Annotated in this window: 107 protein-coding genes and 1 tRNA gene (2 of these 108 only partly in view); 48 read left to right on the top strand and 60 right to left on the bottom strand. The window is 69.3% G+C overall.

Going from position 1 to position 112,136, the window contains the following annotated elements:
- Together JCM7685_RS05275 and nth are read right to left on the bottom strand one after the other, a co-directional pair.
- On the bottom strand, window positions 1–59 hold the beginning of the coding sequence (locus JCM7685_RS05275) for an adenosine kinase (protein WP_074965847.1). 949 nt of this gene lie to the left of the window's left edge; 59 of the gene's 1,008 nt are visible here — the first part of the coding sequence; the start codon lies at window positions 57–59; its stop codon lies beyond the left edge, outside the window.
- The gene (gene nth / locus JCM7685_RS05270) at window positions 56–724 is read right to left on the bottom strand and encodes an endonuclease III (RefSeq protein ID WP_074965991.1); all 669 of its coding nucleotides are present in this window, start codon (window positions 722–724) and stop codon (window positions 56–58) included. Before nth ends, JCM7685_RS05275 begins: the two co-directional genes overlap by 4 nt.
- Before the next feature lie 100 nt (window positions 725–824).
- Here nth and JCM7685_RS05265 point away from each other — a divergent pair, with 100 nt between their 5' ends.
- Window positions 825–1,424: a methylated-DNA--[protein]-cysteine S-methyltransferase gene (locus tag JCM7685_RS05265; protein WP_074965846.1), complete on the top strand. Its 600-nt coding sequence runs from the start codon at window positions 825–827 to the stop codon at window positions 1,422–1,424.
- A 157-nt stretch (window positions 1,425–1,581) separates the two neighbouring features.
- The gene (locus JCM7685_RS05260; protein WP_074965845.1) at window positions 1,582–2,262 is read left to right on the top strand and encodes an OmpA family protein; all 681 of its coding nucleotides are present in this window, start codon (window positions 1,582–1,584) and stop codon (window positions 2,260–2,262) included.
- 179 nt (window positions 2,263–2,441) lie between these two features.
- Here the strand turns inward: JCM7685_RS05260 and JCM7685_RS05255 are convergent, their stop codons facing one another.
- The 5 genes from JCM7685_RS05255 to JCM7685_RS05235 form a co-directional block, all read right to left on the bottom strand.
- Window positions 2,442–2,996, bottom strand: coding sequence for a F0F1 ATP synthase subunit B (locus JCM7685_RS05255; protein ID WP_074965844.1), 555 nt, complete (start codon window positions 2,994–2,996; stop codon window positions 2,442–2,444).
- Window positions 2,993–3,655, bottom strand: coding sequence for a F0F1 ATP synthase subunit B' (locus JCM7685_RS05250; RefSeq protein ID WP_074965843.1), 663 nt, complete (start codon window positions 3,653–3,655; stop codon window positions 2,993–2,995). Before JCM7685_RS05250 ends, JCM7685_RS05255 begins: the two co-directional genes overlap by 4 nt.
- 76 nt (window positions 3,656–3,731) lie before the next feature.
- Window positions 3,732–3,965, bottom strand: coding sequence for a F0F1 ATP synthase subunit C (locus tag JCM7685_RS05245; RefSeq protein WP_074965990.1), 234 nt, complete (start codon window positions 3,963–3,965; stop codon window positions 3,732–3,734).
- Between the two features lie 61 nt (window positions 3,966–4,026).
- Complete coding sequence (locus tag JCM7685_RS05240; RefSeq protein ID WP_074965842.1) at window positions 4,027–4,773, bottom strand: F0F1 ATP synthase subunit A; 747 nt, start codon at window positions 4,771–4,773, stop codon at window positions 4,027–4,029.
- A gap of 2 nt (window positions 4,774–4,775) precedes the next feature.
- The gene (locus tag JCM7685_RS05235; protein ID WP_074965841.1) at window positions 4,776–5,117 is read right to left on the bottom strand and encodes an AtpZ/AtpI family protein; all 342 of its coding nucleotides are present in this window, start codon (window positions 5,115–5,117) and stop codon (window positions 4,776–4,778) included.
- Window positions 5,118–5,304: 187 nt separating this feature from the next.
- Between JCM7685_RS05235 and JCM7685_RS05230 the strand changes: the two genes are divergently transcribed.
- Together JCM7685_RS05230 and JCM7685_RS05225 are read left to right on the top strand one after the other, a co-directional pair.
- Window positions 5,305–5,655 (top strand): ArsR/SmtB family transcription factor, encoded by a 351-nt coding sequence (locus JCM7685_RS05230; RefSeq protein WP_074965840.1) that lies wholly within the window; start codon window positions 5,305–5,307, stop codon window positions 5,653–5,655.
- Window positions 5,656–5,786: 131 nt separating this feature from the next.
- Window positions 5,787–6,959 carry a Hint domain-containing protein gene (locus tag JCM7685_RS05225; RefSeq protein WP_074965839.1) on the top strand — a complete coding sequence of 391 codons (1,173 nt, stop codon included), beginning with the start codon at window positions 5,787–5,789 and terminating at the stop codon, window positions 6,957–6,959.
- A 47-nt stretch (window positions 6,960–7,006) separates the two neighbouring features.
- On the opposite strand, the gene JCM7685_RS05220 is transcribed toward JCM7685_RS05225, so the two are convergent.
- Window positions 7,007–8,608 carry a bifunctional metallophosphatase/5'-nucleotidase gene (locus JCM7685_RS05220; RefSeq protein ID WP_074965838.1) on the bottom strand — a complete coding sequence of 534 codons (1,602 nt, stop codon included), beginning with the start codon at window positions 8,606–8,608 and terminating at the stop codon, window positions 7,007–7,009.
- A gap of 133 nt (window positions 8,609–8,741) precedes the next feature.
- Here JCM7685_RS05220 and JCM7685_RS05215 point away from each other — a divergent pair, with 133 nt between their 5' ends.
- Both JCM7685_RS05215 and JCM7685_RS05210 read left to right on the top strand, forming a co-directional pair.
- A complete protein-coding gene (locus tag JCM7685_RS05215) occupies window positions 8,742–9,074 on the top strand; it encodes a DUF952 domain-containing protein (protein ID WP_074965837.1) in 333 nt (110 codons plus the stop codon).
- Window positions 9,071–10,129: a quinone-dependent dihydroorotate dehydrogenase gene (locus tag JCM7685_RS05210; protein ID WP_074965836.1), complete on the top strand. Its 1,059-nt coding sequence runs from the start codon at window positions 9,071–9,073 to the stop codon at window positions 10,127–10,129. Before JCM7685_RS05215 ends, JCM7685_RS05210 begins: the two co-directional genes overlap by 4 nt.
- A gap of 81 nt (window positions 10,130–10,210) precedes the next feature.
- Here the strand turns inward: JCM7685_RS05210 and cysE are convergent, their stop codons facing one another.
- The 21 genes from cysE to fabF all read right to left on the bottom strand — a co-directional run bounded on the left by cysE (window position 10,211) and on the right by fabF (window position 28,484).
- The gene (gene cysE, locus JCM7685_RS05205) at window positions 10,211–11,050 is read right to left on the bottom strand and encodes a serine O-acetyltransferase (protein ID WP_074965835.1); all 840 of its coding nucleotides are present in this window, start codon (window positions 11,048–11,050) and stop codon (window positions 10,211–10,213) included.
- A 63-nt stretch (window positions 11,051–11,113) separates the two neighbouring features.
- Window positions 11,114–11,836, bottom strand: coding sequence for a DUF2793 domain-containing protein (locus JCM7685_RS05200; protein WP_074965834.1), 723 nt, complete (start codon window positions 11,834–11,836; stop codon window positions 11,114–11,116).
- A complete protein-coding gene (locus JCM7685_RS05195; protein WP_074965833.1) occupies window positions 11,829–15,719 on the bottom strand; it encodes a baseplate multidomain protein megatron in 3,891 nt (1,296 codons plus the stop codon). The genes JCM7685_RS05200 and JCM7685_RS05195 overlap by 8 nt, the downstream gene beginning before the upstream one ends.
- A gap of 18 nt (window positions 15,720–15,737) precedes the next feature.
- Window positions 15,738–16,160, bottom strand: a complete 423-nt coding sequence (locus JCM7685_RS05190; RefSeq protein WP_074965832.1) for an NlpC/P60 family protein — start codon at window positions 16,158–16,160, stop codon at window positions 15,738–15,740.
- Entirely contained in the window at window positions 16,157–16,978 is an 822-nt protein-coding gene (locus JCM7685_RS05185) for a DUF2163 domain-containing protein (protein WP_074965831.1), read from the bottom strand. The genes JCM7685_RS05190 and JCM7685_RS05185 overlap by 4 nt, the downstream gene beginning before the upstream one ends.
- Window positions 16,975–17,607: a DUF2460 domain-containing protein gene (locus JCM7685_RS05180; RefSeq protein ID WP_074965830.1), complete on the bottom strand. Its 633-nt coding sequence runs from the start codon at window positions 17,605–17,607 to the stop codon at window positions 16,975–16,977. Before JCM7685_RS05180 ends, JCM7685_RS05185 begins: the two co-directional genes overlap by 4 nt.
- Window positions 17,608–17,610: 3 nt before the next feature.
- Window positions 17,611–18,279, bottom strand: coding sequence for a phage tail tape measure protein (locus JCM7685_RS05175; protein ID WP_074965829.1), 669 nt, complete (start codon window positions 18,277–18,279; stop codon window positions 17,611–17,613).
- 24 nt (window positions 18,280–18,303) lie between these two features.
- Window positions 18,304–18,516, bottom strand: a complete 213-nt coding sequence (locus JCM7685_RS05170; RefSeq protein WP_074965828.1) for a phage tail assembly chaperone — start codon at window positions 18,514–18,516, stop codon at window positions 18,304–18,306.
- Window positions 18,513–18,830 carry a gene transfer agent family protein gene (locus JCM7685_RS05165; RefSeq protein ID WP_074965827.1) on the bottom strand — a complete coding sequence of 106 codons (318 nt, stop codon included), beginning with the start codon at window positions 18,828–18,830 and terminating at the stop codon, window positions 18,513–18,515. The genes JCM7685_RS05170 and JCM7685_RS05165 overlap by 4 nt, the downstream gene beginning before the upstream one ends.
- 1 nt (window position 18,831) lies before the next feature.
- On the bottom strand, window positions 18,832–19,245 hold the full coding sequence (locus JCM7685_RS05160; protein ID WP_074965826.1) for a phage major tail protein, TP901-1 family: 414 nt from the start codon (window positions 19,243–19,245) through the stop codon (window positions 18,832–18,834).
- Between the two features lie 12 nt (window positions 19,246–19,257).
- Window positions 19,258–19,677 carry a DUF3168 domain-containing protein gene (locus JCM7685_RS05155; RefSeq protein WP_074965825.1) on the bottom strand — a complete coding sequence of 140 codons (420 nt, stop codon included), beginning with the start codon at window positions 19,675–19,677 and terminating at the stop codon, window positions 19,258–19,260.
- The gene (locus tag JCM7685_RS05150) at window positions 19,674–20,024 is read right to left on the bottom strand and encodes a head-tail adaptor protein (protein WP_074965824.1); all 351 of its coding nucleotides are present in this window, start codon (window positions 20,022–20,024) and stop codon (window positions 19,674–19,676) included. Before JCM7685_RS05150 ends, JCM7685_RS05155 begins: the two co-directional genes overlap by 4 nt.
- Window positions 20,021–20,635 (bottom strand): head-tail connector protein, encoded by a 615-nt coding sequence (locus JCM7685_RS05145; protein ID WP_074965989.1) that lies wholly within the window; start codon window positions 20,633–20,635, stop codon window positions 20,021–20,023. The genes JCM7685_RS05150 and JCM7685_RS05145 overlap by 4 nt, the downstream gene beginning before the upstream one ends.
- 139 nt (window positions 20,636–20,774) lie before the next feature.
- Window positions 20,775–21,941 (bottom strand): phage major capsid protein, encoded by a 1,167-nt coding sequence (locus JCM7685_RS05140; protein ID WP_074965823.1) that lies wholly within the window; start codon window positions 21,939–21,941, stop codon window positions 20,775–20,777.
- 22 nt (window positions 21,942–21,963) lie between these two features.
- On the bottom strand, window positions 21,964–22,503 hold the full coding sequence (locus tag JCM7685_RS05135) for an HK97 family phage prohead protease (RefSeq protein WP_074965822.1): 540 nt from the start codon (window positions 22,501–22,503) through the stop codon (window positions 21,964–21,966).
- A 1-nt stretch (window position 22,504) separates the two neighbouring features.
- Window positions 22,505–22,738: a GTA head formation protein, RCAP_rcc01685 family gene (locus JCM7685_RS05130; RefSeq protein WP_062561173.1), complete on the bottom strand. Its 234-nt coding sequence runs from the start codon at window positions 22,736–22,738 to the stop codon at window positions 22,505–22,507.
- A gap of 1 nt (window position 22,739) precedes the next feature.
- Window positions 22,740–23,924, bottom strand: coding sequence for a phage portal protein (locus JCM7685_RS05125; RefSeq protein WP_074965821.1), 1,185 nt, complete (start codon window positions 23,922–23,924; stop codon window positions 22,740–22,742).
- A gap of 148 nt (window positions 23,925–24,072) precedes the next feature.
- Complete coding sequence (locus JCM7685_RS05120) at window positions 24,073–25,413, bottom strand: DNA-packaging protein (RefSeq protein ID WP_074965820.1); 1,341 nt, start codon at window positions 25,411–25,413, stop codon at window positions 24,073–24,075.
- Window positions 25,364–25,726 (bottom strand): permease, encoded by a 363-nt coding sequence (locus JCM7685_RS05115; protein ID WP_083412516.1) that lies wholly within the window; start codon window positions 25,724–25,726, stop codon window positions 25,364–25,366. The genes JCM7685_RS05120 and JCM7685_RS05115 overlap by 50 nt, the downstream gene beginning before the upstream one ends.
- Before the next feature lie 320 nt (window positions 25,727–26,046).
- On the bottom strand, window positions 26,047–27,225 hold the full coding sequence (mltG, locus tag JCM7685_RS05110; protein WP_074965819.1) for an endolytic transglycosylase MltG: 1,179 nt from the start codon (window positions 27,223–27,225) through the stop codon (window positions 26,047–26,049).
- Complete coding sequence (gene fabF, locus JCM7685_RS05105) at window positions 27,222–28,484, bottom strand: beta-ketoacyl-ACP synthase II (protein ID WP_074965818.1); 1,263 nt, start codon at window positions 28,482–28,484, stop codon at window positions 27,222–27,224. Before fabF ends, mltG begins: the two co-directional genes overlap by 4 nt.
- Before the next feature lie 215 nt (window positions 28,485–28,699).
- Between fabF and JCM7685_RS05100 the strand changes: the two genes are divergently transcribed.
- From JCM7685_RS05100 to JCM7685_RS05075, 6 genes are read left to right on the top strand one after another with little or no spacing between them, the layout of a single operon-like run.
- Complete coding sequence (locus JCM7685_RS05100) at window positions 28,700–29,872, top strand: toxic anion resistance protein (RefSeq protein ID WP_074965817.1); 1,173 nt, start codon at window positions 28,700–28,702, stop codon at window positions 29,870–29,872.
- The gene (locus JCM7685_RS05095) at window positions 29,869–30,885 is read left to right on the top strand and encodes a DUF2927 domain-containing protein (RefSeq protein WP_074965816.1); all 1,017 of its coding nucleotides are present in this window, start codon (window positions 29,869–29,871) and stop codon (window positions 30,883–30,885) included. Before JCM7685_RS05100 ends, JCM7685_RS05095 begins: the two co-directional genes overlap by 4 nt.
- On the top strand, window positions 30,882–31,547 hold the full coding sequence (locus JCM7685_RS05090) for a DUF4241 domain-containing protein (RefSeq protein ID WP_074965815.1): 666 nt from the start codon (window positions 30,882–30,884) through the stop codon (window positions 31,545–31,547). The genes JCM7685_RS05095 and JCM7685_RS05090 overlap by 4 nt, the downstream gene beginning before the upstream one ends.
- 24 nt (window positions 31,548–31,571) lie before the next feature.
- Entirely contained in the window at window positions 31,572–32,714 is a 1,143-nt protein-coding gene (locus JCM7685_RS05085) for an SPFH domain-containing protein (RefSeq protein WP_074965814.1), read from the top strand.
- A gap of 3 nt (window positions 32,715–32,717) precedes the next feature.
- The gene (locus tag JCM7685_RS05080) at window positions 32,718–34,001 is read left to right on the top strand and encodes a zinc ribbon domain-containing protein (RefSeq protein WP_074965813.1); all 1,284 of its coding nucleotides are present in this window, start codon (window positions 32,718–32,720) and stop codon (window positions 33,999–34,001) included.
- A gap of 13 nt (window positions 34,002–34,014) precedes the next feature.
- A complete protein-coding gene (locus tag JCM7685_RS05075) occupies window positions 34,015–34,935 on the top strand; it encodes a carbohydrate kinase family protein (RefSeq protein ID WP_074965812.1) in 921 nt (306 codons plus the stop codon).
- Between the two features lie 145 nt (window positions 34,936–35,080).
- On the opposite strand, the gene hflX is transcribed toward JCM7685_RS05075, so the two are convergent.
- The 9 genes from hflX to dusB form a co-directional block, all read right to left on the bottom strand.
- Entirely contained in the window at window positions 35,081–36,388 is a 1,308-nt protein-coding gene (gene hflX, locus JCM7685_RS05070) for a GTPase HflX (protein ID WP_074965811.1), read from the bottom strand.
- Entirely contained in the window at window positions 36,389–36,622 is a 234-nt protein-coding gene (gene hfq / locus JCM7685_RS05065; RefSeq protein WP_017999735.1) for an RNA chaperone Hfq, read from the bottom strand.
- A gap of 76 nt (window positions 36,623–36,698) precedes the next feature.
- Window positions 36,699–38,321 (bottom strand): potassium transporter TrkG, encoded by a 1,623-nt coding sequence (locus JCM7685_RS05060; protein WP_074965810.1) that lies wholly within the window; start codon window positions 38,319–38,321, stop codon window positions 36,699–36,701.
- Between the two features lie 8 nt (window positions 38,322–38,329).
- Window positions 38,330–39,706, bottom strand: coding sequence for a Trk system potassium transporter TrkA (trkA, locus tag JCM7685_RS05055; protein WP_074965809.1), 1,377 nt, complete (start codon window positions 39,704–39,706; stop codon window positions 38,330–38,332).
- A gap of 333 nt (window positions 39,707–40,039) precedes the next feature.
- Window positions 40,040–41,428 (bottom strand): nitrogen assimilation response regulator NtrX, encoded by a 1,389-nt coding sequence (gene ntrX / locus JCM7685_RS05050; RefSeq protein ID WP_074965808.1) that lies wholly within the window; start codon window positions 41,426–41,428, stop codon window positions 40,040–40,042.
- Window positions 41,425–43,638: a sensor histidine kinase NtrY-like gene (locus tag JCM7685_RS05045; protein ID WP_231964688.1), complete on the bottom strand. Its 2,214-nt coding sequence runs from the start codon at window positions 43,636–43,638 to the stop codon at window positions 41,425–41,427. Before JCM7685_RS05045 ends, ntrX begins: the two co-directional genes overlap by 4 nt.
- A gap of 126 nt (window positions 43,639–43,764) precedes the next feature.
- Window positions 43,765–45,219 (bottom strand): response regulator, encoded by a 1,455-nt coding sequence (locus JCM7685_RS05040; protein ID WP_074965806.1) that lies wholly within the window; start codon window positions 45,217–45,219, stop codon window positions 43,765–43,767.
- Window positions 45,220–45,227: 8 nt separating this feature from the next.
- Window positions 45,228–46,385, bottom strand: a complete 1,158-nt coding sequence (locus JCM7685_RS05035; protein ID WP_074965805.1) for a two-component system sensor histidine kinase NtrB — start codon at window positions 46,383–46,385, stop codon at window positions 45,228–45,230.
- Window positions 46,382–47,416, bottom strand: coding sequence for a tRNA dihydrouridine synthase DusB (gene dusB, locus JCM7685_RS05030; protein WP_074965804.1), 1,035 nt, complete (start codon window positions 47,414–47,416; stop codon window positions 46,382–46,384). The genes JCM7685_RS05035 and dusB overlap by 4 nt, the downstream gene beginning before the upstream one ends.
- A 235-nt stretch (window positions 47,417–47,651) precedes the next feature.
- Between dusB and JCM7685_RS05025 the strand changes: the two genes are divergently transcribed.
- The 4 genes from JCM7685_RS05025 (at window position 47,652) to JCM7685_RS05010 (ending at window position 53,055) form a co-directional block, all read left to right on the top strand.
- Window positions 47,652–49,034 (top strand): L-serine ammonia-lyase, encoded by a 1,383-nt coding sequence (locus JCM7685_RS05025; RefSeq protein ID WP_074965803.1) that lies wholly within the window; start codon window positions 47,652–47,654, stop codon window positions 49,032–49,034.
- Window positions 49,035–49,159: 125 nt separating this feature from the next.
- Entirely contained in the window at window positions 49,160–50,062 is a 903-nt protein-coding gene (locus JCM7685_RS05020) for a hypothetical protein (RefSeq protein WP_074965802.1), read from the top strand.
- Window positions 50,063–50,155: 93 nt separating this feature from the next.
- Complete coding sequence (locus JCM7685_RS05015) at window positions 50,156–52,390, top strand: YjbH domain-containing protein (protein ID WP_074965801.1); 2,235 nt, start codon at window positions 50,156–50,158, stop codon at window positions 52,388–52,390.
- The gene (locus JCM7685_RS05010) at window positions 52,387–53,055 is read left to right on the top strand and encodes a YjbF family lipoprotein (RefSeq protein WP_074965800.1); all 669 of its coding nucleotides are present in this window, start codon (window positions 52,387–52,389) and stop codon (window positions 53,053–53,055) included. Before JCM7685_RS05015 ends, JCM7685_RS05010 begins: the two co-directional genes overlap by 4 nt.
- A gap of 204 nt (window positions 53,056–53,259) precedes the next feature.
- On the opposite strand, the gene JCM7685_RS05005 is transcribed toward JCM7685_RS05010, so the two are convergent.
- The 4 genes from JCM7685_RS05005 to JCM7685_RS04990 all read right to left on the bottom strand — a co-directional run bounded on the left by JCM7685_RS05005 (window position 53,260) and on the right by JCM7685_RS04990 (window position 55,725).
- Window positions 53,260–53,463, bottom strand: a complete 204-nt coding sequence (locus tag JCM7685_RS05005; RefSeq protein ID WP_379029276.1) for a hypothetical protein — start codon at window positions 53,461–53,463, stop codon at window positions 53,260–53,262.
- A gap of 214 nt (window positions 53,464–53,677) precedes the next feature.
- Entirely contained in the window at window positions 53,678–54,460 is a 783-nt protein-coding gene (locus tag JCM7685_RS05000) for an iron chelate uptake ABC transporter family permease subunit (protein WP_074965799.1), read from the bottom strand.
- Window positions 54,461–54,466: 6 nt separating this feature from the next.
- Entirely contained in the window at window positions 54,467–55,234 is a 768-nt protein-coding gene (locus tag JCM7685_RS04995; protein WP_074965798.1) for a metal ABC transporter ATP-binding protein, read from the bottom strand.
- Entirely contained in the window at window positions 55,231–55,725 is a 495-nt protein-coding gene (locus JCM7685_RS04990) for a Fur family transcriptional regulator (RefSeq protein WP_074965797.1), read from the bottom strand. The genes JCM7685_RS04995 and JCM7685_RS04990 overlap by 4 nt, the downstream gene beginning before the upstream one ends.
- Window positions 55,726–55,805: 80 nt before the next feature.
- Here JCM7685_RS04990 and JCM7685_RS04985 point away from each other — a divergent pair, with 80 nt between their 5' ends.
- Both JCM7685_RS04985 and hemP read left to right on the top strand, forming a co-directional pair.
- Window positions 55,806–56,771 carry a zinc ABC transporter substrate-binding protein gene (locus JCM7685_RS04985; RefSeq protein WP_074965796.1) on the top strand — a complete coding sequence of 322 codons (966 nt, stop codon included), beginning with the start codon at window positions 55,806–55,808 and terminating at the stop codon, window positions 56,769–56,771.
- Window positions 56,772–56,944: 173 nt separating this feature from the next.
- A complete protein-coding gene (gene hemP, locus JCM7685_RS04980) occupies window positions 56,945–57,121 on the top strand; it encodes a hemin uptake protein HemP (RefSeq protein ID WP_010394206.1) in 177 nt (58 codons plus the stop codon).
- A gap of 149 nt (window positions 57,122–57,270) precedes the next feature.
- Here hemP and JCM7685_RS04975 read toward each other — a convergent pair whose 3' ends face one another.
- The gene (locus tag JCM7685_RS04975; RefSeq protein WP_074965795.1) at window positions 57,271–58,677 is read right to left on the bottom strand and encodes a pseudouridine synthase; all 1,407 of its coding nucleotides are present in this window, start codon (window positions 58,675–58,677) and stop codon (window positions 57,271–57,273) included.
- Between the two features lie 108 nt (window positions 58,678–58,785).
- On the opposite strand from JCM7685_RS04975, the gene JCM7685_RS04970 reads away from it, so the two are divergent.
- The 7 genes from JCM7685_RS04970 to JCM7685_RS04940 all read left to right on the top strand — a co-directional run bounded on the left by JCM7685_RS04970 (window position 58,786) and on the right by JCM7685_RS04940 (window position 66,592).
- Window positions 58,786–59,256: a nucleoside deaminase gene (locus tag JCM7685_RS04970; protein WP_074965794.1), complete on the top strand. Its 471-nt coding sequence runs from the start codon at window positions 58,786–58,788 to the stop codon at window positions 59,254–59,256.
- A gap of 74 nt (window positions 59,257–59,330) precedes the next feature.
- The gene (locus tag JCM7685_RS04965; protein ID WP_100526110.1) at window positions 59,331–62,765 is read left to right on the top strand and encodes a pyruvate carboxylase; all 3,435 of its coding nucleotides are present in this window, start codon (window positions 59,331–59,333) and stop codon (window positions 62,763–62,765) included.
- 171 nt (window positions 62,766–62,936) lie between these two features.
- Window positions 62,937–63,815 carry an MBL fold metallo-hydrolase gene (locus JCM7685_RS04960; RefSeq protein WP_074965793.1) on the top strand — a complete coding sequence of 293 codons (879 nt, stop codon included), beginning with the start codon at window positions 62,937–62,939 and terminating at the stop codon, window positions 63,813–63,815.
- A 12-nt stretch (window positions 63,816–63,827) separates the two neighbouring features.
- Complete coding sequence (locus tag JCM7685_RS04955; RefSeq protein ID WP_074965792.1) at window positions 63,828–64,031, top strand: YgaP family membrane protein; 204 nt, start codon at window positions 63,828–63,830, stop codon at window positions 64,029–64,031.
- Window positions 64,028–64,447, top strand: coding sequence for a YeeE/YedE family protein (locus JCM7685_RS04950; protein WP_074965791.1), 420 nt, complete (start codon window positions 64,028–64,030; stop codon window positions 64,445–64,447). Before JCM7685_RS04955 ends, JCM7685_RS04950 begins: the two co-directional genes overlap by 4 nt.
- Before the next feature lies 1 nt (window position 64,448).
- A complete protein-coding gene (locus JCM7685_RS04945; protein WP_074965790.1) occupies window positions 64,449–64,856 on the top strand; it encodes a DUF6691 family protein in 408 nt (135 codons plus the stop codon).
- Entirely contained in the window at window positions 64,853–66,592 is a 1,740-nt protein-coding gene (locus tag JCM7685_RS04940) for a SulP family inorganic anion transporter (protein WP_074965789.1), read from the top strand. Before JCM7685_RS04945 ends, JCM7685_RS04940 begins: the two co-directional genes overlap by 4 nt.
- Here JCM7685_RS04940 and JCM7685_RS04935 read toward each other — a convergent pair.
- Both JCM7685_RS04935 and JCM7685_RS04930 read right to left on the bottom strand, forming a co-directional pair.
- Window positions 66,565–66,897, bottom strand: coding sequence for an ArsR/SmtB family transcription factor (locus tag JCM7685_RS04935; protein WP_074965788.1), 333 nt, complete (start codon window positions 66,895–66,897; stop codon window positions 66,565–66,567). The genes JCM7685_RS04940 and JCM7685_RS04935 overlap by 28 nt on opposite strands.
- Before the next feature lie 800 nt (window positions 66,898–67,697).
- Window positions 67,698–69,815, bottom strand: coding sequence for a TonB-dependent siderophore receptor (locus JCM7685_RS04930; protein WP_074965787.1), 2,118 nt, complete (start codon window positions 69,813–69,815; stop codon window positions 67,698–67,700).
- Window positions 69,816–70,174: 359 nt separating this feature from the next.
- Between JCM7685_RS04930 and JCM7685_RS04925 the strand changes: the two genes are divergently transcribed.
- From JCM7685_RS04925 to JCM7685_RS04900, 6 genes are all read left to right on the top strand, one after another.
- A complete protein-coding gene (locus JCM7685_RS04925; protein ID WP_074965786.1) occupies window positions 70,175–71,149 on the top strand; it encodes a glutathione S-transferase family protein in 975 nt (324 codons plus the stop codon).
- A gap of 177 nt (window positions 71,150–71,326) precedes the next feature.
- On the top strand, window positions 71,327–72,172 hold the full coding sequence (gene efeU / locus JCM7685_RS04920; RefSeq protein WP_074965785.1) for an iron uptake transporter permease EfeU: 846 nt from the start codon (window positions 71,327–71,329) through the stop codon (window positions 72,170–72,172).
- On the top strand, window positions 72,169–73,326 hold the full coding sequence (efeO, locus tag JCM7685_RS04915) for an iron uptake system protein EfeO (protein WP_074965784.1): 1,158 nt from the start codon (window positions 72,169–72,171) through the stop codon (window positions 73,324–73,326). Before efeU ends, efeO (JCM7685_RS04915) begins: the two co-directional genes overlap by 4 nt.
- A 1-nt stretch (window position 73,327) precedes the next feature.
- A complete protein-coding gene (gene efeB / locus JCM7685_RS04910) occupies window positions 73,328–74,623 on the top strand; it encodes an iron uptake transporter deferrochelatase/peroxidase subunit (RefSeq protein ID WP_074965783.1) in 1,296 nt (431 codons plus the stop codon).
- A 40-nt stretch (window positions 74,624–74,663) separates the two neighbouring features.
- Window positions 74,664–75,488, top strand: a complete 825-nt coding sequence (gene efeO / locus JCM7685_RS04905; RefSeq protein ID WP_074965782.1) for an iron uptake system protein EfeO — start codon at window positions 74,664–74,666, stop codon at window positions 75,486–75,488.
- Window positions 75,489–75,691: 203 nt separating this feature from the next.
- Window positions 75,692–75,767: transfer RNA gene (locus tag JCM7685_RS04900), tRNA-Ala, on the top strand.
- A gap of 227 nt (window positions 75,768–75,994) precedes the next feature.
- On the opposite strand, the gene trpE is transcribed toward JCM7685_RS04900, so the two are convergent.
- From trpE to JCM7685_RS04880, 4 genes are all read right to left on the bottom strand, one after another.
- Window positions 75,995–77,506 (bottom strand): anthranilate synthase component I, encoded by a 1,512-nt coding sequence (gene trpE, locus JCM7685_RS04895; RefSeq protein ID WP_074965781.1) that lies wholly within the window; start codon window positions 77,504–77,506, stop codon window positions 75,995–75,997.
- A complete protein-coding gene (locus JCM7685_RS04890) occupies window positions 77,506–79,470 on the bottom strand; it encodes a peptidylprolyl isomerase (RefSeq protein ID WP_074965780.1) in 1,965 nt (654 codons plus the stop codon). The genes trpE and JCM7685_RS04890 overlap by 1 nt, the downstream gene beginning before the upstream one ends.
- 117 nt (window positions 79,471–79,587) lie before the next feature.
- On the bottom strand, window positions 79,588–80,772 hold the full coding sequence (locus JCM7685_RS04885) for an aminotransferase (RefSeq protein WP_074965779.1): 1,185 nt from the start codon (window positions 80,770–80,772) through the stop codon (window positions 79,588–79,590).
- Complete coding sequence (locus tag JCM7685_RS04880) at window positions 80,769–81,800, bottom strand: hypothetical protein (RefSeq protein WP_074965778.1); 1,032 nt, start codon at window positions 81,798–81,800, stop codon at window positions 80,769–80,771. The genes JCM7685_RS04885 and JCM7685_RS04880 overlap by 4 nt, the downstream gene beginning before the upstream one ends.
- 128 nt (window positions 81,801–81,928) lie before the next feature.
- On the opposite strand from JCM7685_RS04880, the gene JCM7685_RS04875 reads away from it, so the two are divergent.
- The 13 genes from JCM7685_RS04875 (at window position 81,929) to JCM7685_RS04815 (ending at window position 92,975) form a co-directional block, all read left to right on the top strand.
- Window positions 81,929–82,519 carry an anthranilate synthase component II gene (locus tag JCM7685_RS04875; protein ID WP_074965777.1) on the top strand — a complete coding sequence of 197 codons (591 nt, stop codon included), beginning with the start codon at window positions 81,929–81,931 and terminating at the stop codon, window positions 82,517–82,519.
- Complete coding sequence (trpD, locus tag JCM7685_RS04870; protein WP_074965776.1) at window positions 82,516–83,550, top strand: anthranilate phosphoribosyltransferase; 1,035 nt, start codon at window positions 82,516–82,518, stop codon at window positions 83,548–83,550. Before JCM7685_RS04875 ends, trpD begins: the two co-directional genes overlap by 4 nt.
- Window positions 83,543–84,208, top strand: coding sequence for a uracil-DNA glycosylase (locus tag JCM7685_RS04865; RefSeq protein WP_074965775.1), 666 nt, complete (start codon window positions 83,543–83,545; stop codon window positions 84,206–84,208). Before trpD ends, JCM7685_RS04865 begins: the two co-directional genes overlap by 8 nt.
- A gap of 9 nt (window positions 84,209–84,217) precedes the next feature.
- Window positions 84,218–85,009: an indole-3-glycerol phosphate synthase TrpC gene (gene trpC, locus JCM7685_RS04860; protein WP_074965774.1), complete on the top strand. Its 792-nt coding sequence runs from the start codon at window positions 84,218–84,220 to the stop codon at window positions 85,007–85,009.
- Window positions 85,006–85,476, top strand: a complete 471-nt coding sequence (gene moaC / locus JCM7685_RS04855; RefSeq protein ID WP_074965773.1) for a cyclic pyranopterin monophosphate synthase MoaC — start codon at window positions 85,006–85,008, stop codon at window positions 85,474–85,476. Before trpC ends, moaC begins: the two co-directional genes overlap by 4 nt.
- Before the next feature lie 9 nt (window positions 85,477–85,485).
- Window positions 85,486–86,658, top strand: coding sequence for a molybdopterin molybdotransferase MoeA (locus JCM7685_RS04850; RefSeq protein WP_074965772.1), 1,173 nt, complete (start codon window positions 85,486–85,488; stop codon window positions 86,656–86,658).
- Window positions 86,659–86,760: 102 nt separating this feature from the next.
- On the top strand, window positions 86,761–87,456 hold the full coding sequence (gene lexA / locus JCM7685_RS04845; RefSeq protein ID WP_074965771.1) for a transcriptional repressor LexA: 696 nt from the start codon (window positions 86,761–86,763) through the stop codon (window positions 87,454–87,456).
- Window positions 87,457–87,579: 123 nt separating this feature from the next.
- On the top strand, window positions 87,580–88,737 hold the full coding sequence (locus JCM7685_RS04840) for a D-alanyl-D-alanine carboxypeptidase family protein (protein ID WP_074965770.1): 1,158 nt from the start codon (window positions 87,580–87,582) through the stop codon (window positions 88,735–88,737).
- Between the two features lie 12 nt (window positions 88,738–88,749).
- On the top strand, window positions 88,750–89,349 hold the full coding sequence (gene tmk / locus JCM7685_RS04835; protein ID WP_074965769.1) for a dTMP kinase: 600 nt from the start codon (window positions 88,750–88,752) through the stop codon (window positions 89,347–89,349).
- Entirely contained in the window at window positions 89,346–90,428 is a 1,083-nt protein-coding gene (locus tag JCM7685_RS04830) for a DNA polymerase III subunit delta' (protein WP_074965768.1), read from the top strand. Before tmk ends, JCM7685_RS04830 begins: the two co-directional genes overlap by 4 nt.
- 11 nt (window positions 90,429–90,439) lie before the next feature.
- On the top strand, window positions 90,440–91,237 hold the full coding sequence (locus JCM7685_RS04825; RefSeq protein WP_074965767.1) for a TatD family hydrolase: 798 nt from the start codon (window positions 90,440–90,442) through the stop codon (window positions 91,235–91,237).
- Window positions 91,234–92,034: an MBL fold metallo-hydrolase gene (locus JCM7685_RS04820; protein ID WP_074965766.1), complete on the top strand. Its 801-nt coding sequence runs from the start codon at window positions 91,234–91,236 to the stop codon at window positions 92,032–92,034. Before JCM7685_RS04825 ends, JCM7685_RS04820 begins: the two co-directional genes overlap by 4 nt.
- Complete coding sequence (locus tag JCM7685_RS04815) at window positions 92,031–92,975, top strand: AEC family transporter (RefSeq protein WP_074965765.1); 945 nt, start codon at window positions 92,031–92,033, stop codon at window positions 92,973–92,975. The genes JCM7685_RS04820 and JCM7685_RS04815 overlap by 4 nt, the downstream gene beginning before the upstream one ends.
- Before the next feature lie 116 nt (window positions 92,976–93,091).
- On the opposite strand, the gene JCM7685_RS04810 is transcribed toward JCM7685_RS04815, so the two are convergent.
- The 5 genes from JCM7685_RS04810 to JCM7685_RS04790 form a co-directional block, all read right to left on the bottom strand.
- On the bottom strand, window positions 93,092–94,045 hold the full coding sequence (locus JCM7685_RS04810; RefSeq protein WP_074965764.1) for an ABC transporter permease: 954 nt from the start codon (window positions 94,043–94,045) through the stop codon (window positions 93,092–93,094).
- Window positions 94,046–94,050: 5 nt separating this feature from the next.
- Window positions 94,051–95,352 carry an ABC transporter permease gene (locus JCM7685_RS04805; protein ID WP_074965763.1) on the bottom strand — a complete coding sequence of 434 codons (1,302 nt, stop codon included), beginning with the start codon at window positions 95,350–95,352 and terminating at the stop codon, window positions 94,051–94,053.
- 67 nt (window positions 95,353–95,419) lie between these two features.
- Window positions 95,420–96,502 (bottom strand): ABC transporter substrate-binding protein, encoded by a 1,083-nt coding sequence (locus JCM7685_RS04800; RefSeq protein WP_074965986.1) that lies wholly within the window; start codon window positions 96,500–96,502, stop codon window positions 95,420–95,422.
- 93 nt (window positions 96,503–96,595) lie between these two features.
- Window positions 96,596–97,675 carry an ABC transporter substrate-binding protein gene (locus JCM7685_RS04795; protein WP_074965762.1) on the bottom strand — a complete coding sequence of 360 codons (1,080 nt, stop codon included), beginning with the start codon at window positions 97,673–97,675 and terminating at the stop codon, window positions 96,596–96,598.
- Between the two features lie 45 nt (window positions 97,676–97,720).
- On the bottom strand, window positions 97,721–98,824 hold the full coding sequence (locus JCM7685_RS04790) for an ABC transporter ATP-binding protein (protein WP_074965761.1): 1,104 nt from the start codon (window positions 98,822–98,824) through the stop codon (window positions 97,721–97,723).
- 223 nt (window positions 98,825–99,047) lie between these two features.
- On the opposite strand from JCM7685_RS04790, the gene menC reads away from it, so the two are divergent.
- Together menC and JCM7685_RS04780 are read left to right on the top strand one after the other, a co-directional pair.
- Complete coding sequence (gene menC / locus JCM7685_RS04785) at window positions 99,048–100,193, top strand: o-succinylbenzoate synthase (protein ID WP_074965985.1); 1,146 nt, start codon at window positions 99,048–99,050, stop codon at window positions 100,191–100,193.
- Window positions 100,190–100,894 carry a GNAT family N-acetyltransferase gene (locus JCM7685_RS04780; RefSeq protein WP_074965760.1) on the top strand — a complete coding sequence of 235 codons (705 nt, stop codon included), beginning with the start codon at window positions 100,190–100,192 and terminating at the stop codon, window positions 100,892–100,894. Before menC ends, JCM7685_RS04780 begins: the two co-directional genes overlap by 4 nt.
- Here JCM7685_RS04780 and JCM7685_RS04775 read toward each other — a convergent pair.
- The 5 genes from JCM7685_RS04775 to JCM7685_RS04755 form a co-directional block, all read right to left on the bottom strand.
- On the bottom strand, window positions 100,891–102,114 hold the full coding sequence (locus JCM7685_RS04775; RefSeq protein ID WP_074965759.1) for an NAD(P)/FAD-dependent oxidoreductase: 1,224 nt from the start codon (window positions 102,112–102,114) through the stop codon (window positions 100,891–100,893). The two genes, JCM7685_RS04780 and JCM7685_RS04775, sit on opposite strands and share 4 nt — an antisense overlap.
- Window positions 102,111–102,677, bottom strand: a complete 567-nt coding sequence (locus JCM7685_RS04770) for a DUF421 domain-containing protein (RefSeq protein WP_074965758.1) — start codon at window positions 102,675–102,677, stop codon at window positions 102,111–102,113. Before JCM7685_RS04770 ends, JCM7685_RS04775 begins: the two co-directional genes overlap by 4 nt.
- An 85-nt stretch (window positions 102,678–102,762) precedes the next feature.
- Window positions 102,763–104,208 (bottom strand): xylulokinase, encoded by a 1,446-nt coding sequence (gene xylB, locus JCM7685_RS04765; protein ID WP_074965757.1) that lies wholly within the window; start codon window positions 104,206–104,208, stop codon window positions 102,763–102,765.
- Window positions 104,209–104,213: 5 nt separating this feature from the next.
- Complete coding sequence (locus JCM7685_RS04760; protein ID WP_074965756.1) at window positions 104,214–105,251, bottom strand: NAD(P)-dependent alcohol dehydrogenase; 1,038 nt, start codon at window positions 105,249–105,251, stop codon at window positions 104,214–104,216.
- A 110-nt stretch (window positions 105,252–105,361) separates the two neighbouring features.
- Window positions 105,362–105,826: a GatB/YqeY domain-containing protein gene (locus JCM7685_RS04755; protein WP_074965755.1), complete on the bottom strand. Its 465-nt coding sequence runs from the start codon at window positions 105,824–105,826 to the stop codon at window positions 105,362–105,364.
- Window positions 105,827–105,982: 156 nt separating this feature from the next.
- Between JCM7685_RS04755 and carA the strand changes: the two genes are divergently transcribed.
- On the top strand, window positions 105,983–107,131 hold the full coding sequence (gene carA, locus JCM7685_RS04750; RefSeq protein ID WP_074965754.1) for a glutamine-hydrolyzing carbamoyl-phosphate synthase small subunit: 1,149 nt from the start codon (window positions 105,983–105,985) through the stop codon (window positions 107,129–107,131).
- 92 nt (window positions 107,132–107,223) lie between these two features.
- On the top strand, window positions 107,224–109,317 hold the full coding sequence (locus tag JCM7685_RS04745; protein WP_074965753.1) for a glycosyltransferase family 2 protein: 2,094 nt from the start codon (window positions 107,224–107,226) through the stop codon (window positions 109,315–109,317).
- A 13-nt stretch (window positions 109,318–109,330) separates the two neighbouring features.
- Here JCM7685_RS04745 and JCM7685_RS04740 read toward each other — a convergent pair whose 3' ends face one another.
- Window positions 109,331–112,136, bottom strand: the 3' portion of a protein-coding gene (locus JCM7685_RS04740) for a [protein-PII] uridylyltransferase family protein (RefSeq protein ID WP_074965752.1). 35 nt of this gene lie beyond the right edge of the window; the window shows 2,806 of its 2,841 coding nt (coding positions 36–2,841); its start codon lies off the right edge, out of view; its stop codon occupies window positions 109,331–109,333.

Genomic DNA, 112,136 nt, shown 5'->3' with positions numbered 1-112,136 from the left:
GTCGGCGCGATCACGTCCATCACGGCATTGCCGATCCCGATCACATAGGGAGTGGTCATTCGGTCTTCTCCTCGTAGGGGCAGAGGTCTTCGATGGGGCAGATCCTGCAGCGCGGGCGCTTGGCCTGGCAGATATAGCGGCCGTGCAGGATCAGCCAGTGATGGGCGTTCTGCTGGAAGGGCACGGGGACGTTGTCCTCGATGGCGCGCTCGACCGCCTCGACGTCGCGGCCGGGCGCGATGCGGGTGCGGTTGCCGACGCGGAAGATATGCGTGTCCACCGCCTGCGCCGGGAAATGGAACACGCTGTTCAGCACGACATTGGCGGTCTTGCGGCCGACTCCGGGCAGGGTCATCAGCGCCGCGCGGCTCTGCGGCACGTCGCCGCCGTAATCCTCGACCAGGATGCGCGACAGGGCGATGACATTCTTCGCCTTCTGGCGGAAAAGCCCGATGGTCCTGATTTCCTCGGTCAGCGCCTCGACGCCCAGGTCCAGCATCTGCTGCGGCGTGGTGACCCGCCCGAACAGGGCTTTGGTGGCCTTGTTCACGCCGACATCGGTCGCCTGCGCCGACAGCGCCACCGCGACCAGCAGGGTGAAGGCGTTCACATATTCCAGTTCGGTGACCGGATGCGGGTTCGCTTCGCGGAACCGCGAAAAGATCCGGACCTGCGCCGCATAGGGCAAGGCGGCGGGAAGGCGAGGGGAAGCGCTGCGTGCCATGGCCCCCAGATGCCCTGCCCCGCCCCCATGCGCAAGCATTCGTGCATGGATTCGCCGGGCGGCCGCGCTAGTCTTGCATCAGGACGGATATGAGGCTCGCATGACCCGGACATCGTTTTCTCTTGCCGCACCGCCCCCGGACGGGCTGCGGATTTCGATTACCACGCAACCCGACAGCGCGGACGGCGCCGCGCTGTGCCGCGGCACCTTCCCGACGCCGCTGGGCACGGTGGTCGCGCTTGGCGCCGGCGGGGCGTTGTGGGGGCTGGGATTCGCCGGCGACATGGCCGCGGAGCAGGTGCTCGCCGACCTGACGGCGCGCTGGCCCCGCGCCCGCATCGTCGAGGCGCCCGAGGCGCTGGCGCCCGCCGTCGAGGCCCTGCTGGCCGGGCGGGGCGATCTGACCGTGCGGCTGACCGGAACCGCGTTTCAACTGGCGGTGTGGCGGGCGCTGGTCGAGGTCCCCACGGGCCAGGTCATCAGCTATGCCATGCTCGCCGACCGCATCGGCCGGCCTCGGGCCCTGCGGGCGGTCGGCACCGCGGTCGGGCAGAACCCGGTCTCCTGGGCGGTGCCCTGCCACCGGGTCACCCGCACCGACGGCAGCATCGGCGGCTATCACTGGGGGACGGCGGTCAAGCGCGCCCTGCTGACCCGCGAAGGCGCGAGCATCGCGCCGTTGGCCATCGCCGCATTGTGACGCGGCCGGCCCGGATTTCCGCGCCTTTCTGTAGCCTTGGCCGGGAACTCGTGCCATGGTCGCGGTGTTTGGGCACCAGCAGCCGGGCGATCCCCCCGGCCCGATCGCAAGGACAGGCGGCGGTGGTTCGCCCGAAAGGATAAGGAAAGGTTTAGAGATGAAGACCCGTATTCCGCTGCTGCTCGCCACTGCCGGGGCACTGGCCCTGACGGCCTGCGCTCCGCAGGACCAATATGGCAATACCGCCACCGCCCCCGGCCAGGGCATGAACCGCGCCCAGCAGGGCGCCATCGCCGGCGCGGTGGTCGGCGGCATCCTGGGCGCCACCCGCGACAAGGACAAGAACGGTCAGGGCAAGGACGCCATCAAGGGCGCCATCGTCGGCGCGGCGGTCGGCGGCGTCGGCGGCGCGATCCTGGACCAGCAGCAGAAGGCGCTGCAGCAGTCGCTGAACAACCCCAACATCCGGGTGGTGAACAACGGCAACCACCTATCGGTGATCATGCCGGAATCGACGCTGTTCGCGACCGATTCGGCAGCGGTGGGCGCACAGGGGCAGAACGACCTCTACACCATCGCGCGCAACCTGACCCAATACCCGAACAGCACCATCCAGGTCGTCGGCCATACCGACAGCACCGGCTCGGCCGCCTACAACCAGGACCTGTCCGAGCGCCGGGCCCGTTCGGTCGCCGGCATCCTGACCGCCGGCGGCGTGGCCTCGAATCGGGTTTCGACCACGGGCCGCGGCGCCAGCCAGCCCATCGCCTCGAACGACACCGCCGCCGGACGGGCGCAGAACCGCCGCGTGGAAATCCTCATCATCCCGACGCGCTGAGCGTAGCGGGAAAGCCAGGCGCGGGGCCGGCAGCCATGCTGCTGGCCCCTTTGCCTTTTGTGCCCTCGATGGGCGCAAAGGCAAAATCCCCCGACAAGGAAAAACCCCGCGACGTTGCCGCCGCGGGGTTCTGTAGATCACTGTCCGGCGGAGACGCTTTGCCGCGCCCCTCGTTCGTCTCAGTTCAGGCGACGCGCCACGTCGTCGATGGCCTTGTCGATACCGGCCGCGCGCTGTTCGGCGGTGGCCTGCTTGCCCAGGATCTCGGTCGCGGCCGAGATCGCGGTCTGGATCGCCCGGTCGCGTACGGCGCGGACCGCATCGCCCTCGGCGCTGGCGATCTGCTCCTCGGCGGCCTTCAGGCGGCGCTCGATCGACAGTTGCAGCGCGGTCTTGGCCTTCTCGGCCTCCAGCACCGCCTCGCGCTTGGCATTGGCGACGATCTCGTCGGCCTGGGTCTTGACCTCGCGCTGGCGCCGTTCGTAGCTCGCATAGATCTCCTGCGCTTCCTCGCGCAGGCGGCGGGCTTCGGCCAGGTCGTTGCGGATGCCCTCGGCGCGCTTGTCCAGCAAGCCGCCGACGATCTGCGGCACCCGGAAATAGACCAGGATGCCGACGAACAGCAGGAAGGCCAGCGTCACCACGAAATCGGTATTGCGCAGCGAGAAGAACGGACCCGTGGCTGCCAGGGCCGGGCTCGCCATCAGCGCAAAGAGAACGCTCAGACGTTTCATTGCAGCGCCCCCTTCAGCCGCTGATCGACCGCCTCGCCGACCAGGTTCTGGTCCGCGGCGCCGCCGAAATTCTCAACCAGAGCGGCCGTCACCTCGCGGGCGACCGAGCGCGCATCCTCGACAGCCGAGGCGCGGATCTCGCCGATGCGCTTCTCGGACTCGGCCGAGCGGGCACCGATTTCAGCATCCGCATGGGCGATGGCGGCGTCGAGTTCCTTCTGCATCTCGGCCTTGTTGGCGGCGATGATCTTCTGCGCCTCGGAGCGGGCGTCGGCCAGCGCCTTGTCATAGGCGGCCTCGGCTTCCTTGGCCTTCTGCTTGAATTCCTCGGCCGCCACCAGGTCACCGGTGATCGCGCCCTGCCGGTCCGAGATGACCCCGCCGATGCGCGGCAGCGCGATGCGCGACAGCACCCAATAGATCACGGCCAGAACGACCAGCAGCCAGAAGATCTGGTTGCCGAAAGTGCTGAAATCCAGTTGCGGCATGCCGGGGGCGCTGGCGGCGTGGCCGGCCGCACCATGGGCAGCATCCGCAGCACCGGCAACGGCATGGGCCGCATCGGCGCCATGGCCCGCCGCTTCGGCGGATTCGGTGATGACCACCGTTTCGGTTTCTTCGACCACGACGGGCGCGGTCTGTTGCAACAGGCTGAACATATCCTACCCCATGCCGGTCGTTTCACAATCGGGTGGGCGCGTCACGCCCCCACCCAACCGCAAGGATGGCAAAGGATCAGACTGCGAACAGCAGCAGCAGCGCGACCAGGAACGAGAAGATCCCCAGGGCTTCGGCAAAGGCCATGCCGATGAACAGCGTGGCGGTCTGCGAAGCGGCGGCCGACGGGTTGCGCAGCGCGCCCGACAGGTAGTTGCCGGCGACATTGCCCACCCCCATGGCCGCACCGGCCATGCCGACGCAAGCCAGACCGGCGCCGAGGTACTGTCCCAGTTGACCCAGATTTTCCATGTTCATGCTCCTTGAGGCTTTGGAAAGGGTTTTCGATGTGGTCCCGACTGCGGGCCGGCGCTCAGTGCGCCGGGTGCAGGGCGTCCTTCAGATAGACGCAGGTCAGGATGGCGAAGACATAGGCCTGGATCAGCGCGACAAGCACCTCGAGGCCGTACATGGCGGTGATGGCGACGACCGAGACCGGCGCGATGGCGGCGACGGCGGCGAAGGCGGCAAAGACCTTGATCACCGCGTGGCCGGCCATGATGTTGCCCGCAAGTCGGATGGAATGGCTGACCGGACGCACGAAATACGAGATCAGTTCGATCACCGCCAGCACCGGGCGCAGCGCCAGCGGCGCCGAGCTGACCCAGAACAGGCCCAGGAAGTGCGCGCCGTTCTTGACGAAGCCCAGGATGGTAACGCCCAGAAAGACCATGACCGCCAGCACTGCCGTCACTGCGATATGCGAGGTCGGCGAGAAGGATTTCGGCAGCAGCGCCAGGAAGTTCGCGAACAGGATGAAGCAGAACAGCGTCATCACATAGGGGAAGTATTTCAGCCCGTCCTTGCCGGTCACGTCCTCGACCATCTTGCGGACCATGCCGTAAAGCAATTCGGCGATGGATTGCAGGCGGTTCGGCACGATGGCGCGGCCGCGGGTGCCAAAGACCAGCAGCGCGGTGATCGCCAGGGCGGCCAGCGCCATCCACAGCGTCGCGTTGCTCGGCGTGTACCAGCTCAGCTCGCCGCCGAACAGCGGCTTGACGATGAACTGATCCATCGGATGGAAGGTCAGACCCGTGCCATGTTCTTCAGTCGCCATCGTCATTCACCCTTGTCGTCGCCGGTCTGACCCGGTGCCTTGCCTATCTCGTTGGCGGTCCGCATCATGGTCTTGATGCCGGCCGCCAGGCCCAGCAGCACAAAGACCACCATGAAGACCGGCCGCAGGCCGGTCACATAGTCCAGCCCGAACCCGATCAGGAAGCCGATGCCCAACCCGGCCACCAGTTCCGTCACCATGCGCCAGGCCATGTTGGCCTGGCTGAAATGCTCTTCCCCGCGCGAGGGCGGCGGCTCCTCCGCCTTCTTGCCCAACCGGGCCTCCAGCGCGCGCAGCCGCTCCGCGTCCCGGGCCCGCGCGGCGTCATGGTCGTCCTCGGCCACGGCTCACACCCCCGTTATCGGTTGGTGGCGGTGATAGGGACTCGGGGGGGCCGAGTCAAGCAAGGCGCCCCTCGACGCAAGCCATTGAAATACAAGGAAAGGGAAAATCGATGCCGCGGCGCAGGACTGGCCTTGCGGCCCGTGGACCATCCGGCCCATATTCAACCGGCAAGTTAAGCAAAGCCCGATGTCCGCACCGCAGCCCAGTCTCGACATGATTTTCTCGGCCCTCGCCGACCCGACTCGTCGGGCGATCCTGGCCATGCTGCTCGAGGATGACATGGCGGTGACGGACGTGGCCGCGCCCTTCCAGGTCAGTTTGGCGGCGATCTCGAAACATCTGGCGGTGCTCGCGGGCGCCGGGCTGATCCGGCAGGAACGCCGCGGCCGCATCATCTGGTGCAAGCTGGAACCCGACGGGCTGCGCAGCGCCTCGGTCTGGATGCAGGGCTTCGGCCAGTTCGAGCCGGTGGACCTCGACGATTTCGAGCGGTTCCTGCGTGACGCCCTGCCGCTGATCGGCGATCCGGAAGCCTAGGCCTTTCTACCTGAAGTTGCATCACCGCCACATGCTGGAAGGCAATGACGCCGACAAATTAACCTTTTGTTGATTAATGGCGGGTTATCTCCATACCGGGATGAAACAACCTGTAATTGTTCGAGGTTCCCATGGAATACCGGATCGTGACGGCGACGTTCCAGACCCAGGTCTACAACGACCCCTCGGCGACCGGCTCGGACAAATACCTGCCTTTCCTGAACCGGCGCGACATCGATTTCGCCCAGGCGCAAATGGGCGAAATCCGCATCGAGGACGACGACCCGCGCTTCGGCTATCTCTCGCGCGGGGGCTCGGGCAGCTTCTACGACGACCCCGGCAGCGACGACGGCCAGTCGCTTCTAGAAAGCGCCGGCTTCGGCCCCGAGGGTGCGGAACAGGTGCTGGCACCGGGCCAGCGCATCTCGTTCCAGGACGCCGCGATCCTGCGCGACGAGGCCGGAAACGAATTTTACGTCTCTTTCCCGACCTATATGGATTACGACGCCTCGGGCTATCCGATCGAACTGGGCGACCGTCACAGCGTGCTGATCGTGCCCCGGATGCGGCTGGACGCGGGCGGCAAGGACCATTGGCCGCAGTTCCGGCCAGGCGCGACCTATCAGTATGTCGGCAGCTACAAGATCGGCACCGGCCAGACCTCGATCCCCTACGATCCGACGGTCCGCGCAGCGCCCTGCTTCACGCCCGGCACGCTGATCGAGACCGACGCCGGCCCCCGCCCGGTCGAGCATCTGCGACCCGGAGACCGGATCCTGACCCGCGACCACGGCCATCAGCCGCTGTGCTGGATAGGCGGAGCGACCCTGGACCGCCGGCAGCTGGACCTGCAACCCAACCTGCGTCCGATCCTGATCGGCCGCGATGCGCTAGGACCGGGCCTTCCGGACCGGAACCTGCTGGTCTCGCCGCAGCACCGGGTCCTGCTGTGCTCGGCCATCGCACAGCGCATGTTCGGAGCGCAGCAGGTTCTGGTCGCGGCCAAGCACCTGACCGCCCTGCCGGGCATCCGCGCCATCCAGCCCGACCCGGGGGTCAGCTACCTGCATCTGCTCTTCGGGCGGCACCAACTGGTGCTCTCGAACGGCCTCTGGACGGAATCGTTGCTGACCGGCCCGCAGGCGCTCAACGGTCTTCCGGCCGCCGCCCGGCGCGAGATCCGAACGCTGTTCCCCGATCTGGAGCCCAGCGGAAAGCCCGTCCGCCCGTTGGCGACCGGCCGCCAGGGCCGCAAGCTGGTCGAGCGTCATCTGCTGAACGCCCGCACCTTCCTGCCGGCCTAGACACCCCGAAACGCAAGAAAGGCCGGGCTTGCACCCGGCCCCTCGCGTCATTTCACCGTGATGCGCCCATCCAGCTTGGGCGTAAAGCCCGGCCCCTGCTTGGCCAGGTAACCGGCCAATACCTCGGCCAGGTCCGGGCCGAAATCATAGGCGTTCATCGCCTTCTCGGCAAAGATCCGGTAGCCGTCGCCGCCCGCCCGCATGTAGTTCTGCGAGACCACGCCATAGGTCGCATTCGGATCGATCGGCACCCAGTTGCCGCCGTCCCGCACTTGCACCTCGCTGATGCGCCTTCCGGCCGGCGCCGCGGGATCGACGGTATATTTCAGGCCCGCGACCTGAGCAAAACGCCCGGCGGCTTCCTCCATCTGGCTGGCGCCGTTCTCAAGCGCGGCCACCACATCGGCGCCCTTCAGCTGAAAGGTCGACAGCGTGTTCTGGAAGGGCAGCACCGACAGCACGTCGCCCATGGCGACCGGCCCGGCCTCGATCGAGGCGCGCAGCCCGCCGCCGTTCTGGATTGCGATGGTGATGCCCTGGTCCTTGACACGCGCCAGCATGGCATCGGCCACCACATTGCCCATCTCGCATTCCCGGGCGCGGCAATTCTCACGGCTGCCGTCGATGGGCGCGGCGATCTCGGCCACGCGCTTGGCCTTCAGTTCCTCGATGGGCGCGGCCATCTCCCTGACCCGGGCCGCCAGCTTCTCGTCCGGCTCGACCGAGGCATCCAGCAGGATCGGCGCCCCCTCGGCCTTGACCAGCTTGCCGTCGTCGTCCCAGGTCAGCACCAGATGGCCCAGGTATTTGCCATAGGCATAGGCGGTCGCCACCGGAACCTCGACCCCGTCCGCACCCTTGACCATGGTGGGATAGGGTCCCTCTGCGCCCTCCATATCGCCCAGCAGCGTATGGCTGTGCCCGCCGATCACCGCGTCGATGCCGGGAACCTCGGCCGCGAACGCCTGGTCCCGCTTGTAGCCGCTATGGGTCAGCGCGACGATCTTGGTCACGCCGGCATCGGTCAGTTCCTCCACCTCGGCCTTCAGGCTGTCCATGTCGTCCTTGAAGATGACCTTGTCGCCCGGCGCGGCGGTCTCGGGCGTGTCCATGGCGAGGGCCGAGACGATGCCCACCTTCTCGCCGCCCACCTCCAGCACCAGCGCGCCGCCGATCTTGTCCTTGAGCTCCGGAGATTGCGACAGGTCCAGGTTGCCCGAGACGATGGGGAATTTCGCGCTCTCGGCCAGAATCTGCAGGCCCCCGGGGCCGTCGTCGAATTCATGGTTGCCGACCGCCATGGCATCGAAGCCGATGGCGTTCATGAACTCGACCGTATCCTTGCCCTTGTAGGTCGTATAGAACAGGCTGCCCTGATACTGGTCGCCGGCATCCAGCACGAGCACGTTCCGCCCCTCGGCCTTCAGCTGCGCGCGCAATTCGTTGATCTTTGCACCCAGCCGCGCGGTGCCGCCGAAGCACTCGTTCTTCGCTTCGGTTTCGGCGTCGCAGGTGCTGTCAAATGCGTTGATCGGCTCGACCCGGCTGTGGAAATCGTTGGTATGCAGTACGTGCAGCGTGAAATCCGCCTGCGCCGCACCCACGGACAGCGCCAGCGCCGCCGCCGAAACCACAAGCCAGCGTCTCATCGTATTCCCTCTCGTCCCGCTCTCTGGATGGGCGGAAGATTGGGCCAAGCCCGTGAAGGCGTCAACCGACGAAGCCGTGTGTCGCCAAAGGTTCACGCTTGACGCCGGACAGGGCGCGACGCATGAACCAGCCATGCTGGCCTACAAGATTTTCCGCAACTCCGAATACCAGGCGTTCGTCCGGGACGGCTTCAGTGCCGGTGCCCCGGTGGACCTGGCCGATGGCTACATCCACCTTTCGACCGCCGCGCAGGTGCCGGGCACGCTGGCCAGGCATTTCGCAGGCGAAAGCGGCCTGCACCTGCTCGCGATCGAAACCGAAGGACTGCCTGACCTGCGCTGGGAGCCCTCCCGCGGCGGCGACCTGTTTCCGCATCTCTATCGCGAATTGCGCGCCCAGGACGTGACCTGGTCCCGCGCCCTGCCCCTCGGCCCCGACGGCCACGACATCGGAGAGCTGGCATGACCCCCATCGAGCGCCTGGGCCTGGCCGCGCTGCACCGCTTCGACCCGGAGCGCGCGCATGACCTTTCGATCCTGGCGCTGCAACGCGGGCTGGTGCCGCTGGCCGGCCGGTCCGTCACCTCGGACCGGCTGCGTCTCCGCCTCGCGGGCCTCGACCTGCCGAACCCGGTCGGCCTCGCCGCCGGCTACGACAAGAACGCCCGTGCCCTGCCCGCGCTGATGCGGGCCGGCTTCGGCTTCGTCGAGATCGGCGCCGCCACCCCGCGCCCGCAGCCCGGCAACCCCAAGCCGCGCCTGTTCCGACTGACCGAGGACCGCGCGATCATCAACCGCTTCGGCTTCAACAACGAAGGCGCAGAGGCCATCGGCCAACGCCTGGCCCGCCGCCCTGCCGGCATCCCGGTCGGCCTCAACATCGGCACGAACAAGGACAGCGCAGACCGCAGCGCCGATTTCGCCCAGGTGGTGCGCGTCGCCGGCGCCCATGCCGATTTCCTGACCGTGAACGTCTCGTCCCCGAACACGGAAAAACTGCGCGACCTGCAAGGCCCCGAGGCGCTTGCCGCGCTGCTGCAAGGGGTGCTGGCCGCGCGCGACGACCTTCCGAACCGCCCCCCCATCTTCATCAAGATCGCCCCTGATCTCGACGACCAGGGCATCGCCGACATCGCCGCGGTGGCGCTGGCCGCCCCGGTCGATGCCATCATCGCCACCAACACCACGCTGTCGCGCGACGGCATCGCCTCGCCCCATGCGCAGGAGGCCGGCGGCCTCTCCGGCGCCCCGCTCTTCGAGCGCGCCACCCGCGTCCTCGCCCGCCTCTACCAGCAGACGCAGGGCCGCATTCCGCTGATCGGCGTCGGCGGCATCGGCTCGACCGAGCAGGCCTGGCAAAAGCTCCGCGCCGGTGCCTCGGCCGTGCAGATCTATTCTGCGCTGATCTACCAGGGCTTCTCGCTCGCCGCCCGCATCGCGCGCGAACTCGACGAGCGGCTGGCACACGAAAACGTCACGCTGGCCGAACTGACCGGCAGCGGAAATAGCGACTGGCTCTAGGGCCTGTGGAGATTCGCAGCCGGGGCCGATGTGATTCATACTTCGGATGGATCGCGATGTTCTGACAGATGCCCATTTGCCCTAGAACAGGTCGTCGTGACCCAGAAGCTGGTTCATGGTGCTCGACGGCTCCGAGCAGCCGGCATCGCCCACTATCCGCGCCGGCACCCCGGCCACCGTCTTGCAGGGCGGCACATCGCTCAACACCACCGAACCGGCGGCGATCCGCGAGCAATTGCCGACATGGATATTGCCCAGCACCTTGGCGCCCGCCCCGATCATCACGCCATTGCCGATCTTCGGGTGACGGTCGCCGTCCTCCTTGCCGGTGCCGCCCAGCGTCACCGAATGCAGCATGGACACATCGTTGCCGACCACCGCCGTCTCGCCGATGACGATGGAATGGGCATGGTCGATCATCACCCCGGTGCCGATCCGCGCGGCCGGGTGAATATCGACCCCGAAGACCTCGGAACAGCGCATTTGCACGAAATAGGCCATGTCGCGCCGGCCCTGCTCCCACAGCCAATGGCCGATGCGATAGGATTGCAGCGCCTGGTAGCCCTTGAAGAACAGGATCGGCTGCATCAGCCGATGCGTCGCCGGGTCGCGCTCATAGACCGCCAGCAGATCGCCCTGCGCCGCCGCCGACAGTTCCGGCGACCGCGCGAAGGCATCGTCGGCAATCTCGCGCAAGATCTGCTCGCTCATCTCGCGCGAGGCCAGCTTCAGCGAAAAGCGATAGGCCAGCGCCGCCTCGAAGGTCGCGTGATGCAGCAGCCCGGCATGGATCAGCGCGCCCAGCAACGGCTCGTCCCGCACCGCGATCCGAGCCTCGCGCTGGATGCGCCCCCAGACCGAATCGCGCGGAGCGTCGCGCATGTCGGAAAGCGGTTCGATCATGTCTTTTTGCAGGTTCATTCGGGCCCGCCCGTCAGTTTCATTCCTTATTATTAGCCGAAACCGACGGGCGCGGAAAGGCCGTCACTCCGGCAGCCGCAACTCCCACCAATGCAGGACCAGCCGGACGCGCCCGCCGGCGAACTGCCCTCCCGTCGCACTCAGGCGCAGGGCCGTCGGCTGCCAGAACACGACCGGGGGCGACAAGAGGCCGCGCACCCAGGACCCCTGCGCCTTGCCCAGAAGCTCCCCGAACTGGCGCAGCGTATCGGCGCTGCCCACCGTGCCCAGCCTCCAGGTTGTCGCGCTGCCGGTGATGGCCTGCTGCACCCGCCCGGTGACCCCGATGACCAGCGCCCCCGCCGGGATCATCATCGAGCTCTCGGACCAGGCGCCCGCGCCCAGCGTCACGTCCTCGGACATCTGCCGGGCGATCATGCCCGAGCCATGCTGGCCCAGCGTCACCGCCCCCGGCACCCAGGCGGCGCCGTCATGGATCGCCGCCACACCCTGGTCGGCGATCACCGCGCGCCGGCCATAGCCGGGCTGCACGAAGATCCAGCCGCCATTGGCGCCGATGGCGACCTTGCCGCCCTGCCCTTCCCAAGCGTTGACGGCGCCCTGCGGCACGCCCCAGCACAACCCGTCCACCACCGTTTCGGGCGGCGTGATCCGGGTCAAACTTTGCAGCACCAGGTCCAGCTGCCCGTCCAGGCGCATCAGCGCGTCATTCACCGTGACATGCTTCTGCGCCTGCGCCGGCAGCAGCAGCGGCAGGCCGCAATTCGCGGTCGTGTTCTCAGGCATCGATCATCCTCCTAGCAAACGGCCCAGCCCCGAACGTGTCGGAAAGCTGCGCCACCTCGACGGCGAAATCGCCCCCGGCCATGGCCTGTGCCCAGGCGTTTTCCGGCACCGCCCAGCGCGGCTCTGAAACCACCGCCTGCGCCAGCACCTGCCCGTCCCGGACCAGCCGGGCCGAGTATCGCTCCTGCGCCTCGCCCAGCGGCACGTCGGGCCCGTCCCAGCCGTCGCCCTGCACCCGGGTGCGCCGGATCCAAGTCACGACCCGTCCACGGATCTCCAGGTGACAGGGCGACAGCGGCCGCAGCCCCGCGCCGCGGAAGGCGGCGGCGATATGGCGATAGCTCGCGTCGTCCGGGCTGCGCGCCGCCGGCCCGATCCGCCAGTGCCGCAACTGGTTGCGGGCCGAAGGCGGCAGGTCCACCTGCTGCGCCGTGCCGTCCAGCAGCACCACGGTGCTGCCGGCGGGCCAGACCTCGGGCATGAAGGCATCCGTGCCCGCCTGCCCGCGCAGCCGGGTCGAGACCTCCCACACCCCGGCCGAGACCAGCCGCGCATCGGCGAATTGCAGCAGTTCCCAACCCTCGGCCGAGCCGTCGCCGATGGCCATCAGGTTGGCCCCCGCCATCAGCGCGTCCAGCGTCGCCGATTCCAGGTTGCCGCCCTTGACCCGCACCCGCAGCGCCGGACCGCGGTCCCAGACCCCCGACCGGGCCGCCGACAGCGGCCCCAGGGTCACGCCCATGACCGAAGGCGACGCCACCGTCATGTTCAACCCATAGCCGCCCACCTGCTCGGTCGAGACCCAGACCGCCGCTGCGCCCGGCCAGGGCGTCGCCGTCACCGCCAGATGCGGCGCATGCGGCGCCTCGTCGCCGCGCAGCAGCGGCAGGTCCAGAAACAGCGGCCAGACCGGAATCGGCGGCACGAAGGCACGCGCCACCGCCTCGCCCTCGACCACCCGCGCCGGGCGATAGACTCCCGGCTCGACCCGCACGGCATCGACGGTGATCGCGCCGGCACGCTCGATGCGGTCGATGCGCCAGCGCCGCGCCTCGACCCGCGGCTCGGCCAGCCGCACCACGTCGCCCGGGCCAAGATGGCCCAGCGAAGGCGGCAGCGCGAAACGCACCGAATCGCGCGCCACTGCCGATTCAGACAGCCAGCGGTCGGCAATGGCCTGACCCTCGCCCCGGGTCAGCGCCATCGCCAGCTCGCTGTCCGAGACCGCCAGGAACTCGGCCCCCGGCATCAGCGTCTCGGCCGTACGGGCGGCATAATCCGCCCCGGCCTCGACATGGGTCAGCCGGATACGCCCGACCATCTCGGCCTCGGCCGCGCGCGAGACCTCGACCGCCTCGACCTCCTCGGCCAGCGCCATGTCGTCCGGACCGAGCTCGGCATCGACATGGGCGCCGCGCATGACAAAGACCAGCACGCCGTCGCGCTCGACCGCGTCGAAACCATGCGCCAGCATCAAGGGCTGCAAGGCCGCCCGCCCGCTTTCCGCCCCGGTCAGGGCATAGCCGCGCACCAGCCCGCGCAGGCCCTCGGCGTCAAAGGCCCGCACCCCCGCCTCGCGGCAGATCTCGGCCACGACATCGGCCAGGGGCACCGCGCCGGCCCGGCCGTTCAGCCAATGCCCCCGCTCCCACGCCGGGCCGTCAGACCACAGGTCGGTGCGCGCCGGGAATGCCGGATAGGGCCGCGCATCCCAGCACCAGACATGCGCGCGTGCCATGTCGATCATCCGCCCCGCTCCGGTCCGACCAAAAGCCGCCCGCGGCGGATTGTTCGACGGATCGCCCCAGAACTCGGTCATGGCGCGGACATAGGCCGCCTGCATCGGATCGTCGCGCCGCCCATCCGAGAAATAAGGCAGCATCGATTCCGAGCTCATCGCATCCAGGAACTTGTTGGGCTGGTTGGTGCCCTTGTCCAGCGCCGCGCAGCCCATCTCGGTGAACCAGATCGGCTTCGAACGCGGCTGCCACGCCGTCGCCTGCGCCTGCCTGACGCCCCCGATGCGGTTGCGATGCTCGCTCAGCCACCAGTTGCGGATGTCCTTGTAGCGCCAGACCCAATGCTCGCCATGCGCGCCATCGATGATCGGCGTGCGCAACTGCATGGTCCGGTCTACGTCGCGGGCGTAATACCAGTCGTAGCCCTCGCCCCCCGCGACATTGGCGCGCAGATAATCCGGGTTGTCGATCCGCTTCCAACCGGCGTCCAGATGGCTCTCGCCCTCGCGCCAGTCGGACAGAGGCATGTAATTGTCGATGCCGACAAAGTCGATGTTGTCGTCCGCCCACAGCGGATCCAGATGGAAATGCACGTCGCCATTGCCGGGGTGATGGCCGAAATATTCCGACCAGTCAGCGGCATAGCCGATCCTGACCGCCTCGCCCAGGATGCCGCGCACATCCGCCGCCAGCCGCCGCAACTGCTGCACCGCCGGAAAGCTGTTCCTTGCCCCCATGATCGTGGACAGCCCGATCATCTCGGACCCGATCAGAAAGGCGTCGATGCCACCCGCCGCCGCGCAAAGATGCGCGTAATGCAGGATGAAGCGGCGATAGGACCACTCCTCCGGCCCGCTGTAACTGATGATCTCGCCATTGCGCGAAAAATGCCCGGCCTCGGCTGCGCCGAAAAAGCGTGCAACCTCGGCCGCAGCCGCCGCGGTGCCGGCAGGGCTGCCCTCACGCCCCGCCGCGATGCTGGTGGTGATGCGCCCACGCCAGGGCATGACCGGCTGATCGCCCGCACCGCTCCACGGATCGGGACGGCCGTTGCCCGCCAGCTGCTCCATCAGGATGAACGGATAGAACACCGCCTTGCGTCCGCTGTCCGCGATCGCCCGCAGCGCCTGGATGACCGAGCCGTCCGCCGGCGTCCCGCCATAGATCGGTCGGTCGTTCACGCGCGCGACCTCGATCGCACCGCTGCGCCCGACGCCACCCGCGCGCCAGGCCATCTCGCGCCCGTCGCGCGACAGGTCCTCGACCTTGGGCCGCACCGTGCATTCGCCGACCCGCAGGTCGTCGCCGAACCAGGACACCACCAGCGAGACGGATCCGACATTCGGCAGCTCGCGCCCCAACACGCGCATCGAGGCCTGGAAATCCGTCGGTGCCAGCGCGGTGTTGTGGTTGATCACCTGGGTCTCGCCCAGACCCTTGTCATAGCTGACCGCCTGCGTCGCCAAGGAATATTCGCCGGTGCCCGGGATCATCGCCACGGCCCGCACCTCGCGCGACAGCCCGCGGCCCTGTTTCGCCGCGCGCGTCACCTCGAAGGACAGCTGCGGCACCCGGTTGCCCCATTTCTCCAGCGCCAGATCCTCGAAGACGACATAGGCGATGCCGCGATAGGCCGGCGCCGCCTCGCCTTCCTGCGCGGCGATGGCCGGATCGGGCAATTGCGCCTCGTCGCCCGGATAGACGCGCATGTTCAGCTCGTCCGCCGCGACCTCCTCGCCATCGGCCCAGACCCGGCCAATGCCCAGAATCGGCCCCTCGCAGAGCGCCAGCGCGAAGCTCAGCCGATAGCTGATTGAGGTGACGCTAGGCCCGGTGCCCTTACCGCCGCCCTGCTTGCGCCGCACCTCGATCAAAGGCCCGGCCCAGATCGCATGACCCGGCACCCGCATCTGTCCCCACAGCCGCGGAATCGGCGTGCCCTCGCCCGCGGTCTGGATCCGCATCCGGTCCACCCGCCCGGTCTCGACCGCCTTCGAGCCCGAGCCCAACAGGCGCTGGTCGATGACCCGGCCCAGGGTGGCGCCCACGGCCCGGCCGATGACGGCACCCGAAAGCCCCAGAACCGTGCCGCCAAAGCCGGCCCCCAGCGATGCCCCGACCGCCGACAGCAGAATCGTCGCCATTGCGCCCTCACCTTTCCCTTACAGCGGCGGAAACCGGAAACGCCCGGCGATCCGCGCCCGCCATGGCGCCGACAGCGGGCTTTCGACCACGCCATGCCGGTCATAGGCATGCACGAAGCTCGGCCCCGCGCCGGTTTCCGCCAGAATTCCCATATGCTTGGCAACCGCCCCGACCCTCATGCGAAAGATCAGCACGTCGCCCGGCTGCTCGTCCGGGGCCGGCCACAGCAACCGGCCGGCCCCGCCCAGCAGCAACTCGATCCCCCCCGCCTCGCCCCAGTCGGGGGTATAGGCCGGCATCCTCTCGGGCTCGGGGCCGCAAAGCTCGCGCCAGACGCCCCGCACCAGCCCCAGGCAATCCGTTCCGACGCCCTTGACCGAGCATTGATGCACATAGGGCGTCCCGATCCAGGCCCGGGCGGCCGCGACCACCGCGCTCATCGGTTCACCTTGGGCGCGATCAGCCAATCCTCGGGCGGCAGATGCGGAAAGCCGCGAAAGTTCAGATAGTTCAGGAACTTCATCCGACAGGTCTCACCGCGCTTGTCGCAACCCGCGATCAGCTTGACCCGGTCGCCGGCGACGGGATGGATGCCAAGCCCGGTCCAAAGCTCGACCTCGCGCCGCCTGCCGGCAGCGGCCAGATCGACCTTGACCATGCCCGACAGCCCCTGCGCGGCTCCGGAAAGCACCACCAGCCGGCCATGCTCGAACCAGCGCGCATCCAGCCCCGAGACTCCGGACAGCACGAAACGCTGCCCGTCCTCGACCGATTGCACCACGCCCTCGGCCGAATAGCCCGCCCGGCTCAGATCGAACCGGCACATGCCGTCACCCAGCTCGGCCGAGCAGCGCGGGTGATAGACCCGCCCCTGCCCGCGGTTCAGCGGCTCGGACAGCCCGCGCAGTTCGGCCCGAAAGGCCGCGCCGCTGCGCACCACCTCGCCCAGATGGCCGCGAAAGATCAGCCGCCGGTTACCGACGTCGCTCCAATCCACCTCCCACAGCCGAACGTCGGCCGCGTCCCAGCGCCCGGCCATCAGGTCGGCCTCGGTGATCGCCGTATCGGACAGCGCGCCCACCGCCTCGCTGTTGTCCACCGACAGGCCCGAGCTCTGGACCACAGCCCGCGCCGTCAGCCCGCTGTCGGGGCGAAAGGCGATGCCGTCGAAGGTCAGCGCCCGGTCGTGGTCGGTAAAGCCCAGCACCAGCCCGTCGCTGCGGCTGACCGCCCAGGCCCGCGCAATCGTCTCGCTCATATCCGCACCTCGACCACCGGCACCTGCGGCAGATCCCCGGCCTGGAAGGACGAGACCGAGACCGCGATCCGGTCCGTATCGAAGCGCACCGGCACGTCGAACTCGAACCCGGCCGTCACCACCGCCCCCGCATCGGGCGGCACCGCAAAACTGATCTCGCCACTCGCCAGGTTAACGGTGAAATCGACCCCTTCACGCTTCTCGACGGCCCCCACCCCGGCCAGGACCGAGCCCTCGACCGGCTTCGCCACCGGCCGCCAATAGCGCGCCGGGCCCGAGGCATAGGCCTTGCGCAGCGCAAACACCCGCCGCACCCCGTCGCCGACGCCCAGATCCTGATCCAGATGGCTCGGCGCCACGCTGGGCGCGCAGGATTTGAAATCCGCCCAGTCCTTCCAGCGAAAGCCGTGCATCTGCCCGGCCCGCGCCTCGAAGAAGGCGATCAGCGCCGCCACGTCGTCCAGCGAGCGCAGCCCCAGCCCGGCGTCATAGCGCCGACGCGAATGCGCCCAGGGCGTGCGGCGTTCTTCGTGGCCGTTGGTCAGTGCGACGATTTCGGTCCGCCGTTCCGGCCCGCCGACCGAGCCGAAGGACAGGTTCGCCGGGAACCTGATCTCGTGAAAAGCCATGGATCACCCGTTCCTTTCGCCGCGCGCCAACAACCGCCCCAGTTGCGAGGCGATCTGGCTTTGGCTGCGCTGGAACCCCGACACATCGGGGGTCGAGACATTGAAGGTCACGTTCACCGCCCGGCCCCCGCCCCCTGCCGAGGCGACGCCCAGCCGGCCATCGGCACCGCGCCGCAGTGGCATGATCGCTTCGGCCCCAGCCTCGCCCATCAGCCCGGTCGCGCCGCGCATCGGGAAATAGGTCGGCTGGCTGACCACGCCACCCTTGGCGAACGGCAGCACCCGCCCCTGCGAGAACGCCCCGCCATTGGCAAAGGGCAGCGCGCCGGAAACCATACCGTTCACCCCCTGCGCGATCGCCCCCGCCAGGGCCTGCTCGATCGGCTTCATCGCCACGGAAAACGCCGTGTCCGCCATGCTGCGCGCGATACCCTTCAAGGCGTCGCTCAGTTTCAGCCCGTCGAAGACCAGCCCCGAGAACGCCCGGCGCAGCCCGCTGCCGATGCCCTGGGTCAGCGTGCCGACCTCGCGGCCAGTATAGACCATCGACTCGCGCAGCCGGGCCAGCTCGGCCTCGAACTCCGCCGTCATGCGGCCGGTCTGGTCCATGCTCTTGCCCAGGTTCACCGGGCCGTCCTCGTCCAGCCGGTCGAATCCGTCCTTGTTCGCCACGACGGCGCCTCCTTCTTGGATGTTTCAGCCTGCTGGCCGGTCGGGATAGCGCGCGACCAGCTCGGCCAGGCGATTGCGGGTCATCGCACCGCCCTTGCCCGGCTCGATCCCCAGCATCAGCGCCAGCTCGGCCGGGGTCAGCGCCCAGAACGCGGCAGGAGTCAGCCCCAGCCCGCCCAGCCGCGCCGGCCCGATGCCCATGCGCAACAGGCCGGGCCAGTCCAGCCCGGCGCTCATGTGCCCTCGATGCGAAAGGCCCGCGCCAGCAGCGCCGCCGCTGCATGGGCGGCGCCCACCGGCCCGCCCTTGAACTCGGTCGCTATCAGCTCGTCCATGCCGCCCGCCCAGCCGCCGCCGCGCAGGCCCGCGACCAGGACGGCCAGCACGTCGCGGCTGGAAAAGCGGCCGCTCTCGAACCGCTCGACCAGCGCGATCATGCTCTCGGCGCCCAATTCGGCCTCAAGCACCGCCAAGGCGCCCAAGGTCAACTTGGCGACATGCGCCCGGCCGTCCAGCACGACCTCGACCTCGCCCGCCAGCGGATTGACCATATCAGAACGCGACGAAGCTGATGACGCCCGCGCTGGCCATGGAAATCTCATAGGTCGCCTCGCCATTGTAACTGCCCGCATATTCCAGAGAGGTGATCTGGAACGCCCCCTCGACCACGCCGAAATCCGGGATCACCACCTGGAATCGCGGCACCTCGCCGTCAAAGAAAACCTGCCGCGCCCGCTCGTCCGTGGTCCCGTCCCGGAACACGCCCGAGCCCGAGATGCTGGCCGAGCGCACGCCCGCACCGCCCAGCAGCTCGCGCCAGCGGCCCTCGCTCTCCAGGCTCGTCACATCCACCGTCTCGGCATTGAACCCCAGCCGGGTCGCGCGCAGGCCCGCGATGGTCTCGAACTGGCCGTCGCCGGTCATGTCCATCTTGATCAGCAGGTCGCGTCCGTTCTGCACCGCCATGTCCGTCTCTCCTCAACCCAGGTCAATGCGCGCGCGAAAGGTCAGGTCGACCCGCCGCCCCGCGCCATTCTCGGCCCGCCGCGCGCGGGCGCGCAGGAACCACAGCGCCACCAGATGCCCGCGGCTCAGCCCGATCTCTGCCGCCTCCAGCGCATCCGAGACCGCGACCGCCGCCGCCTTGATCGAGCCGAAGCCGCTCGCCTCGTCCGATCCCGACAGGACCGAGACCACGAAATCATGGTTCGCCCCCGCCGCCGTCATGTCGCCGGCGTCGCGGACCTCCTCGGGGCCCAGCGCGACATAGGTGCCGGTGGGCGCCGCGACCGGCATTGCGTCATAGATCGCGTCGCCGACCAGGTCGTGCAGCGGTGTGCTGCCGCGCAGGGCCTCATAGACCGCCGCCTGAAGCGCGGCTGTCGCTGCATAGCTCATGCCAGGGACTCCTCTTTCGCGACGCAGACCAGCCAGCGGCCCAAGGTATCCGCCTCGGCCACCGCCTCGATGCGAAAGCGCCGCGCTGCGGCCCCCTCGCCCATGCGGAACCTCTGCTCCGGGCGCGGGCGCCGCGCGTCGCCGGCAGGCGCCGCCCTGACGGTGATCCGCCAGGCGACGACGCTCTGCGCCCCCACCTCGGCGAAACGCTCGGCCCCCGCGCCCGACCGCATCTCGGCCCAAAGCTGCCCGACATCCTGCCAGGCCAGCCGGAACCCGCCCATCCCGTCCGGCTCGCGCACCGGCGTCTCGACCACCAGCGGCACCGTCAGCCGCGGCGCGCTCATGCCCGGCCGCGCGAACCACCGCGCCCTCCCAGCACCCGCACCGAGCGCCAGCGCTCGATCAGCGCGCTGACGCCGAAAGGCATCGCGCCCTGGCTGCCCTCGAAGCTGCGATCCTCGTGATAGCGCGCGGCGAGCATCAGCACCGCCTGCGCCAGGTCCGCCGGCACCGAGTCCCACCAGGGTCCGAACCCGGCCGAAAAGGTCACCGTCACGAAGCCGCCGCTCGGGACGGTCGGCAGCCATGCTCCGACCGGCAGCAGCATCGGCCGCTGCGTGTCCTGCACCAGCCGCCAGCCCCCCTCGACCGGCACGACGACGCCGGCCGCATCGGTGATCTCGACCCGCTCGACGCTGCCGACCGGCGCCAGCGGCAAGGGCTGGCCCTCCGGGTCGCGCCACTCCTCCAGCCGCAGCCGGAACTGCCGCGTCAGCAGCACCTTGCCGGTCCGCGCCTCGATGGTGGCGATGGCGGCGCGCAGGAAGCCCGCCAGCGCGGCGGTCTCGGCCGCGTCCACGGCCATGTCAAAGCCGGTTCCCAACCGCAGGTGGTCGCGCAATCCTGCGACGGGCAGCGCCTCTATGGCGGGCGCCGTCAATTCCACAAGCATCATCTTCATCTCTCCCGTTCGCACGGAACCTGCATCCCAAGGGCGGAAAAAGGGGGCCGCGCATGCCCGCCGTCGCGCGTGCGGACAGTTGCTTGGCCGGTTCGTCGGGCATCGCCCGCGCGGCCCCCGCTTCGGCCTTGGATCAGCCGAAGACCATCAGCTTGATGGCGCGGGCATCGGTCACGCCCCCGCCGACACGCTTGGTGGCATAGAACAGCACATGCGGCTTGGCCGAGAAGGGATCGCGCAGCACCCGCAGATCCGGACGCTCAACGATGGTATAGGCCGAGCGGAAGTCACCGAAGGCGATCGAGAACGACCCGCGCGCGATATCCGGCATGTCCTCGCACAGCAGCACCGGATAGCCCAGCAGTTGCGGCGGCTGGCCCATCGCCAGGCTGTCGGCCCACAGGAAGCGGCCGTCGGTATCGCGCATCTTGCGCACGGCGGCGGCGGTTTTCGAGTTCATCACGAAGCTCGCATTGGCGCGGTATTGCGCACCCAGCGCATAGACCAGATCGATCAGCGCATTGGCCGGGTTGGTCGCCGCGAAATCGCCGTCGCCACCCGAAGGAATGGTGCCGATCTGCACATTGGTCGCGCTGGCATTGGCGGCCTTGGCATGGGTCAGGAAACCCTTGGGCTTATTGACGCCGTCGCCGCTGATGAATGCCGTGGCCTCGGCGCGGGCGAATTTCTCGGCGATGCGGCCGGCCAGCCAGCTTTCCACGTCGAAGGCCGCGTCGTCCAGCAGGCGCTGGCTGGCCTTGGGCATGGCCGACAGCTCATGCACCGGGATCACCACGCGCTGCACGGTCGAGGTGCCGGTCTCGGCCTGCGCGCCGGTCTCGGTCGCCCAGCCGCTGGCGATGTCTCCCATGTCGACCAGCATCTCGAAGGTGGCGGACTCGACGGCCACGACATTGGCCACCCGGCGCAACGAGGCGGTGACGTTCAGCGCGTCCTGCACCTGCAAGGCCACCGTCGGCGCCGCCAGGAAGCCGCCGTCCGAGGTCGAGGTCATCGCCTTGCCTTCCAGCGGCAGGCCGCGCAGCGCACCGTCGTCGCCATGGCGGATATAGGCGTCGAAGGCCTTCTGATGCGGCGCGCCCTGATCGGCCTCGGCCGACAGAGGGGCGCGGGCGCGGGAAAGGGTCTTGCGGTCCAGCATGGTCATGCGTTGTTCCTGTGCTTCCAGTCGTTTCTGAATGTCGGTGCGGAAAACCTTGAGTTCGTTCACGAACCCCAGTATCTCGGCCCCCAGGTCGCCGGGCATGTCCGCCCCGGCCGCGGCTTTCACCTCGGTCATCGTCCCCTCCGTTTGGTGAAACTCACTCGGCGCGCAGCGCCTTGGTCGCGGCCCGAAAGGCCGCCGCCATCTCGTTCAGCCCCGCATCGGCCTTACGCCCGACCTTGGCCTCGGCCAGCATCGGGAAGGTGACCAGCGACACCTCCCACAGCTCGACCTCGGAAAGCATCCGCCGGCCCTTGCCGTCGCGCTCGGCCGCGACGGTGCGATAGCCGATCGACAGCCCGTCGATGGCACCCGCCTCGATCAGCGCCGCCGCCTCGCGGGCCTGCGCCACCTCGGGCAGAAGCCGCCCCTTGACCCACAACCCCTTGTCGTCCTCGCGGATCTCGTCCCAGACGCCGATAGGCCGGGCGGGATCGTGCTGCCACAGCATCCGCACCTTGTCGCCGCGCGCCTGCAGCCGCTTCAGACTGGTGGCATAGGCGCCCCTGACGACAATGTCGCCGCCCTGGTCGGTCAGGCCGAACAGGCTCGCATAGCCCTCAAGCTGCGTGCCGTCCGACACCAGCGCCGCGCCGGCCGCATATTTCAGCTCCAGCCCGTAATCCTTTGAATCCATGTCAGCCTCCTTTCGGCGTAAAACTCAGGATCGACTGCACCGCCTGGGTCAGGATCACGGCGACGACGCCATAGACCGTCATCCACAGCCGCCGCTCCAGCCCCTCGATCAGCCCCTCGATCCGCTCCAGCCGCCGCTCGACCTGGCCGAATTGCAGCGCCATGATCCGCTCCTGCGTGTCGAAGCGCTGGTCGTGCCAGTCGAAGGGCTCCTTGACGAAGCGCGAGCCCTCCATCTCAGCCCTCCGCCAGCGGCGGCAGCCCCAAGGCGGCGCGCTTCTCGGCCTCGGTCAGGAAACTCGCCGCATCGATCCGCCGCCAATGGCTGTCGCGCTCCTCGGCCAGGGCCGGAACCTGGTCCGGATCGGCCCGCAGATCGATCTCGGCGCCCAGATGCTCGGACAACCACCAGGCCACCGCACTCGCCACCCGCGCCACCAGAGGCAGCACGGTCAGCCGGTAAAACGCCCGATGCGCCTCGGCGTAATTGGCATAGGTCGCCTCGCCCGGAATGCCGATCAGCATCGGCGGCACGCCAAAGGCCTGCGCAATCTCCCGCGCCGCCGCCAGCTTCGTCTCGTGAAACTCCATGTCGCTGGGCGAGAACCCCATCGGCTTCCAGTCGAGCCCGCCCTCCAGCAGCATCGGCCGCCCGGCGTTCCGCGCGCCCTGGTGGTGCATCTCCATCTCGGTCACCAGCCGGTCATACTGGTCGGGCGACAGGCTGCCCTGCCCATCCGCCCCCTTGTATACGATGGCCCCGCTCGGCCGCGCCGCGTTGTCCAGCAGCGCCTTCGACCAGCCCGACGCGCTGTTGTGCACATCCACCGCCACCGCCGCCGCCTGCATCGGCGACAAGCCGTAATGATCGTCCAGCGGATGGAAGCTGCGGATATGGCAGATCGGATCCGGACTGCCCGCCATGTCGAAACGGTACTTGCGCCCGCCCACCGCATATTCATAGGCCGAGGGCCAGCCATCCTCGCCCGGCACCACCGCCATCCGGTCCGAGCGCAGCACATGCAGCTCGGCCGGCAGCCCCTTGGCGCCCTCGCCCACGGCCTCCAGATAGCCGTTGCCGCTCAGCAGGACCTGCCCGAACAGCGCCTCGAACAGCTCGGCCCGGCCCTGCCCGGCATTGGGCCGCCGCAACAGGTCCAGGACCGGATGCATGTCATAGCGCCGCTCGCGGTCCTGGCAGACCAGCGGCACGGCGGCGGCGGCCTCGGCGATCAGCCGCACGGCACGGAACCCGACCGGATTGCCGACAAAACCGGCATGGGTCAGGCTGACCGTGTCGCGCGGCGACCAGACCACCCGCCCCGAGCCTGCCGCCAGCGCCACCACCTTGCCCGCGGCGCTGGCCTTTCTCTCGACCTCGACAGCGGGCGCAGCCGCTCGCCCGAACCAGGGAAATGCCATCGGTCCCTCCTGAATGTCCAATGAAAAAGGGCCGCAACCGCGACCCTCCGCGGGCCCCGCAAGGCCCTTCTTTCCGTTTGCCAAATACCCCGGGGGAACGTTTCGGCGGCCCCATCGAGGGGCCACCGAAACGTGGGGGCAGAGCCCCCTAAAGGCCCCGCACCGCCGGCCGCCGCCAGGCCGCTCCCGGCTCGATCACCAGCTCGTGGATCGCCCAGACCAGGGCATCCAGCCGGTCGGGCGAGCCCTTGCCCTCATAGCCCGCGACGCTCATGCGGCACATCTGGTCCTCCAGCGCGCCCAGGCCCCGCAGGTGATGCACCCGGCCCTGCTCGTAAAGCGCCGCGACCGGCTCGGCCCGCAAGCCCTTTCCGCGCCCGGCCCGCAAGGCCCGGAACGGCACCAGCGGATCGACCTGGCGGATCACGCTCTCGACCAGGTCGCCGCCCTGGTTGACCTCGGCCACCAGCCGCTCGGCACCGTGGCGCTGCATCGCTGCGATGACGGCCCGCGCCCAGTCCACCGGCCCGCCCCGGATCGAGGCGTCCTCCAGCACATAGGCCCGCCAGTCGGTGACCGGCCCCTCGCTGACCACGCCCGCCACGACGATGCCGCATTCGTCCGAAGCCGCGCCCGAGGTCACCGCCGGATCGACCGCGACCACGATGCGCGACAGCTTCGGGCAAGCCTCGACCCGACAGCGCTCGACCATTCCGGTGGTCCACAGCGCCCCCTCGACATCCTCCAGCAGCAGGCCTTCCAGCTCCTGCCGGCCCAGCCGCGTGCCGGCATAGCGCGCCTCGACCTCGGCCAGGAAGCTCTCGGCCAGATAGGCGCGGTTCGCATCGGTCGGCGCATAGGTCGTGACTGTCGAGGCATTGCCCAGAATCCGCTTCAGCACCCCGACGTTCTTCGGCGTGGTGGTGACGACCTGCTGCGGATGCTGCCCGAGCCGCAGCGCGAATTGCAGCATGTCCCAGCTGTCATCGGCCTTCTTCCACTTCGCCAACTCGTCGACCCAGGCCGCGTCGAACTGAGGCCCGCGCAACGCCTCGGGCTCATGCGCCGAATAGACCTGCGCGGTCGCGCCATTCGGCCAGAGCAGCCGGCGCCGCCCGGCCTCCCAGACCGGGCGCCGGTCGGGGGGCGAGCAGGCCAGAATGCCCGACTCGCCAAAGACCATCACGTCCCGCGCCTGATCGAAGGTCTCGGACACCAGCGCCACGCGATGCGCCAGGCCCGGCGCGTCCGGCGTCGGCCCCTCGACCTGCGCGCGCACCCATTCGGACCCGGCCCGGGTCTTGCCCGCGCCGCGCCCGCCCATGATGACCCAGGTCTTCCAGTCGCCCTCGGGCGGCAGCTGATGCGGCAGCGCCCAGAACTCGAACAACCAGGGCAAGGCGGCCAAGGCATTGTCGCTGAGGCCCCCCAGGAATTCGTCAACTTCCTCCGGCTCGGCGGAGGCAAGCCAGGCGGCGCCCGATTTCATCTCGTGCCGCGACAAGGTCGAGTGCGCCTGCACCGACCTGTCCGGCAGCATCCTTGCGAAGCTTGTCAACCTTGTTCCTTTCCTCCAGCACCATCTGGGTCGCGTCCCGCAGGGCGCGCACCAGCTTGCCGGATTCCTTCAAATCGTCGGTCTCGCCCGCCGTGATCTTGCGGCGAAGCCGGTCCAGATCCGCCGCATAGGACCAGAACAGCCCATCCGCGATCTCGACCACGCTCATGTCAGGCGCCATGCCGGCGCCGGGCACGAAAGGCCCTTCCGGAGCCTCCGGCCCCGGATCGAAATTCATCGTCATTCGTGTGTCGCCCTGCCCTCGTGTGCCTGTCCGCACGAGCGAGACATGAAAAAAGCGGCCTCGGGTCACCGACCCGGCCGCTTGCCCATTTCTCCCAGCATGGATAATTTCTACTTTAGGGCGTTCGCTGAGTCAACGCAAAACCAATGGTTGATTAATCTCGCGTTAAATTCCTTTCATAATCAGTGAATTGTGCCGCGCAACACCCCGGCGTGCGCTGCGCGCAACAGGGCGCAATCGGCCCCGGAATCGCCTGCGAATCCTGCCGCCGGGGTATTTGAAAAACGGAAAGCCGCAAGCCCGGGCCCGCAGCTGCCCGGTTAGTCCCCTTGCACCGGAGACATCGCCTGGCCGCGTTGCTTCTCGATTTCCCGCCAGCGCTTCACGTTCTGGGTGTGCTCTTCGAGCGTGCGCGCAAAGGCATGGCCGCCCGAGCCGTCGGCGACGAAGAATACGTAATCCGCATCCTCGGGGTTCATCGCCGCCGCGATGGAAGCCTTGCCGGGGTTGGCGATCGGCGTTGGCGGCAGGCCGTCGACCTGGTAGGTGTTATAGGGGGTGCGGCGGCGCAGTTCGCTGCCGCGGATGCCGCGGTCCAACACGCCCTCGCCCTTGGTGATGCCGTAGATCACCGTCGGGTCGGTCTCCAGCCGCATCCCCCGCCGCATCCGGTTGACGAAGACGCTGGCCACCAGCCGGCGCTCGTCGGGGACCGCGGTCTCCTTCTCGATGATCGAGGCCATGATCAGCGCCTCTTGCGGCGTCTTGTAGGGCAGATCCGGCTGGCGCGTCTCCCAGGCCGCAGCCAGGTTCGCCGCCTGCCGCCGGGCCATTTCGGCCAGCAATTCGGCGCGGTCGGCGCCTTTCTGCACGTCGTAGGTGTCGGGGGCGAGGCTGCCCTCGGCCGGCGGCTTGGCGACCGTGCCGGCCATGAACCCGGCCTGCTTCAGCCCCTCGACCACCTGCCAGCTGGTCACCCCCTCGGCGACGGTGATGCGCAGCCGCACGTCGGTCTTGGCCTCGGCAGCCGCGATGGGTTCGGGCGCCGGCTCGGTGGCGGGGTTGTATTTCGCCTGCTCGGCCATCTGGCCGGTCTCGGCATCGGTATCGCGCAGGATCACCGAATTCTCGCGCACGCCGATGCGATAGATCACCTCGGTGCCGCAGGTCGAAGGCCCGCCCGAGGTGATGACCCGCACCACCTCCTCCATGCTGCTCTTCGGCGGCACCAGGTAGGAGCCGTATTTCAGATCGCGCGATTTCCCGGCGTAATCCGCGCCCGCCCGAAAGATATAGGCGTTCGAGACCACGCCCTGATCGGCCAGCTGCTCGCTGACCGCGCTCAGGCTGGCGCCCGGCGCCACCCGCACGCAGGCGGCGGTGGCGCTGGGACCCGGGGCCACGTATTGATGCTTGGCCCAGGCGATGGCCGCCGCGACCGCGATCAGGATCACGATCAGCAGCGTCAGGAAATTCGACGCGATGTGGCGCCAGATCATTCCTGGACCCGCCCCATCACCAGGCTGGCGTTGGTGCCGCCGAAGCCGAAGCTGTTCGACAGCACGTAATCGACCTTGCGGCGCACGGCGGCATTGGCAGCCAGGTCGATGGCGGATTCGCGCGCCTGGTTGTCCAGGTTGATCGTCGGCGGGCAGATCTGGTCGCGCAGCGCCAGAATGCAGAAGATCGCCTCGACCGCACCGGCCGCGCCCAAGAGGTGCCCGATGCTCGACTTGGTCGAGGACATCACCACATTGCCCGCCGCATCGCCCAAGAGCCGCTCGACCGCGCCCAGCTCGATCACGTCGGCCATGGTCGAGGTACCATGCGCATTGATGTAGTCTATATCGGCCGGCGACAGGTTCGCGCGCGCCAAGGCATTGGTCATGCTGCGGAAACCGCCGTCGCCGTCCTCGCTGGGGGCGGTGATGTGATAGGCGTCGCCCGACATGCCATAGCCCAGGATCTCGGCATAGATCTTGGCGCCGCGGGCCTTGGCGTGCTCGTATTCCTCGAGCACGACGACGCCGGCGCCCTCGCCCATGACGAAGCCGTCGCGGTCCTCGTCCCAGGGGCGGCTGGCGGCCTTGGGGTCGGCCTCGCGCTTGGTCGACAGCGCCTTGCAGGCGTTGAAGCCGGCGATGCCGATCTCGCAGATCGGGCTTTCGGTGCCGCCCGCGACCATGACGTCGGCATCGCCCAGCATGATCAGCCGCGCCGCGTCGCCGATGGCATGGGCGCCGGTCGAGCAGGCGGTGACCACCGCATGGTTCGGCCCCTTGAAGCCGAAGCGGATCGACACCTGGCCCGAGACCAGGTTGATCAGCGCCCCGGGAATGAAGAAGGGCGAGACCCGCTTCGCGCCGCGTTCCTTGATCAGCACGGCGGTGTCGGCGATGGACGACAGCCCGCCGATGCCCGAACCGATCAGCACGCCGGTGCGCTCGCAATCGGCCTCGCTCATCGGCTCCCAGCCGGAATCGCGCACCGCCTGGGTCGCGGCCGCCATGCCGTAGAGGATGAAATCATCGACCTTGCGCCGGTCCTTGGGCTCCATCCACTCGTCGGGGTTGAAGGTGCCGTCCGTGCCGTCGCCAAAGGGAATCTCGCAGGCGTATTTCGTCTGCACGCCCGAGGTGTCGAAGCGGGTGATCGGTCCGGCGCCGGATTCTCCGGCCAGCAGCCGGGTCCAGGTCTCTTCGACTCCGCAGGCCAGCGGCGTGACCATCCCCAATCCGGTGACGACAACTCTGCGCATGCAAGGGGCTCCTTCCCAAGGCTCAATCGCGCAGGTTCTACACGCCGCCCGCCGGTCGCGCAAACCCAAAGCGGACCGGCGGCCAGGGACCTGCCCGGCATGATCGCCACACCCCGGCGACGACGGCAACTTTCGCCGCCCGCTCGCGTTGAACTCGCCGGGAATCGGCTTATTCTGCGACCGCGCCCAAGTTTCACAGGAAAGGACGACACCGGATGACCTCCCAGACGCAGGCCAATGCCGCAGCTGCCCTGGACGAGATCCAGACCGTGACCTCCGTGATCCTGCCCGAGCCGCCCGCCGCCGCGCCCTCGCTGGCGCAGGCCGACGCCGCCACCGCCGAGGCGATCCGCCGGCGCATGGACGAGATCGACCTGAAGGACACCGGCTCGATCGTGCATTTCGGCGCCCGCGCCCAGAACGAGCTGCAGGAAATCAGCCAAGCCATGCTGGCCGACGTCAGGAACAAGGACGTCGGCCCCGCGGGCGAGTCGCTGCGCCAGATCGTGACCACCATCCGCGGCTTTTCCATCAGCGAGCTCGACGTGCGCCGCCAGCGCAGCTGGTGGGAAAAGCTGACGGGCCGCGCCGCGCCCTTCGCCAAATTCGTCGCGAATTACGAACAGGTGCAGGGCCAGATCGACCGCATCACCATCGAGTTGGACCAGCACCAGCACCGGCTGTTGAAAGACATCAAGTCGCTGGACCTGCTTTATGACCGCACGCTGAACTTCTATGACGAACTCGCGCTCTATATCGCGGCGGGCGAGGAAAAGCTCGCAAGGATCGACCGCGACGACCTTCCCGCCAAGCAGGCCGCCGTCGAGGCCGCGCCCGAGCCCGACCAGGTCATGGCCGCGCAGGAACTGCGCGACCTGCGGTCTGCCCGCGACGATCTGGAACGGCGCGTGCACGACCTGAAGCTGACGCGGCAGGTGACCATGCAATCGCTGCCCTCGATCCGGCTGGTGCAGGAAAACGACAAGTCGCTGGTCACCAAGATCAATTCCACGCTGGTGAACACGGTGCCGTTGTGGGAAACCCAGCTGGCGCAGGCCGTCACCATCCAGCGCAGCGCCGAGGCCGCCCGCGCGGTCAAAGAGGCGAACGACCTGACCAACGACCTGCTGACGGCCAATGCCAAGAACCTGCGCCAGGCGAACGCCCAGATCCGCACCCAGCTGGAACGCGGCGTCTTCGACATCGAGGCCGTGCGCACCGCCAATGCCGAGCTGGTCTCGACCATCGAGGACAGCCTGCGCATCGCCGACGAAGGCCGCTCGCGCCGCGCCGCCGCCGAAGAGGACCTCAAGGCCATGGAGGCCGAATTGCGCAAGACCCTGGCCTCGGCCAGCGCCCGCAACCCCAGTCCGGCGCAAGCGTCGTGACCCGGATCGCCCGCCCCTGCCTGGCGCTCGCGCTGCTGGCGGCGCTGGCCGCCTGCTCGGACCAGCCGCCGGCCCAGACCCCGCCGCCCGCGGCCGAGGCGCCGCCGCCCCAGCGCCCCGAAACACCCCGCCCCGACCAAGCCGCGCTGCGCCGCGAACGCGCCGAAACCGCGCGCGAGGCCGCCGCCAGGGCCGAGGTGGCCGCCAACAGCCCCGCCAGCCGCACCATGCGCGACCATCTTGCCGGCGTCGAACAGGCGCTGATCGCACGCGGCCGTCTGCGCACCGACGACGGCAGCGACATCGCGATGACTCCCGAGAAGCTGGCCGAGGATTTCGTCGAGGTCGCGCTCTATGACGAATACCTGCGCCAGGGCGGCAAGCTGATCTCGCGCCCGACGCCCGCGCCGCTGCGCCGCTGGCAGCAGCCGGTGGCGATCCGGCTGGAGTTCGGCGACTCGGTCGCCCCGGTGCAGCGCACGCGCGACCGCGCCGATATCGCCGATTTCGCCGCCCGGCTGCAGCGGGTCAGCGGCCATCCGGTCGGGCTGACCGGCGCCGCCGGCAATTTCAACGTGCTGATCCTCAACGAGGACGAGCGCCGCGCCATCGGCCCCAGGCTCGCCAGCCTGGTCCCCGGCATCCCCGAAGGGGACATCGCCGCCCTGCGCGACCTGGCGCCGCAGAACTATTGCACGGTCTTCGCCTATTCCAGCGGCAACTCGCCGGTCTATTCGCAGGCGGTGGCGCTGATCCGGGCCGAGCTGCCGCCCCGCCTGCGCCGCTCCTGCGTGCATGAGGAACTGGCGCAGGGCATGGGCCTTGCCAACGACAGCCCGCGCGCGCGGCCCTCGGTCTTCAACGACGACGAGGAATTCGCCTATCTGACCCGCCACGACGAGCTGTTGCTGAAAATCCTCTACGACCCGCGCCTGCGCCCCGGCATGACCGAGGCCGAGGCCCGCCCCATCGTCTTGCAGATCGCCCGCGAACTGCTGGGGACCGAGGTTTGACGCGAAGCGCCGCGCTGCCGGCGCTGCTGCTGACCGCCTGCCTTCTCGGCACCGGCCCAGCGGCGGCCGATGCGCTGCCGGGCGCGGTGCAATGGCTGATCGACCGTTCGGGCGACCCCGACCGCATCGGCCGCGACATCGGCCCCTATCCGCTGGACGGCAGCGGCATCGTCGCGCTGGACCCGCTGACCGGCTTCGCCACCAAGCCCGCGCCGACCCCGGCAGCGCCGGAGGCGCGTTTCTATGCCGTGCTGGCGCGTGAGGACGGCTACGCCTATGCAGCCGCCATCGCGCTGGTCACCGCTGACGGCATGCCGGCCCGCGGCGAATCCCTGGGCGTCGTCGGCGTGGATACCGGCCTCGCCGCAATCGTGACCCGATCCGGCCTTGAGGCGATGAGCCTCTATTACGACTCGTTGCAGGCCCAGGCCAGCGACCCCTATACCGCGCTCGAACCGCAATTGCCGCTGCAAACCTTCGCCAGCTTCGTGACCCTGCCCGATGGGACGCGCATGGCGGTCTCCTCAAGCGGTTACGGCGACGGCGGTTACCAGTTCTTTCGTCTCGGCGACGCGCAGGGCCAGACGGTCGCGTTCTATCTGGACTTCCTCGGCGACCGCAAAGGGGAATGGATCGACCCGCCGCCCTGCGCTAACGTCTAGGGAAATCCCAAGGACGAGGCTCCCATGTCGCTCTTCAACATCCTCGGCGGCGAGTTCATCGAGATCATCGAATGGACCGACGACAGCCGCGACACCATGGTCTATCGCTTCCCGACCGTCGGCCGCGCCATCAAATACGGCGCCAAGCTGACCGTGCGCGAAGGCCAGGCCGCCGTCTTCATCCACGAGGGCCAGCTTGCCGACGTGTTCCAGCCCGGCCTCTACATGCTGGAAACCAACAACCTGCCGATCCTGACCCGGCTGCAGCATTGGGACCACGGCTTCCGCAGCCCCTTCAAGTCGGAAATCTATTTCGTCAACACCACCCGCTTCAACGACCTGAAATGGGGCACCAAGAACCCGGTCATAGCCCGCGACCCCGAATTCGGCCCGGTGCGCATCCGCGCCTTCGGCACCTATTCCATGCGCGTGACCGACCCCGGCCGCTTCATGACCGAGATCGTCGGCACCGACGGCGAATTCACCAAGGACGAAATCACCTTCCAGCTGCGCAACATCATCGTGCAGGAATTCTCGCGCATGATCGCGGGCTCGGGCATCCCCGTCCTCGACATGGCGGCGAACACGGCGCAATTCGGCCAGATGGTCGCCAAGGCGATCAGCCCGACGGTCGCCGAATACGGCCTGACCATCCCCGAATTCTATGTCGAGAACATCAGCCTGCCGGACGAGGTGGAAAAGATGCTCGACAAGCGCACCTCGATGGGCATCGTCGGCGACCTGAACCGCTTCGGCCAATACGCCGCCTCCGAGGCGATGCTGAACGCCTCGCAACAGCCGGGCGGCGCGGGTGCGGGCATGGGCGCGGGCCTCGGCGCCGGGCTGGGCGCCGGCCTTGGCGCGGCGATGGCCGGGCGCGGTCCCTGGGGCGCGATCCCCGGCCAACAGGCGCCACAACAGGCCCCGCAAACCCCGCCGCCGCTGCATCCCGAAACCGTCTGGCACATCGCCGTCGACGGCGCCGCGCAAGGGCCCTATGGCCGCGCCCATCTGGGCCGGCTGGCGCAGCAGGGCGGCTTCACCCGCGAAACCCTGGTCTGGACCCCGGGCCAGGACGGCTGGAAACCGGCCGAGGACGTGGCCGAACTGGCCCAGCTCTTCACCATCGCCCCGCCCCCGCCGCCGCCCCCGGTGCCCAAGGGCTGACGCATGCCGACACCGCCTTCGGAATACCGCTACCCGTGCGAGAATTGCGGCGCGAGCCTGGAATTCTCGCCCGGGCAGCAAAGCCTGGTCTGCCCCTATTGCGGGCATGAGCAGCATATCGGCCCCGGCCCCGCCCGCGCGCCCGCCCGGCAGACGGCGCAGGGGCCCTGGGGCGACCGGGTCATCCTGAACGACCCCTCGACCGGTCGCGCGCTGCAATGGGACAGCGGCCACAAGTCCGACCTGCGCGAGATCCCGCTGGAACAGGGGCTGCGCCTCGACGCAGGCTCCGACCTGACCGAGACCGTCCGCACCCTCTCCTGCCCGAACTGCGGCGCCAAGGTCGAGATCACCTCGGACCAGCACGCCTCGACCTGCCCGTTCTGCGCCACGCCCGTGGTCACCGATACCGGCGCCACAAGGCAGCTGAAGCCGCAGGGCGTGCTGCCCTTCGTCATCACCGAGGCGCAGGCGAAATCGGCGCTGGACGACTGGATGAAGGGCTTGTGGTTCGCGCCCTCGGGCCTGACCGCCTATGCAAGGCGCGGCAAGCGGATGAACGGGGTCTATTCGCCGTTCTGGACCTTCGACGCCGACACGCGCTCGCAATACAGCGGCGCGCGCGGCGACTGGTATTACGAAACCGTCTACGTCACGCAGACGGTCGACGGCCGCCAGCAGCGCGTGGCGCAGCAGGTGCGCCGCACCCGCTGGACGCCGGTCTCGGGCCAGGTGGCGCGGAATTTCGACGACGTGCTGGTGCTGGCGGCCAGCGCCCTGCCGCGCCGCATCACCGACGCGCTGGCGCCCTGGGACCTGTCGCACCTGATGCCCTACAGCCCGGAATATCTCGCGGGCTTCCTGGCCGAGGGCTACACCATCCCGCTGGCCGCCGGCCATGACATCGCGCGCCAGGAAATGGCCGGCGTGATCGCCATGGACGTGCGTCGCGCCATCGGCGGCAACGAACAGCAGATCACCGGCATCCAGACCCGCTACGCCGAGGAAAGCTTCAAGCATATCCTGCTGCCGGTCTGGACCGCCGCCTATCGCTACAACGGCCAGAGCTACCGCTTCGTGGTCAACGGCCAATCCGGCCGCGTGCAGGGCGAACGGCCCTGGTCGGTGTGGAAGATCGCGCTGGCGGTGTTGCTGGCGCTGGCGCTGCTGGCGGGGCTCATCTGGCTGAACGAACGCGGCGGCTACGTGCGGATCGGGGCCGGCCCGCTCACGCCGGATATTTCCATCAGCGGCAGTTACCGCTATCAGTCGGACAACGGACCTTGAGGGAGGGGGCGTCATGATACTGTGCGCCGGTGAATCGCTGATCGACATGGTGCCCGAGGGCGCCCATTACCGCCCGCTGCCCGGCGGCGCGGTCTACAACACCGCCATCGCCCTGGGCCGCATCGGCGCCCCGACCGGCTACCTGTGGCCGATCTCGCGCGACGGCTTCGGCGAGATGCTGCTGCGCCCGCTGGCCGAGGCGAATGTCGACACCGGCCTCTGCCCGCGCAGCGACCGGCTGACCACCTTGGCCTTCGTCACCCTGACCGGGGGCGAGGCGCGCTATGCCTTCTACGACGAAGGCTCCGCCGGCCGGATGCTGGCGCCCGAAGACCTGCCCGAGATCCCCGAATCGGTCTCGGCCCTGTTCGTGGGCGGCATCAGCCTGGTACCCGACCCCTGCGGCGCGGCGATCGAGGCGCTGGTCGAACGGCTGCACCCCCGCGTCCCGGTCATGCTCGACCCGAACATCCGCCCCTTCTTCATCAGCGACGAGACCGCCTATCGCGCCCGGCTGGAACGCCTGCTGGCGCGGGCCGACCTGGTCAAGCTCTCGGGCGACGACCTGGAATGGCTGATGCCGAGGGCGAGCTTCGAGGAAGCCGCCGCCGCCATCCTCGCCAAGGGGGCGAAGGTGGTGCTGCAGACCGGCGGCTCGGCCGGCGCCCGGGCGCATTGGCAGGGCGCGCCGCTCGACGCACCCGCCACGCGGGTCGAGGTCGCCGACACCATCGGCGCCGGCGACACCTTCAACGCCGGAGTGCTGGCGGCACTGCACCGGTCGGGCGCGCTCAGCCGCGATGGCATGGCGGACCTCACGCCCGAGACCCTGCTTCAGGCCCTGACACTCGGCACCCGCGCGGCGGCGATCACCGTCTCGCGCCCCGGCGCCAACCCGCCCTGGCAGCACGAACTGGACGCCCTGCCCGCCTGATGCCGAAACGGCCGCCCCGGTAGCGGCCGTTGGTTCTTTCCGTTTTCCAAATACCCATAGGACATCGCCGCTCGCACCGCCGCATGGGTATTTAAGAAACGGAAAGAGTATCTGCGTTACGCGAGACCGGCACCGTTCCCGCCGATCACAGCGCCTCGAATTCTGCCTTCTGCCGGGCGGTCCAGCGCACCAGCAGGTGCACGCCGGTCTCGGTCATCTCCTCGGAGACGACGATGCCCTGGCGATGCAGCCAGGCGCGGCGGCGGCCGTCCTCGGCGGGCAGGCGCAGTTCGGCCTCTTCCACCGGCTCGTCCAGCGCCTCGGCCAGATGTGCGTCGACGGAGCGGAGCAATTCGTCCAGCCCCTCGCCCGACAGGGCCGAGATCGCCTGCACGCCCTCGGTGCGGGCGTCGGTGCGGCGCAGGGCGGCGCGGGTTTCGGGCGACAGGGCGTCGATCTTGTTCCAGACCTCGATCAGCGGCACGTCCTCCTCGACGCCCAGCGATTCGAGGATCTCGCCCACATCGCCTGCCTGTTCCTCGGTCTCGGGGTGCGAGATGTCGCGGACGTGCAGGATCAGGTCGGCGGCCAGCACTTCTTCCAGCGTGGCGCGGAAGGCGGCGACCAGCTCATGCGGCAGGTCGCTGATGAAGCCCACGGTGTCGGAGAGGATCACCTGGCGCCCGCCCGGCAGCACCATCTGCCGCATGGTCGGGTCCAGCGTGGCGAAAAGCTGGTCCTGAGCCAGCACCTCGGCCCCGGTCAGCCTGTTGAACAGCGTGGACTTGCCGGCGTTGGTGTAACCCACCAGCGCCACGATGGGATAGGGCACCTTGGCGCGGGCCTTGCGGTGCAGCTCGCGGGTCTTGACCACCCGCTCCAGCTGCCGGCGCAGCCGCACCATCTGCTCGTCGATGGCGCGGCGGTCGGCCTCGATCTGGGTCTCGCCGGGGCCGCCGACGAAGCCCAATCCGCCGCGCTGGCGCTCCAGGTGCGTCCAGGCCCGGACCAGCCGCGTGCGCTGATAGGCCAGCGCCGCCAGTTCCACCTGCAGCACGCCCTCGCGGGTCTGGGCGCGGTCGGCGAAGATCTCCAGGATCAGCCCGGTGCGGTCCAGGATCTTGACGCCCCAGTCCTTTTCCAGGTTGCGCTGCTGGACCGGCGTCACCGGCCCGTCGATCAGCACCAGCTCGGCGCCCTCGCCCTCGGCGACGGCCTTCAGGTGTTCGCCGATCTCTTCGCGCTTGCCCTTGGAAAACAGCATGCCGGCATCGGGGTTGCGCAGCCGCGCCACCTCGGCGCCCGTCACCTCGATGGCGGGCAGCGCATGGGCCAGGGCCACGGCCTCGTCCAGCGCCAGCTCGGGCGAGCGGCGGGTGCGTGCATTGCCCAGGTCGGGGTGGATCACATAAGCGCGGGTCGGGCGTTCCCGCGTCTCGGACAGCTCGGCCAATCAGTCCTCGCCGTCGTAGAGGCTGATCGGCTGGCCCGGCATGATCGTGGAAATCGCGTGCTTGTAGACCAGCTGCGACTGGCCGTCGCGGCGCAGCAGCACGCAGAAATTGTCGAACCAGGTGATGACACCCTGCAGTTTCACACCATTGATAAGAAAGATCGTCACCGGAACCTTGCCCTTGCGGACATGGTTCAGAAAAGCGTCCTGAAGGTTCTGTTTGTCGCCGGCCATTCGATGCACCTTGTTCTTATCGCTGGTTTTCAAGACTTAGGCGAGGCGCCGGGCGCTTGCAAGCGTGTGATCGGAATCAGCGGCGCCAGTATTCCGGCGAGAACAGCGCCAGGATCGCCAGGGTTTCGAGCCGGCCGACGATCATCGCCCCGGCCAGCACCGCCTTGGTCATCGCGGGCAGGCCGGCCCAGCCCTCCCAGGGCGCGCCGGCCATCCCGGCCGAACCCTGGAAGGTCGGGCTCAGCGGAATCGCGCCGGCCAGGGGGCCGGTGTTGGTCAGCGCCGAGATCGAGAGGATGGTGGCGCTGTCGAACTCGATCTGCTGCAGCGAGATCAGCATGACCGTGACCGCGATCGAACTGGCGAAGAGCATGAAGAAGATGAAGGCCAGATAGGCGCCCTCGCGCCGCAGCCGCCGCGCCATCAGCCCGCCGCCGCCGACCGAGCTGGGATGTACGATCCGTTCCAGCTCGCGCTCGGAATGCCGCGCCAGCGCATAGACGCGCAGGAGCTTGACCCCGCCGGCGGTGGTGGCGACGCCGCCGCCCATCATGGCCAGCCCCGCCAGCATCAGCCCGGGCGAACTGAGCCCCGACCAGCTGCGCGCGCCCTGCCATTCGACCGAGTTCCAGCCGGTCGTGGTCAGATAGCTCAGCCCGTTGAAGATACCGCCCCAGGCGGCCGAGGCGGCGCTGTCCAGCGTCTCGAACACGCCCTTGGCGCCCGCGGGGGCCACGTCGATGGCCCCGACGAAATGCCGCACGAACAGCATGGCCGAGACCAGCAGCACCACCCCCGCCGCCATCTGCAGCTCGGGATCGCCCTGCCAGCTGTCGCTGACGGACAATTCGCCGCCCCCGGGCCAGAACCGCCGCGACAAGGCCGGGATCAGGAACAGAAAGATCACCGCCTCGCCGGCGATGCCGCTGCCCTGTCCCGCCGCGCCGGCCACAGGGCTGATGCCGCTGGTCGACAGCGTGCCCAGCGCCCGGGTCAGCGCGACGAGCCCGTTTTCGCCCAGCATCAAGAGCAGCATCCACATCGCCAGCGTCAACCCGGCATAAAGCGGAAATACCGCCCGCGCGGCGCGGATCACCCGATGCACCGGATCGACCAGCTCGGTCTGGAAGGCCGGCGCCGACAGATGCGTCACCACCGGCGCCGATTCGGCCGAGCGCGGCAGCCGCTCGAACCGCTCGCTGCGGCCATAGGGCGAGGACAGGATCTCGAACCCGCCGACCCGCAGCGGCGCGAGCAGCGCCACCGCGGCGACCAGCATGAACAGCCCGCCCATCCAGCCGACCAGCGCCCGCCACAGATGCAGGGGCGCCGGCAGCAGGTCGGCGGCATAGAGCGAGGCCCCGGTGGTGGTCAGGCAAGAGATCATCTCCCACCAGGCGTTGAAAAAGCCGGTGTCGGGCAGCGCCAGCGCAAAGGGCACCGCCAGCGCCGCCGGCAGCAGCGCCATGGTGCCCAGCATGGTCAAGAGCACGCTGCGCGCCTGCGGGCCGGCCGGCCGTTCGGCCGTGGCCAGCCCCAGGACGGCCGAGAGCAGCACGGTAAGCCCGGCGCAGCCCAGGAAGATGGCGCCGATCCTGTGCTGGTCGGTGGCATGGGCGTAAAGCCCGGGCAGGATCATCGCCGCCCCGCCGATTCCGGCCAGGATCACCATCAGCGGCAGGCGCAGCAGGATCGCCATGCCCGGCCTCAGAAGAAATCGATCGAGACCTGAAGCAGGCGCTCGACCTCGGGAACGTCGGACGTCAGGGCAAAGATCACCACCAGGTCGCCCTCTTCGATGCGCAGGTCGCCGATGGGCTTGACCACGCGGCCGGCCTTCTGCACCGCACCCACCAGCGCGCCCTCGGGGAACTCGATGTCGCGCAGGAGCCGTCCCGCGATGGGCGAGGTCGAAAGCACCTGCGCCTCGATCACCTCGGCCTCGGCATCGCCGATGGAATAGATGTCGCGCACCCGCCCGTGCCGAATGTGGCGCAGGATGGTCGAGACCGTGCTGGCGCGCGGGTTGATGAAGGCGTCGATGTCCAGCGGCTCCATCAGCGACATCAGCGTCGGGTCGTTCACCAGCGAGATCGCCAGCTTGGCGCCCGCCTGCTTGGCGCGCACGGCGGCCAAGATATTGGTCTTGTCGTCGTCGGTGATCGCCAGCACCGCATCGGCGCGCGGCACCGCGGCCTCTTCCAGCAGTTCCGCCGAAAGCCCGTCGCCGTTCAGCACGATGGTGCGGTTCAGCGCGTCGGCGGCATCCTCGGCCCGGGCGCGGCTGCGCTCGATCAGCTTGACCCGCACCCGCTCGGCACGGGCCTCCAGCGCCTGGGCCACGGCCAAGCCGACATGGCCGGCGCCGATGATGACGACGCTTTCCTGCTTGGCGGCGGGCTTGCCGAAGATCTCCAGCGTGCGCGGCACGTCCTCGGTGCGGGTGAAGACATAGACCTGGTCGCCCTCGAACAGCTGGTCGCCCGGCTCGGGGGCGAACAGTCGTCCGCCGCGCCGCACCCCGGCCACGATGGCGCTGAGGCTGGTGAACATCTCGTTCAGCTGCCGCAGGGGCGTGTTCAGCACCGGGCTGTCGGGATCTAGCAGGATGCCCAGCAGATGCAGCCGCCCTTCCAGGAAGGTCTCGGCATCGAAGGTCGAAGGCGCGGACAACCGCTGGATCGCCGCCCGGGCCACCTCGCGCTCGGGGCTGATCACCACGTCGATCGGCAGATGGTCGGTGCGGTAGAGATCGGACCAGATCGCGTCCAGATAGGCAGGGGCGCGCAGCCGTGCGATCTTCCTCGGCACCTGGAAGACGGAATGCGCGACCTGGCAGGTGACCATGTTCACCTCGTCGGAATGGGTGGCGGCGATGATCAGGTCGGCGTCGCGGGCGCCGGCGCGGTCCAAGACGTCGGGATGGCTGGCGAAGCCGGTCACGCCCTGCACGTCCAGCGCATCGGTGGCGCGGCGGATCAACTCGGCGTTGGTGTCGATGATGGTGACATCGTTGCGCTCGCCCGAGAGATGGCGGGCGATATGCCAGCCGACCTGCCCCGCCCCGCAGATGATGATCTTCATTCCGACCTCGGTTGATGCGCCTCGCGACGCATCATCCTAGCGTGGACCGCGCATGCCCGAAACAGCGAAAGCGCCGCGCCGGAACCCGGGCCGCCGCGCCCCTCGAACCGTCGCATGAGTATTTGAAGAACGAAGAAGCCGTTAGGCTGCGCTTAATCTTTCCATGCCAGAATCAACGCACGGTACAGGCTGGAGAGCCGATGACCGTGAACGGAGAAGCCGCCCCGGTCATTTGGCGACAACCTGTCCCGCCTGAACAGCGGGGTTGGCCGGGGCGCAACCCGCGCGTTTCTTCGTTCTTCAAATACTCATGCGGCACCGCAGCTCAGGCGATCATTTCCCCATCATCTCTTCCTCGACGCGCATGCCGCCGACCACGCCCAGCGACTTCAGCTTGCGATGCAGCGCCGAGCGTTCCATGCCGACGAATTGCGCCGTGCGGCTGATGTTGCCGCCGAAGCGGTTGATCTGCGCCAGCAGGTATTCCCGCTCGAAGAGTTCGCGCGCCTCGCGCAGTGCCAGGCTGGTGATCTGCGGACCCAGCGCCAGGGCCTCGCCGGTGCTGGCGCCGCCGTTCTGGGTTTCCAGTTCCGAGGGCAGGATGGGTCCGGTGCCGTCGCCCAGGATCAGCACCCGCTCGATCACGTTGCGCAGCTGGCGGATGTTGCCCGGCCAGTTCATCGCCTGCAGCGCCGCGCAGGTTTCCTCGGGCAGGATGCGTTGCGGCAGGCCTTGGGTGGCATGGAAGATCTCGATGAAATGGCCGGCCAGCATCGGGATGTCGTCGCGGCGTTCGGCCAGCGAGGGCACGGCCACCGGGACCACGTTCAGCCGGTCGTAGAGTTCCTGGCGGAAGCGGCCGGCGGCGATTTCCGCCGCGAGATCGCGGTTGGTCGAGGAGATCACCCGCAGGTCGACCCGCACCTTGTCGGTGCCGCCCGAACGCTGGAACTGCTGCTCGGTCAGCACCCGCAGGATCTTGGGCTGGGTGCCCAGCGGCATGTCCGCCACCTCGTCGAAATAGATCACCCCGCCATGGGCCTGTTCCAAGAGCCCCGGCTCGATGCCGCGCTCGGTGGTCTCGCGGCCGAAGAGCACCTCTTCCAGGTGGTCGGGCTCGATGGTGGCGCAGGGCACGGTGATGAAGGGTTCGCGCGCGCGCGGGCTTTGGGCGTGGACGTAGCGGGCGGCGATTTCCTTGCCCGCGCCGGGCTCGCCGGTCAGCATCACCCGGCCGTTCGATTTCGCCACCTTGTCGAGCTGTTCGCGCAGCCGGCGGAAGGGCGCGGAATTGCCCAGCATCTCGCCCCCGCGCGCCTCGCCCCGCTTGAGGGTCGAGTTCTCGCGCCGCAGCCGCGCCGTTTCCATCGCCCGGCGGATCACCACCAGCAGCTGGTCGATGTTGAAGGGCTTCTCGATGAAGTCGTAGGCGCCCTGCTTGATCGCCGCCACCGCGATCTCGATATTGCCGTGGCCCGAGATGATGACCACGGGCACGTCCGGATTGTTGCGCTTGACCTGCTTGAGGATGTCGATCCCGTCCATCTTGCTGTCCTTCAGCCAGATGTCGAGGATCATCAGCGTCGGTTCGGCCGTGTTCATCTCGGCCATCGCCTGGTCGGAATTGGCGGCGAGGCGGGTCGAGAAGCCTTCGTCGCGCAGGATGTCGGAAATCAGTTCGCGGATGTCCCGCTCGTCGTCGACAATCAGAATATCGCTCATTTTATCGTTTCCTGCTCGTGTTTGTGGCGGCGCGCGGACAGGCGGACCGGCTGGCGCTCGCGCGGCAGACGGATCTCGGCCATGGCGCCGCGTCCTTCGGGGGCGTCGTTCAGGGACAGGCTGCCGCCGTGTTCCTCGACGATCTTCTTGACGATGGGCAGGCCCAGGCCGGTGCCGCCGGGCTTCATCGTGACATAGGGCTCGAAGAGCCGGGTGCGGTCCTGGGGCAGGCCGGGACCGTTGTCGGCGATGCGGATGGTCACCGCATCGGGGGCGACGCGCAGCGTGACCCGAACCTCGGGCGTCCAGCCCGGGGGCGGGTCGGCGCGCAGCTCGTCCAGCGCCTCGCCCGCGTTCTTCAAGAGGTTGGTGAACACCTGCCGCATCATCCCGGCATCGGCATCGACGATCACCGGCGCGTCGGGGATGTCCGAGACCAGCGCGCCCTGCAGCGCGTCGCGCTGCATCAGCTCGGCATCGCGCAAGAGTTTCCCGATGTCGGTTTCCTTGCGGTCCGGCTCGGGCATGCGGGCGAAGCGGCTGAACTCGTCCACGATCCGGCGCAGGTCGTTGGTCTGGCGGATGATGACGCCGGTCAGTTGCTCCAGCGCCTCGGCCTCGTCGCCGGCGACGGGGGCGAATTTGCGCTTCAGCCGCTCGGCCGACAGCTGGATCGGGGTCAGCGGGTTCTTGATCTCATGCGCGACGCGGCGGGCGACGTCGCCCCAGGCCGCCATGCGCTGCGCCGAGACGAGATCGGTCACGTCGTCCAGCGCCACCACATAGCCTTCCAGCCCTCCGGCGGCGCCGCGCCGGATCGCCATGCGCACCAGCAGGCTTTCGACGCGGCCCTCGCGGGTCAGGCGGATCTCGTCCTGAACCGATTCGTTCACCGATTGCGCCAGCTTGTCGAACAGCGGCGCGAATTCCGGCGCCGCCTCGGACAGCAGCCGGTCGTGCGCCGTGGCCGGATCCAGCCCGAGAAGCCGCGCGGCCGACCGGTTCAGGAAGTCGATCTCGCCCGCCGCATCCAGGCCGATCACCCCGGCGGTGACCGAGGACAGCACCGAATCGAACAGCCGGCGCTGGTCGTCGGCGGCGCGATAGCTTTCGACAAGCTCCTGACGCTGCTGCTTCAGCTGCCGGGTCATGCGGTTGAAGCTTTCGCCCAGGGTCTGGATCTCGTCGCCGGTGTCGGGGGCGGGGATCTGGAAGTCCAGATTGCCCTCGCCCACCTGCTCGGACGCCTCGGCCAGCCGGCCGATCGGCCGCGACAGCCGGTCGGCGAACCACAGTCCCAGCCACATCGCCGCCGCCACCAGCAAGAGCGCGAAGCCCAGGTAGAGCAGCGAGAACTCGAACAGCACCCGCCCGCGTTCCTGTTCCAGCCGCTGGTATTCGCCCACGGTCTGGCGGGTATCGTCCAGCAGGCCCAGCAGGCTGCCGTCCACGTCGCGGGTGACGTAAAGGTAGCGGTCGGCGAGCGGCGTCAGCGGCACCAGCGCGCGGAACTCGTTGTTCTGCCAGTCCTCGATCAGCGCCAGCCCGCGGGTCGCCGCCTCGTCGAACTGGGCCAGGCTGGGCTGTTCGTACCAGAACTGATAGCTGCGTTCGCCCCGGGCGCGGATATTGCCACGGCCGTCGATGATATAGGCCTCGCGCAAGCCGCGCTGGATCAGCGCCTGGCCCTGGCCCAGCAGCGACCGCAGGTCGCCGTCGTCCAGCCGCGGGTTCTGCCGCGCCGCCTGGGTCAGCGCCCCGGCCAGCAGCCGCGCGTCGTTGGTCAGGTCGCGGCGGTGTTCCTCCTGATAGGCCTCGGCCGCCGAGAGCGAGGTCGAGACCACCTGTTGCACCCGGTTCGAGAACCAGCCCTCAAGCCCGATGTTCACCGTCAGGCCCGCGAACAGCGCCACCAGCACCGTGGGCACCAGCGCGATGGTGGCGAAGACGCCCACCAGCCGCATGTGCAGCCGCGAGCCCGCCGCCGACTGCCGCCGCGCCGCCACGATCCGGGCCATGCGCGCCACGACCAGCCCGGTCAGCACGATCAGGTAGATTAGGTCCGCCAGCAGCACCAGCCGCAGCGCCGTGCCGCCGGGCATGACATGGGAAAACGGCCCCATCACCGCGAAGGTCAGCGCCGCCAGCGCCGGGCCCAGCAGCGCCAGCCCCAGCGTCGCGGCATTGCGATACCAACGCAGGCGCCGCAAATGCGCGACGCGCTCCCATGTGTGTCTGGACAATGTGCCTGCCACTGTGCCCGCCTTCGCCTCGCCGCTGTTTCGCGGCCTTGCTGTGGCCGTTCAGCGACGAACGCGCGGCCATCTGTGGCCGTTTTACATCAGCTTGCGGCGTCTTGTCACTTCGATATTCAGCTCGGTCAGTTTCTTGCGCAGCGTATTGCGGTTGATGCCCAGCAGATCGGCACATCTCAGCTGATTGCCGCCGGTGGCGTCCAGCGCGATTTCCAGCAGCGGCTTCTCGATCTCGCGCAGGATGCGGTCGTAGAGGCCGGGCGGCGGCAGGTCGTCGCCATGCAGGTCGAAATAGCGCTGCAGATGCATTTCCACCGATTGCGCCAGCCGCATGTTCGCGGGCTCGACCAGCGCGGGTGCGTGCCCGCCGGGGGCGGCGCCGGGCTGCGGGCGGGCCTGCGCGGCGGGGGCTGGCGCAGCCTGGGGCGCGGATTCGGCCAGGGCGGCGCGGGCCTCGTCCTCGGTGATCTGGGGACCGGCGGCGGTCAGCGCCAGCCGGCGCATCAGGTTTTCCAGCTCGCGCACGTTGCCCGGAAACGGCCAGGCGCGGATCAGCGCGGTCGCGGCATCCGACAGGCTGCGCTGCGGCAGGCCCTGGGCGGCGGCGCGCGCCAGCAGGTGGCGTGCCAGCGGCGGGATGTCGTCCACCCGCGCCCGCAGCGGCGGCACCGTGACCGTGACCCCGGCCAGGCGATAGTAAAGGTCGGCGCGCAGCCGCCCCGCCTGCACCTCGGCCTGCGGGTCGGGGCCGGTGGTGGCGACCAGCCGCGGCATCTGATGGCGGCCGGGCCCGATCTCCCAGGCCTCGATCATGCCGATCAGCCGGGCCTGGGCGGCGGCGTCGAAGCCGGCGGGGTCCTCGATCAGCAGCGTGCCGCCCTGGGCGCGCTCGCCGGCGCGGTGGATCGCCTCTTCGGAAAGATCGGCCGAGGTCAGCACCACGAAACCCGCCGCCCGCCGGTCCGAGAGGTCGTGGAACGAGCGCGCGACCACGGTCTTGCCCGCCCCCGCCTCGCCCGCGATCATCACCGGCAGGTCGGCGTTCAGCACCCGGGCGACCATGCGGAACAGGTTCTGCATCGCCGGCGCATGGCCGATCAGCGGCAGCGCCGGATCGGCCGCGCTTTCAGGCGAGGTGATGGCGGGCGCCGGCGCCGGGTCCGACTTGCGCACCCGCCGCGACAGCGCCTGCCCGGCCCGCGTCATCAGGTCGGGCAGGTCGAAGGGCTTGGGCAGATAGTCGAAGGCCGCCGCCTCGGTGGCCCGGATCGCGGTGACGATGGTGTTCTGGGCCGAGATCACGATCACCGGCAGGTCGGGCCGGGCCTTGCGGATCGCCGGGATCAGGTCGATGCCGTTGCCGTCGGGCATGATCACGTCGGTGATGACCAGATCGCCCCGCCCCTCCTCGACCCAGCGCTGCAGCTGCGCCAGCGCGCCGGTGGCATGGACCCGGCAGCCGGCGCGGGTCAGGGCCTGGGTCAGCACGGTGCGGATGGTGCGGTCGTCGTCGGCGATCAGAACGGTGCCGTCCATGGAAAACCTCAGGCTTTGGGCAATGAAATGCGGAAAACGGTGCGGCCGGGGCGCGAGTCGAGCGCGATCCAGGCGCCGTGGTCGGCCACGATCTTGGAAACCAGCGCCAGCCCCAGGCCGGTGCCGTTCTCGCGCCCCGAGACGAAGGGCTCGAAGACCTCGGCGATCAGCGTGTCCGGGATGCCGGGGCCGTCGTCCTCGATCTCGACCTGCAAGGGCAGGCTGCGGCCCTGCGGCTCGGCCTCGGTCGGCGCCAGGCGCAGGGTGCCGTCGTAGAAGCTGCGGATGCGGATGATGCCGCCCTGTCCCGACCGGCCGATGGCCTCGGCGGCGTTCTTGACCAGGTTCAGGCAGACCTGCACCAGCTGGTCGGCATCGGCCAGCGCCGGCGGCAGCGACGGGTCGTAATCGGGCAGAAGGCGCAGCCCCTTGCCAAAGCCGACCGCGGCCAGGCGGCGCACCCGCTCCAGCACGTCGTGCACGTTGACCGCCGCCAGCCGCGGCGCCGAGGTGTCGCCGAAACGCTCGACCTGCTCCAGCAATTCGACGATGCGGCGCGATTCCGCCACGATCAGGTCGGCGAGATCGCGGTCCTCGGCCGTCAGGTTCATGCCGATCAGCTGCGCGGCGCCGCGGATGCCGGCCAGCGGGTTCTTGATCTCATGCGCCAGCATCTCGGCCATGCCGATGGCCGAGCGCGCGGCCGAGCGCGCCGCCTGCCCCTGCCCCAGCCTGCCGGTGCCGTCGGCCGGCGCCAGCAGGATGACGGTGCCGCCCTCGGGGCTGGGGGCGCGGCCGGCATGGACGCTGGCGATGCGATCGATATGCCCGCCCGAGCGGTCGCCGATCTCGAAGCGCACCCCGGCGCGGTTCAGCGCCTCGTGCCCCGCGCGCATGCGCTCCAGGACCCCGCCCAGCGTCGGCACGATGCGCAGCCGCTTGCGCATCTCGGCCCCTTCCAGCGCCTGGCCCAGCGACGAGCGGCGCGAGATGTTCAGGAACGCCTCGGCCAGGTCGTTGATCGCGGCGATGCGTCCCTCGGCGTCCAGGATCAGCGCGGGCAGCGGCAGCGCCGACCAGTTCGGCCCGACCTCGGCCGGGACGAAACCGCTGCCGGCCTCCACCTCGGGATCGGGCAGCGGGTCGGGGCCGGCCCGGCTGGTCATGAAGGCACCTCCGTCGCCCGGGCATTGGCGTGGACGGCGTCGGCATCGCCGAAGCCGGCGCGGATCGCGGCCAGCGCCGCCTCGGGCGTGGGCGCGCGCAGCAGTTCGGCGCGGTTCGGGGCGCCGTTCGCCTCGGCATACCAGCCCAGGTGCTTGCGGGCGACGCGCAGGCCCAGTTCGCGGCCGTAGAGCGACAGGATGTCGTCGTAATGCTCGGCCACGGCATCGGCCAGCGCGGCGCCTTGCGGCACCCGCGGCGCGGGCGTGGCCCACAGCTCATGCGCGATCTGCGCCAGACGCCAGGGCGCGCCCTGGGCGCCGCGCCCGACCATGACCGCATCGGCGCCCGAGCGCGCCAGCGCCAGACGCGCCGAGGCCGCATCGACCACGTCGCCGTTGGCGACCAGCGGCGGCCGGCCCGGCAGGTTCGCCACCGCGCGGATCGCGGCCCAGTCGGCGCTGCCGGTATAGAACTGCGCCCGCGTCCGGCCGTGCACGGTCAGCATCCGCACCCCTGCCGCGGCGGCGCGGGCCGCCAGTTCCGGCGCGTTCAGGCAATCCGCGTCCCAGCCCAGCCGCATCTTCAACGTCACCGGCAGGTCGGGCACGGCGGCGACCACCGCCTCGACCAGACCCAGCGCATGGTCGAGATCGCGCATCAGCGCTGCGCCGGACAGCCCGCCCGTCACCTTCTTGGCCGGGCAGCCCATGTTGATGTCGACGATGCGCGCGCCCATGCCGGCGACGATGCGGGCGGTCTCGGCCATGGCGCCGGCCTCGCGCCCGGCGATCTGGACGCTGACCGGGGCCGCGCCCTCGGTCAGGGCCTTGGCGCGCACCGCGGCGCGGGTCGAGGGGCGCGGCGTCACCATCTCGGTCGAGGCGACCATCTCGCTGACCATCAGCCCGGCGCCGCCGTGGCGCTGGACGGCGCGGCGGAACGGCAGGTCGGTGATCCCGGCCATGGGCGCCAGAAAGACCGGCGGGCCAAGCCGCACGGGACCAAGGGTGATGGGTTCGGGCAGTCTCATGGAGGAACTCGTAGGCCGGCTTCCGGGAAATGCGAAAGAAAACGGCGTTTGCCCGATCGGCGGGCGCCGCATCGGCCGCGGTTTGCCTTGATCTTGCGCTCTCTGCCCAAGTAGCGTGCAGTTCGCGACTCGTCAAATGTCGCGAAGGTCCCTAAGCGGCGTCGCAGCGGCTCTGGCGGCAAACCGGCGGGCCGACTAGGATGAAGGGCCACTTGCCACGAGGAGCCCTGCCCCCATGTTTCTTTCGGTCTTCGACATCTTCAAGATCGGGGTCGGTCCTTCCTCGTCGCACACGATGGGTCCGATGGTCGCCGGCGGGCGCTTCCTGGACGCGCTGCGCGAACAGCCTTTCAAGGCCCACGGGCTGCGCGCCAGCCTGCACGGCAGCCTGGCCTTTACCGGCAAGGGCCACGCGACCGACCGCGCCACCATCCTGGGTCTTGCCGGCTTCCTGCCCGAGACCATGGACGCCGAGGCCGCCGAGGCCGCGCTGGAGCTGAACCGCCAGACCCGCGTGCTGACCCCGCGCGACCTGGGCGAGCTGCATTTCGATCCCGCGCAGGACCTGATCTTCGATTTCGACCGGGCCTTGTCCGGCCACGCCAACGGCATGATCCTGATGGCGACCGACGCCCAGGGCGACGTGATCTTCAGCGAGACCTATTACTCCATCGGCGGCGGCTTCGTGCTGACCGCGGGCGAGATGGCCGCGCGCGGGGACGAGACCCGCAGCGACGCCTCGCCCAAGGTGCCCTTCGCCTTCGCCCATGCCTCGGAAATGCTGGAGATGGCGGCGAAGACCGACAAGTCCATCGCCCAGATGAAGCGCGAGAACGAGCGCGTCTTCCGCAGCGACGCCGAGATCACCGCCGGCATCCACCGGATCTGGCAGGTGATGCGCGACTGCATGGACCGCGGCCTGGCGACGCGCGGCATCCTGCCGGGCGGGCTGTCGATCCGCCGCCGCGCCGCCGGCATCCACGAGGCGCTGCAGGCCGAATCCGGCCTGAACCAGACCGCGCCCCATGTCATCAACGACTGGATGTCGATGTATGCCATGGCGGTGAACGAGGAAAACGCCGCCGGCGGCCAGGTGGTCACCGCCCCCACCAACGGCGCGGCGGGCGTGGTGCCGGCCGTCATCCGCTATTGGCTGGACCATGTGCCCGGCGCCTCGGAGCGCCAGCTGGACGACTTCCTGCTGACCGCCGCCGCCGTGGGCGGGCTGATCAAGCACAATGCCAGCATCTCGGGCGCGGAATGCGGCTGCCAGGCCGAGGTGGGCTCCGCCAGCGCCATGGCGGCGGCGGGGCTGTGCGCCGTGCTGGGCGGCACCGCCGAGCAGGTCGAGAACGCGGCCGAGATCGCGCTGGAGCATCACCTGGGCATGACCTGCGACCCGGTGAAGGGGCTGGTGCAGGTGCCCTGCATCGAAAGGAACGGCCTGGGCGCGATCAAGGCGGTCAGCGCCGCCAGCCTGGCGCTGCGCGGCGACGGCAAGCATTTCGTGCCGCTGGACGTCGCCATCGAGACCATGCGCCAGACCGGCCGCGACATGATGGACAAATACAAGGAAACCTCGCTGGGCGGGCTGGCGGTCAACGTCCCCAACTGCTGACTGTTGCAAAGTTCCGCGCAAGGCCCCGCGCCGATGGCTGCGGGGCCTGTCTGCGCTTGCCGAAGCCCGGGCCTTCCTGTAGCCAATATTTCATAAGCAAAACCCATGGAACCGGGACAGAGCAGATGAAATTCCGTTCGGCTTTCGCCGTCCTCTCGATGACTGTGGCCCTTGCCGCCTGCGGCAACCTGCCCTTCCAGCAGGAAGAGCGCGCGGCCGACACCCCCTCCCATTCCGGCCCGCCCACGGTCTCGCCGCTGGAGCAGCCGATCGAGACCGGCGCCGAGGCAAGGCCCGTCGCCACCGCCGAGGCCAGCACCATGGCCACCGCCATGTTCCGCGCCGCCGGTGCCGGCTGGACGGTCACCGCCGCCGACAAATCCGCGGTCTATGAGCGTCCCGGCGCGAAATCCGTGGGCGTCTCGGTGCGCCGCATGGCCTATGCGCGCGGCGCCGAGTTCATCGGCAACATGAACGGCCAGGTCTTTGCGCTGAACATCCGCGCCGAGGCCTGCGAGATCGGCGGGCAGAAGACCCCCTTCACGGCCAATCTGCGCGTCGGCAGCCAGCGCCTGACCGGCTGCGCCGCGCCGACCGACAGCATGCCCAAGGCGCAGGTCAAGGCCTCGTCCGCCGGGCCGAAGCCCAAGGCCGCGGCCAAGCCCGCCGCGCCGGCCGCGAAACCGGCCGCGCCCAAACCCGCGGCCGAGACCCCGGCGAGCACGACCACGCCCGCGACCTCCGCACCCGAGACCAGCGCGCCGTCGACGACCACGCCCGCGGCGCCGACGACCGCGCCGGCCGCGCCCGAGACCGGTGCCGCGACCGCGCCGGCCGCCTCCACCGCGACCACCGTCACCGCGCCGGAAACCGGGTCGAGCGCGACCACGCCGGCCCCGGCCGAAAGCGGCGCGACCTCGGCCCCCGCGGACAGCGGCACCAAGACCGAGACCCCGGCTGCCCCCGCCGGCAACGCGACCGAAGGCGGCGCCACGCCGGCCCCGGTGCTGCCGCCGACCTCGGAGTAAGCCGGACGATCCCGGCGCCGCGTGGCCATCCCCGCGCGGCGCCGCCCTTTCCGCCAGCACAGGCTGCGCGCCATGACCTGAAAGGACCCGCCGATGCGCGCCCATTCGATCCTTACCCGCCGCCTGCTGGCCTCGACCGCGCCCGCGCTGCTGCTCATCGGCCTGGCCGCCGGTCCGGCGCGCACCGATCCCATGATCGGCGACGTGATGAACAGCTACGGCCTGGCCGGCGGCGTCGAGACCCCGACCGCCGAGATGCTGCCCGACGCGACGCTGGGCGGCACCGTGTCCTACAACAAGGCGGCGCGGCGGCACGACGTGGTCTTCCAGCTGCATCCGCGCCTGACCACCGTCCTGCGCTATTCGCGCGTCGAAGGCATCAACGACCACAACGAGCTGGGCCATCTCTGGGACCGCTCGTTCGACCTGCGCTTCCAGTTCCTGGACGAGGACGGCTGGCGCCCGGCGATGGCGGTGGGCCTGCAGGACTTCCTGGGCACCGGCATCTATTCCGGCGAATATATCGTCGCCACCAACACCATCACCCCCCGGCTCCGCGCCAGCCTGGGCGTCGGCTGGGGCACGCTGGCGGGCGATCCGCGCCTGATCAAGGTCGGCGATACCGGCGGCAAGCCCAATGTGGACGAATGGTTCCGCGGCAAGGCCCGGCCCTTCGGCTCGGTCACCTGGCAGGCCACCGACAAGCTGCGGCTGGTGGCGGAATATTCCAACGACAAATACCTGGTCCGCAACGTCTTTCCCAACGGCAGGATCGAGGAGATCCCGCAGGGCGACGGCGAGCCGGGCAGCAAGCTGAACCTGGGCGCCTACTACACCTTCAGCCCCAGCTACCAGGTCGGGCTCTATACCATCGGCGGCGACATGTTCGGCGCCCAGTTCAGCTTCGCGCTGAACCCGCGCAACGCGCCCTTCCCCTCGGGCCTGGAAAAGGCGCCGGCGCCGGTCAAGCCGCGGCCCGCGCCCTCGGCCGATCCCGAGGGCTGGTCGGGCGCCTGGTCGGCCGATCCGACCGCGCAGCCGGCGATCCAGACCGCGCTGGCCGGCGCGTTGAAGGACGAGGGGCAGATCCTCGAATCCATGTCCCTGTCCGGGAACCGGGCCGAGGTCCGCATCCGCAACACCCGCTATATCCAGCAGTCCGAGGCCGTGGGCCGCACCGCCCGGCTGATGACCCGCGCCCTGCCGCCTTCGGTCGAGACGCTGGTCATCACCTCGAACACCGACGGCATGGCGACCTCCTCGGTGGTGCTGAAACGCTCGGACGTCGAGCGGCTGGAGAATACCGAGGCCGGCCGCATCGCCAGCGCCTCGCAGCTGGTCGATGCCGATCCGCGCCCGGGCGACCTGGTGACGACGCCGGGCCTGTTCCCGCGCTTCCGCTGGAACCTGGCGCCCTATCTGGAGATCGGGCTGTTCGATCCGCAGGACCCGCTGCGCTATGAGACCGGGGCGCAACTGAAGGCCAGCTACGAGATCATGCCGGGGCTGATCGTCTCGGGCACCGTCCGCCAGCGCGCCTTCGGCAGCATGGAGCAACGCGGCCCCGGCATTCCAGCTTGGCTGAACGGTGGCGAGCGCGGCGATCATTACACGCCCGAGGAATATGTCTCGGACCCGGCGAATGAATATTACCAGGCGTGCAGCACGTGCTCTTCGATACCGCGGGTGCGTTCTGACACCCGCATGTATACCGGCAACGACAGCCCGACGATTCCCGAGCTGACGCTGGCCTGGTATGCCCAGCCGACCGAGGCGGTCTATTCCCGCGTCACCGTCGGCCTGCTGGAGCGCGCCTATGGCGGCGTCTCGGGCGAGCTGCTGTGGAAGCCCGCGAATTCGCCGCTGGCCCTGGGCGCCGAGATCAACCGGGTCAGGAAGCGCGACTTCGAGGATGTCTTCGCCTTCCGCGACTACGAGGTCACCACCGGCCATGTTTCGGCCTATTACGAATTCGCCAACGGCTTCACCGCGCAGCTGGACGTCGGCAAATACCTGGCCGGCGACAAGGGCGCGACCTTCACCCTGACCCGCGAATTCGCCAATGGCTGGCGCGTCGGCGCCTTCGCGACCAAGACCGACCTCAGCGACGAGGAATTCGGCGAAGGCTCGTTCGACAAGGGCATCACCATCTCGATCCCGGTGTCCTGGGCGATGGGCACGCCGTCGCGCGACCGCGCCGGCAGCACGCTGCGCTCGCTTTCCCGCGACGGCGGCGCCCGCGTGAACGTGGACGGTCGACTGTACGACAAGGTGCGGGACGCGCAATCCGTCAAACTCTATCAAGGCTGGGGGAGGTTCTGGCGATGATCATGGCCCGCATCCACAAGGCGGCGCTGTCGGCGCTGCTGGTCGCCGGCCTTGCCGCCTGCGGCAACGACGACAGCGGCAACCAGACCAACCCGCTGCTGATCGCCGCCAAGGCGGCCGGCGGCACCGCGGCCAAGATCCGTGGCGGCAAGGCCGAAGCGCCCGCCGAAGCCCCGCGCACGCCCGAGCAGATGGCGGCCGAGGCGCTGCGGGTGAACCAGGGCCCGCTGGTCATGGTCGGCTTCGAATCGCTGGGCCGCACCCAGGTCATGGCGATGACCGGGCAGAACGGCAGCCTGCGCACCTATATGGCGCCCTCGAAAGAGGCGCTGATCCTGCGCGACGGCATGGTGGTCGGCACCCGCGGCCTGGGTCACGACCTGTCGGTCGCCGAGCCGCAGACCGAGCCCCTGATCCGCGCCGGCCGTGCCGGCAGCGCGCCGCGGGTCATGCGCTATTTCAGCGGCGACGGGCTGGAGCGGCCGCTGAATTTCACCTGCAGCGTCGCCCCCGGCCCCAAGGCGGGCGTGGTGGTGGAAAGCTGCGAGGGCCATGGCGCCAGCTTCCAGAACAATTACGCCCCCCAGGGTGGGCACCTTCCGGTGTCGCGGCAATGGCTGGGGCCGCAGCTGGGCTATGTCACCCTCCAGACCCTGCGGCCCTGACAGGGGCGGGGCAGGACACGAAAAGCCGGTCCCGAGGGGCCGGCTTTTTTCATGGTTGCGCCTCTGTCCGCGGCGCAGCGGCCGTGGCGCGGCCGGATTGGGTATTTGGAAAACGGAAAGCGCGAACACGGTCCGCGCAAAAGTAAAGGGGCCGGCACGAGGCCAGCCCCTGAAAGCTTACGGAACCGAGGTTCCGTTGGGCTATTAGCTGTCGTCGTCGTCCGAAGCGACGGCGGCGATGACGCCCAGCAGCAGCAGGGCCGGGACGACGAGGCCAGCGTTCGACGAAGCGGGCTTCTCGTCGACGACGACCGGCTCGACTTCCACGACGGGGGCAACGTAACCGCCGGCCAGAGCCGACGAAGCCGTCAGGCCGAGGGCCAGGGCGAAGGTAGCGAATTTGGTCATGATCATGCTCCGTTCAGTACTTTGAAGGTTGCCGTTTCCAGCAACATCCTCGCGACAGTCGCATAAAGCCAAGGGCTTGGAAAGCGGTCTTGATCGTCGGGTCATGCGCGCCACAGGCAACTGTTGCATATTAGCCAACACCTCGCGCCCTAGGCGAGAAGCCGCCGGCAGGCAGGCCGAAACCCGCCGCCCGCACCGGATGTTGTCCGGCGGGTCATTTCCTGCAAACCACTAGCACCAAAGCATAAATTATCGCAGAAATCGCCACGATGGACGGGCCCGCCGGGGTATCGAGCCACAGGCTGGCCCAAAGCCCGCCCAGGACCGCGATCGCGCCGATCGCTGTGGCGGAACCGGCCATCTGTTCGGGCGTTGCAGAGAATCCCCGTGCCGCCGCGGCCGGAATGATCAGCATGGCCGAGATCAGCAGGGCGCCGACGATCCGAATCGCGATGGCCACCACCAGCGCCAGCGCCAGCGACAGGATCAGCCGTTCGCGCGCGGGATCGATTCCCGCCGCCATCGCCAGTTCCTCGTTCACCGAGGCGGTCACCAGCCGCTGCCAGCGCCAGGCCAGCAGCGCAAGCACCGCCGCGGCGCCGCCCCAGATCCAGGCCAAGTCCGCCTTGCCCACCGCCAGGATGTCGCCGAACAGGAACGCATCGAGCCCGGTGCGCAGCGACGGCACGAAGCTGACCGCCACCAGCCCCAGCGCCAGCGCGCTATGCGCCAGCACCCCCAGCACCGTGTCCATGGACTGGCCGCGCCCGGTCAGCTGCGCCACCGCCAGCGCCATGGCCAGCGCCACGCCCAGCGTGCCCAGATAGACCGGCAGCGAGAAGGCGAAGCTCAGCGCCACCCCCAGGATCGCCGCATGCGAGGTCGAATCGCCGAAATAGGCCATGCGGCGCCAGACCACGAAGGACCCCAGCGCGCCGGTCGCCAGCACAAGGCCGAGCCCGGCCAGCACGGCGCGGGTCAGGAAATCGTCAAGCATGGGGCCTCAATGCGTATGGGCGCAGTCGGGGCCGTGGACGTGGCCCTCTGCGACATGGTCGTGGTCATGGTCGTGATGGTGCTGGTAAAGCGCCAGCGTGCCCTGCGATTCCGCGCCGAACATGGCGCGATAGGCGGGGGCGGCGCTGACCGCCTGCGGCGTGCCCTCGCAGCAGACATGGCCGTTCAGGCACATCACCCGGTCCGAGGCCCGCATCACCACCAGGAGGTCGTGGCTGACCATCAGCACCGCGGCGCCGGTCTCGGCCCGGACCTCTTCGATCAGCTTGTAGAAGGCGACGATGCCGGGCTGGTCCAGGCCCTGCGTCGGCTCGTCCAGCACCAGCAGCTGCGGGTCGTTGAGCAACGCCCGCGCCAGCAGCACCCGCTGCAATTGCCCGCCCGACAGCTGGGTGATCTGGCGCGCCTGCAGCCCGGGGACGCCGGTGCGGTCGAGCACCGCCTTGGCATCGGCATCCGAGACCCTGTGGGGCAGCGACAGGAAGCGGCGGACGGTCATCGGCATCGCCCGCTCGATGTTCACCCGCTGCGGCACATAGCCGATGCGCAGGCCCGGCGCGCGCTCGACCCGGCCGGAATCCAGCGCCAGATGGCCCAGCAGCGCCCGCACCAGCGTCGACTTGCCCGAGCCGTTGGGTCCGACCACGGTGACGATCTCGGCCGGGGCGATGCGGAAATCGACGTGGCGCAGCACCGGCAGATCGGTGCCGGCATGGCTGACCGACAGGTCCTGCGCGCGGATCAGCGCCGTCACAGCCCGGCCTCGGTGCAGCGGGCGCACAGGCCCAGCAGCTCGACGGTGCGGCGCTCGATGCGGAAGCCGGCGGCGGCGGAAAGATCCGCCAGCGCCGCGCGCAGTTCGGGCGAATCGGCCTCGGCCACCTGTTCGCAGCCGCGGCAGATCAGGAAGGCGGGAGAATGGTCGCGCTCGGCCGACAGGCAGGCGGCATAGGCGTTCAGGCGCTGAACGCGATGGGCAAGCCCCTGTTCCACCAGGAAATCCAGCGCGCGATAGGCGACGGGGGGCTGCTTGCCGAACCCCTCGGCCGACAGCCGCTCCAGCACCTCGTAGGCGCCCATGGCCCGATGCGATTCCAGCAGGATCTCAAGCGCGCGGCGGCGCACCGGGGTCAGGCGCACGCCCTCGTCCCGGGCCTGCGCCTCGGCCCGGCGCAGCACGGCGGCGGCGCAATGGCCGTGGTCGTGGTCATGGAACGGATCGGCGGGGGCGGAATCATCCGGCATGATGTTATACCATTACAATTTCTCTTGACGCGCTACGATATAACATAAATAACCCTGCCGTTTCCGCAAGTGAGCCCGACATGAACCGACACACCCTTCTTTTCCTTTCCGCCGCACTTGGCGCGACCGCCCTGCCCGCCCTGGCCGAGGTGCCGCGCGTGGTGACCGACATCCCGGTGGTGCATTCGCTGGTCCAGCAGGTCATGGGCACGCTTGGCCAGCCCGCGCTGCTGCTGGCGGCCGGAGGCGACCCGCATCACTATCAGCTGCGCCCCAGCGACGCCCGCAGCCTGCAGGAAGCCGACCTGCTGGTCTGGGTCGGCCCGGCGCTGACCCCCTGGCTGGAACGCCCGGCCGCGGATCTGGCCGCCAAGGGCAATGCATTGGCGCTGCTGGACCAGCCCGGCACCCGGCGCCAGGATTTCGCCGGCGGGGCGCATGACCACGACGATGACATCCATGACCATGACCATGACCATGAAGGTCACGACCATGCGCATGGCGAGGAAGGCCACCACCACAGCGGCGTCGACCCCCATGCCTGGCTGGACCCGGGCAACGGCGCCGCCTGGGTCCAGGCCATCGCCCAGGCCCTGTCCGCGCGCGATCCCGAACATGCCGCGACCTATGCCGCCAATGCCGAACAGGCGGCGGCGGGGATCGCGGCCCTGGACGGCGAGCTTCAGGCCGCCCTGGCGCCGGCCAAGGGCAAGCGCTTCGTGGTCTTTCACGACGCCTATGGCTATTTCACCAGCCATTTCGGATTGGAGCCGGCCATTGCGGTCAGCCTGGGCGATGCCTCGACCCCCTCGGCCGCACGGCTCAAGGCGATTCGCGCCGAGATCGGCGCCGAGGGCGCGGCCTGCGCCTTTCCCGAGGCGAATCACGATCCCCGGCTGATCGCCGCCGTGACCGAGGGCAGCGCAGTGCGCAGCGGCGGCGCGCTGGACCCCGAGGGCAGCGCCGCCGCCCCAGGCCCCGGGCTTTACGCCGAACTGCTGCGCGGCATGGCCGGCACGCTGGCCGATTGCCTGGGGCAGAATTAACCCGAGAGCAGTCGGGATCGACAAGGACGGGCGCCTGTCGGGCGCCCGTTTTCGTTTCATAACGGGGTGTTAAAGAATCTGCGTAATACCCGACTATTTTCCTTTGACATCCCGGAGTGAATTTGTCAGGTTACAGTCACCGCGACAGAGACACCGAAAACGAGGAACAGGACATGACCGCGACCCGCCCCGCTGAATTCACGCGTCCCGGCGTGACCGCCCTGCAACGCCTGCCCGAATATGATGCCGAATTGCTGACCGCCGGCGGTAATCAGGCGCTGATCGTTCTGGGCGACCAAGTCTACAACCTGCGCATCACCCGCGCCGGCAAGCTGATCCTCACCAAGTAACCGGTCGCCGGGCCTGTCCCGGCACGGACCCGGGACGGCACCGGCGCCGCCGCTTTTCGATCATGCTTTCTACGGCGCGGCATGTCGCGCCGGCTTGGACGATTCCTTCGGGCGCCATTCCATGCGCCTTATCCCCTCTGAAAGCGCGGTCAGCCGCGCTTGGGACCCCTTCCCTCTGGCCGCGCTCCCTTCCCGGGGGCGCGTCCGCTTTTGGCGGGGCCGGATTTGGGACCGGGCTTGCCGCCGGGCCGAGGGCCGCGCGCCGGCTTGCCCTCGCCCCGCGGCTTGAAACCACCCTCGGGCCGGTCGCCACGCGGCTTGAAGCCCCGCCCGCCTTCGGCCGGTTTCGCGCCCTTGAAGCCGGGCTTGCCGGGGCGGTCCGTGCGCTCGCCCTCGTCGCGCCGGGCATAGGGCTTGCGCGGGCCGTCCTCGCGCTTCGCATGGGGCTTGCGGTCCCCATCCTCGCGGCGGGCAAACGGCTTGCGCTCGCCGTCCTCGCGCCTGGCGTAGGGCTTTCGCTCGCCATCTTCCCGCTTCGCATAGGGCTTGCGGTCCCCGTCCTCGCGGCGGGCAAACGGCTTGCGTTCGCCATCCTCGCGGCGAGCATAGGGCTTACGCTCGCCATCCTCCCGTTTCGCATAGGGCTTGCGGTCCCCGTCCTCGCGGCGGGCAAACGGCTTGCGTTCGCCATCCTCGCGGCGGGCATAGGGCTTGCGGCCGCTTTCGCTGCGGGGACCCGCGTCATTGCCGGACGTCGCGGCGCCGCGGTCGCGGAAGCTGCGCGGCTTCTCTTCGGTGTCGCCGGTCAGAAGGCCGCCCAGTTGGTCGCGCAGCACCTTGCGCTTGACCTCGCGCACCTCGTTTTCCTCAAGCCCGCTCAGCTTGAACGGGCCGTAGCCGATGCGGATCAGCCGGTTCACGATCAGCCCGACATGGGTCATGGCGCGGCGGATCTCGCGGTTCCTGCCCTCGCGGATGCCGACGGTCAGCCAGGCATTGGCGCCCTGCTGGCTGTCGAGGCTGATCTCCATCGGCGCGAATTCCTCGCCCTCGATGGTGACGCCCCGGCGCAGCGGCGCGAAGGTCAGGTCGTTCGGCGTGCCGTTCACCCGCACGCGATAGCGGCGCAGCCAGCCGGTGGTCGGCAGCTCCAGCCGCCGCTTCAGCTCGCCGTCGTTGGTCAGCAGCAAGAGCCCTTCCGAGTTCAGGTCCAGCCGGCCCACGGTCATCACCCGTGGCAGGTCGCGCGGCAGGGCGTCGAACACGGTCTGGCGCCCCTTCTCGTCGCTTTCGGTGGTGACCAGGCCCAGGGGCTTGTAATACAGCCACAGCCGCGTCTCTTGCGGCGCCTCCAGCGGTTTGCCGTCGACGCGGATCTTGTCGGCGGGCGTCACGTCCAGCGCCGGGCTGTCGATCTTCTGCCCGTTCACGGTCACGCGGCCCTCGACGATCATGCGCTCGGCCTCGCGGCGGCTGGCGACGCCGGCGCGCGCCATCACCTTGGCGATGCGGTCGGATTGCGATTGCGGGGTCGATTCGGGGCGGTCTTCGGTCATGGCGATCTCCTGCGCATCTCTGCGGTGGCAAAGCGGCGTTTCTACGCCCAACGCGGCGCGATGGAAAGCAGTTCTTGCGCGCGCGCCGGGCGCGGGCGAAAAGCGCGCATGGACTTCGCCTCGCACATGCCCGACGCCCTGGCCCAGGCCCGCGCCGCCGCCCGGCGCGGCGAGGTGCCGGTGGGCGCGGTGCTGGTCGGCGCCGACGGCACGGTGCTGGCCCGCGCCGGCAACCGCACCCGCGAACTGGCCGACCCCACCGCCCATGCCGAGATCCTGGCGATCCGCGCCGCCTGCGCCGCCGCCGGTTCGGAACGCCTGCCGGGGGCGCGGCTTTGGGTGACGCTGGAGCCCTGCCCGATGTGCGCCGCCGCCATCTCGGCCGCGCGGATCGCGGTGCTGTATTACGGCGCCGACGACCCGCGCATGGGCGGGGTGCGCCATGGGGCGCGGGTCTTCGACCATCCGCAATGCCACCACCGGCCCGAGATCGTCGACGGCATTTCCGCAGAAGATTCGCGCCGCCTTCTGCAAGACTTCTTTCGCCAGCGCCGCGGAAATGAAAAAACCGCGACATGAAACCGTCGCCAAGAATGCTTGCGCTGCAGCGCGGCATGGCTAAGGATGCCGGCGGGGTGAACATGGGGGATCTGATGTTCCGAAAGATTCTGGTAGCGAACCGCGGCGAGATCGCGATCCGCGTGATGCGGGCAGCCAACGAGCTTGGGAAGAAGACGGTTGCGGTCTATGCGGAAGAGGACAAGCTGAGCCTGCACCGCTTCAAGGCGGACGAGGCTTACCGCATCGGCGGGGGCTTGGGCCCGGTCGCGGCCTATCTGTCGATCCCCGAGATCATCCGCGTCGCCCGGGAATCCGGCGCGGACGCCATCCATCCGGGCTATGGCCTGCTGTCGGAAAACCCCGATTTCGTCGATGCCTGCACCGAGGCTGGTATCACCTTCATCGGCCCGTCGTCGGACACGATGCGGGCGCTGGGCGACAAGGCCAGCGCGCGGCGCGTCGCGATCCAGGCCGGCGTGCCGGTGATCCCGGCGACCGAGGTGCTGGGCGACGACATGGACGCCATCAAGCGTGAGGCCGCCGAGATCGGCTATCCGCTGATGCTGAAAGCCTCGTGGGGCGGCGGCGGCCGCGGCATGCGCCCCATCGCCAACCCCGAGGAGCTGCCCGAGAAGGTCCGCGAGGGCCGGCGCGAGGCCGAGGCCGCCTTCGGCAACGGCGAGGGCTATCTGGAAAAGATGATCCTGCGCGCCCGCCACGTCGAGGTGCAGCTCCTGGGCGACAGCCACGGCGGGCTTTACCATCTCTATGAACGCGACTGCACCGTGCAGCGCCGCAACCAGAAGGTCGTCGAGCGCGCCCCCGCCCCCTATCTGACCGAAGAGCAGCGCGCCGAGGTCTGCGGCCTAGCGCTGAAGATCGGCCGCGCCGTCGGCTATCAGAACGCCGGCACCGTCGAATTCCTGATGGATATGGACAGCCAGCAGTTCTACTTCATCGAGGTGAACCCGCGCGTCCAGGTCGAGCATACCGTGACCGAAGAGGTCACCGGCATCGACATCGTCCAGTCCCAGATCATGATCGCCGAGGGCGCGACCCTGGCCCAGGCCACCGGCATCGCCCGCCAAGAGGACGTGCACCTGAACGGCCACGCCCTGCAATGCCGGGTCACGACCGAGGACCCGCTGAACAACTTCATCCCCGACTACGGCCGCATCACCGCCTATCGCTCGGCCACCGGCAACGGCATCCGGCTGGACGGCGGCACCGCCTATGCCGGCGGGGTCATCACCCGCTATTACGACAGCCTGCTGGTCAAGGTCACCGCCCATGCCCAGACGCCGGAAAAGGCCATCGCCCGCATGGACCGCGCGCTGCGCGAATTCCGGGTGCGCGGCGTGGCGACGAACATCGAATTCGTCATCAACCTGCTCAAGCACCCGACCTTCCTGGACGACACCTATACGACCAAGTTCATCGACACCACGCCGGACCTGTTCGCGTTCAGGAAGCGCCGCGACCGGGCGACGAAGCTGCTGATCTATATCGCCGACATCACCGTGAACGGCCATCCCGAGACCGCCGGCCGCCCGCTGCCGCCGGCCGAGGCCCGCGCCCTGGTGCCGCCGAAGCCCAGGACCGATCCGGCCCGCGGCACCCGGCAGCTGCTCGAGGAAAACGGGGCCAAGGCCGTCGCCGACTGGATGCTGGAGCAGAAGCGGCTGCTGATCACCGACACCTCGATGCGCGACGGGCACCAGTCGCTGCTGGCGACGCGGATGCGCTCGATCGACATGATCCGGGTCGCGCCCAGCTATGCCGCGAACCTGCCCGGGCTGTTCTCGGTCGAATGCTGGGGCGGCGCGACCTTCGACGTCGCCTATCGCTTCCTGCAGGAATGCCCCTGGCAGCGGTTGCGCGACCTGCGGGCGCGGATGCCGAACCTGATGACGCAGATGCTGCTGCGGGCCTCGAACGGCGTCGGCTATACCAACTATCCCGACAATGTGGTGCAGGAATTCGTCCGCCAGGCGGCCAAGACCGGCGTGGACGTGTTCCGGGTCTTTGACAGCCTGAACTGGGTCGAGAACATGCGCGTCGCCATGGACGCGGTGATCGAGAGCGGCAAGATCTGCGAGGGCACGATCTGCTATACCGGCGACCTGTTGGACCCGACGCGGGCGAAATACGACCTGAACTATTATGTCAGCATGGGGCGCGCCCTGCGCGACGCCGGCGCGCATGTGCTGGGGCTGAAGGACATGGCCGGGCTGCTGAAGCCCGCCTCGGCCTCGATCCTCGTGAAGGCGCTGAAGGACGAGATCGGCCTGCCGGTGCATTTCCACACCCATGACACCGGCGGCATCAGCGGGGCGACGATCCTGGCCGCCAGCGCCGCCGGCGTCGATGCGGTCGATTGCGCCATGGACGCCTTCTCGGGCAATACCTCGCAGCCTTGCCTGGGCTCGGTGGTCGAGGCGCTGCGCCACACCGACCGCGACACCGGCCTGGACATCCGCGCCATCCGCGAGATCTCGAACTACTGGGAGGCCGTGCGCGAGCAATATGCCGCCTTCGAGTCGGGCCTGCAGGCCCCGGCCTCCGAGGTCTGGCTGCACGAGATGCCCGGGGGCCAGTTCACCAACCTCAAGGCGCAGGCGCGTTCGCTGGGGCTGGAGGACCGCTGGCACGAAGTCGCCCAGGCCTATGCCGAGGCGAACCAGATGTTCGGCGACATCGTCAAGGTCACGCCCTCGTCCAAGGTCGTCGGCGACATGGCGCTGATGATGGTGGCGCAGGGGCTGACGCGGGCGCAGGTCGAGGACCCGGCCGTCGAGGTCGCCTTCCCCGACAGCGTCGTCGACATGATGAAGGGCAACCTGGGCCAGCCGCCCGGGGGCTGGCCCGAGGCGCTGCAACGCAAGGTGCTGAAGGGCGAGCCGCCGCTGACCACCCGCCCCGGCGCCTCGATGCCGCCGGTGGATCTGGAAGCGGTGCGGGCCGAGGTGATCGACAAGCTGGAAGGCAAGGCGATCGACGACGAGGACCTGAACGGCTACCTGATGTATCCCAAGGTCTTCCTGGACTACATGGGCCGACACCGGCAATACGGCCCGGTGCGGACGCTGCCGACGCGGACCTTCTTTTACGGCATGGAGCCGGGCGAAGAGATCGAGGCCGAGATCGACCCCGGCAAGACGCTGGAGATCCGGTTGCAGACCGTCGGCGACACCGACGACCTGGGCGAGGTCAAGGTGTTCTTCGAGCTGAACGGCCAGCCCCGGGTGATCCGGGTGCCGAACCGCCTGGTCAAGGCGCAGACCGCCGCCCGCCCCAAGGCCGACCCGGCGAACGAGGGCCATCTGGGTGCGCCGATGCCGGGCGTCGTCGCCTCGGTCGCGGTTTCGGCCGGCCAGAAGGTCAATGTCGGCGACCTGCTGCTGACCATCGAGGCGATGAAGATGGAAACCGGCATCCACGCCGACCGCAAGGGCACCGTCAAGGCCCTGCACGTCCGCGCCGGCGAGCAGATCGACGCCAAGGACCTGATGGTCGAACTGGAATAGGCGGTTTTCCCGCCAGCGGACAAGGGCCGGTTGCCGCGCGCAGCCGGCCCTTTCTCATGCCTGCTGCGGCGCAGGCGCGCAGGGTGGAAGCGGCCTGTTGCATATATTCGCATAATCGAATATATAACGGATGAAATTCCAGCTTTCACCCGCCAGGCAAGAGGTTTTCCCATGGATGCACGTCCGGAAGTAACGGGGTTCTACGAGAGCCGGACCGGCTCGGTGCAATATGTCGTGGCCGACCCGAAGATCGGCCGATGCGCCATCATCGACCCGGTGCTGGATTACGACGAGAAATCCGGTGCCACCGCGACCATCGAGGCCGACCGCATTCTGAGCTTCGTCGAGGGCAAGGGCTACCGCGTGGAATGGATCCTCGACACCCATCCCCATGCCGACCACTTCTCGGCCGCGGACTATCTCAAGCGCCGCACCGGGGCGCCGACCGCCATCGGCGAAAGGGTGACCGAGGTCCAGAAGCTGTGGAACGGCTTTTACAACCGGCCCGATCTGCCGGCCGACGGCAGCCAGTGGGACCGGCTCTTCGCCGATGGCGACCGCTTCATGGTGGGGGAGATTCCGGCGCGGGTGATGTTCTCGCCCGGGCATACGCTGGCCTCGATCACCTATGTCATCGGCGACGCGGCTTTCGTGCACGACACGCTGTTCATGCCCGACAGCGGCACCGCCCGGGCCGATTTTCCCGGCGGCAGCGCCGCGGCGCTGTGGCGTTCGATCCAGGACATCCTGGCGCTGCCAGACCGGACGCGCATCTTCACCGGCCACGATTATTGCCAGGGCGGGCGCGATCCGCGCTGGGAATCCACGGTGGCCGAGCAGAAGGCCGGCAATGTCCACATGGCGCAATACCGGACCGAAGCCGAATTCATCGCCGCCCGCGAGGCGCGCGACCGCACCCTGCCCATGCCCCGGCTGATCCTGCACGCCCTGCAGGTGAACACCAACGCCGGACGCCTGCCCGAGCCCGAATCGAACGGCCGGCGCTATCTGAAAATCCCGCTCGACCTGCTCGACGCGGCCTGGGACTGAAGGAGAGACCCGATGAAAGCGAATCTCGGCAATATCGACCGCGGCCTGCGCGCCGTGCTGGGCGTGGCGCTGATCCTGCTGGGCCTGCTGGCCGGGCTGACGGGCTGGGGCCAATGGGCGGCGCTGCTGGTGGGGGCCGTGCTGGTGCTGACCGCCCTGTCCCGGTTCTGCCCGGCCTATGCGCTGTTCGGCATCAGCAGCTGCGGCCGGAAATGACCGCGTTCACGCCGCTGCAATCCGCCCTGGGCGGAGCTCTGATCGGATTGGCCGCCGTCTGGCTGATGGCGGCGCTGGGCAGGATCGCGGGCATGACCGGCATGCTGTCCGGCGCGCTTTTCGAGCCCGGCCGCGGCTGGCGGCTGGCCTTCCTGCTGGGCGCCATGGCCGCGCCGGCGCTGATGCTGGCGCTTGGCGCGCGGGTGCCCTTCGACAGCCCGGTGCCGCAGCCCTGGCTGGTGATCGGCGGGCTGCTGGCCGGGATCGGCGCCAGCCATGCCGGCGGCTGCACCTCGGGCCACGGGGTCTGCGGCAATGCCCGGCTGTCGCCGCGGTCGCTGGTGGCGACGGCCAGCTTCATGCTGGCGGCCTTTGCCACGGTCTTCACCATCCGCCATGTGATCGGGGGGTTCTGAGATGCGGCTGCTCTCTGCCCTGCTGGCCGGGCTGATCTTCGGCGCCGGCATCGCGCTGTCGGGCATGATCAACCCCGCCAAGGTGCTGGACTTCTTCGACCTGGCCGGGACCTGGGACCCGTCGCTGGCCTTCGTCATGGCCGGCGCGCTGGCCGTGACCTTCGTCGGCTACCGGCTGGTGCTGCGCCGCGCCGAGCCGCTGTTCGACATCCGCTTCCACCTGCCGACGCGGCGCGACCTCGACCCCAGGCTGATCGGCGGCTCGGCGCTGTTCGGGGTGGGCTGGGGCATCGCCGGCTTCTGCCCGGGCGGCGCGATCCCGGCGCTTGGCCTGGGCCAGCCCGACGCGGTGATCTTTGTCGGCGCCATGCTGGGCGGGCTGGTGCTGGCCCGCTGGCTGCGGGGATGAGCCGGTCGGGACGCCTGCCCGCGCTGCAATGGGCGCGGGGCTATGACGGCGGGACGCTGGCCGCCGACCTGCTGGCGGCGGTCATCGTCACCATCATGCTGATCCCGCAGAGCCTGGCCTATGCCATGCTGGCCGGCCTGCCGCCCGAGGCCGGGCTTTACGCCTCGATCCTGCCGCTGGTCGCCTATGCCGCCTTCGGCACCTCGCGGGTTCTGGCGGTCGGGCCGGTGGCGGTGGTGTCGCTGATGACGGCCTCGGCCGTCGCGCCGGTGGCGGCGCAGGGGCTGGCCAGCCCGCAGGCGGCGGCCATGACGCTGGCGCTGCTGTCGGGGGCGATGCTGGTCGGCGCAGGCCTGTTCCGGCTGGGATTCCTGGCGAATTTCCTCAGCCATCCGGTGATGTCGGGCTTCATCACCGCCTCGGGCCTGCTGATCGCGGCCGGTCAGGTCAAGCATATCCTGGGCATCCAGGCCGGCGGCACCACCCTGGCCGAGATCGTCCCGGCGCTGCTGGCGCAGGCCGGACGGGTCAACGGCTGGACCCTGGCGGTCGGCCTGGGCGCGCTGGCGTTTCTTTACGCCGCGCGCCGCTGGGCCCGGCGCGGACTGACCGCCGCCGGCCTGCCGGGCTGGCTGGCCGACATGCTGGCGCGGGCGGCGCCGATCCTGGCCATCGCGGTCTCGATCCTGCTGGCGCGGGCGCTTGACCTGGGCGCCAAGGGCGTGGCGCTGGTCGGCAGCATCCCGCAGGGCTTGCCGGTGCCCGGCCTGCCGGCGCTGTCTATCGACCTGCTGGCCGCGCTGGCGCCGGCGGCGGCGCTGATCTCGGTCGTGGGCTTCGTCGAGTCGGTCTCGGTCGGGCAGACGCTCGCCGCCCGGCGGCGCGAGCGCATCGCCCCCGACCAGGAGCTGGTCGGCCTGGGCGCCGCCAACATTGCCGCCGGGCTGAGCGGCGGCTTCCCGGTTACGGGCGGCTTCGCGCGTTCGGTGGTGAACGAGGATGCGGGCGCCCGCACCCCGGCGGCCGGCATCTTCACCGCCATCGGCATCGCCGGCGCGGCGCTGTTCCTGACGCCGCTGCTGGCCGATCTGCCGCAGGCGGTGCTGGCCGCGACCATCATCCTGGCGGTGCTGTCGCTGGTGGATCTGCGGGCCGTCCTGCGGGTGCTGGCCTATTCGCGGCAGGATTTCGCCGCCATGGCCGCGACCATTCTGGTCACGCTGGCGCTGGGGGTGGAACAGGGCATCGGCACCGGCGTCGCCCTGTCGCTGGTCATGCAGCTGTATCGCAGCGCGCGCCCGCATATGGCGGTGGTCGGGCAGGTGCCGGGGACCGAGCATTTCCGCAACGTCCTGCGCCACGAGGTCGTCACCTGGCCCGAGATCCTGTCCCTGCGCGTGGACGAAAGCCTATATTTCGCCAATTCCCGCTTCCTGGAGGATCGCATCGCCGCGCTGGTGGCCGAGCATCCGCGGCTGCGGCATGTGGTGCTGATGTGTCCCGCCGTCAGCGACATCGACGCCAGCGCGCTGAAAAGCCTGGAAGAGATCAACCGCCGCCTGGCCGAAAGCGGGGTGAGGTTCCATCTGTCCGAGGTCAAGGGGCCGGTGATGGACCGGCTCAAGCGCAGCGATTTCCTGCATCACCTGTCGGGCCAGGTGTTCCTGTCCCAGCACGAGGCGATCTGCCGGCTGCGCGGCGCCGAGGCTCAGGGCGCGGCGCAGAAACTGTCGTAGAGCACCGCCATCATCCGGCGGGCGGGTTCGCTTGCGATGCGATACCAGATCACCTGCCCGTCGCGCCGCCCGGCGATGATGCGGTCGCGGCGCAAGAGCGCCAGGTGCTGCGAGACGGTCGAGTCGCGGATGCCCAGGAACTCGGCCAGCTGGCCTACCGACCGCTCGCCCGTGTTCAGCGCGCAAAGGATCATCAGCCGATGCGGATTGCCCAGCGACTTCAGGAACTCGCTGGCCTCGGCGGCGGCCGAACGCATCGCCTCGGGGTCCATCGGCGCGCGTTGCGATTGGGTTTCGTCGATCATCACTGCATATCTACAGGAATGCGAATATATCGTCAACCCGCGCCCACCGCCGTGGCAGTCCCCCCGGATGGGACCGGCGTGGCGGTGGATGCAAACCGCCATCTGTCTGCATCAACGCATACGGGCACAGGAAAAGGTACGGCTGGCTCGGCCCTTCGAAGCCAGGGGCACGCTTGGTGCCTTCAGGGCGCGTCCTTCTGCGATCCCGATGCTTGCCTGAGGACGGTCCCATCGGCTTGGCCCCGCAAAAGATCCCGCTTCGACGGAGGCGGCCTCGGCGACGCGCGGGGTTGGCCACGAATTCGTTTATGCCGGGTAGGCCGGACAGAACTTTTCCTGCACGCGATCCTTTTCACCGCAGCAAGCCCGCACCAACCGCGTTCCGGCCCGGATACGGCGGTTTTGAGACAGCGGGCGGACCGCTGGAACCGCGGTCAAGGTCGGCATCGCCTTCGTCGGTGCGACCCCGGACGCTTTGACGCCACGGCGCAGAATGCAATCGTAGCCGCCGCCATCACCGCTCCAACCGACAGCCCGGCTCGGAGGCCGCAGAACGATGCATCAGAACTGCGGCGGTCGCGGGGCAGTCGAGGCGATGGGCGACCCTCTAGCCGGTTCCGCTGCCCTGACAAGAATCGCCGCGAATTCTGCGCGTCTGCTCTCCCATTATGCCGGTGTCGGTTGCTCCGAGCGCCGGCGCAGTCGCGGCGAAAGCCCAGTGCCTTGCGATCCCCTCTTGCTTGGGAACTCCATCTCGCGGCCGCGCGAGGCACGCCCATGCCCGCACGACCGCGCCGGTGTCAGAACTTCCAGGCCAGGGTCATGCTGGCCGAGGGCTGTTCGTTGTAATAGCAGCCCCAGGCGGTGCAGCGCGTGTGCTTGCCCGCGCCCAGGTTGCGCGCGTTCAGGTCCAGCCGCAGCCCGTCCAGCGCCGGATCGCGGGTGCCGAAGTCGTAGCCCAGCGCCAGATCCGCCTCCAGAAGCGAGTCGTTGCGCACGGTATTGGCGTCGTCCCCCCAGCTCCGCCCGGTGTAGCGCAGGCCGCCGCCGATGTGGAAACCCGCCAGCGCCCCCTGCTGCGGCGCGTAATCCGCCCAGACCGAGGCGGTATGGCGCGGCACGGTGTATTCGTTGCCCTGGTTGCCGTCCTCGTTGCTGGTGATCTCGGAATCCAGCCAGGTCCAGGCCAGCGACAGGTCCCAGTCGCCGCGCCGCATCCGGCCTTCCAGGTCGATGCCCTTGACCTGCACCTCGCCGGTCTGGCGCGAGAAATCCGGGTGCTCGGGGTCGGTGGTCAGCAGGTTCTGCTGGGTGATGCGATAGGCGGACACCGTCAGCAACGCGTCGGTCCCCGGCGGCTGGTATTTCACGCCGACCTCGTATTGCTCGGCCTCGGTCGGGTCGAAGGGGCGGCCCTGCCAGTCGGTGCCGGTCTCGGGCTGGAAGGACTGGGCATAGCTGACATAGGGCGCGAAGCCGGTATCGGTCAGGTAGAGCAGCCCGGCATTGCCGACGAAAGCCTTCTGCTTGCGCTCGTAGTTCCAGGCGGCGACGCTGGCGTCCTCGCCGTTCGTGGTCCGCGACCAGCGCCCGCCCAGGGTCGCGCGCCACGGCCCGGCCTCGATGCTGTCCTGCAGATAGACGCCCAGCTCGCGCTTCCATTCGTCGTCGCGGATCACCGGGTCGAAGGGGCCGATGGGCAGCCCGCGCACCGGATCGGCGAAGTCGAGGGGCGCCGCGGCGCCCCATTGCGTCTTCATCCGGGTCTTGATGTTCGAGTAATCGACCCCGGCCAGCAGCGTGTGGCGGGTGGCCCCGGCCTGGGCGTTCCATTGCAGCCGGGTATCGACGTCGAACACGTCGACGGTCATGTCCTGAAGATAGGCCTCGCGCGCGACCTCATAGGGCCGGTCCGGGTTGCCGGTCGAGCCGTTCCAGGCAAAGACCTGATGATAGGTGCCGTCCATGCGATAGAAGCGCAGGTTCTGCACCAGCTTCAGGTCGTCGCCGAAGCGGTGCGTCAGCTCGTAGCCGATGGCGTATTGATCGGAATCGCGGCGGTCGAAGCCCGGCTCGCCGGGGTTGAAGGACGGCGACACGGTTTCCAGCACCGCGCGGTCCACCTCATTGGCCCATTCCTGCCCGCGCAGCTGCCGCCACGAGGCCAGGAAGGTGATCTCGGTCCGGTCTGTCGGCCGCCAGGTCAGACTGGGCGCCAGATAGATGCGGTCGTCCTGCACATCGTCCATCTGCGTGCCGCCCGACTGCGCATAGCCGACGAAGCGCCAGCCCAGCGTGCCGTCGCCATTGGCGCCGTTCAGGTCCAGCCCGGTCTGCACCTGGCCGTAGCTGCCATAGCGCAGCATCGTCTCGCGGCTGTCCTGGAAGGTGGGGCGCTTGCTGACGGTGTTGACCATGCCGCCGGGCGTCACCTGCCCGTAAAGCACCGAGGCCGGGCCGCGCAGGACCTCGAACCGCTCCATGCCGTAGGGCTCGACCGTGGGCTGGCCGGCGCGGGTCATGCCGGTGCCGACCTTCAGCCCGTCCAGGTAGTTCCCGCCCCAGCTGTTGAAGCCGCGGATCGAGAAATCGCTGTCGGTGGTGACGCCGAAGGAGGACGAGAGCGAGACGCCGGGCACATAGGCCAGGGCCTGCCCGACATTGGCGACGCCGCCGCGCGCCGCGACGTCGGCGGCGCTGACCACGCTGACCGAGGCCGGGGTTTCCAGCAGCGGGGTGTCGGTCTTGCTGGCGGTTGCGCTTCGCGTGGCGACGAAGCCCTCGACCGGGCCGGTGGCGGTCTCGGCCGCGGTGGTCAGGACGACCTCGTCCAGCACCAGCGGACGGTCCTGGGCAAAGGCGGGAAGGACGGCGCCCGAGGCCAGCAGCCCGGCAGCCAACGACAGTTTCCAGACCATGGAACACACCTTTCCTGAAGGAAAAACACGGTGCTGGCACGGGCTGGCTGTTCCGCCGCTTTGGCTCACCGTTTCGTGATTGTCAACCGCGCCGGCCCAGTCCCGGCGGAGGCCCGCCTGCGACAGGGGCCGCTCGGCCATAACAGGCTGATGAAAAAGGATCTTGATAAGATGCCGACCCGGAAATCATCCCGGAATCGTTGCGGATCGGCGCGAAAGTGGAATGTTTTCGGCCGAATTGAGGAGGATTTCCCGGCTTCTGGCCCAAGTCCAGTGTCGGATGGAGTTTTTCGGCAGCCTGTTAATCGCCGGCAGTTCATCGGCTATGCTGGGCCGGCAAACGGCAAGCGGAGGACGATATGGGACGGTTGGTGGACGGCATCTGGCAGGACCACTGGTACGACACCGAAACCAGCGGCGGGCGCTTCCAGCGCACCGTAACGGCCTGGCGCAACTGGATCACCGCCGACGGCCGCCCCGGCCCCAGCGGCGAAGGCGGCTTTCCGGCCGAAAGCGGGCGCTATCACCTCTATGTCTCCTACGCCTGCCCCTGGGCGCATCGGGCGCTGATCTATCGGGCGCTGAAGGAACTGACGCCGCATATCGGCGTCTCGGTGGTGCATCCCGACATGCTGTCCGAGGGCTGGACCTTCGCGACCGATTTTCCCGGCGCGACCGGCGACCGGCTGTACGGCCTGCCCTTCCTGCGCGACCTCTATCTCAAGGCGAACCCCCGCACCTCGGGGCAGGTGACGGTACCGGTGCTGTGGGACAAGACCCGCGCCACCATCGTCAGCAACGAAAGCGCCGAGATCATCCGCATGTTGGGCAGCGCCTTCGACGCCGTCACCGGCAACCGCGACGACTATTGCCCGGCCGATCTGCTGGAGCGGATCGACGCCATGAACGAACGGATCTACGAGCCGGTGAACAACGGCGTCTACAAGGCCGGTTTCGCCACCACCCAGGCCGCCTATGACGAGGCGGTGGTGCCGGTGTTCCAGACCATGGACTGGCTCGACGCCCATCTGGCGCAGAACCGCTATCTGTGCGGCACCCGCATCACCGAGGCGGACTGGCGGCTGTTCACCACCATGCTGCGCTTCGATCCGGTCTATCACACGCATTTCAAGTGCAATCGCAAATGGCTGCGGGAATATCCGAACCTCTGGGGCTGGACGCGCGAGCTGTATCAATGGCCGGGCGTCGCCGAGACCGTGCATTTCGACCATATCCTGCGGCATTACTATCGCAGCCATCCCACCATAAACCCTTACGGCATCATCCCGATCAACCCGCTGATCGACTGGGACCAGCCGCACGGCCGCGGCTGAGACACAGGGTCGCGGCGCTTTCCTAGCATTTCGGTCTGGATTGACTTTGCCGATTTCCGCCTTAATGACTCGGGTTGCCCGGCCATGTCGGACGGGCACGTTGACCGAGATGCCCGCCCGGCTGGCCCGCACGACCGCCACCCGGACCCGCACCGCGACCAAGCTGGGGACAGGCCGATGCTCGCTCCGTTTCTCATCATGCTGCGCGAGGGGCTGGAGGCCGCGCTGATCGTCGGGATCATCGCCAGCTACCTGCGCCAGACCGGCCGTCGGGGATGGCTGCCGGCGATCTGGGTGGGCGTGTTCCTGGCCGTCGCGCTGTCGCTGTTCGCCGGCGCCGCGATCCAGCTGCTGGCCAGCGGCTTTCCGCAAAAGACGCAGGAGCTGTTCGAGGCGATGATCGGCCTGATCGCGGTGGCGGTGCTGACCGGGATGGTGTTCTGGATGCGCCGCGCCGCGCGCTCGATCAAGGCCGAGCTGCATGCCGGCATCGACGAGGCGCTGTCGCACCGGGGCAGCGCCGGCACCTGGGCGCTGATCGGCATGGTGTTCCTGGCCGTCGCGCGCGAGGGGCTGGAATCGGTGTTCTTCCTGCTGGCGATCTTCCAGCAAAGCCGGGACGGCGCCGCGCCCATCGGCGCGCTTCTGGGGGTGCTGGTCGCGGTGGGCGCGGGCTGGGGGCTGTATGCCGGCGCATTGACGCTGGACCTGCGCCGCTTCTTCCGCTGGACCGGCATCTTCATCCTGCTGGTCGCGGCCGGGCTGCTGTCGGGCTCGGTCAAGGCGCTGCACGAGGCCGGGCTGTGGAACGGCTTGCAGGACCGGGTCTACGACCTCAGCCGCGTGCTGCCGGAAACCGGCCCCTTGGGCACGGTGCTGTCGGGCCTTCTGGGCTATCGCGAGGCGCCGACCCTGGGCGAGGCCCTGGTCTGGGCCGCCTTCCTGGCGGTGACGCTGATCCTTTTCCTCAGGCCGCATTCCGGCGCCCTGCCGGCACGGCCGCAGACTGCGGGACGTAAATGAGTTCTTCCTCCACGGGCATCTACCTTGCCATCGCCGGCGCCGCGGTCCTGGCCGCGGCCGGCGGCGCCGCCTTCTGGTATGCGTCGCAGAAAAACGCCGGCAGCCCCGGCACCGCCGACCAGCTGGTCACCGTGAACGCCACCACCTGCGCGCCGAACGCCATCACCGTGCCCGGCGGCCGCCGCAGCTTCGAGATCGTGAACGCCTCGGACCGCCCCATCGAATGGGAGATCCTGGACGGCGTCATGGTCGTGGCAGAGCGCGAGAACATCGCCCCCGGCTTTCGCGCCACGCTGGAGGTGCAGCTGCAACCCGGCGACTATGCCATCACCTGCGGCCTGCTGTCGAACCCGCGCGGCACGCTGACCGTCACCGCCTCGGACGAGGCCAGCGCCGCCGCCTCGGAGGTCACGCTGCGCAAGTTCCTGGGCCCGCTGTCGGAATACCGCGTCTATCTGGTCATGCAGGGCAATGCCGCGGTGAAATCGGCCGAGGCGCTGCGCGAGGCCATCGCCGCGGGCGATCTCGACGCCGCCCGCGCGGCGTGGCGGCAGGCCCGCCTGCCCTATCGCCGGATCGAGCCGCTGGCCTATCGCTTCTCGGACCTGGAAGAGCGGATCGACCCGCGCGCGGCCTATCTGGAAAAGCGCGAGCAGGATCCGGCCTTCACCGGCTATCACCGGCTGGAATACGGGCTGTTCGCCCAGGACAGCACCGACGGCCTGCTGCCCGTCGCCGATGCGCTGGTCGCCGACCTGAAGGAACTGGCGCAGCGGTTGAAGCAGGCACCGCTGGACCCCGGCCTGCTGATCGAGATGCCGGGCGAAAGCGCGCTGCAGATGGCCCAGGCCCAGGTGCCCGAGGGCGAGAACCTGTATGCCGGCAACGACCTGCAGGATTTCGGCGCCAGCCTGGAAGGCATCGGCAAGCTGGCGGGGCTGTTGCGCCAGGTGGTGGCCGGCGTCGATCCGGCGCTGGACAAGGTGATCGACCAGGACCTGCAGGCGGTCGATGCCCGGCTGGCGGCGCTGCGCGACCGCGGTTTCGCCGGCTATGGCGACGTGCCCCGCCCCGAGCGCGAGCAGCTGTCCGCCGACCTGAACCGGCTTTCGGAAACGCTGCGCAAGCTGCAGCCCGCCATCGGGATCAACTGAGATGCAGGACGACGCGCCCCGCCCTGTCTTTCGCCGCCAGCTGCTGAAAGGGCTGGGCGCCGCCGCCGGCGCTTTCGCCGCCCTGCCCGCCCTGGCCCAGGACCAGCCGCCGGACCAGGCCCGCAACGTCGATGCCGCCCCGCATGGCCAGGCCGAGGCCGCGGCCCGGCGCGTGCCCTTCCACGGCCCCCACCAGGCCGGCATCACCACGCCCCGGCCCGCGAACGGCATCCTGGCCACCTTCGACCTGGTGCTGGGCACGCTCGACGATTTCCAGCGGATGCTGCAGCTGCTGACCCAGCGCGCCGAATTCCTGACCGCCGGCGGCCCGGTGCCGCAGCGCGACCCCAAGCTGCCGCCGGCCGATTCCGGCCTGCTGGGACCGATGGTCTCGCCCGACAACCTGACCGTCACCGTGGCCCTGGGGGATTCGCTGTTCGAGCGCCAGCCCTGGCTCTCCGGTCTGAAGCCGGCGCGGCTGCAGCGCATGGTTCAGTTCCGCAACGACGCGCTGGACCCCGCGCTGTGCCATGGCGACCTGTCGATCCAGTTCTGCGCCAACCTGCAGGACACCTGCCTTTATGCGCTGCGCGACGTCCTGAAGAACCTGTCGGAATTCCTGGTGCTGCGCTGGATGGTCGAGGGCTCGGTGCCCCCCGAACTGCCCGGCCCGGACGGCACCACCCCCAGCGCGCGCAATTTCCTGGGCTTCCGCGACGGCTCGGCCAACCCCGACGCCACCGACGCCGCGGCCATGGACCGCATCGTCTGGACCGGCGGCAAGGACGAGCCGGAATGGGCGCATGGCGGCAGCTACCAGGCGGTGCGCATCATCCGCAACCTGGTCGAGCGCTGGGACCGCACCCCGCTGCGCGAGCAGGAGCGGATCTTCGGCCGGATGAAGCACAATGGCGCGCCTCTGGACGCGCCGGACAGCAGCGAACGGCACACGCCCGATTACGCCGCCGATCCCGAGGGCGAGACTACGCCGATGAACGCGCATATCCGGCTGGCCAACCCGCGCACGCCCGACAGCCAGAAGAACCTGATGCTCCGCCGGCCGTTCAACTATTCGCGCGGCGCGATGAAGAACGGCCAGCTGGACCAGGGCCTGCTGTTCATCGCCTGGCAGGCCGATCTGGAAGCCGGCTTCATCGCCGTGCAGGAAAAGCTGAACGGCGAGCCGCTGGAAGAATACATCAAGCCGATCGGCGGCGGCTATTTCTTCGCCCTGCCCGGCGTGCAGCCGGGCGACTACCTCGGGTCAAGCCTCGTGAACGCAGCCAGGCGGAGTTGATCCGCCAAGCCGAAAATCTGCACTGACAGGAGTTGTGAACATGCTCGGAAGACATCTCAGGACGACGGCGCTGGCGCTGGCCATGACCGGCTGGGGCGCGCTGGCCCATGCGGCGGACCCCTCGCTGGACCTGGTCGAGCCGCTGGCCGAATACAAGATCTACGTCGCTGAAAACACGGCGAAACTGGTCGAGGACACCAAGGCCTTCACCGACGCCATCAAGGCCGGCGACGTCGAGAAGGCGAAAGCGCTTTTCGCGCCGACCCGCACCAGCTACGAAAAGGTCGAGCCCATCGCCGAGCTGTTCTCGGACCTCGACGTGTCGATCGACGCCCGCGCCGACGACTTTGAAAAGGCCGAGGCCGACGACGCCTTCACCGGCTTCCACCGCATCGAATACGGGCTGTGGGAAAAGGGCTCGACCGAGGGGCTGGACGGCTTTGCCGACAAGCTGCTGGCCGACGTGACCGACCTCGACGGCCGCATCAACGGCCTGACCTTCCCGCCCGAGGTGGTGGTGGGCGGCGCCGCCGTGCTGATGGAGGAAGTCGCCGCGACCAAGATCTCGGGCGAGGAAGATCGCTATTCGCACACCGACCTGTGGGATTTCGACGCGAACTTCGAGGGTTCGCAGAAGATCTACGAGCTTCTGCGCCCGCTGATCGCCGACAAGGAGGCCGATTTCGTCGCCAAGGTGGACGGCAATTTCAAGGCGGTGGACGAGGTTCTGGCGAAATACCAGAAGGACGGCGGCTATGTGTCCTATGAAGAGCTGACCGACGAAGACCGCAACGTGTTGTCGACCAAGGTCAACACCCTGGCCGAGGACCTGGCCACGCTGCGCGGCAAGCTGGGCCTGGGCTGACCCTGCCCGCGGCGGGGGGGCGCATCGCCGCCACCCGCCGCTTCCTGACCAGGCGCAATGCCGGAAAGTCCAGTTTTTTCAAGGTTGTTCGGTCCGGTAGGGAATTTTTCCTCCGGGCCTTATTTTTTCGCTTGCGCCCGTCGGCAGGCCCTCCTATACGACCCCTCACACGGGCGACGGAGACGCCGTCCGCGACCTCCGGTGGGGCCATAGCTCAGTTGGTAGAGCGCTTGAATGGCATTCAAGAGGTCAGGGGTTCGACTCCCCTTGGCTCCACCAAATATTTCTTGGCAAGTGCCAGATAGATCTTCCATTAATGACAGCGGATTGTCCATTTTACTAGGAAATCTGTGGTTGTGGGGAGATACGAGGCCGGTAGAAGTTCCTCTGCTGGCTTTTTCGTTGTGCGTGAGCGAGTTTGAGATCTCGCGCCTTCCTCTCGTGTCGATAATGCTGGCATTGGCCAGGATTCCTTGCGCGAGGCGAGAGCGGCAGCGTCACCAGAGCTAGTTCGCGTTCCGCGTCCCCCTGACGAACCGCGCCGCCTCTTCCGCCGCCCGCTGCAAGGCCCGGCTCTTGTTCACCGTCTCCATGAACTCGGCCTCGGGATCGCTGTCATAGACCACGCCGCCACCGGCCTGGATGTAAAGCTGGCCGTCCTTGATCACGCCGGTGCGCAGGGCGATGCACATGTCCATCTCGCCATTCGCGGCGAAATAGCCGACGCCGCCGGCATAGACCCCGCGCTTCTCGGGTTCCAGCTCGTCGATGATCTCCATCGCCCGGACCTTCGGCGCGCCCGAGACGGTGCCGGCCGGCATCCCCGCCAGCAACGCCGACAGCGCATCCTCGCCCTCGCGCAATTCGCCCACCACGTTCGAGACGATGTGCATGACATGCGAATAGCGCTCGACGATGAACTGCTCGGTGGGGGTGACGGTGCCCATCTTGGCCACGCGGCCGACGTCGTTGCGGCCCAGGTCCAAGAGCATCAGATGCTCGGCCAGTTCCTTCTGGTCGGCCAGCAGGTCGGCCTCCAGCGCGCGATCCTCCTCGGGCGTCGCGCCGCGCGGGCGGGTGCCGGCGATGGGGCGGACGGTGACCTGGCCCTCGCGCAGGCGCACCAGGATCTCGGGCGAGGCGCCGACGATCTGGAAACCGCCGAAGTTCAGGTAGAACATGAAGGGCGACGGGTTGGTGCGCCGCAGGCTGCGATACAGCGCAAAGGGCGGCAGCGGGAAATCCATCGACCAGCGCTGGCTGGGCACCACCTGGAAGATGTCGCCGGCGCGGATATAGTCCTTGGCCTTCTCGACCGCCGCCAGATAGGCGGGTTTGGTGAAATTGCTGCGCAATGCCCCGACCTTCAGGTCGTGGCCCAGGGCGCGCGGCTCGCTGGGCTGGCGGTCGAGCGCGCGCAACGCCTCCATCAGCCGCTCGGCCGCCTGGGCATAGGCCGCGCGCGCCGGCGTATCCCCGTTGTTCCAGGCGGGGGCGCAGAGCAGGACCTCGCCCTTGACGCCGTCCAGCACCGCCACGACCGAGGGGCGCAGCATCATCGCGTCCGGCAGGCCCAGCGGGTCGGGGTTCACGTCGGGCAGGCGCTCGACCAGCCGGATCATGTCATAGCCCAGGTAACCGAACAGCCCGGCCGCGCCCGCCGGCACGCCCTCGGGCATGTCGATGCGGGATTCCGCGATCAGGGCGCGCAGGCTGTCCAGCGCCGGGCGGTCGTCGGCGGCGAAATCCTCGGAATAGCGGGCGCTGCGGTTGATGCGGGCGCAGCCGTCGCGGCATTCCCAGATCAGGTCCGGCTTCATGCCGACGAAGGAATAGCGGCCGCGGATCTCGCCCCCGGTGACGGATTCCAGCATGAAGCTGTTCGGCGCCGCCTCGGCCAGCTTCAGCATCAGACTGACCGGCGTGTCCAGATCGGCCGCCAGGCGGATGGTCAGAAGCTGGTTGCGGCCCCGGGCCCAGCCCTGCTCGAACGCGGGAAAGTCGGGAGAGATGTCCATCACTGGACCTGCGCATTCACCGCGTCGACGGCGGTCTGGTTGACGGTGGTGCCGCTTTGCGCCTGCAGCGCCCGGGCGAAATAGTCGAACACGTCCTGGCGCAGGGAATCGGCCAGGCGGTTGGCGATGCCGTCGCGGATCTGCTCGGCCTCGTCGCCTTCGGCGGCGGCGGGGCGGATCTGGTCCAGCGTGACCAGGAAGACCCGGTTGTCGGCATCGACGACCTCGGTCTCGCCCGGCTCCTTGATGGCAAAGGCGCCGGCCACGACGTCCTGCGGCAGGCCCTTGATGAAGCCGCCGCGGGCCAGGTTGGTCTCGGGCGTGCCGGGGTCGGCCACGACCGCCGCCGCGGCTGCGCTTGGCGCCGCCGGCTGCGGGGTGCTGGCGGCATTGCCCGCGGCCGCGCCGACCGCCTGGGCGACCGGAGCGGTCGCCGCCGCCGGGGCCGGCTCGATGCCGGGCGCGGCGGCCGCCTCGGCCGCGACCCGGCGCTCCTCGGCCAGGGCCAGCAGCTGGCGGCGGGTCTCGTTGCGGGTCCAGTCCTCGGCCACGCGGTCGCGCACCTCGGCGAAGGGGATCAGCGCCGGCGGCTTGACCTTGTCCAGCCGCAGCGCGAAGACGCCGCCGTCCTCTAGGGTCAGGAGTTCCGGAAAGTCCTTCTCGGTCGCCTCGGCGGCGTGCTGGCGGAATTCGGGATAGGCGTCGATGCCGTCGGGCGCGGCTTCGGCGCCGGCGTTCCAGTCGATCTGGCCCAGCTTCATCTGCGTCTCCTTGGCCATGTCCTCCAGCGAGGCGCCGCCGGCCAGCAGGTCGGCGAATTCGGCCGCCTTGTCCTCGATCACCCGGCGGGCGCGGTCCACCGCGGCCTCGACGCGCAGGTCGGCCTTGGCCTGCTCGAAGGGGATGTCCACCGGCTCGAGGATGGCGTTCATGGAAAACAGCGCCGGCCCCAGATCAGAACCGGCCGGCCCCGCCAGTCCCGGCTGGTCCAGCGCGAAGACGGCGTCGCCCGCCGCGCCCAGCTGCGCCTTGGTGACCTCGCCCAGGTCGATGTCCGCAAGCGACAGGCCGCGCTCGGCCGCCAGCTGCTCGAAGGTGACCTCGCCCTTGTCGATGCGGGCCTTGGCCTCTTCGGCGGCGGCCAGGGTCGGGAACACCAGCCGTTCGACCATGCGCCGCTCGGGGCGCTGGAATTCGTCGATGCGGCTTTCATAGAGGTCGCGCAGCGCCTGCTCGTCGACCTCGACCTCGCCCTCCAGCATCTCGGGGGTCAGCCAGACATAGGTGATCTTGCGGATCTCGGGCGCGGTGAAGCGGTCGGCATTGGCCTTGTGCCAGGCCTCCAGCGTCGCCTCGTCCGGGGTGGCGATGGGCGCCGGCAGGTCGGCCGCGGTCAGCTCTTGCCAATGGATGTCGCGGGTTTCCAGCAGCCAGCCCCGGGTCAGCGCGGTGACGGCCTCGGGGGCGGTCACCCCGGCCAGCGCCGCCGATTGCAGGATCATCCTTGCCTGGTCCATGCGCAGGTCGTGCTCGAACTCGCTCTCGCGGATGCCCTCGCGTTTCAGCACATCGGCATAGACGGCGCGGTCGAACTTGCCGTTCATGCCGCGAAAGGCGGCGGCGCCGGTGATCTGCTCGGCCACCGCCTTGTCGCCGACCGAGACGCCCAGCCGGTTCGCCTCGGCTTCCAGCGCGGCCGAGGTATAGAGCCGCGCCAGCGCCATGCGGTCGATACCCATGGCCCGCGCCTCGGCCCCGCTGAGCTGGCGCCCGGTCCGGGCCGAGAAATCTTGCATTTCGGCGCGCAGCGTGCGGGCATAGTCCTGGGACGAGATCGAGACCCCGCCCACCTTGCCGATATCCGCGCTTCCGCCCGAGAAATTGGTCACGCCGAAGCCGCCCAATCCCAGGACCAGCATCCCCATCAGCAACCAGACGATCGTGGATTTACCCTTGCCGCGCATGATGATGCCGCCCTGTCCTTGTCCTTGTCTGTCGCGAGTCTTTAGGGTGCCGCGGCCCCGGCGGCAAGGGCCGCGGGCCGATGCGGCGGGCCGCACCGCCTCACAATGCCGCAAGGCTCAGGGGCGAAAGCCGCGCAGCCGCTCGATCAGCGCGGCGATGCTGGCTGCGCCGGCATTGGCAAAGGCGATGCGGACATGGCGCGCGGCCTCGGCATCGCCCCCGGGCATGAACATCGTGCCGGGCAGCAGCAGCACCCCCGCCTCGGCCACCAGCCGGCGGGCGAGTTCCGGCGCGGGCAGGTCGAACGGGTGCCGGACCCAGGCGAAATAGGCGCCGCAGCCCTCCAGACGCCAGTCCGGCAGCGCGGACATGCCCCGCGCCATCGCCGCGCGCCGGGCCAGCACCTCGGCGCGCTCGCCGGCCAGCCAGTCCTGCAGATGCGCAAGCCCCCAGCCGGCGCCGATCTGGCCGATCTGGCTGGCGCAGATGGCGACGGTGTCGAGGAACTTCTCGACCTGGACCATGCGGGCGGGGCTGGCGATCAGCGCGCCGACGCGGTGGCCGGTCAGCCGATAGGCCTTCGAGAAGCTGTAGAGATGGATCAGCGTGTCGCCCCAGTCGGGATCGGCGAACAGGTCATGCGGCGCCCCCGGGCGCGAGTCGAAGTCGCGATAGGTCTCGTCCACGATCAGCGCCAGGCCGCGCGACCGGGCCAGATCCAGGAAAGCGCGCAGCAGCCCGGCCGGATATTCCGCGCCCGCCGGATTGTTGGGGGTGACCAGCACGACGGCGCGGCTGCGGTCGGTGACCAGGCGCGCGGCCTCGGCCGGGTCGGGCAGCATCCCCCGGCCGCAACGCAGCGGCACGGCGCGGATGCCCTGCATGTCGAGCCACATCTTGTGATTGAAATACCAGGGCGCGGGCAGGATCACCTCGTCGCCCGCCGCCGCCAGGGTCTGGACGGCGGCGCAAAAGGCCTGGTTGCAGCCCTGGGTGATCGCGACCTCTTCGGGGCGGATGGCGCCGGCATAGGCGCGGGACCATGCGTCCGCCACCGCCTCGCGCAACTCCGGCCGGCCCAGCACCGGGCCATAGAGATGGGCGTCGGCCCGGTTCAGCACCGCCTCGGCCATGGCGCGGCGCAGCGGTTCGGGCGGCGGCTCGGCCGGGGCGGCCTGGCTGAGGTTGATCAGCGGACGCTCGGCCGGAAAGGCTACGCCCTGAAGCCAGCGCCGCGCCTCCATGACCGGGGGCCGGGGCGTGACGGCGATGGCCGGGTTCAGCGGCCCCGGCGCGGTCATTCGAGCCCGAGGCCGCCGAGATCCGGCGGCAGCGACAGGTCTGGCGCGGCGCGGGCGTCGGCCGCCTGCCGGGCCGGTTCCGCGGCGGCGGCCTGCGCGACGGTGGCGGCTGCGGCGGCCGGGCCGCGTTCCGGGGCGCGGTCCAGGCCCGGCGTCACCACCATGCCGGGCGGAGGCACCGGGATCGGCGCTTCGCCCGCCGGCGCCGGCAGGTCGATGGGATCGGGCCCGGGCAGCGCCATCTCGGGCGCGGCGGGGGATTGGGCCGGGGGCTCGGGGCGGGCGCCGGAGGCGTCGGTTCCGGCCGGGCCGGTCTCGCCGGCCGGACGCGGCGCGGCGGCGGGCGCGACAACGCGGGGAGCATCCGCGGCCAGGGGCGCCGGTGCCTGCGGCTGCCGGTCCGAGGCTTCGGCAAAACCCGATCCCGCCGGAACCGACAGCGCCTCGGTCACCGATGCGGCGGCGGCGGGTTCGACAGGCGCCTCGGCAGGCGGAGGCGGGTCGGAGGCGGCAAGGGGCACTGTCGTGGCCTCGGCCGCGGACTCCGGCGCGCGCTCGGCCAAGACAGCAGGCGCGTCGGCGGGCCCGGAGGTCGCTGCAGGCGGCTCGGGCGGTGCCTCTTCGGGTCCGGCGGTTGCGGGCACCGCCGCGTCACCCGGACCAGCTGCCAGCGCGGGGGAATGCGACGCATCCGCGCCGGAATCGCCTGCCGCCACGCCCGGCGCGCGTTCGATCGCGGCAGGACGCACCTCGACGGGCACGGAATCGGTGGGCACGGAAACCGCGGAGGGCGCGCTTTCCCCGGCTGCGGCGGCTGCCTGCGGTGCGTCCTCGCCGGCGGGCGTTGCCGCCGCGTCCGAACCGGCTGCCGGCGCGGCGGAATGCGGCACGGCCTCGCCGGGATCGTCCCCGGCCATGCCCGATGCTTCGGGCCGCGGCGGCTGCGGCAGCGCCAGGGACAGCGCCACCAGGGCGGCGCCGCAGACCAGCGCGCCGTGAACCAGTCCTGCCGCAAATCCCCTTGCCATGCCTCGACCGTCCCGCCCTTGGCTTTCGCGCCTGTTTTTCTTGCCCACGGGCTTGACCCGCCGCAAGGCTTTAGCCCATCTATAGCCGCAGATTTTCCGGGGTTCACCCCCCAATGCAAGGCCCCGCCATGATCCTGCTCATCGACAATTACGACAGCTTCACCTGGAACCTCGTGCATTACATGGGCGAGGCCGGGGCCGAGGTGGTCGTGCGCCGCAACGACGTGCTTTCCGTCGAGGAGGCGCTGGGGATGGGCGCGCAGGGCATCGTCATCTCGCCCGGCCCCTGCGACCCGGCGCAGGCCGGCATCATCGTGCCGCTGATCCGGGCGGCGGCCGAGACGGGCGTGCCGCTGTTCGGCGTCTGCCTGGGCCACCAGGCCATCGGCGAGGCCTTCGGCGGCAAGGTGGTGCGCGCCAGCCGCATCGTCCATGGCAAGACCGACGCGGTCAGCCACGACGGCACCGGGGTCTTTGCCGGCCTGCCCTCGCCCCTGACCGCGACGCGCTACCATTCGCTGACGGTCGAGCCGGAAAGCCTGCCCGACTGCTTGCGCGTCACCGCGACCACGGCGGACGGCACCATCATGGGGCTGGTGCACCGGACCCTGCCCATCGAGGGCGTGCAGTTCCACCCCGAAAGCATCGCCTCGGAATACGGCCACGACATGATCCGCAACTTCCTGCGCCGCTGCCAGAACGTGGACGCCGCCGCATGAGCGCCGCGACCGACATCCGACCGCTGATCGGCCTTGCCGCCACCCGTCCCCTGACCGGAACCGAGGCCGAAGCGGCCTTCGGCGCACTGTTCGAGGGCGCGGCGACGCCGGCGCAGATCGGCGGGCTCTTGATGGCGATGCGCGTGCGCGGCGAGACGGTCGAGGAAATGGCCGCCGCCACCCGCGCCATGCGCGCGCGGATGAACCGCATCCGGGCGCCCGAGGGCGCGATGGACATCGTCGGCACCGGCGGCGACGGCAAGGGCACGCTGAACATCTCGACCGCCGCGGCCTTCGTCGTGGCGGGCGCGGGCGTGCCGGTCGCCAAGCACGGCAACCGCAACCTGTCGTCCAAGTCGGGCTCGGCCGATGCGCTGACCCATCTGGGGCTGAACGTCATGTCCACGCCCGAGGTGGCCGAGCGCGCGCTGGCCGCGACCGGCATCTGTTTCATGATGGCGCCGGTGCATCACCCCGCCATGCGCCACGTCGGCCCCGCCCGGACCGAGCTTGGCACCCGCACGATCTTCAACCTGCTGGGTCCGATGACCAATCCCGGCGGCGTCCGGCGGCAGTTGACCGGCACCTTCGACCGGGTCTGGAACCGCCCCATGGCCGAGACGCTGCGCGAACTGGGCTCGGAAGCGGCCTGGCTGATCCATGGCGGCGACGGCACGGACGAGTTGTCCATCGCCGCGCCAAGCTGGGTGGCGCAATTGAAGGACGGCGAGATCACCGAGTTCGAGGTCTCGCCCGAGGATGCCGGCCTGCCCCTCCACCCGTTCGAGGCGATCCTGGGCGGCGACCCAGCCCAGAACGCAAGCGCACTGCGGGCGCTGCTGGCGGGTGAAAAAAGCGCCTATCGGGATGCGGTGCTGCTGAACGCCGGTGCCGCCCTGCTGATCGCCGGCAAGGCCGCCGACCTGCGCGAAGGCGCCCTGATGGCCGCCGAATCCATCGACAGCGGCAAGGCCGGGGCCAAGCTGGCCGCGCTGGCAGCCCAGGTCGGCGCGCCCGAGCCCAATGCCTGACCCGCAGGTCCCCGCCGCCTGGGCCGACCTGCCGTTCTTTCGCCAGGACTGGCCCGGAATCGCCGCCCGGCTGACCGAGCGCGACTGGCTGCCCGGCCCCGGCCGCGTCTTCGCCGCGCTGGAACTGACGCCCCCCGACGCGGCGCGCGTCGTGCTGCTGGGACAGGACCCCTATCCCACGCCGGGCCATGCCAACGGGCTGGCATTCTCGGTCACGCCGCAGACCGCGCTGCCGCGCTCGCTGAAGAACATCTATGCCGAGATGCGCGAGGACCTGGGCGCCGCGCCGCCGAACGGCGACCTGTCGGGCTGGGCGCGGCAGGGGGTGCTGCTTCTGAACACCTCGCTTTCGGTCCTGCCCGGACAGGCCGGCGCCCATGCGAAATGGGGCTGGGACAAGCTGGTGCGCCAGGCCGTGGCCCGTGCGCAGGCGGAGCGCCCGCTGGCCTTCATCCTCTGGGGCGCCCATGCGCAAAAGGCCGTGGCCGGGCTGCCGCGTCCGCAGGACCTGGTGATCGAAAGCGCCCATCCCTCGCCGCTGTCGGCGCGGCGCGGCTTTTTCGGCTCGCGCCCCTTCAGCCGGGTGAACGACTGGCTGCGGGCGCGGGGCGAGGCGCCGATCGACTGGACCCTTTCCGAAACCTCTGTCGCGGGGTAAACCACGGCCATGGATATTCTCGACCGCATCAAGGCCTACAAGCTTGACGAAATCGCCGCCGCCAAATCCGCTCGCCCGCTGTCGGGCGTCGAGGCCGAGGCCCGCGCCGCCGACCCCCCGCGCGGCTTCGCCCGCGCGCTGGCCGACAAGGCCGCGACCGGCCATGCGCTGATCGCCGAGATCAAGAAGGCCAGCCCCTCCAAGGGCCTGATCCGCCCGGATTTCGACCCGCCGGCATTGGCCCGCGCCTATCAGCAGGGCGGCGCGGCCTGCCTTTCGGTGCTGACCGACGGCCCCAGCTTCCAGGGCGCGCCCGGGTTCCTGACCGCCGCCCGCGCCGCCTGCGACCTGCCGGCGCTGCGCAAGGATTTCCTTTACGACACCTATCAGGTGGCCGAGGCCCGGGCCTGGGGCGCCGATTGCATCCTGATCATCATGGCCTCGGTCGACGACGCCCTTGCCGCCGAGCTTGAGGACGCGGCGGCCCATTGGGGCATGGATGCGCTGGTCGAGGTGCATGACCGCGCCGAACTCGACCGCGCGCTGCGGCTGAAATCGCCGCTGATCGGGGTGAACAACCGCAACCTCAAGACCTTCGAGGTCAGCCTGGAGGTGACGCTGGACCTGGCGCCGCATGTGCCGGCGGATCGCGACCTGGTCTGCGAAAGCGGGCTGTTCACGCCCGCCGACCTGAACCGCATGGCCGATGCCGGGGTGAAGCGCTTCCTGATCGGCGAAAGCCTGATGCGGCAGGCGGACGTGACCGGCGCCACACGCCAGATCCTGGGCCTCGCGGCATGAGCCTGACGCATTTCGACGCCCAGGGCCAGGCGCATATGGTCGATGTCTCGGCCAAGCCCGAGACCGCGCGCGAAGCGGTGGCCGAGGGGCTGGTGCTGATGGCGCCCGAGACGCTGGCGCTGGCGCAGGGCGGCGCGGCCAAGGGCGACGTCATGGGCGTGGCGCGGCTGGCGGGGATCATGGGGGCGAAACGCACCTCGGACCTGATCCCGCTCTGCCATCCGCTGCCGATCACCAAGGTTTCCGTCGATCTGGCCGCCGACCCGGCCCTGCCCGGCATCCGCGTCACCGCGACCGTCCGCACCGCCGGCAAGACCGGCGTCGAGATGGAGGCGCTGACCGCAGTCACCACCGCCTGCCTGACCGTCTATGACATGCTCAAGGCGGCGCAGAAGGACATGCGGATCGAGGGCATCCGCCTGCTCTCCAAGACCGGCGGCAAATCGGGCGACTTCCGCGCGCCCTGAGGGGGAAGAATGATCAGCGTCGATGAAGCCCGCGCCCTTGTCCTGGCGCTCGCCAACCCACCGGAAACCGAGGAGATTCCGCTGCATCAGGCGCTCGGCCGCGCCATGGCGGCGCCTGCGCTGGCACGGCTGACGCAACCGCCCTTCGACGCCTCGGCCATGGACGGCTATGCGCTGCGCTCGGCCGATCTGCCCGGGCCGCTGACGGTGATCGGCACCGCGGCCGCGGGCGTTCCCTACGAGGGCGAGACGCCCCCCGGCAGCGCCATCCGCATCTTCACCGGCGCCCCGGTTCCTGCCGGCTACGACCGCGTGATGATCCAGGAGATCGTGACGCGAGAGGGCGACCGGATCACCGTCGACGGCGCGGGCAGCAACCTGAATATCCGCGCGAAAGGCAATGATTTTTCGCAAGGGTCCGTCTTTCACCCGCCGCGCCCTCTGCGCCCCGCAGACCTGGCGCTGCTGGCGGCGATGAACGTGCCGCGCATCACGGTCGCGCGCCGCCCGCGCGTCGCGGTGCTGGCCGGCGGCGACGAGCTGGTGCCCCCCGGCAGCCAGCCGGCACCGGGCCAGATCGTCAGCTCGAACGACATCGCCATCGCCGCGCTGGCGCGCGAGGTCGGGGCCGAGCCACTGGTGCTGCCGCTGGCCCGCGACACCGAGGCAAGCCTGCGCGAGCGCTTTGCCCAGGCCGAGGGCTGCGACCTGATCGTGACCATCGGCGGCGCCTCGGTCGGCGACCACGACCTGATCGCCAAGGTCTCGGCCGACCTGGGAATGCAGCGCAGCTTCTACAAGCTGGCGATGCGGCCGGGCAAGCCGCTGATGGCGGGGCGGATGGGCAAGGCCGCGATGCTGGGGCTGCCGGGAAACCCGGTCTCTGCCATGGTTTGCGCGAAACTCTTCATGCAGCCGCTGATCCGCGCCATGCAGGGTCTGCCGCCAGGCCCCCAGCTTGCCCGCGCCGTGCTGGCCCGCGACCTGCCGCCCGAGGGCGACCGCCAGCACTACCTGCGCGCGCGGCTTGCCCCCGGCGACGGCCTGCCGCGGATCGACCCGTTCACCGACCAGGACAGCGCCCGGTTGTGGGTGCTGGCCGAGGCGGACGCGCTGCTGATGCGCCCGGCCCACGATCCGGCGCGCCGCGCGGGGGAAACCGTGGAATTCCTGCCGTTTTAACCGCCTGTTTACCCGAATCGGCTTAATCGTTGACGCAGGAGATCGGTCGCGCTAGAACATTCAAGGAACATGATGGCACTCGCAGCAGAGCAGGGACGAACCATGCTGACCAGAAAGCAAATCCAGCTGCTTGAATTCATTCAAGCCCGCATGGCCCGAGACGGGGTGCCGCCCTCGTTCGACGAAATGAAGCTCGCGCTGGACCTGCGCTCGAAATCGGGAATTCATCGCCTCGTGACCGCATTGGAAGAACGCGGCTTCATCCGCCGCCTGCCGCATCGCGCCCGGGCGCTGGAAATCGTCCGCCTGCCCGACAGCCTCAGCAAGGGGCCGGGTTTCCAGCCCCGCGTGATCGACGGCGATGCCCGACCCGCCGCCCCGCTGCCGCGCGGCGCGTTCGAGGTCTCGGCCTCGGCCGTAGACCTGCCGGTGATGGGCCGCATCGCCGCCGGCGTGCCGATCGAGGCGATCTCGGAAGTATCGCATCACATCGCCGTCCCCGGCTCGATGCTTGCGGGCAAGGAGCGGCATTATGCGCTGGAAGTGAAGGGCGATTCCATGATCGAGGCCGGGATCAACGACGGCGATGTCGTGGTGATCCGCGAACAGGACACGGCCGAGAACGGCGATATCGTGGTCGCTCTGGTCGAGGGGTCCGAGGCGACGCTGAAGCGCTATCGCCGCAAGGGCGGCATGATCGCGCTGGAGGCCGCGAACCCCGCCTATGAAACCCGGGTCCTGCCCGAGGACAAGGTGCGCGTCCAGGGCCGGCTGGTCGGGCTGATCCGCAGCTATTGATCGACCCGGCGGCATGTGCAACCGCCGGTCGTTCACTTGCGGGGCAGATGCACCCGACCGGCGTTGCAGGCGGTGGCCCTCTGCGCTAACCATGACCCAAAGGCGACTGGTCAAGGACAATCCATGCGTGCTCTGACGTTCCGCATCTTCGCTCTGGTCATGGTGCTGGCGCTGCCGGCGCGGGCCTTCGACACCAATGCCCGCGCGGCCTGGGTCTATGACGTCGCCACCGGCACCGTGCTGATGCAGAAGAACGCCGAAGAGCCGCTGCCGCCGGCCTCGATGTCCAAGCTGATGACGCTGAACATGCTGTTCGAGTCGCTGCACGAGGGCCGGGTGGCGATGGACACCACTTTTCCGGTCTCGACAAAGGCCTGGCACATGGGCGGCTCGAAGATGTTCGTCGAGCCGGCCGACCGCCCCACGGTCGAGGAACTGATCCACGGCATCATCATCAACTCCGGCAACGACGCCTGCGTGGTGGTGGCCGAAGGACTGTCCGGCACCGAAGAGGCCTTTGCCCGGGCGATGAACGAACGCGCCCGACAGCTGGGCATGACGAATTCGCATTTCGTGAATTCCTCGGGCTGGCCCGCGCCCGAACATCGCATGTCGATGCACGATCTTGGCATTCTCGCCACGCGGCTGATCACCGAATTCCCGGAACTCTACAAGAACTTCGCGCTGACCGAATATAACTACAAGGGCCGGGTCCCCGCGAATGCGAACAACCGCAATCCGCTGCTGCGTCTCGGCACCGGCGAGTGGAAGGCCGACGGGCTGAAGACCGGCCACACGCAGGAGGCGGGCTATGGCCTGGTCGGCTCGGCGATGCAGGGCGACCGGCGCATCGTCTTCGTAATCGCCGGCCTGCCCAGCGACAAGGCGCGCGCCGAGGAAGCCGAGCGGATCGTGAACTGGGCCTATCGTCAGTTCACCATGCGCACCATCATCCCCAAGGGCGAGACGGTCACCCAGGCCCCGGTCTGGCTGGGTGAAAGCCGCCGCGTCGGCCTGACCACCAGCGACGGCGTGCGGGTGTTGATCCCGGCCGGCTCGCATGCCGGTGTCACCGCCGAGGCGGTGTTCAACGGCCCGATCGAAGCCCCGATCGCCCGGGGCGACCGGCTGGGCGAACTAGTCGTCGACATTCCCGGCACCGGACAGTCGCGGCTGCCGCTCTTCGCCGCCTCGGACGTGGCCCGCAGCGGCGTCTTCGGCCGCATGCAAAGCGCCGCCCTGCGGCTGGGCGAGCGCGCGTTCCAATCGGTGCGGAACTGACCCCGGCGCTCCATGTTCATCAGCTTCGAGGGCATCGACGGATCGGGAAAATCGACCCAGGCACGGCGCCTGGCCCGAACGATGGCCGACGCCGGCACCGAGACGGTGCTGACCCGCGAACCCGGCGGCAGCGAAGGGGCCGAAGAGATCCGCCGGCTGCTGGTCGAGGGGCGCGGTGAACGCTGGTCGCCCGAAACCGAGCTGCTGCTCTTCACCGCCGCGCGCCGCGACCATGTCGAGCGCCTGATCCACCCGGCTCTGGCGCGCGGGGCCAGCGTGATCACCGACCGTTTCGCCGATTCCAGCCGGGTCTACCAGGGCCTCGTCCGTGCCGATCTGCGCCAGCTGGTCGAGGAGCTGCACCGTCTGACCATCGGCATCGAACCCGCCCGGACGTTCCTGATCGACCTCGACCCCGAGATCGCGCTGGCCCGCGGCCAGGCCCGCGGCGGGGTCGAGGACCGGTTCGAGACGCTGGGCCTGGATTTCCAGCGCCGGCTCCGCGACGGTTTCCGGGCGCTGGCCGCCGAATTCCCCGCCCGTTTCCGCGTCATCGATGGCAGCGGCAGCGAGGACGAGGTCGCGGCTCGCGTCCGGGCGACCCTGGCATGAGCGACGAGCCTCTGCCCGAACCCGACCGCGTCCCCGGCGCCCCGCACCCGCGCGAGGCGGCGCGGGTCATCGGCCAGGACGGCGCCGTCGCCGATTTCATCGCCGCCGCCCAGGCGCATCGTCTGCACCACGCCTGGCTGCTGTCGGGCCCGCGCGGAACCGGCAAGGCGACGCTGGCCTGGAACATCGCGAAATGGCTGCTCAGCGACGCCGGCACGTCGGACCTGACCGCACCACCCGAGGACCCCGTGGTGCGCCGCATCCGCGCCCTCTCCGAGCCGCGGCTGCATCTCGTCCGCCGCCCGGTCGACGAGAAAAGCCAACGGCTGCGGACCGAGATCACCGTCGACGAGATCCGGCGCCTGCAGGGTTTCTTCCACATGAGCGCGGCCGAGGGCGGCCGGCGCATCGCCATCATCGACGCCGCCGACGAAATGAACCCGGCCGCCGCCAATGCGCTGCTGAAGCTGCTGGAGGAGCCCCCGGCCCAGGCCGTCCTGCTATTGGTCGCGCATCAGCCGGGCCGGCTCTTGCCGACCATCCGGTCGCGCTGCCGCGAATTGCGGCTGCATCCGCTGGCCCCCGAGGACCTGGGCCGCGTGCTGGCCGATCTGGGCCTCGATCACGACGCGGCGCAACTGGCGGCGCTCTCGGGCGGCTCGGTCGGCGAGGCGCTGCGGCTGGCGGGGCAGGACGGGCTGGAGGTCTATCGCCGCATCATCGCACTTTTCGCCGACTATCCGCGCATGGACCGCCGCGCCGCGGCGCAGCTTGCCGATCTTGCGGCGGGTCGCGCCGGGGCGGATGGCGATCCCTTCGACCTGGTGGTGACGCTCATTGACCGATTCCTGACCCGGGCCGCGCGGACCGGCCTTTTGGGCGCGCCGCTGCCCGAGGCCGCCGCGGGCGAGGCCGAGGTGCTGACCCGCCTTGCCCATGGCCCCGAGGCCGCGCGACTCTGGGCCGGTGCCCAGGCCGAACTCTCCGCCCGCGCCCGCGCCGGCCGGGCGGTCAACCTTGACCCTTCCGCGATGGTGTTGGATATGCTGATCGGGCTTGCGAACCAGCCCGCCCTGTGACGGATCCGCCGATGTCCGAGACCCCCCTTCCCGCCCTGGTGGACAGCCATTGCCACCTGGACTTTCCCGATTTCGATGGCCAGCAGGCCGAACTGGTGGCACGCGCCCGCGCCGCCGGCGTCACCCGCATGGTGACGATCTGCACCCGGCTGCGCAACGAACCCCGCGTCCGCGCCATCGCCGAGGCCCATCCCGAGGTCTGGTATGCCGCCGGCACCCACCCGATGTATGCCGCCGAAGAGCCCCTGGCCACGGTCGAGGACCTGGTCGCCCTGGCCGCGCATCCGAAATTCGTCGGCATCGGCGAGACCGGGCTCGACTATCACTATACCGCCGAAAGCGCCGCCGTGCAGGCCGAGAGCCTGCGCCTTCATATCGAGGCCGCGCGCCGGACCGGCCTGCCGCTGATCGTCCATTCGCGCGATGCGGACGCCGACATGGCCCGCATCCTGGCCGAGGAACACCGTGCCGGCGCCTATTCCTGCGTGATGCATTGCTATACCAGCGGCCCTGAACTGGCGCAGGCCGCGCTGGACCTGGGCTTCTACCTGTCGATGTCGGGGATCGCCGCCTTTCCCCGCTCGGCCGAGATCCGCGAGATCTTCGCCGCCGCGCCCCGCGACCGCATCCTGGTCGAGACCGACGCCCCCTATCTCGCCCCGCCGCCCTATCGCGGCAAGCGCAACGAGCCGGCCTATGTCGCCCATACCGCCCGGGCCGGCGCGCAGGCCCTGGGCCTGACCGAGACCGAATTCGCCGCGCTGACCAGCGCCAATTTCGACCGGTTGTTCACCAAGGCCGCGGCATGATCCGGGCCACCATCCTGGGCTGCGGGTCCTCGGGCGGGGTGCCGCGGCTGGGAAACCGCTGGGGCGAATGCGACCCGGCCAACCCCCGCAACCGGCGCCGGCGCTGCTCCCTGCTGGTCGAGCGTTTCGGCCATGACGGGGTGACGCGGGTGCTGGTCGACACCGGCCCGGATTTCGTGCCGCAGATGCTGGATGCCGGCGTGGGCGAGTTGGACGCGGTGGTCTATACCCATCCCCATGCCGACCACATCCACGGCATCGACGACCTGCGGCAGATCGTCTTCAACATGCGCCGCATCATGCCGGTCTGGGCCGATGCGCAGACCGAGGCCGCGTTGCGCAGCCGCTTCGGCTATGTCTTCGAGACGCCCGCGGGGTCCTCCTATCCTCCGGTCTGCGAGATCAGGAGGGTTCGGGGGCCGTTCGAGGTCGAGGGCGCCGGCGGCCCGATCGAATTCGGGCCCTTCGAGGTCGATCACGGCGACATCCCCGCGCTCGGCTATCGCATCGGCGGGGTCGAGCAGAGCCTGGTCTATCTGCCCGACGCGCTGGCCATCCCCGAGGAGTCCTGGCCCAGCATCCTGGGCTGCGACGTGTTCATCTGCGATGCGCTGCGCCGGACCCCGCACCCCAGCCACGCCCATCTGGCGCTGGCGCTGGAGTGGATCGCGCGCTCGGGCTGCGGCCAGGGCATCATCACCAACATGCATATCGAACTGGATTACGACGCGGTCATGCGCGAAACCCCCGAGAACGTGGTTCCGGCCCATGACGGGCTGCGCATCGAGCTGATATGACGATTCTCTTCGACGTGATCCTGCCGGTGTTCATCATCATCGGCTTCGGATCGCTGGCGGCCTGGCGGCGGATATTTTCCGAGCTGGCGGTGGACGGGCTGATGCGCTTCGCGCAGAGCTTCGCCGTGCCGGTGCTGCTTTTCGCCAATGTCGCGCGGCTGGACATGGCCGGAAACTTCAACCCGGGCATGTGGATCGCCTTCTACAGCGGCGCCTTCGCGTCCTATTTCATCGGCTGGTCGCTGGCGCTGTTCCGGCTGAAACGCAGCCCCGAGGACGCGGTGGCCATCGGCTTCTGCTGCCTGTTCTCGAACTCGCTGCTGCTGGGCATTCCGATCATGGAACGCGCCTATGGCGCCGAGGCCATCGCCGGCAACGTCGCCATCATCGCTCTTCATTCGCCGCTGCTCTACACGTTCGGCATCACCATGATGGAGGTGGCGCGCGCGCGCGGGCAAAGCCTTGCCCCCGGCCGCATCGCGCTGCGGGCGCTGTCGGGGGTGCTGCATACGCCGCTGATCATCGGCATCCTCTGCGGGGCGGCGATGAACCTGCTGATGCAAGCCGGGCTGGTGATGCCCGAGGGCTTCTGGGCCGCCGTCGACATGATGGCGCGTGCGGCGCTGCCGGCGGCGCTGTTCGGGTTGGGCGGCGTGCTTTACCGCTATCGCCCCGAGGGCGACGGCAAGGCCATCGCACTGTGCTGCGTGGCCTCGCTGCTGATCCATCCGGCCATCACCTGGACGCTGGGGCAGCTGTTCCAGCTGCCGGCGCCGCCGCTGCGCTCGGCGGTGATCACCGCCAGCATGGCGCCGGGGGTGAACGCCTATCTGTTCGCCTCGATCTATGATGCGGCGAAGCGGGTGGCGGCTTCCACGGTGCTGGTCTCGACCGTGCTGTCGATCCTGTCGATCTGGTTCTGGATCTGGCTGCTGCCCTGAGCGGGCGCACGGCGGCTGGCCTCCGGCGGGAGTATTTGGGAAAACGGAGAAGCGGGGGGCCGCCATGAAAACGCCGCCCCGAAGGGCGGCGGGTTCAGGGCCGGGGCATGCGGCGCTCAATGCGGCGTGATGCCCCGCAGCCGTTCCGAGCGGCGGCGCAGCATCTCGACCGTCGCCAGCAATGCGATCGAGAAGATCACCAGCAGCGTGGCCACGGCCAGGATCGCTGGCGAGATCTGTTCGCGGATGCCGTTCCACATCTGCCGCGGGATGGTCTGCTGGTCCGGGCCGGCGATGAACAGCACCGCCACCACCTCGTCGAAGGAGGTGACGAAGGCGAAGAGCGCGCCCGAGATCACGCCGGGCAGGATCAGCGGCATGATGATGCGGAAGAAGGTCGTCCGCGGATTGGCCCCCAGGCTGGCCGCCGCCCGCGCCAGCGACTGGTCGAAGCCGATCAGCGTCGCCGTCACCGTGATGATCACGAAGGGGATGCCCAGCGTCGCATGGGCCAGGATCACGCCCAGATAGGTTCCGGCCAGCTTGCCGCAGCTGGGGTTGAGCCCGATCCAGCTGAGCGGCGCGCAGGGGTTCGAATAGAAGAAGAACATCCCCGTCGCCGTGATGATGATCGGCACGATCATCGGCGAGATCAGCACCGCCATGATGACGCGGCGGAAGGGCATTTCCGGCCGCGACAGGCCCAGCGCCGCCAGCGTGCCCAGCACCGTGGCCAGGATGGTCGAAAAGAAGCCGATGATGATCGACGACTTCGCCGCCTTGATCCATTTCGCGTTCTGCCAGGCGTCGGCCCACCAGCTCAGGTCCTTCGGCGCGCCCGGGTTGGTCATGCCGAAGGTCAGCAGGCTGTTGTACCAGCGCATCGAATAGCCCTCGGGGTCGAAGGAGAGCATCTTCTCGGTGAAGGTGAAATAGGGCTCGGCGTTGAAGGACAGCGGGATGACCACCACGATCGGCGCGATCAGGAAGAAGAAGATCGCCGCGCAGATCGCCAGATAGGCATAGTGCCAGATCTTTTCCAGCGGGGATGCGTAAGTCGGAAGCGCCATGGCGATTACCCCAGTTTCAGGTTGTCGATGCCGACGAGGCGGTCATAGACCCAGTAGAGGATCAGCACCCCGGCCAGCAGCAGCGAGGCCAACGCCGCCGCCATCGACCAGTTCAGCGTCTGGGTCATGTGCATCGCGATCAGGTTCGAGATCAGCTGCCCCGACGAGCCGCCGACCAGCGCCGGGGTGATGTAGTAACCCACCGCCAGGATGAAGACCAGAAGCGCCCCCGCCCCCAGCCCCGGCAGGGTCTGCGGGAAATAGATGCGCCGGAACGCCGTCCAGCTGGTCGCGCCCAGGCTGCGCGCCGCGCGCACATAGCTGGGATTGATCGTGCGCATCACCGAATAGAGCGGCAGGATCATGAAGGGCAGCAGGATATGGGTCATGGCGATGATCGTGCCGGTCTGGTTGAAGATCATCTGCAGCCGCTGGTTGTTGCCGATCACCCCCAGCCAGACCAGGATGTCGTTGACCACCCCCTGCTGCTGCAGCAGCACCATCCAGGCCGTGGTCCTGACCAGCAGCGAGGTCCAGAACGGCAGCAGCACCAGGATCATCAGCAGGTTCGACTTGCGCATCGGCAGCGTCGCCAGCAGATGCGCGATGGGAAAGCCCAGCAGGAAGGTGGTGCCGGTGATCACCAGCGACAGCCAGAAGGTGCGCAGGAACAGCTTGAGATAGATGCGCTGCTGCTCGGGCGCCTGGACGATCTTGCCGTCGTCGTCGCGGGTGCGGTCGACGGCGGCCAGATAGAAGTTCGCCGTATAGGCCGAGGAAGCCTCGCGCATCACCGACCACAGCTTGGGATCGCCCCATTTGGCGTCCATCTCGAGGATCGACTCGCGATAGGGCGGCTCCAACCCGCCGCGCGCCTTGCGCCCGGCCGAAGTGAAGAGCGAGCGCGTGCCCGGCATGTCGTAGTTGACGCGGGTGCCGACGATGCCGATGGTGCGCGACTCGGCCGCGGCGGTCAGGTCCGCGGCCAGCGCCGCCCAGGCGGCGTCGTCCGGCTGGGTGCCGTGCGGATGGTCGTGGAACCAGGCCGAAAGCTGCGGCATGTTCGCGGAAAAGCCGTCGTTCTTGACCGAGCGCTGCAGCATCTGCCCGATCGGCAGCACGAAGGTCAGCAGGATGAACAGCAACAGCGGCAGCACCAGCAGGAACGCCCGGCGCCGAGCCCGGCGCGAGCTGCGCGCCAGCGCCCGAGTCAGTGGCTGGCCGTCGGCCGTCCGCAGGGTTCCGCCCTGGTCGAGGCCGCCGGCCTCGGTCACGATGGCGGCATGGGGGTCAAGCGCGTTGGACATCACGATCCTTCGTCAGCAAGGGCTTGGTCAAGGGCGGCCGCCCGGCATCGGGCCGGGCGGCGTTGGATCAGTTGGCGGCCAGCCAGTTGTTGAAGCGCTCGGCCAGCTCCGCGGAATGGTCGGCCCAGAACTCGGGGTCGTCCACGACGGCGGTCTTCATGTGCTCGTCGCTGGTGGGCATGAAGGGCGCCATCTCGGTCTTGCCGTCGTTGTAGAGCCCGACCAGCGGCGCCGAGGATTTGCGCGCCGGGCCGTAGCTGATCCATTTCGCCTGGTCGGCGAGCGGCTGGGTGCCGGTGGCGAAGTTCACGTATTCCAGCGCCGCCTCGGGATGCGGGGCCTGCTTGGGCACCACGAAGGCGTTGATCTCCAGATACTGGCCGTCCCAGATGGTGTCGAAGGGCTTGCCCTCGCCGACGATGGCGTCGAACAGGCGGCCGTTGTAGACCGTGGTCATCGAGACCTCGCCATCGGCCAGAAGCTGCATGGGCTGGGCGCCCGCCTCCCACCAGACCACGTCCTTCTTGATGGTGTCGAGCTTCTGGAAGGCGCGGTCGACGCCCTCGGGGGTGCCCAGCGTGTCATAAACCTCGGCCGCCGGCACGCCGTCGGCGATCAGTGCCAGATACAGCGTGCGCTTGGGCGATTTCGGCAGGCCGCGCTTGCCGGGAAATTTCGCGGTGTCGAAGAAATCCGCGACCGTCGCCGGGGCGCCGTCGGCGAATTTGGTGGTGTCGAAGCCGATCACCGTGCCCCAGACGATGTTCCCGACCGCGCAATCGGTCAGCGAACCGGCCACGAAATCATCGACCGCGGGGGTGCCGTCCGCGCCCGGGGGCAGCGTCGCCGGGTCGAATTCGACCAGCGCGCCTTCGTCGCACATGCGGATCGCGTCGGCCATGGCCACGTCGAAGACGTCGCCGGTGACGTTGCCGGCCTCGACCTGCGCCTTCAGCGGGGTGGCGGGGTCGTCGGCGGCGACCATGTTGACCTTGATCCCCTTTTCCTTGGTGAAGGGGGTGTTATAGGCCTCGACCTGCGACTTTTCATAGGCGCCGCCCCAAGAGACGACGTTGACTTCCTTGTCCTGGGCATGCGCGGCGAAGCCCAACCCGCAAAGCGCCGTGGTCAGGATGATCAGTCTTTTCATGTTCAACTCCCCGTTGATGTGTCGGCGCGTTGGCCGGTTCTGCCCGTTCGGGCTTTGGCGTGCCGCGGCGGAGATGCCGCCGCGGCCAAGGCGTCAGTTCGCCAGCCAGGCGTTGAAGCGCTCTTGCAGTTCCGCGTCGTGATCGACCCAGAAGTCCAGGTTCGAGGCCAGCGCCTGCTTCATGTTCTCGGCGAAGGTCGGCAGGTTCGGACCCATCGGCACGTCGGTGCCCTCGATATTGCCGACCAGCGCGGCGGCCGACTTGCGCGGCGGGCCGTAGCTGATGAACTCGGCGGCGCGGGCCTGATGCTCGGGCGAGGTCGAGAAGGTCACGAATTCCTTGGCGGCATCCGGATGCGGGGCGCCTTTCGGGATCACCCAGCCCTCCATCTCGTAGATCTGGCCGTCCCAGACGATCTTGAACGGCTTGCCCTCTTTCTGGGCGGCGTCGAAGATCCGGCCGTTGAAGGCGAAGGCCATGCTGACCTCGCCATCCGCCAGCAGCTGCGGCGGCTGGGCGCCGGCTTCCCACCAGATCACGTCCTTCTTGATCGCATCGAGCTTGGCAAAGGCGCGGTCCACGCCCTCGGGGGTGCCCAGCGTCTCATAGACCTGATCCGGCGCCACGCCGTCGGCCATCAGCGCGAATTCCAGGTTGAACTTGGCGCCCTTGCGCATGGTGCGCTTGCCCGGGAACTTGGCGGTGTCGAAGAAATCGGCCGCGCCGGCCGGCTTGGCGTCCGGGAACTTGCCGTCGTCATAGGCCAGGATCATCGAATAGACGTCGGTGCCGACGAAGCAGTCGGTCACCGCGCCGTCGATGAAATCATCCATCGCCGAGGTGCCGTCGGCCGCCGGGGCCAGGATCGCCGGATCGATGGTTTCCAGCAGCCCCTCGTCGCACAGCCGGACCGCATCGGCATATTCCACCGAGGCCACGTCGGTCGAGACGTTGCCCGCCTCGACCTGCGCCTTCAGCGGCGTGGCCGGGTTGTCGGCATCCGCGACGCTGACCTTGATGCCGGTCTTGGCCTCGAAGGGCTTGGCATAGGCCTCGACATGGCTGTTGCCATAGGCCCCGCCCCAGGACAGCAGGTTCAGCTGCTTGTCCTGGGCCTGGGCTGTCGCTGCCACGGCCACCAGCGCCGAGGTCAGGATGAGCAATCTCTTCATCTTGGCTTCCTTGTGTTTCGATGCGTCGTTCTTGTCGGTGCGGGGTCAGACCGGATCCAGCGCGCGGGCATCCTCGGGATGCCAGCCGATCCTGATCGTCTGGCCGGGCGACAGTTTCACCTGGCCCAGCGTATTGCGGTATTTCATCACGAAATCCTCTTGCCCGGCGACGTTCAGCCGGGCCCGCAGGATGTCGCCCATATAGACCACGTCGCGGACCTGGGCCTCGACGGTATGGGCGCCGGCGGGCATCAGGTCGGGCTTGAACTCGACCCGCTCGGGCCGGATCGAGACCGTGGTGGTCTGGCCGCTTTCGCGGATATTGACGGCGGTGGCGTCGATCACCTCGCCGTTCTGCAGCCTGACCAGGGCCTTGTCGCCCTGAAGCTGCTCGATGGTGCCGCGCAGGGCGTTGTTCTCGCCGATGAAGCCGGCGACGAAGCTGTTCTCGGGCTGCTCGTACAGCACCGGCGGCGGCGCCAGTTGCTGGATGCGGCCGTCGTTGAAGACGGCGATGCGGTCCGACATGGTCAGCGCCTCGCCCTGGTCGTGGGTGACATAGACCACGGTGATGCCCAAGCGGTCGTGCAGGGCCTTGATCTCGAACTGCATATGCTCGCGCAGCTGCTTGTCGAGCGCGCCCAGCGGCTCGTCCATCAAGACCAGCTTGGGGTCGAAGACCAGCGCCCGGGCCAGCGCGATCCGCTGGCACTGGCCGCCGGACATCTGCGCCGGGCGGCGGCTGATGAACTTGCCCATCTGCACCATGTCCAGCGCGCGGGTCACGCGTTCCTCGCGCTCGGCCTTGCCCATGCCGCGGACCTCCAGCGGGAAGGCCAGGTTTTCCCCCACCGTCATGTGCGGGAACAGCGCGTAGTTCTGGAACACCATGCCGATGCCGCGCTTGTGCGGCGGCACGTCGTTGATATTGCGGCCGTCCAGCCGGATTTCTCCATGCGTCGCCGTCTCGAATCCCGCCAGCATCATCAGGCAGGTGGTCTTGCCCGAGCCGGAGGGTCCAAGCATGGTCAGGAATTCGCCCTTGCCGATGCTCAGGTTCAGATCCTTCACCACGAGGGTCTGACCGTCATAGCTCTTTTGGACGTGATCGAAGACAACGAACGCGTCGTTGCCGGGTTGCGATGTCACGATGCGGCCCCCTGTTTCTATTGGTTCTTCATTCCGCGGTTTCAGACTAATCGGCGGCGCTTGCGGATTGCAACTGGCTTCTGTCGCTTCGACCGCGACCGGCCGCCGCAAAGGGGGAATTTGCCCGCGCCCGCGTCCTGCGGCTGCCGAAAAGGTCAGCCCGGCCCGGCGTATGCGCAGGTTCCACTTGCGACCGGGCGGGTCACGCCGCAATCTGCGCGCCATGACCACACCCGCCCCCGACAAGCCCCGCCTCTTTCCCGGCATCCGCATCGAGGCGGCCGAGCTGCGGCTGGTGCGACTGCCGCTGCTGACGCCCTTCGTGATCTCGACCGGCACCGTGACCGAGAAGCTGTTCCCGCTGCTGACGCTGCGGGCCGAGGGGCTGGAAGGCCATGCCGAGGGCGTCATGGACCCGCTGCCCGACTACCTGGAGGAAACGCTGCCCGCCGCCCTGCCCTTCCTGCGCCAGGCGGTGCTGCCGCAGGTCGTGGGCCAGCGTTTCGAGAGCCCGGCGCAGCTGGCCCCGATCCTGGACCCCTGGCGCGGGCACCGGATGGCCAAGGCCATGGTCGAGATGGCGGTCTGGGACCTGTGGGCCAAGGCGCTGGACCTGCCGCTTTGCGCGGCACTGGGCGGCGTGCGCGAGACGGTCGAGGTCGGCGTCAGCCTGGGCATCACCGACATTCCCGCGACGCTCGACCGCGTGCGCGCGGCGCTGGAGGCCGGCTATCGCCGCGTCAAGCTTAAGATCCGGCGCGGCCACGACCTGGCGCTGCTGGCCGCCGTCCGGGCCGAATTTCCGGACGCGAAGCTGACGGTGGACGCGAATACCGACTACGGGCTGGGCGACCTGCCGCTGCTGAAATCCATGGACCGGTTCGGGCTGGACTATATCGAGCAGCCGCTGGCCTTCGACGACATCCAGGACCATGCGAAGCTGCAAGCGCAGATGCTGACCGCGATCTGCCTGGACGAAAGCATCCGCTCGGCCACCGATGCGCGGCAGGCGCTGACAGCCGATGCGGCGCGGGTGGTCAACATCAAGGTCGGCCGCGTCGGCGGCTTCGGTCCCGCCCGCGCCATCCACGACCTTTGCGCGGCCTTCGGCGTGCCGGTCTGGTGCGGCGGCATGCTGGAATCCGGCATCGGCCGGGCGCAGAACATCCACCTGGCGACGCTGCCGAATTTCACCAAGCCCGGCGACACTTCCTCGGCCAGCCGCTATTTCCGCCGCGACATCGTCGAGCAGCCGCTCGAAGCCGAGGCCGGGCTGATGGCGGTGCCGCGCCACGGGCCGGGGTTGGGGGTGACCCTGGACCGCGCCTATCTCGCCACCGTCAGCGACGCGCCCGAATTTTTCCGATGAGCGATCCCGTCATCCGCGAACTGGACGGCCTGGCCGAGCTGAAGCGGTCCGAAGACCTGCAACGCATCGTCTGGGGCCCGGACGATCCGGCCGACAATGCCGATCTGATGCTGGCCATCCAGCACGAGGGCGGTCTGGTCGCCGGCGCCTTCGACGGCGCGCATATGCTGGGATTCCTGTTCGCCTTCCCCTCGGCCACGCCGGGGGTGCAGCATTCGCACCGGCTGGCGGTGCTGCCGCAGGCGCGCGGGCTGCGGTTGGGGCTGCGGCTGAAATGGTTCCAACGCGACTGGTGCCTGGCCCGCGGCATCCGCCATGTGCGCTGGACCTACGACCCGCTGCGCGCGGTGAACGCGGGGCTGAACGTGGGCGCGCTGGGGGGCGTCTCGGACACCTACCTGCCGGATTATTACGGCGCCATGCCGGGGATCAACGCCGGCCTGCCCTCGGACCGGCTGCTGCTGGACTGGCCGCTGGACAGCCCGGGCGTCGCCGCGCGCGCCGCCGGGCGGGCGCCGCCCGAGACGGCGGTCGCGCAGCGGGTGCCGATCCCGCGCGATCTGGACGCGCTGCTGCGCGAGGCGCCCGAGGCGGCGCTGCAGGCGCGGCTGGCCCTGCGCGACGTCCTGACCGCCGGTTTTGCCGGCGGATTGCGGATCACCGGCTTCGACACGCAGGCCTGCGCCTATCTGCTGGGCTAGCGGAAGCGGTAGAGATCGGCGTCGGGGTCGCGGCGGCCGTCGATGCGCCGGGCCACGACCTCGGCGGCGATGACGGAATAGGTGATGCCGTTGCCGCCGAAACCCATCACCGCCAGGCTGCGCTTGCAGCCCGGCACCGCGTCGATGATCGGCAAGCCGTCGTCGCTGTCGCCGAAAGCCGCGGCCCAGGCATAGGCGGGACGGAAGCGGATGCCGGTCAGCCGGCGCAGCTTGCGGGCGATCTCGGCGGCGTTGCGGCGCAGCTTCGCCGGGTCTTCATGCGCGCCGGAGGTGTCCTCGTCCTCGCCGCCGGCGATGATCCGGCCGGTGGGGGTCGAGCGGAAATACAGGTAGGGGTCCGACGCCTCCCAGACCAGGAAATCCTTGAGCCAAGGCGGCTGCGCCACGCCGTCCTCGGAGGCGATGGCCCAGGTCGAGATGATGCGGTGATGCGGCGAGACCATCTGCGGCAGGAACTCGTAGCCGGTGCAGAAGACCGCATGGCCCGCGACCACGACCTGCCCAGCGGCCGAGGCCAGCGCCACCCCGTCTGCAAGCTCGGCGAAATCGGCGACCTCGAAGGGCGAGACGATCTCGGCCCCGCGTTCCTGCGCCACCCGCAGCAGCGCCGCGGTCAGCTGGCCCGGATTGGCCGAGGCCGAGGCGGGCGAGACGATGGCGCCGGTGCGGTCGATGCCGAATTCCGCCATCAGCCGCTGCCGGTTCAGGAATTCGGCCGGGATGCCGGCGGCGGCGCGGGCCTCGGCCTCGGCCTCCAGGGCGCGAAAGCCCATCTCGTCCCCGGCCAGATACAGCGCCCGCTTGCGCTGCATCTGGCAGTCCAGCCCCAGCCGGCGCGACAACCGCAGCAGCGTCTCGACCGCCTGGACCGAACGCCGCCAGGCCCGCGCCGCCTTGTCCGGGCCGATCTGCCGGCCCAGCCGCGACAGCGGCACGTCGATCTCGTGCTGGATCATCGCGGTCGAGGCCAGCGTCGAGCCGCGCAGCGGCGGCCGGCGGTCTAGGATCAGCACCCGCCGCTTGCGCCGGGTCAGCCGTTCGGCCAGCAGGGCGGCGGAAATGCCGGTGCCGACGATCACCACGTCCCAGCGCCGGGCCGAGGGCGCGGCCAGATGCGCGGCCGAGATATGCGGCGTCTCGGCCCAGAACGGGCGGCCGCTGCGCAGGTCGCGCTTGAGGGTGCGTCGCGACGGGGTCATCGGCGTTCCGCCCAGACCATTTCGTCGCCGGGAAGCGCGGGCGAACGATACAGCCCCTCGGAGCCGCGGCCGTCGCGGGTCAGCACCGACAGCCCGCCGTTGGGCTCCAGGATGGCGAATTTCACCTGCGCCAGGTCCTCGACCCCGGCCTGCCGCAGCTTGCTGTAGAGCTCGTCCATGCCGATGCCCTGCCGCACCAGGCGGTCGTCGTGGACCTGTCCGTCGGTGATGACGATGCGCGGCCGACCCTCGAACAGCCGCGACATGAACTTCGAGGACAGGATCGCCTTGTCCAGCGCCTTATTGTAGACCGAGACAAGCAGGATGGCGAACATGGCCGGCAGCAGCGGCACGTCGTCGTAGAACAGCGAATCGCCCACCGCCGAGCCGATGGCGATCACCAGCAGGAATTCGACGATGGACAGCTGCGCCACCGTGCGCCCGCCCAGCCAGCGCATCAGCATCAGCGTATAGAAATAGACGATGGTGGTGCGGAACAGGATTTCCAGCGCAAAGCTGAAATCCTGATCGTGCATCAGGATGCGGCGAAGTTCCTCGAGCATGGCGACTGTCCCCTGCCCCGCATGGTGCGGGACCCAGTCGGAAACGCCACAGCACCGGGGGCGGGTTCCATGCCGCCCCCGCGCTTTAATCCAGGTCGCGCAACCGGGAATAGGCGGCGCGATGCCGGGCGTGGCGCGCGGCATAGGCCTCGGCCAGCGCCGGATCGGGGGCGATCTCGGCACGGATGGCGGGGCGGGCGAAGACGCGTTGCGAGCGGTCGCCGGTCACGCAGGCCGCCGCCAGCTTCGCCGCGCCGAAGGCGGCGCCGAAATCGCCGTCCTCGGGTTCCAGCAGCACCAGCCCGGTGGCCGAAGCGATGATCCGCAGCCATTCCCGCGACCGCGCGCCGCCGCCGACGGCATAGGCGGCCTCAAGCTCGGTGCCGGCCTTGCGCAGGGCGTGGACGCAATCGGCAAAGGCCATGGCCACGCCCTCCATCACCGCCTGCGCCAGTTCGGGCAGGCCGTGGCTGCGGCGCAGGCCCAGGAAGGCGGCAGTGGCGTCCGGGTCGTTCAGCGGCGTGCGCTCGCCCGAGAGATAGGGCAGGAAGGTCACCGGCGACGGCGCCGTCACCCCGGCGACCAGCGCCGCGAGTTCGGGCACCGAGCGGCCGGTGATTTCGCACAGCCAGGCCATGCTGTCGGTGGCGGACAGGATCACCCCCATCTGGTGCCAGGTGTCCGGCACCGCGTGGCAGAAGGTATGCACCGCCTCGGCCGTGTTCGGCGCATAGGATTCGGTCGCGGCGAACAGCACGCCCGAGGTGCCCAGCGACAAAAAGCCGGTGCCGGGCGTCATCACCCCCATGCCGCAGGCGGTCGCGGCATTGTCGCCGCCGCCGCCCGCCACCGGCACGCGCGGGATGCCCCAGCGGTCCGCCAGATCGGCGCGCAGATGGCCGGACACATCGCTGCCCTCGACCAGCGCCGGCATCTGGGCGCGCGTCAGCCCGGTCGCGGCCAGCAGCTCGTCCGACCAGTCGCGGCGCTCCACGTCCAGCCACAGCGTCCCGGCCGCGTCGGACATCTCTGCCACATGCCCGCCGGTCAGCCACAGCCGCAGGTAATCCTTGGGCAGCAGCACCTTGGCCGTCTTTTCAAAGAGCTCCGGCTCGTTTTGCTGCACCCACAGCAGCTTGGGCGCGGTGAAGCCCGCCATGACCAGATTGCCGGCGATGCCGCGGAAATCGGCCCGCGCCTCCAGTTCGGCGCATTGCGGGCCCGAGCGGCCGTCGTTCCACAGGATGCAGGGCCGCAGCACCCGATCCGAGGCGTCCAGCAGCACCGCGCCATGCATATGCCCCGACAGGCCGATGCCCCGCAACCGCGCCATCTGGTCGGGATGGGCGCGCAGCAACGCCTCGATCACCGAATCGCAGCCGGCGATCCAGTCGGCCGGGTCCTGCTCGGACCAGCCGGGATGGGGGCGGCTGACGGTCAGCGGGGCGTGGGCCACCCCCAGCACGGCGAAATCCTGGCCCAGCAGCATGGCCTTGATGCCCGAGGTCCCGAGGTCGATGCCCAGATACATGGCGCTTACTCCGGCATCACGATCTGCAGCTTCACGTCGGTCTCGCGCGCCTCCACGGCGCGGTCGAAGCCGGCGATGCTGTCCGCGAAGGGGATCGAGGCCGAGATCAGCGGCCGCAGGTTCACCTTGCCCGAGGCGATCAGCGCGATGGCGCGGTCGTAGACATTGGCATAGCGAAAGACGGTCTCGACCCGCAGTTCCTTGGCCTGAAGCCCGACGATATCGACCGGCACCGGATCGACCGGCATGCCGACCAGCACAATGGCGCCGCCCGGCCGGGCCAACTGGTGCATCGACAGGATCGCCGGCGCCGCGCCCGAGCATTCGAAGACGATGTCGGCGCCCCAGCCCTCGGTCGCCTCGGCCACGGCTTCGGCGAGGGGACGGTTGCGGATGTTCACCGTCTGAATGCCGTCATAGGCGCCGATGATGTCCAGCTTGGGCTGGGCCAGGTCGGCGACCACGACCTTGGCGCAACCGCCGGCCAGCGCGGCCAGCGCCACCATCATGCCGATGGGGCCGGCGCCGGTGACGACCGCGATGTCGCCCGGCTGGATGCGCGCGCGCAGGGCCGCCTGCATGCCGATGGCAAAGGGCTCGACCATGGCGCCCTCGGCGAAGCTGACGGTGTCGGGCAGCTTGTAGGTGAAGGCGGCCGGATGGATCACCTCGGGCGTCAGGCAGCCGTGCACCGGCGGCGTCGCCCAGAAGGTCACGGCCGGATCGACGTTGTAGATGCCCAGTTTTGAGGCGCGCGAGGTCGGGTCGGGAATCCCCGGCTCCATGCAGACGCGGTCGCCGGGCTGCAGGTGCCGGACCTCTTCGCCGACCTCGATCACCGTGCCCGAGGCCTCGTGCCCCAGCACCATCGGCTGACGGACCACGAAATGGCCGATCTTGCCATGGGTGTAATAATGCACGTCCGAGCCGCAGATGCCGACCGTATGTGTGCGGATGCGCACGTCCCGCGGCCCCATCACCCCGGGAACGTCGAACTCCCGCAGCGACAGACGGCCCTTTTCCTCAAGCACCAATGCCTTCATCGCCTCATCCCTTTCCGATCGCCGACCCCAGCGGGTGGGCTTTTGCCCGAACTTCGGGCAAACCTATCAGATACGGCGGCGGAACGCCATGCGGCGCGGCGGGCGGGCCGTTACTTCATCAGCCTTTCCTTGACCATCGGTCCGACGGCGCCGAAGTCCATCTGGCCGGCGTGGCGGTTGCGCAGCTCGGCCATGACCCGGCCCATGTCGCGGATGCTTTCCGCGCCCAGGTCGGCGATGGCCTTGTCGATGGCGGCGCGGGTCTCGTCTGCGTCCAGCTGGCGCGGCAGGTAGGACTGGATCACCCTAATCTCGTCCAGCTCGCGCTCGGCCAGTTCCAGCCTGCCGCCCTCTTCATAGGCCTTGGCGGATTCCTGGCGCTGCTTGACCATCTTCGACAGGATCGCGGTCAATTCGGCCTCGCCCAGTTCGGCCTCGTCGCCGCCCTCGGTCCGGGCGGCGATCTCGCGGTCCTTCATCGCGGCCGAGATCAGCCGCAGCGTCGACAGCCGCGCCGTCTCCTTGGCCTTCATCGCGTCCTTGGTGTCGGCCAGAATGCGTTCGCGCAGTCCCATGTGTTCCTCGCTGGATTGGTTCGGCAGCGCGGATGCCCCGCCTGGTCCCCGGCGTCAACCTGGGCCCGGCGCCAAAGTTCCGCAAGCCCCCGTTCCCGCCTTGACGCCCGCACCCCCTTTCCCTAGGTTCCCGCCGATTTACCCGGAGAGTCGACGATGCCCCAGAAGCCCACCGCCTGTCTTGCGCTTGCCGACGGCACCGTTTTCTACGGCCAGGGCTTCGGCGCGGCCGGCGAGGTGGTGGCCGAGCTGGTCTTCAACACCGCCATGACCGGCTATCAGGAGATCATGACCGATCCCTCCTACGCCAGCCAGATCGTCACCTTCACCTTCCCCCATATCGGCAACACCGGCGTCACCGAACAGGACGACGAGGCGGCCGACCCCGTCGCCTCGGGCATCGTGGTGAAATGGGACCCGACCGAGCCCTCGAACTGGCGCGCCACGGCCGAGCTGGTGGCGTGGATGGAAAAGCGCGGCCGCATCGGCATCGGCGGCATCGACACCCGCCGGCTGACCCGCGCCATCCGCCAGCAGGGCTCGCCCCATGTGGTGCTGGCCCATGATCCGCAGGGCGATTTCGACATCGCCGCCATGGTGGCGCGCGCCCGCGACTGGCAGGGGCTGGTCGGGCTCGACCTGGCGAAAGAGGTCAGCACGCGGCAAAGCTATCGCTGGGACCAGGGGCTGTGGGAATGGCCGGGCCAGTTCGGCTCCGTCCCCGAGCAGACGCCGTTCCGCGTCGTGGCGCTGGACTATGGCGCCAAGCGCAACATCCTGCGCTCGCTGGCGCAGAGCGGCGCCGAGGTCACGGTCCTGCCCGCCACCGCCTCCGCCGAAGAGGTGATGGCCCACGACCCCGAGGGCGTCTTCCTGTCGAACGGCCCGGGCGACCCGGCCGCGACCGGCGAATATGCCGTGCCGATGATCCGCGACCTACTGGAGAAGGACCTGCCGATATTCGGCATCTGCCTGGGTCACCAGATGCTGGCGCTGGCGCTTGGCGCCAAGACCATCAAGATGAACCACGGCCACCACGGCGCAAACCACCCCGTCAAGGACCTGGAATCCGGCAAGGTCGAGATCACCTCGATGAACCACGGTTTCGCGGTCGATGCCCAGACCCTGCCCGAGGGCGTCATCGAGACCCATGTCAGCCTGTTCGACGGCTCGAACTGCGGGCTGCGCATGGCGGAAAAGCCGGTGTTTTCGGTGCAGTACCACCCCGAGGCCAGCCCCGGCCCGCAGGACAGCGCCTATCTCTTCGACCGCTTCGCCGAGGCGATGCGCGCGCGCCGCGGCTGACGGCCCGCGGGGCGCGCCCGCGCGATTAACGGCTTCTTAACCCCGAGCATGCAACAGAGGGGCGAGGAACAGCCCAGGATCGGGAATCGCGCATGGCCGGCATCGCCCTTCTCAAACCCCGTCGTCCCGCGCCGGCACCCGCCGCGCCCGCGCCGCAGGATACGTTGGTCGCCCCCCGCGACCTGCGCCCGCTGGGCCAGATCCTGATCGAGGACGGCGCGGTCGATCCGCGCAACCTGCTTCGGGCCGTGGTCATGCGCCGCCGCCAGCAGGCCCGGCTGGGCGAGATCCTGCTGGCCAACGGCTGGGTCCAGGAAGAGGCCCTGACCCGCGCCCTGTCCCGGCAATGGCGCAGCAGCGTGCTGGACCTGGCCGCGCTGCCCCCGGACCCCCGGCTGGTCGATGCATTAGGGGCGCAATTCTGCCTGGCGCAGGGTCTGGTGCCCTGGCGCCGGGTCGGCGGCGTCACCTTCATCGCCACCGCGCGTCCGGATGAATTCGACGCCCTGCGCGACCGCATGCCCGCGGGCTTCGGCGCGGTGCGCATGTTGCTGTGTTCGGAAACCGCCGCCCGCGAAGCGATCATGGGCCTGCGCCGCACCGCGCTGATTCGCCAGGCCGAGACCCGCGTTCCCGCCACCGAAAGCTGCCGCACCCGCAACGAGCGGCGCTTCGGCCGGCTCGTCGTCGCATCGGTGGGGGCGGCGACGCTGGGGATGCTTTTGGCGCCCATCGCCGTGATCACGGCCCTGACGGTCTGGGCGGTGCTGACGCTGCTGGCCTCGGCCGCGCTGAAGCTGCTGTCGTTCCAGGCGATCCTGCGCCGCACCCATCAAGAGCGGCAAGAGGCCCGCGCCATGGCCCTCGGCGCGATCCCGCGCCCCGAAATGAAGGCGCCGCTGCCGGTGATCTCGGTCATGGTGCCGCTGTTCGCCGAGGCCAACATCGCCGACAAGCTGATCGGCCGGCTGTCGCAGCTGGATTACCCGCGCGAACTGATGGACATCCTGCTGGTGGTCGAGGACACGGACCGCGTCACCTGCGAGGCGCTGGAAACCGCACGCCTGCCGCGCTGGATGCGGGTGGTGAAGGTGCCCGACGGGCCGATCCGCACCAAGCCGCGGGCGTTGAACTATGCGCTGAACTTCTGCCGCGGCTCGATCATCGGGGTCTGGGACGCCGAGGATCGCCCCGAACCGGACCAGTTGCACAAGGTCGCGCGCGGCTTCCATTTCGCCGCCCCCGATGTGGTCTGCCTGCAGGGCGTGCTGGATTATTACAACCCGCGCACCAACTGGCTGGCCCGCGCCTTCACCATCGAATATGCGTCCTGGTTCCGCGGCACGCTGGCCGGCGCGGCGGCGCTGGACCTGGTGGTGCCGCTGGGCGGCACGACGCTGTTCTTCCGCCGCGACAAGCTGGAAGAGGTCGGCGCCTGGGACGCCTGGAACGTGACCGAAGACGCCGATCTGGGCGTGCGTCTGACCCGGCGGGGCTATCGCACGCAGATGCTGGACACGGTCACGCATGAAGAGGCGAATTGCCGGCTGCTCCCCTGGGTCAAGCAGCGCTCGCGCTGGCTCAAGGGCTTCGCCATGACCTGGGGCGTGCACATGCGCGACCCTGTGGCGCTGTGGCGCGACCTGGGCACGCGGCGCTTCCTGGGATTGCAGGTGCAGCTTTTCGCCTCGCTGTCGCAATATCTGCTGGCGCCGGTGCTGTGGAGCTTCTGGCTGCTCAGCCTCGGCCTGCCGCATCCGATGCGCGGCGTGCTGTCGGGGATGCTGGGCGGCAACGCCATCGCCATTCTGTTCACGCTTTTCGTGCTGTCCGAGATCCTGAACATCGCCGTCGGCCTTTGGGCCGTGCGCGGTCCCCGGCACCGCCACCTGCTGCCCTGGGTGCCGATGCTGCACCTGTATTTCCCGCTGGGCTGCCTGGCCGCCTGGAAGGCGATCTACGAGGTGGTGGCGAAACCCTTCTACTGGGACAAGACCCAGCACGGCATCTTCGAGGCCGGGCCCGAAGACACGCCTGTCGCGACGCCCGCCGCTGCTGCCGCTCTGGTGCCGCTGCGCGAGGCGCTGGACGCCCCGCTTGCGGCGACGGGCAAGACCGCGGCCCGCGCGCCGGCCATCCCTCTCGGCGACACCGCGCAGCTGCCCCTGTTGGGCAAGATCGGCTGAGCTTGCCCGCGGTCTATTCCGCCCGCGCCTGCGCCGCGGCTTGCGCAGCTTCGGCACCGGCTTCCCCGCCCCCCTCGGCGATGGCCGCATCTATGATGGTGCCGGTGATCTCGGCAGTCTCGGCCAGGCGGGCGGCCAACTGGTCCAGGGTCTCGCATCCGGTCTCGCGCAGCAGGAAAGCCTGGCCGCCCTTGCCGAGGTTCTGCATGTCCAGCGGCCGTTCCGTCAGCAGGCGTCCGGCGCATTGCAGGTTCCACAGGAACCGCCGGGCCGCGGCAAGCGTCTCGGCCAGATCGCGCGCGATCAGCCCGGCGCGCGGCCCGGCCCGCAACTGCGCGGGCGTCGCCCGGGCCGGCACGGCCGCACGCAGCGCGAAACTCTGCGCCAGCAGTTCGATGTCCTGCAACCGGCCGCGGCCGGTCTTGGCCTCCCAGGCGCCATCCGAAGCCTTGGCGGCAAAGATCCGCGCCCGCATCTCGGCCAGGTCGGGCAGGACACGGGCATCGCCGCCGCGCGCCGCCAGAACCTCGACGCGCAGCGCCTCGACCTCTTGCGCCAGCGACTGGGCATCCGCGCCGCAGGTGCCGATGACGCGGGCCCGGGTCAGGGCCAGATGTTCCCAGGTCCAGGCCTCGGTCAGCTGGTAGTCGCGGAAGCTCTGCACCGAGGTCGCCACCGGCCCCTGCCGCCCCGAGGGACGCAGCCGCATGTCGACCTCGTAGAGCCGCCCGGCCGAGGTCGGCGCCGAGATCGCCGTGATCGTCGCCTGGGTCAGCCGCGCATAATACGCCCGCGTCGCCAGCGGCTTCGGTCCCTCGGAGGCGTCCTGCCCCGCCGCGTCGTAGATCACGATCAGGTCCAGGTCCGAGCCGGCATTCAACTGCCGCGCCCCCAGCGAACCCATGCCCAGCACCACCGCGCCGCGCCCGGGCGGCGGCCCGTGCCGGCGGGCGAAATCGGCGGCGACCACCGGAAACAGCGCCGCGACCGCCGCATCGGCGATGTCGGCATATTGCGCCCCGGCCTCTTCGGCGCCGATGAGGGCGCGCAGGTGATGGACGCCGGTGCGGAATTGCCATTCATGCGCCCAGCGCCGGGCCGCATCCAGCGCCCGCTCGTAGCCGCCGTCGGGCGCGGCCAGCACATGCGCCAGCATCGCCTCCAGCTGCCGGCGCAGATCCTCTGCCCCCGGCCATTCCGAGAAGAAGCTGCCGCCCAGCACCGCGTCCAGCACCTCGGGGTGGCGCGCCAGATAGGCGGCGAGGCCCGGCGCCGTGGCGCAGATGTCCACGATCAGGTCGATCAGCTGCGGATTGGCCTCGAAGAGCGAAAAGAGCTGCACGCCTGCAGGCAGCCGCGACAGGAAGGCATCGAACCGGGCCAGAGCCTCATCGCTGTGGGCGGCCGCGGTCAGCCGGGTCAGCAGCTCCGGCTCGATGCGGGCGAAAACCTCGCGGCCGCGCGCCGAACGCAGCGCCGGGTAGCTGCGCCAGCCGTCGACCAGCGCCTGCGCCTCCGAAGACAGCTGCGGCCGCTCGCGCTGCTCGCCGGGGGCGAAGAAATCGCCGGTCAGCGCCTCGACCCGCTGCAGCCGCGCGGCCAGCCGCGCCGACCAGGCGGCGGTGTCGGGCGCGCCCATCATGCGGGCGATGGTGTCGATGCTCTCGGGCGCGACCGGCAGCGAATGGGTCTGGGCGTCGTTCACCATCTGGATGCGATGCTCGATCTCGCGGTGTTCGCGATAGTGATCGGTCAGCTCGGCCGCGACCTCGGACGGCACCCAGCCCTTTTCGGCCAGTCGGGCCAGCCCCTCGACCGTGCCGCGCACCCGCAGGTCCGGGTCGCGCCCACCCGCGATCAGCTGCCGGGTCTGGGTGAAGAACTCGATCTCGCGGATGCCGCCCTGGCCCAGCTTCATGTTGTGGCCGGGCACCTCGATGCGGCCGTGCAGCCCCTTGTGGTCGCGGATGCGCAGCCGCATGTCATGCGCGTCCTGAATGGTGGCGAAATCCAGGTGGCGGCGCCAGACGAAGGGATCGAGTTCGCGCAGGAAACGCGCGCCGGCAGCCAGATCGCCGCCGCAGGGCCGGGCCTTGATATAGGCGCTGCGTTCCCAGGTGCGGCCCTCGGCCTCGTAATAGGCCAGCGCGCCCGAGATCGGCACGCAGACCGGCGTGACCGAGGCATCCGGCCGCAACCGCAGGTCGGTGCGGAAGACATAGCCCTGGTCGGTGTTGTCCGAAATCGTCGCCGCCGCCTTGCGGGTGGCGCGGATCAGGCTGGCGCGGGCCTCGTGCTGATCGTCGCGGTCATAGGCGCTGTCGTCGTAAAGCACGATCAGGTCGATGTCCGAGGAATAGTTCAACTCGCCCGCGCCCATCTTGCCCATGGCCAGCGCGACGATGCCGCCGGCATCGGCCGCGGTCGGGGGCAGCTTGCCGCGCGCGGCCTCGGCCGCGACATGGGCCCGCAGCGCCAGGTCGGTGGCCCGGTCGGCCAGCTCGGTCAGCGCCCCGGTCACCTGCTCCAGCCGCCAGACACCGCCCAGATCGGCCAGCGCCGCCCACAGCGCCACCCGGCGCTTGGCCCGGCGCAGCGCCGGGCCAAGCTGGTCGGGCGTCAACGTCTCGAAGCCGGCGGTCTCGCGCGCGACGACATCCTCATGCGCCAGGGCGTCGGGCAGCCAGCCGGCCTCGCGCTCGATCAGGCCGGCAAGATAGGGGCTGCATCCGGCGGTGCCGCGGATCAGATCGCCCAGGCGCGGGTCGGCGATGCCGGTGGCCTGCAGGGCGGACTGGCCGCGGGCCGGGTCGGCGGGG

The sequence above is a fragment of the Paracoccus aminovorans genome, from assembly GCF_900005615.1.
Taxonomy (GTDB): Bacteria; Pseudomonadota; Alphaproteobacteria; order Rhodobacterales; family Rhodobacteraceae; genus Paracoccus; species Paracoccus aminovorans.
Note: the sequence above shows the minus strand (reverse complement) of the source record. Positions and strands in the feature narration are given on the sequence as shown.

Bases quoted from the DNA above. Each gene is read 5' to 3' on its own strand.
- nth (WP_074965991.1), bottom strand. From the start codon at position 724: ATGGCACGCAGCGCTTCCCCTCGCCTTCCCGCCGCCTTGCCCTATGCG.
- JCM7685_RS05265 (WP_074965846.1), top strand. From the start codon at position 825: ATGACCCGGACATCGTTTTCTCTTGCCGCACCGCCCCCGGACGGGCTG.
- JCM7685_RS05260 (WP_074965845.1), top strand. From the start codon at position 1,582: ATGAAGACCCGTATTCCGCTGCTGCTCGCCACTGCCGGGGCACTGGCC.
- JCM7685_RS05255 (WP_074965844.1), bottom strand. From the start codon at position 2,996: ATGAAACGTCTGAGCGTTCTCTTTGCGCTGATGGCGAGCCCGGCCCTG.
- JCM7685_RS05250 (WP_074965843.1), bottom strand. From the start codon at position 3,655: ATGTTCAGCCTGTTGCAACAGACCGCGCCCGTCGTGGTCGAAGAAACC.
- JCM7685_RS05245 (WP_074965990.1), bottom strand. From the start codon at position 3,965: ATGGAAAATCTGGGTCAACTGGGACAGTACCTCGGCGCCGGTCTGGCT.
- JCM7685_RS05240 (WP_074965842.1), bottom strand. From the start codon at position 4,773: ATGGCGACTGAAGAACATGGCACGGGTCTGACCTTCCATCCGATGGAT.
- JCM7685_RS05230 (WP_074965840.1), top strand. From the start codon at position 5,305: ATGTCCGCACCGCAGCCCAGTCTCGACATGATTTTCTCGGCCCTCGCC.
- JCM7685_RS05225 (WP_074965839.1), top strand. From the start codon at position 5,787: ATGGAATACCGGATCGTGACGGCGACGTTCCAGACCCAGGTCTACAAC.
- JCM7685_RS05220 (WP_074965838.1), bottom strand. From the start codon at position 8,608: ATGAGACGCTGGCTTGTGGTTTCGGCGGCGGCGCTGGCGCTGTCCGTG.
- JCM7685_RS05215 (WP_074965837.1), top strand. From the start codon at position 8,742: ATGCTGGCCTACAAGATTTTCCGCAACTCCGAATACCAGGCGTTCGTC.
- JCM7685_RS05210 (WP_074965836.1), top strand. From the start codon at position 9,071: ATGACCCCCATCGAGCGCCTGGGCCTGGCCGCGCTGCACCGCTTCGAC.
- cysE (WP_074965835.1), bottom strand. From the start codon at position 11,050: ATGAACCTGCAAAAAGACATGATCGAACCGCTTTCCGACATGCGCGAC.
- JCM7685_RS05200 (WP_074965834.1), bottom strand. From the start codon at position 11,836: ATGCCTGAGAACACGACCGCGAATTGCGGCCTGCCGCTGCTGCTGCCG.
- JCM7685_RS05195 (WP_074965833.1), bottom strand. From the start codon at position 15,719: ATGGCGACGATTCTGCTGTCGGCGGTCGGGGCATCGCTGGGGGCCGGC.
- JCM7685_RS05190 (WP_074965832.1), bottom strand. From the start codon at position 16,160: ATGAGCGCGGTGGTCGCGGCCGCCCGGGCCTGGATCGGGACGCCCTAT.
- JCM7685_RS05185 (WP_074965831.1), bottom strand. From the start codon at position 16,978: ATGAGCGAGACGATTGCGCGGGCCTGGGCGGTCAGCCGCAGCGACGGG.
- JCM7685_RS05180 (WP_074965830.1), bottom strand. From the start codon at position 17,607: ATGGCTTTTCACGAGATCAGGTTCCCGGCGAACCTGTCCTTCGGCTCG.
- JCM7685_RS05170 (WP_074965828.1), bottom strand. From the start codon at position 18,516: ATGAGCGCCGGGCTGGACTGGCCCGGCCTGTTGCGCATGGGCATCGGG.
- JCM7685_RS05165 (WP_074965827.1), bottom strand. From the start codon at position 18,830: ATGGTCAATCCGCTGGCGGGCGAGGTCGAGGTCGTGCTGGACGGCCGG.
- JCM7685_RS05160 (WP_074965826.1), bottom strand. From the start codon at position 19,245: ATGGCGGTGCAGAACGGACGCGACCTGCTGATCAAGATGGACATGACC.
- JCM7685_RS05155 (WP_074965825.1), bottom strand. From the start codon at position 19,677: ATGAGCTATGCAGCGACAGCCGCGCTTCAGGCGGCGGTCTATGAGGCC.
- JCM7685_RS05150 (WP_074965824.1), bottom strand. From the start codon at position 20,024: ATGAGCGCGCCGCGGCTGACGGTGCCGCTGGTGGTCGAGACGCCGGTG.
- JCM7685_RS05145 (WP_074965989.1), bottom strand. From the start codon at position 20,635: ATGATGCTTGTGGAATTGACGGCGCCCGCCATAGAGGCGCTGCCCGTC.
- JCM7685_RS05140 (WP_074965823.1), bottom strand. From the start codon at position 21,941: ATGACCGAGGTGAAAGCCGCGGCCGGGGCGGACATGCCCGGCGACCTG.
- JCM7685_RS05135 (WP_074965822.1), bottom strand. From the start codon at position 22,503: ATGGATTCAAAGGATTACGGGCTGGAGCTGAAATATGCGGCCGGCGCG.
- JCM7685_RS05130 (WP_062561173.1), bottom strand. From the start codon at position 22,738: ATGGAGGGCTCGCGCTTCGTCAAGGAGCCCTTCGACTGGCACGACCAG.
- JCM7685_RS05125 (WP_074965821.1), bottom strand. From the start codon at position 23,924: ATGGCATTTCCCTGGTTCGGGCGAGCGGCTGCGCCCGCTGTCGAGGTC.
- JCM7685_RS05120 (WP_074965820.1), bottom strand. From the start codon at position 25,413: ATGAAATCGGGCGCCGCCTGGCTTGCCTCCGCCGAGCCGGAGGAAGTT.
- JCM7685_RS05115 (WP_083412516.1), bottom strand. From the start codon at position 25,726: ATGACGATGAATTTCGATCCGGGGCCGGAGGCTCCGGAAGGGCCTTTC.
- mltG (WP_074965819.1), bottom strand. From the start codon at position 27,225: ATGATCTGGCGCCACATCGCGTCGAATTTCCTGACGCTGCTGATCGTG.
- fabF (WP_074965818.1), bottom strand. From the start codon at position 28,484: ATGCGCAGAGTTGTCGTCACCGGATTGGGGATGGTCACGCCGCTGGCC.
- JCM7685_RS05100 (WP_074965817.1), top strand. From the start codon at position 28,700: ATGACCTCCCAGACGCAGGCCAATGCCGCAGCTGCCCTGGACGAGATC.
- JCM7685_RS05085 (WP_074965814.1), top strand. From the start codon at position 31,572: ATGTCGCTCTTCAACATCCTCGGCGGCGAGTTCATCGAGATCATCGAA.
- JCM7685_RS05080 (WP_074965813.1), top strand. From the start codon at position 32,718: ATGCCGACACCGCCTTCGGAATACCGCTACCCGTGCGAGAATTGCGGC.
- JCM7685_RS05075 (WP_074965812.1), top strand. From the start codon at position 34,015: ATGATACTGTGCGCCGGTGAATCGCTGATCGACATGGTGCCCGAGGGC.
- hfq (WP_017999735.1), bottom strand. From the start codon at position 36,622: ATGGCCGGCGACAAACAGAACCTTCAGGACGCTTTTCTGAACCATGTC.
- JCM7685_RS05060 (WP_074965810.1), bottom strand. From the start codon at position 38,321: ATGGCGATCCTGCTGCGCCTGCCGCTGATGGTGATCCTGGCCGGAATC.
- trkA (WP_074965809.1), bottom strand. From the start codon at position 39,706: ATGAAGATCATCATCTGCGGGGCGGGGCAGGTCGGCTGGCATATCGCC.
- ntrX (WP_074965808.1), bottom strand. From the start codon at position 41,428: ATGAGCGATATTCTGATTGTCGACGACGAGCGGGACATCCGCGAACTG.
- JCM7685_RS05040 (WP_074965806.1), bottom strand. From the start codon at position 45,219: ATGGACGGCACCGTTCTGATCGCCGACGACGACCGCACCATCCGCACC.
- JCM7685_RS05035 (WP_074965805.1), bottom strand. From the start codon at position 46,385: ATGACCAGCCGGGCCGGCCCCGACCCGCTGCCCGATCCCGAGGTGGAG.
- dusB (WP_074965804.1), bottom strand. From the start codon at position 47,416: ATGAGACTGCCCGAACCCATCACCCTTGGTCCCGTGCGGCTTGGCCCG.
- JCM7685_RS05025 (WP_074965803.1), top strand. From the start codon at position 47,652: ATGTTTCTTTCGGTCTTCGACATCTTCAAGATCGGGGTCGGTCCTTCC.
- JCM7685_RS05020 (WP_074965802.1), top strand. From the start codon at position 49,160: ATGAAATTCCGTTCGGCTTTCGCCGTCCTCTCGATGACTGTGGCCCTT.
- JCM7685_RS05015 (WP_074965801.1), top strand. From the start codon at position 50,156: ATGCGCGCCCATTCGATCCTTACCCGCCGCCTGCTGGCCTCGACCGCG.
- JCM7685_RS05010 (WP_074965800.1), top strand. From the start codon at position 52,387: ATGATCATGGCCCGCATCCACAAGGCGGCGCTGTCGGCGCTGCTGGTC.
- JCM7685_RS05005 (WP_379029276.1), bottom strand. From the start codon at position 53,463: ATGACCAAATTCGCTACCTTCGCCCTGGCCCTCGGCCTGACGGCTTCG.
- JCM7685_RS05000 (WP_074965799.1), bottom strand. From the start codon at position 54,460: ATGCTTGACGATTTCCTGACCCGCGCCGTGCTGGCCGGGCTCGGCCTT.
- JCM7685_RS04990 (WP_074965797.1), bottom strand. From the start codon at position 55,725: ATGCCGGATGATTCCGCCCCCGCCGATCCGTTCCATGACCACGACCAC.
- JCM7685_RS04985 (WP_074965796.1), top strand. From the start codon at position 55,806: ATGAACCGACACACCCTTCTTTTCCTTTCCGCCGCACTTGGCGCGACC.
- hemP (WP_010394206.1), top strand. From the start codon at position 56,945: ATGACCGCGACCCGCCCCGCTGAATTCACGCGTCCCGGCGTGACCGCC.
- JCM7685_RS04975 (WP_074965795.1), bottom strand. From the start codon at position 58,677: ATGACCGAAGACCGCCCCGAATCGACCCCGCAATCGCAATCCGACCGC.
- JCM7685_RS04970 (WP_074965794.1), top strand. From the start codon at position 58,786: ATGGACTTCGCCTCGCACATGCCCGACGCCCTGGCCCAGGCCCGCGCC.
- JCM7685_RS04965 (WP_100526110.1), top strand. From the start codon at position 59,331: ATGTTCCGAAAGATTCTGGTAGCGAACCGCGGCGAGATCGCGATCCGC.
- JCM7685_RS04960 (WP_074965793.1), top strand. From the start codon at position 62,937: ATGGATGCACGTCCGGAAGTAACGGGGTTCTACGAGAGCCGGACCGGC.
- JCM7685_RS04955 (WP_074965792.1), top strand. From the start codon at position 63,828: ATGAAAGCGAATCTCGGCAATATCGACCGCGGCCTGCGCGCCGTGCTG.
- JCM7685_RS04950 (WP_074965791.1), top strand. From the start codon at position 64,028: ATGACCGCGTTCACGCCGCTGCAATCCGCCCTGGGCGGAGCTCTGATC.
- JCM7685_RS04945 (WP_074965790.1), top strand. From the start codon at position 64,449: ATGCGGCTGCTCTCTGCCCTGCTGGCCGGGCTGATCTTCGGCGCCGGC.
- JCM7685_RS04940 (WP_074965789.1), top strand. From the start codon at position 64,853: ATGAGCCGGTCGGGACGCCTGCCCGCGCTGCAATGGGCGCGGGGCTAT.
- JCM7685_RS04935 (WP_074965788.1), bottom strand. From the start codon at position 66,897: ATGATCGACGAAACCCAATCGCAACGCGCGCCGATGGACCCCGAGGCG.
- JCM7685_RS04930 (WP_074965787.1), bottom strand. From the start codon at position 69,815: ATGGTCTGGAAACTGTCGTTGGCTGCCGGGCTGCTGGCCTCGGGCGCC.
- JCM7685_RS04925 (WP_074965786.1), top strand. From the start codon at position 70,175: ATGGGACGGTTGGTGGACGGCATCTGGCAGGACCACTGGTACGACACC.
- efeU (WP_074965785.1), top strand. From the start codon at position 71,327: ATGCTCGCTCCGTTTCTCATCATGCTGCGCGAGGGGCTGGAGGCCGCG.
- efeO (WP_074965784.1), top strand. From the start codon at position 72,169: ATGAGTTCTTCCTCCACGGGCATCTACCTTGCCATCGCCGGCGCCGCG.
- efeB (WP_074965783.1), top strand. From the start codon at position 73,328: ATGCAGGACGACGCGCCCCGCCCTGTCTTTCGCCGCCAGCTGCTGAAA.
- efeO (WP_074965782.1), top strand. From the start codon at position 74,664: ATGCTCGGAAGACATCTCAGGACGACGGCGCTGGCGCTGGCCATGACC.
- trpE (WP_074965781.1), bottom strand. From the start codon at position 77,506: ATGGACATCTCTCCCGACTTTCCCGCGTTCGAGCAGGGCTGGGCCCGG.
- JCM7685_RS04890 (WP_074965780.1), bottom strand. From the start codon at position 79,470: ATGCGCGGCAAGGGTAAATCCACGATCGTCTGGTTGCTGATGGGGATG.
- JCM7685_RS04885 (WP_074965779.1), bottom strand. From the start codon at position 80,772: ATGACCGCGCCGGGGCCGCTGAACCCGGCCATCGCCGTCACGCCCCGG.
- JCM7685_RS04880 (WP_074965778.1), bottom strand. From the start codon at position 81,800: ATGGCAAGGGGATTTGCGGCAGGACTGGTTCACGGCGCGCTGGTCTGC.
- JCM7685_RS04875 (WP_074965777.1), top strand. From the start codon at position 81,929: ATGATCCTGCTCATCGACAATTACGACAGCTTCACCTGGAACCTCGTG.
- trpD (WP_074965776.1), top strand. From the start codon at position 82,516: ATGAGCGCCGCGACCGACATCCGACCGCTGATCGGCCTTGCCGCCACC.
- JCM7685_RS04865 (WP_074965775.1), top strand. From the start codon at position 83,543: ATGCCTGACCCGCAGGTCCCCGCCGCCTGGGCCGACCTGCCGTTCTTT.
- trpC (WP_074965774.1), top strand. From the start codon at position 84,218: ATGGATATTCTCGACCGCATCAAGGCCTACAAGCTTGACGAAATCGCC.
- moaC (WP_074965773.1), top strand. From the start codon at position 85,006: ATGAGCCTGACGCATTTCGACGCCCAGGGCCAGGCGCATATGGTCGAT.
- JCM7685_RS04850 (WP_074965772.1), top strand. From the start codon at position 85,486: ATGATCAGCGTCGATGAAGCCCGCGCCCTTGTCCTGGCGCTCGCCAAC.
- lexA (WP_074965771.1), top strand. From the start codon at position 86,761: ATGCTGACCAGAAAGCAAATCCAGCTGCTTGAATTCATTCAAGCCCGC.
- JCM7685_RS04840 (WP_074965770.1), top strand. From the start codon at position 87,580: ATGCGTGCTCTGACGTTCCGCATCTTCGCTCTGGTCATGGTGCTGGCG.
- tmk (WP_074965769.1), top strand. From the start codon at position 88,750: ATGTTCATCAGCTTCGAGGGCATCGACGGATCGGGAAAATCGACCCAG.
- JCM7685_RS04830 (WP_074965768.1), top strand. From the start codon at position 89,346: ATGAGCGACGAGCCTCTGCCCGAACCCGACCGCGTCCCCGGCGCCCCG.
- JCM7685_RS04825 (WP_074965767.1), top strand. From the start codon at position 90,440: ATGTCCGAGACCCCCCTTCCCGCCCTGGTGGACAGCCATTGCCACCTG.
- JCM7685_RS04820 (WP_074965766.1), top strand. From the start codon at position 91,234: ATGATCCGGGCCACCATCCTGGGCTGCGGGTCCTCGGGCGGGGTGCCG.
- JCM7685_RS04815 (WP_074965765.1), top strand. From the start codon at position 92,031: ATGACGATTCTCTTCGACGTGATCCTGCCGGTGTTCATCATCATCGGC.
- JCM7685_RS04810 (WP_074965764.1), bottom strand. From the start codon at position 94,045: ATGGCGCTTCCGACTTACGCATCCCCGCTGGAAAAGATCTGGCACTAT.
- JCM7685_RS04805 (WP_074965763.1), bottom strand. From the start codon at position 95,352: ATGTCCAACGCGCTTGACCCCCATGCCGCCATCGTGACCGAGGCCGGC.
- JCM7685_RS04800 (WP_074965986.1), bottom strand. From the start codon at position 96,502: ATGAAAAGACTGATCATCCTGACCACGGCGCTTTGCGGGTTGGGCTTC.
- JCM7685_RS04795 (WP_074965762.1), bottom strand. From the start codon at position 97,675: ATGAAGAGATTGCTCATCCTGACCTCGGCGCTGGTGGCCGTGGCAGCG.
- menC (WP_074965985.1), top strand. From the start codon at position 99,048: ATGACCACACCCGCCCCCGACAAGCCCCGCCTCTTTCCCGGCATCCGC.
- JCM7685_RS04780 (WP_074965760.1), top strand. From the start codon at position 100,190: ATGAGCGATCCCGTCATCCGCGAACTGGACGGCCTGGCCGAGCTGAAG.
- JCM7685_RS04775 (WP_074965759.1), bottom strand. From the start codon at position 102,114: ATGACCCCGTCGCGACGCACCCTCAAGCGCGACCTGCGCAGCGGCCGC.
- JCM7685_RS04770 (WP_074965758.1), bottom strand. From the start codon at position 102,677: ATGCTCGAGGAACTTCGCCGCATCCTGATGCACGATCAGGATTTCAGC.
- xylB (WP_074965757.1), bottom strand. From the start codon at position 104,208: ATGTATCTGGGCATCGACCTCGGGACCTCGGGCATCAAGGCCATGCTG.
- JCM7685_RS04760 (WP_074965756.1), bottom strand. From the start codon at position 105,251: ATGAAGGCATTGGTGCTTGAGGAAAAGGGCCGTCTGTCGCTGCGGGAG.
- JCM7685_RS04755 (WP_074965755.1), bottom strand. From the start codon at position 105,826: ATGGGACTGCGCGAACGCATTCTGGCCGACACCAAGGACGCGATGAAG.
- carA (WP_074965754.1), top strand. From the start codon at position 105,983: ATGCCCCAGAAGCCCACCGCCTGTCTTGCGCTTGCCGACGGCACCGTT.
- JCM7685_RS04745 (WP_074965753.1), top strand. From the start codon at position 107,224: ATGGCCGGCATCGCCCTTCTCAAACCCCGTCGTCCCGCGCCGGCACCC.